This window comes from Umezawaea beigongshangensis (assembly GCF_016464305.1).
Classification (GTDB): Bacteria; Actinomycetota; Actinomycetes; order Mycobacteriales; family Pseudonocardiaceae; genus Umezawaea_A; species Umezawaea_A beigongshangensis.
In genome coordinates this window covers 1-113,863 of the sequence record NZ_JAEIOJ010000010.1, presented here as the reverse complement: position 1 = coordinate 113,863, position 113,863 = coordinate 1, and the positions used below count along the sequence as shown (strand labels likewise).

General features: G+C 72.6%; 107 protein-coding genes and 1 pseudogene (1 of these 108 cut by a window edge). 61 read left to right on the top strand and 47 right to left on the bottom strand.

What is annotated here, in order from left to right:
- The 3 genes from IMZ35_RS23310 to IMZ35_RS23300 all read left to right on the top strand — a co-directional run.
- Nucleotides 1–40, top strand: the end of a protein-coding gene (locus IMZ35_RS23310) for a DUF3046 domain-containing protein (RefSeq protein ID WP_199443300.1). 155 nt of this gene lie to the left of the window's left edge; only the last 40 of its 195 coding nucleotides appear in the window; its start codon lies beyond the left edge, outside the window; its stop codon occupies nt 38–40.
- A gap of 179 nt (nt 41–219) precedes the next feature.
- A complete protein-coding gene (gene recA / locus IMZ35_RS23305) occupies nt 220–1,260 on the top strand; it encodes a recombinase RecA (protein WP_199443299.1) in 1,041 nt (346 codons plus the stop codon).
- A 6-nt stretch (nt 1,261–1,266) separates the two neighbouring features.
- The gene (locus tag IMZ35_RS23300) at nt 1,267–1,842 is read left to right on the top strand and encodes a regulatory protein RecX (protein ID WP_199443423.1); all 576 of its coding nucleotides are present in this window, start codon (nt 1,267–1,269) and stop codon (nt 1,840–1,842) included.
- Nucleotides 1,843–1,909: 67 nt separating this feature from the next.
- On the opposite strand, the gene IMZ35_RS23295 is transcribed toward IMZ35_RS23300, so the two are convergent.
- The gene (locus IMZ35_RS23295) at nt 1,910–2,794 is read right to left on the bottom strand and encodes a DMT family transporter (RefSeq protein WP_307868661.1); all 885 of its coding nucleotides are present in this window, start codon (nt 2,792–2,794) and stop codon (nt 1,910–1,912) included.
- 70 nt (nt 2,795–2,864) lie between these two features.
- Here IMZ35_RS23295 and IMZ35_RS23290 point away from each other — a divergent pair.
- Nucleotides 2,865–3,695: pseudogene (locus tag IMZ35_RS23290) on the top strand (LysR family transcriptional regulator); the annotation flags it as partial.
- Between the two features lie 53 nt (nt 3,696–3,748).
- Here the strand turns inward: IMZ35_RS23290 and eda are convergent.
- Together eda and edd are read right to left on the bottom strand one after the other, a co-directional pair.
- Nucleotides 3,749–4,372 (bottom strand): bifunctional 4-hydroxy-2-oxoglutarate aldolase/2-dehydro-3-deoxy-phosphogluconate aldolase, encoded by a 624-nt coding sequence (gene eda / locus IMZ35_RS30970; RefSeq protein ID WP_307868659.1) that lies wholly within the window; start codon nt 4,370–4,372, stop codon nt 3,749–3,751.
- Between the two features lie 40 nt (nt 4,373–4,412).
- Entirely contained in the window at nt 4,413–6,269 is a 1,857-nt protein-coding gene (gene edd, locus IMZ35_RS23285) for a phosphogluconate dehydratase (protein ID WP_199443296.1), read from the bottom strand.
- 240 nt (nt 6,270–6,509) lie between these two features.
- Here edd and IMZ35_RS23280 point away from each other — a divergent pair, with 240 nt between their 5' ends.
- From IMZ35_RS23280 to IMZ35_RS23265, 4 genes are all read left to right on the top strand, one after another.
- Nucleotides 6,510–6,806, top strand: coding sequence for an Rv0250c family protein (locus IMZ35_RS23280; protein ID WP_199443295.1), 297 nt, complete (start codon nt 6,510–6,512; stop codon nt 6,804–6,806).
- A 72-nt stretch (nt 6,807–6,878) separates the two neighbouring features.
- Nucleotides 6,879–7,667 (top strand): succinate dehydrogenase subunit SdhC, encoded by a 789-nt coding sequence (sdhC, locus tag IMZ35_RS23275; protein WP_199443294.1) that lies wholly within the window; start codon nt 6,879–6,881, stop codon nt 7,665–7,667.
- A 9-nt stretch (nt 7,668–7,676) separates the two neighbouring features.
- Nucleotides 7,677–9,566, top strand: coding sequence for a fumarate reductase/succinate dehydrogenase flavoprotein subunit (locus IMZ35_RS23270; protein WP_199443293.1), 1,890 nt, complete (start codon nt 7,677–7,679; stop codon nt 9,564–9,566).
- Nucleotide 9,567: 1 nt separating this feature from the next.
- On the top strand, nt 9,568–10,317 hold the full coding sequence (locus IMZ35_RS23265) for a succinate dehydrogenase/fumarate reductase iron-sulfur subunit (protein WP_199443292.1): 750 nt from the start codon (nt 9,568–9,570) through the stop codon (nt 10,315–10,317).
- A gap of 72 nt (nt 10,318–10,389) precedes the next feature.
- Here the strand turns inward: IMZ35_RS23265 and IMZ35_RS23260 are convergent, their stop codons facing one another.
- The 4 genes from IMZ35_RS23260 to IMZ35_RS23245 all read right to left on the bottom strand — a co-directional run bounded on the left by IMZ35_RS23260 (nt 10,390) and on the right by IMZ35_RS23245 (nt 13,658).
- Entirely contained in the window at nt 10,390–11,259 is an 870-nt protein-coding gene (locus tag IMZ35_RS23260) for an amino acid ABC transporter permease (protein ID WP_199443291.1), read from the bottom strand.
- Complete coding sequence (locus IMZ35_RS23255; RefSeq protein ID WP_199443290.1) at nt 11,256–11,903, bottom strand: amino acid ABC transporter permease; 648 nt, start codon at nt 11,901–11,903, stop codon at nt 11,256–11,258. Before IMZ35_RS23255 ends, IMZ35_RS23260 begins: the two co-directional genes overlap by 4 nt.
- A gap of 83 nt (nt 11,904–11,986) precedes the next feature.
- A complete protein-coding gene (locus tag IMZ35_RS23250) occupies nt 11,987–12,871 on the bottom strand; it encodes a glutamate ABC transporter substrate-binding protein (RefSeq protein ID WP_199443289.1) in 885 nt (294 codons plus the stop codon).
- Between the two features lie 58 nt (nt 12,872–12,929).
- Entirely contained in the window at nt 12,930–13,658 is a 729-nt protein-coding gene (locus IMZ35_RS23245; protein WP_199443422.1) for an amino acid ABC transporter ATP-binding protein, read from the bottom strand.
- A gap of 163 nt (nt 13,659–13,821) precedes the next feature.
- On the opposite strand from IMZ35_RS23245, the gene IMZ35_RS23240 reads away from it, so the two are divergent.
- Nucleotides 13,822–14,520 carry a response regulator transcription factor gene (locus IMZ35_RS23240; RefSeq protein ID WP_199443288.1) on the top strand — a complete coding sequence of 233 codons (699 nt, stop codon included), beginning with the start codon at nt 13,822–13,824 and terminating at the stop codon, nt 14,518–14,520.
- On the top strand, nt 14,521–15,900 hold the full coding sequence (locus IMZ35_RS23235; protein WP_199443287.1) for a sensor histidine kinase: 1,380 nt from the start codon (nt 14,521–14,523) through the stop codon (nt 15,898–15,900).
- A gap of 68 nt (nt 15,901–15,968) precedes the next feature.
- Here the strand turns inward: IMZ35_RS23235 and IMZ35_RS23230 are convergent, their stop codons facing one another.
- On the bottom strand, nt 15,969–16,913 hold the full coding sequence (locus IMZ35_RS23230; protein ID WP_307868656.1) for a TAXI family TRAP transporter solute-binding subunit: 945 nt from the start codon (nt 16,911–16,913) through the stop codon (nt 15,969–15,971).
- A 56-nt stretch (nt 16,914–16,969) separates the two neighbouring features.
- Between IMZ35_RS23230 and miaB the strand changes: the two genes are divergently transcribed.
- On the top strand, nt 16,970–18,451 hold the full coding sequence (gene miaB, locus IMZ35_RS23225) for a tRNA (N6-isopentenyl adenosine(37)-C2)-methylthiotransferase MiaB (protein ID WP_199443286.1): 1,482 nt from the start codon (nt 16,970–16,972) through the stop codon (nt 18,449–18,451).
- Nucleotides 18,448–18,936, top strand: coding sequence for an Rv2732c family membrane protein (locus tag IMZ35_RS23220; RefSeq protein WP_307868655.1), 489 nt, complete (start codon nt 18,448–18,450; stop codon nt 18,934–18,936). Before miaB ends, IMZ35_RS23220 begins: the two co-directional genes overlap by 4 nt.
- A 49-nt stretch (nt 18,937–18,985) precedes the next feature.
- Here IMZ35_RS23220 and IMZ35_RS23215 read toward each other — a convergent pair whose 3' ends face one another.
- Nucleotides 18,986–20,314: a DUF349 domain-containing protein gene (locus IMZ35_RS23215; RefSeq protein ID WP_199443284.1), complete on the bottom strand. Its 1,329-nt coding sequence runs from the start codon at nt 20,312–20,314 to the stop codon at nt 18,986–18,988.
- Between the two features lie 182 nt (nt 20,315–20,496).
- On the opposite strand from IMZ35_RS23215, the gene IMZ35_RS23210 reads away from it, so the two are divergent.
- From IMZ35_RS23210 to IMZ35_RS23190, 5 genes are all read left to right on the top strand, one after another.
- A complete protein-coding gene (locus IMZ35_RS23210) occupies nt 20,497–21,204 on the top strand; it encodes a class III extradiol ring-cleavage dioxygenase family protein (RefSeq protein ID WP_199443283.1) in 708 nt (235 codons plus the stop codon).
- A complete protein-coding gene (gene miaA / locus IMZ35_RS23205) occupies nt 21,201–22,100 on the top strand; it encodes a tRNA (adenosine(37)-N6)-dimethylallyltransferase MiaA (RefSeq protein ID WP_199443282.1) in 900 nt (299 codons plus the stop codon). Before IMZ35_RS23210 ends, miaA begins: the two co-directional genes overlap by 4 nt.
- A 9-nt stretch (nt 22,101–22,109) precedes the next feature.
- Nucleotides 22,110–22,922 carry a diaminopimelate epimerase gene (gene dapF, locus IMZ35_RS23200; RefSeq protein WP_199443281.1) on the top strand — a complete coding sequence of 271 codons (813 nt, stop codon included), beginning with the start codon at nt 22,110–22,112 and terminating at the stop codon, nt 22,920–22,922.
- Nucleotides 22,923–23,113: 191 nt separating this feature from the next.
- A complete protein-coding gene (gene hflX, locus IMZ35_RS23195) occupies nt 23,114–24,565 on the top strand; it encodes a GTPase HflX (protein WP_199443280.1) in 1,452 nt (483 codons plus the stop codon).
- 3 nt (nt 24,566–24,568) lie between these two features.
- Nucleotides 24,569–25,603 carry an SdiA-regulated/phytase-like domain-containing protein gene (locus tag IMZ35_RS23190; protein ID WP_199443279.1) on the top strand — a complete coding sequence of 345 codons (1,035 nt, stop codon included), beginning with the start codon at nt 24,569–24,571 and terminating at the stop codon, nt 25,601–25,603.
- Nucleotides 25,604–25,607: 4 nt separating this feature from the next.
- On the opposite strand, the gene lexA is transcribed toward IMZ35_RS23190, so the two are convergent.
- Nucleotides 25,608–26,240, bottom strand: coding sequence for a transcriptional repressor LexA (gene lexA, locus IMZ35_RS23185; protein WP_307868684.1), 633 nt, complete (start codon nt 26,238–26,240; stop codon nt 25,608–25,610).
- 296 nt (nt 26,241–26,536) lie between these two features.
- On the opposite strand from lexA, the gene IMZ35_RS23180 reads away from it, so the two are divergent.
- From IMZ35_RS23180 to IMZ35_RS31905, 5 genes are all read left to right on the top strand, one after another.
- Nucleotides 26,537–27,046, top strand: a complete 510-nt coding sequence (locus IMZ35_RS23180; RefSeq protein WP_199443277.1) for a LysM peptidoglycan-binding domain-containing protein — start codon at nt 26,537–26,539, stop codon at nt 27,044–27,046.
- Between the two features lie 195 nt (nt 27,047–27,241).
- Nucleotides 27,242–27,712, top strand: coding sequence for a transcriptional regulator NrdR (gene nrdR / locus IMZ35_RS23175; RefSeq protein WP_199443276.1), 471 nt, complete (start codon nt 27,242–27,244; stop codon nt 27,710–27,712).
- 104 nt (nt 27,713–27,816) lie between these two features.
- Nucleotides 27,817–30,672 (top strand): vitamin B12-dependent ribonucleotide reductase, encoded by a 2,856-nt coding sequence (locus IMZ35_RS23170; RefSeq protein ID WP_199443420.1) that lies wholly within the window; start codon nt 27,817–27,819, stop codon nt 30,670–30,672.
- A gap of 237 nt (nt 30,673–30,909) precedes the next feature.
- Nucleotides 30,910–32,391: a serine hydrolase domain-containing protein gene (locus IMZ35_RS23165; RefSeq protein WP_307868653.1), complete on the top strand. Its 1,482-nt coding sequence runs from the start codon at nt 30,910–30,912 to the stop codon at nt 32,389–32,391.
- Between the two features lie 107 nt (nt 32,392–32,498).
- Complete coding sequence (locus IMZ35_RS31905) at nt 32,499–33,947, top strand: methyltransferase domain-containing protein (protein WP_307868652.1); 1,449 nt, start codon at nt 32,499–32,501, stop codon at nt 33,945–33,947.
- 3 nt (nt 33,948–33,950) lie between these two features.
- Here the strand turns inward: IMZ35_RS31905 and IMZ35_RS23150 are convergent, their stop codons facing one another.
- Nucleotides 33,951–35,327 (bottom strand): alpha/beta hydrolase domain-containing protein, encoded by a 1,377-nt coding sequence (locus IMZ35_RS23150; RefSeq protein WP_199443275.1) that lies wholly within the window; start codon nt 35,325–35,327, stop codon nt 33,951–33,953.
- A gap of 303 nt (nt 35,328–35,630) precedes the next feature.
- Between IMZ35_RS23150 and IMZ35_RS23145 the strand changes: the two genes are divergently transcribed.
- Nucleotides 35,631–35,789 (top strand): hypothetical protein, encoded by a 159-nt coding sequence (locus tag IMZ35_RS23145; protein WP_199443274.1) that lies wholly within the window; start codon nt 35,631–35,633, stop codon nt 35,787–35,789.
- Nucleotides 35,790–35,835: 46 nt separating this feature from the next.
- Here IMZ35_RS23145 and IMZ35_RS23140 read toward each other — a convergent pair whose 3' ends face one another.
- On the bottom strand, nt 35,836–36,876 hold the full coding sequence (locus tag IMZ35_RS23140) for a DUF2293 domain-containing protein (RefSeq protein ID WP_199443273.1): 1,041 nt from the start codon (nt 36,874–36,876) through the stop codon (nt 35,836–35,838).
- A gap of 147 nt (nt 36,877–37,023) precedes the next feature.
- On the opposite strand from IMZ35_RS23140, the gene IMZ35_RS23135 reads away from it, so the two are divergent.
- Nucleotides 37,024–37,212: a hypothetical protein gene (locus IMZ35_RS23135; RefSeq protein WP_199443272.1), complete on the top strand. Its 189-nt coding sequence runs from the start codon at nt 37,024–37,026 to the stop codon at nt 37,210–37,212.
- 133 nt (nt 37,213–37,345) lie between these two features.
- A complete protein-coding gene (locus tag IMZ35_RS23130; protein WP_199443271.1) occupies nt 37,346–37,774 on the top strand; it encodes a CBS domain-containing protein in 429 nt (142 codons plus the stop codon).
- On the opposite strand, the gene IMZ35_RS23125 is transcribed toward IMZ35_RS23130, so the two are convergent.
- Complete coding sequence (locus tag IMZ35_RS23125; protein WP_307868650.1) at nt 37,761–38,303, bottom strand: CGNR zinc finger domain-containing protein; 543 nt, start codon at nt 38,301–38,303, stop codon at nt 37,761–37,763. The two genes, IMZ35_RS23130 and IMZ35_RS23125, sit on opposite strands and share 14 nt — an antisense overlap.
- A 92-nt stretch (nt 38,304–38,395) precedes the next feature.
- Between IMZ35_RS23125 and IMZ35_RS23120 the strand changes: the two genes are divergently transcribed.
- The 3 genes from IMZ35_RS23120 to IMZ35_RS23110 are packed head-to-tail and all read left to right on the top strand — an operon-like array spanning nt 38,396 to nt 40,442.
- The gene (locus IMZ35_RS23120; protein WP_229373034.1) at nt 38,396–39,049 is read left to right on the top strand and encodes a pyridoxine/pyridoxamine 5'-phosphate oxidase; all 654 of its coding nucleotides are present in this window, start codon (nt 38,396–38,398) and stop codon (nt 39,047–39,049) included.
- On the top strand, nt 39,046–39,735 hold the full coding sequence (locus IMZ35_RS23115; protein WP_199443270.1) for a maleylpyruvate isomerase family mycothiol-dependent enzyme: 690 nt from the start codon (nt 39,046–39,048) through the stop codon (nt 39,733–39,735). Before IMZ35_RS23120 ends, IMZ35_RS23115 begins: the two co-directional genes overlap by 4 nt.
- Nucleotides 39,736–39,761: 26 nt before the next feature.
- A complete protein-coding gene (locus tag IMZ35_RS23110) occupies nt 39,762–40,442 on the top strand; it encodes an endonuclease V (protein WP_307868648.1) in 681 nt (226 codons plus the stop codon).
- Here IMZ35_RS23110 and IMZ35_RS23105 read toward each other — a convergent pair.
- Both IMZ35_RS23105 and cutA read right to left on the bottom strand, forming a co-directional pair.
- Nucleotides 40,430–41,755, bottom strand: coding sequence for a 6-phospho-beta-glucosidase (locus IMZ35_RS23105; RefSeq protein WP_199443269.1), 1,326 nt, complete (start codon nt 41,753–41,755; stop codon nt 40,430–40,432). The two genes, IMZ35_RS23110 and IMZ35_RS23105, sit on opposite strands and share 13 nt — an antisense overlap.
- Nucleotides 41,752–42,099, bottom strand: coding sequence for a divalent-cation tolerance protein CutA (gene cutA, locus IMZ35_RS23100; protein WP_199443268.1), 348 nt, complete (start codon nt 42,097–42,099; stop codon nt 41,752–41,754). The genes IMZ35_RS23105 and cutA overlap by 4 nt, the downstream gene beginning before the upstream one ends.
- A gap of 186 nt (nt 42,100–42,285) precedes the next feature.
- Here cutA and IMZ35_RS23095 point away from each other — a divergent pair, with 186 nt between their 5' ends.
- Both IMZ35_RS23095 and IMZ35_RS23090 read left to right on the top strand, forming a co-directional pair.
- The gene (locus IMZ35_RS23095; RefSeq protein WP_307868647.1) at nt 42,286–44,124 is read left to right on the top strand and encodes a Xaa-Pro dipeptidyl-peptidase; all 1,839 of its coding nucleotides are present in this window, start codon (nt 42,286–42,288) and stop codon (nt 44,122–44,124) included.
- Nucleotides 44,125–44,308: 184 nt separating this feature from the next.
- Complete coding sequence (locus tag IMZ35_RS23090; RefSeq protein WP_199443266.1) at nt 44,309–45,340, top strand: DUF4192 domain-containing protein; 1,032 nt, start codon at nt 44,309–44,311, stop codon at nt 45,338–45,340.
- Between the two features lie 11 nt (nt 45,341–45,351).
- On the opposite strand, the gene IMZ35_RS23085 is transcribed toward IMZ35_RS23090, so the two are convergent.
- Genes IMZ35_RS23085 through IMZ35_RS23070 form a run of 4 tightly spaced genes read right to left on the bottom strand, consistent with a single transcriptional unit; the run spans nt 45,352 to nt 50,279 of the window.
- The gene (locus IMZ35_RS23085) at nt 45,352–47,394 is read right to left on the bottom strand and encodes an alpha/beta hydrolase family protein (RefSeq protein WP_199443265.1); all 2,043 of its coding nucleotides are present in this window, start codon (nt 47,392–47,394) and stop codon (nt 45,352–45,354) included.
- A gap of 6 nt (nt 47,395–47,400) precedes the next feature.
- The gene (galE, locus tag IMZ35_RS23080; RefSeq protein ID WP_199443264.1) at nt 47,401–48,363 is read right to left on the bottom strand and encodes a UDP-glucose 4-epimerase GalE; all 963 of its coding nucleotides are present in this window, start codon (nt 48,361–48,363) and stop codon (nt 47,401–47,403) included.
- Nucleotides 48,364–48,396: 33 nt separating this feature from the next.
- A complete protein-coding gene (gene galK, locus IMZ35_RS23075; protein WP_307868644.1) occupies nt 48,397–49,590 on the bottom strand; it encodes a galactokinase in 1,194 nt (397 codons plus the stop codon).
- Nucleotides 49,587–50,279 (bottom strand): iron-dependent transcriptional repressor DtxR, encoded by a 693-nt coding sequence (locus IMZ35_RS23070; RefSeq protein ID WP_199443263.1) that lies wholly within the window; start codon nt 50,277–50,279, stop codon nt 49,587–49,589. The genes galK and IMZ35_RS23070 overlap by 4 nt, the downstream gene beginning before the upstream one ends.
- Nucleotides 50,280–50,380: 101 nt before the next feature.
- Between IMZ35_RS23070 and IMZ35_RS23065 the strand changes: the two genes are divergently transcribed.
- The gene (locus IMZ35_RS23065; protein WP_199443262.1) at nt 50,381–51,232 is read left to right on the top strand and encodes a sulfurtransferase; all 852 of its coding nucleotides are present in this window, start codon (nt 50,381–50,383) and stop codon (nt 51,230–51,232) included.
- A gap of 40 nt (nt 51,233–51,272) precedes the next feature.
- Here the strand turns inward: IMZ35_RS23065 and IMZ35_RS23060 are convergent, their stop codons facing one another.
- Entirely contained in the window at nt 51,273–51,899 is a 627-nt protein-coding gene (locus IMZ35_RS23060) for a hypothetical protein (RefSeq protein WP_199443261.1), read from the bottom strand.
- A 137-nt stretch (nt 51,900–52,036) separates the two neighbouring features.
- Here IMZ35_RS23060 and IMZ35_RS23055 point away from each other — a divergent pair, with 137 nt between their 5' ends.
- The 4 genes from IMZ35_RS23055 (at nt 52,037) to IMZ35_RS23040 (ending at nt 60,257) form a co-directional block, all read left to right on the top strand.
- Nucleotides 52,037–53,212: an acetoin utilization protein AcuC gene (locus IMZ35_RS23055; protein WP_199443260.1), complete on the top strand. Its 1,176-nt coding sequence runs from the start codon at nt 52,037–52,039 to the stop codon at nt 53,210–53,212.
- A gap of 22 nt (nt 53,213–53,234) precedes the next feature.
- Nucleotides 53,235–55,913 carry a bifunctional acetate--CoA ligase family protein/GNAT family N-acetyltransferase gene (locus IMZ35_RS23050; protein WP_307868641.1) on the top strand — a complete coding sequence of 893 codons (2,679 nt, stop codon included), beginning with the start codon at nt 53,235–53,237 and terminating at the stop codon, nt 55,911–55,913.
- Between the two features lie 117 nt (nt 55,914–56,030).
- Nucleotides 56,031–59,789 (top strand): hypothetical protein, encoded by a 3,759-nt coding sequence (locus tag IMZ35_RS23045; protein WP_199443258.1) that lies wholly within the window; start codon nt 56,031–56,033, stop codon nt 59,787–59,789.
- A gap of 141 nt (nt 59,790–59,930) precedes the next feature.
- Nucleotides 59,931–60,257, top strand: a complete 327-nt coding sequence (locus tag IMZ35_RS23040) for a hypothetical protein (RefSeq protein ID WP_199443257.1) — start codon at nt 59,931–59,933, stop codon at nt 60,255–60,257.
- 90 nt (nt 60,258–60,347) lie between these two features.
- Here the strand turns inward: IMZ35_RS23040 and IMZ35_RS23035 are convergent, their stop codons facing one another.
- The 6 genes from IMZ35_RS23035 to IMZ35_RS23010 form a co-directional block, all read right to left on the bottom strand.
- Nucleotides 60,348–61,040 (bottom strand): hypothetical protein, encoded by a 693-nt coding sequence (locus IMZ35_RS23035; protein ID WP_199443256.1) that lies wholly within the window; start codon nt 61,038–61,040, stop codon nt 60,348–60,350.
- Nucleotides 61,033–61,635 carry a hypothetical protein gene (locus tag IMZ35_RS23030; RefSeq protein ID WP_199443255.1) on the bottom strand — a complete coding sequence of 201 codons (603 nt, stop codon included), beginning with the start codon at nt 61,633–61,635 and terminating at the stop codon, nt 61,033–61,035. The genes IMZ35_RS23035 and IMZ35_RS23030 overlap by 8 nt, the downstream gene beginning before the upstream one ends.
- 139 nt (nt 61,636–61,774) lie before the next feature.
- On the bottom strand, nt 61,775–62,953 hold the full coding sequence (locus IMZ35_RS23025; protein WP_199443254.1) for an RtcB family protein: 1,179 nt from the start codon (nt 62,951–62,953) through the stop codon (nt 61,775–61,777).
- A 50-nt stretch (nt 62,954–63,003) separates the two neighbouring features.
- Nucleotides 63,004–63,807 carry an ABC transporter permease gene (locus tag IMZ35_RS23020; RefSeq protein ID WP_199443253.1) on the bottom strand — a complete coding sequence of 268 codons (804 nt, stop codon included), beginning with the start codon at nt 63,805–63,807 and terminating at the stop codon, nt 63,004–63,006.
- Complete coding sequence (locus tag IMZ35_RS23015; RefSeq protein ID WP_199443252.1) at nt 63,804–64,772, bottom strand: ATP-binding cassette domain-containing protein; 969 nt, start codon at nt 64,770–64,772, stop codon at nt 63,804–63,806. Before IMZ35_RS23015 ends, IMZ35_RS23020 begins: the two co-directional genes overlap by 4 nt.
- A 50-nt stretch (nt 64,773–64,822) precedes the next feature.
- Entirely contained in the window at nt 64,823–65,467 is a 645-nt protein-coding gene (locus IMZ35_RS23010) for a TetR/AcrR family transcriptional regulator (protein WP_199443251.1), read from the bottom strand.
- Between the two features lie 105 nt (nt 65,468–65,572).
- Here IMZ35_RS23010 and IMZ35_RS23005 point away from each other — a divergent pair, with 105 nt between their 5' ends.
- Nucleotides 65,573–66,919 (top strand): flavin-containing monooxygenase, encoded by a 1,347-nt coding sequence (locus tag IMZ35_RS23005; RefSeq protein WP_199443250.1) that lies wholly within the window; start codon nt 65,573–65,575, stop codon nt 66,917–66,919.
- A 4-nt stretch (nt 66,920–66,923) separates the two neighbouring features.
- Here IMZ35_RS23005 and IMZ35_RS23000 read toward each other — a convergent pair whose 3' ends face one another.
- The 4 genes from IMZ35_RS23000 to IMZ35_RS31900 are packed head-to-tail and all read right to left on the bottom strand — an operon-like array spanning nt 66,924 to nt 71,055.
- Nucleotides 66,924–67,844 (bottom strand): ATP-grasp domain-containing protein, encoded by a 921-nt coding sequence (locus IMZ35_RS23000; protein WP_199443249.1) that lies wholly within the window; start codon nt 67,842–67,844, stop codon nt 66,924–66,926.
- A gap of 58 nt (nt 67,845–67,902) precedes the next feature.
- Nucleotides 67,903–69,408, bottom strand: coding sequence for an aldehyde dehydrogenase (NADP(+)) (locus IMZ35_RS22995; protein ID WP_199443248.1), 1,506 nt, complete (start codon nt 69,406–69,408; stop codon nt 67,903–67,905).
- Entirely contained in the window at nt 69,405–70,229 is an 825-nt protein-coding gene (locus IMZ35_RS22990; protein WP_199443247.1) for an NAD-dependent epimerase/dehydratase family protein, read from the bottom strand. Before IMZ35_RS22990 ends, IMZ35_RS22995 begins: the two co-directional genes overlap by 4 nt.
- 34 nt (nt 70,230–70,263) lie before the next feature.
- Nucleotides 70,264–71,055 carry an IclR family transcriptional regulator gene (locus IMZ35_RS31900; RefSeq protein ID WP_307868636.1) on the bottom strand — a complete coding sequence of 264 codons (792 nt, stop codon included), beginning with the start codon at nt 71,053–71,055 and terminating at the stop codon, nt 70,264–70,266.
- Nucleotides 71,056–71,450: 395 nt separating this feature from the next.
- Between IMZ35_RS31900 and IMZ35_RS22980 the strand changes: the two genes are divergently transcribed.
- From IMZ35_RS22980 to IMZ35_RS22960, 5 genes are all read left to right on the top strand, one after another.
- Complete coding sequence (locus IMZ35_RS22980) at nt 71,451–72,353, top strand: 5-dehydro-4-deoxyglucarate dehydratase (RefSeq protein ID WP_199443246.1); 903 nt, start codon at nt 71,451–71,453, stop codon at nt 72,351–72,353.
- Nucleotides 72,350–73,609, top strand: coding sequence for a glucarate dehydratase family protein (locus IMZ35_RS22975; RefSeq protein WP_199443245.1), 1,260 nt, complete (start codon nt 72,350–72,352; stop codon nt 73,607–73,609). The genes IMZ35_RS22980 and IMZ35_RS22975 overlap by 4 nt, the downstream gene beginning before the upstream one ends.
- The gene (locus IMZ35_RS22970; protein WP_229373031.1) at nt 73,606–74,775 is read left to right on the top strand and encodes a hypothetical protein; all 1,170 of its coding nucleotides are present in this window, start codon (nt 73,606–73,608) and stop codon (nt 74,773–74,775) included. The genes IMZ35_RS22975 and IMZ35_RS22970 overlap by 4 nt, the downstream gene beginning before the upstream one ends.
- 61 nt (nt 74,776–74,836) lie before the next feature.
- A complete protein-coding gene (locus tag IMZ35_RS22965; RefSeq protein WP_199443243.1) occupies nt 74,837–75,337 on the top strand; it encodes a hypothetical protein in 501 nt (166 codons plus the stop codon).
- Nucleotides 75,338–75,368: 31 nt separating this feature from the next.
- On the top strand, nt 75,369–75,935 hold the full coding sequence (locus IMZ35_RS22960; RefSeq protein ID WP_199443242.1) for a hypothetical protein: 567 nt from the start codon (nt 75,369–75,371) through the stop codon (nt 75,933–75,935).
- Nucleotides 75,936–75,981: 46 nt separating this feature from the next.
- Here the strand turns inward: IMZ35_RS22960 and IMZ35_RS22955 are convergent, their stop codons facing one another.
- Nucleotides 75,982–77,646, bottom strand: coding sequence for a fumarate hydratase (locus IMZ35_RS22955; RefSeq protein ID WP_199443241.1), 1,665 nt, complete (start codon nt 77,644–77,646; stop codon nt 75,982–75,984).
- A gap of 132 nt (nt 77,647–77,778) precedes the next feature.
- Between IMZ35_RS22955 and IMZ35_RS22950 the strand changes: the two genes are divergently transcribed.
- Nucleotides 77,779–78,747: a phosphotransferase family protein gene (locus IMZ35_RS22950; RefSeq protein ID WP_199443240.1), complete on the top strand. Its 969-nt coding sequence runs from the start codon at nt 77,779–77,781 to the stop codon at nt 78,745–78,747.
- 209 nt (nt 78,748–78,956) lie between these two features.
- Here the strand turns inward: IMZ35_RS22950 and IMZ35_RS22945 are convergent, their stop codons facing one another.
- The 4 genes from IMZ35_RS22945 to IMZ35_RS22930 form a co-directional block, all read right to left on the bottom strand.
- Nucleotides 78,957–79,946 (bottom strand): sigma-70 family RNA polymerase sigma factor, encoded by a 990-nt coding sequence (locus tag IMZ35_RS22945; RefSeq protein WP_229373030.1) that lies wholly within the window; start codon nt 79,944–79,946, stop codon nt 78,957–78,959.
- A gap of 228 nt (nt 79,947–80,174) precedes the next feature.
- Complete coding sequence (gene dtd / locus IMZ35_RS22940) at nt 80,175–80,600, bottom strand: D-aminoacyl-tRNA deacylase (protein ID WP_199443239.1); 426 nt, start codon at nt 80,598–80,600, stop codon at nt 80,175–80,177.
- Complete coding sequence (locus tag IMZ35_RS22935) at nt 80,597–82,090, bottom strand: DUF7782 domain-containing protein (RefSeq protein WP_199443238.1); 1,494 nt, start codon at nt 82,088–82,090, stop codon at nt 80,597–80,599. The genes dtd and IMZ35_RS22935 overlap by 4 nt, the downstream gene beginning before the upstream one ends.
- A 50-nt stretch (nt 82,091–82,140) precedes the next feature.
- Nucleotides 82,141–83,661 (bottom strand): PucR family transcriptional regulator, encoded by a 1,521-nt coding sequence (locus IMZ35_RS22930; protein WP_199443237.1) that lies wholly within the window; start codon nt 83,659–83,661, stop codon nt 82,141–82,143.
- 55 nt (nt 83,662–83,716) lie between these two features.
- Between IMZ35_RS22930 and IMZ35_RS22925 the strand changes: the two genes are divergently transcribed.
- Both IMZ35_RS22925 and IMZ35_RS22920 read left to right on the top strand, forming a co-directional pair.
- Entirely contained in the window at nt 83,717–84,436 is a 720-nt protein-coding gene (locus tag IMZ35_RS22925; protein WP_199443236.1) for a hypothetical protein, read from the top strand.
- A 45-nt stretch (nt 84,437–84,481) separates the two neighbouring features.
- Entirely contained in the window at nt 84,482–84,817 is a 336-nt protein-coding gene (locus IMZ35_RS22920) for a DUF3099 domain-containing protein (RefSeq protein ID WP_199443235.1), read from the top strand.
- Here IMZ35_RS22920 and IMZ35_RS22915 read toward each other — a convergent pair.
- Both IMZ35_RS22915 and IMZ35_RS22910 read right to left on the bottom strand, forming a co-directional pair.
- Nucleotides 84,796–85,665, bottom strand: a complete 870-nt coding sequence (locus IMZ35_RS22915) for a carbohydrate kinase family protein (RefSeq protein WP_199443411.1) — start codon at nt 85,663–85,665, stop codon at nt 84,796–84,798. The genes IMZ35_RS22920 and IMZ35_RS22915 overlap by 22 nt on opposite strands.
- A gap of 11 nt (nt 85,666–85,676) precedes the next feature.
- The gene (locus tag IMZ35_RS22910; protein WP_199443234.1) at nt 85,677–86,594 is read right to left on the bottom strand and encodes a pseudouridine-5'-phosphate glycosidase; all 918 of its coding nucleotides are present in this window, start codon (nt 86,592–86,594) and stop codon (nt 85,677–85,679) included.
- A gap of 64 nt (nt 86,595–86,658) precedes the next feature.
- On the opposite strand from IMZ35_RS22910, the gene IMZ35_RS22905 reads away from it, so the two are divergent.
- The gene (locus IMZ35_RS22905; RefSeq protein WP_307868630.1) at nt 86,659–86,919 is read left to right on the top strand and encodes a DUF3039 domain-containing protein; all 261 of its coding nucleotides are present in this window, start codon (nt 86,659–86,661) and stop codon (nt 86,917–86,919) included.
- Nucleotides 86,920–86,963: 44 nt separating this feature from the next.
- Here the strand turns inward: IMZ35_RS22905 and IMZ35_RS22900 are convergent, their stop codons facing one another.
- Complete coding sequence (locus IMZ35_RS22900) at nt 86,964–88,055, bottom strand: YihY/virulence factor BrkB family protein (RefSeq protein WP_199443233.1); 1,092 nt, start codon at nt 88,053–88,055, stop codon at nt 86,964–86,966.
- Between the two features lie 208 nt (nt 88,056–88,263).
- Between IMZ35_RS22900 and IMZ35_RS22895 the strand changes: the two genes are divergently transcribed.
- From IMZ35_RS22895 to IMZ35_RS22875, 5 genes are all read left to right on the top strand, one after another.
- The gene (locus IMZ35_RS22895; protein WP_199443232.1) at nt 88,264–90,012 is read left to right on the top strand and encodes a DEAD/DEAH box helicase; all 1,749 of its coding nucleotides are present in this window, start codon (nt 88,264–88,266) and stop codon (nt 90,010–90,012) included.
- A gap of 272 nt (nt 90,013–90,284) precedes the next feature.
- Nucleotides 90,285–91,421: a sugar ABC transporter substrate-binding protein gene (locus tag IMZ35_RS22890; RefSeq protein WP_199443231.1), complete on the top strand. Its 1,137-nt coding sequence runs from the start codon at nt 90,285–90,287 to the stop codon at nt 91,419–91,421.
- Between the two features lie 143 nt (nt 91,422–91,564).
- Nucleotides 91,565–92,338 carry an ATP-binding cassette domain-containing protein gene (locus IMZ35_RS22885; RefSeq protein ID WP_199443230.1) on the top strand — a complete coding sequence of 258 codons (774 nt, stop codon included), beginning with the start codon at nt 91,565–91,567 and terminating at the stop codon, nt 92,336–92,338.
- Between the two features lie 20 nt (nt 92,339–92,358).
- Nucleotides 92,359–93,834 carry a sugar ABC transporter permease gene (locus IMZ35_RS22880; RefSeq protein ID WP_199443229.1) on the top strand — a complete coding sequence of 492 codons (1,476 nt, stop codon included), beginning with the start codon at nt 92,359–92,361 and terminating at the stop codon, nt 93,832–93,834.
- Nucleotides 93,835–93,845: 11 nt separating this feature from the next.
- Complete coding sequence (locus tag IMZ35_RS22875) at nt 93,846–95,024, top strand: ROK family transcriptional regulator (RefSeq protein WP_199443228.1); 1,179 nt, start codon at nt 93,846–93,848, stop codon at nt 95,022–95,024.
- Nucleotides 95,025–95,152: 128 nt separating this feature from the next.
- On the opposite strand, the gene IMZ35_RS22870 is transcribed toward IMZ35_RS22875, so the two are convergent.
- From IMZ35_RS22870 to ppgK, 3 genes are all read right to left on the bottom strand, one after another.
- The gene (locus IMZ35_RS22870) at nt 95,153–95,332 is read right to left on the bottom strand and encodes a DUF7455 domain-containing protein (protein ID WP_121011206.1); all 180 of its coding nucleotides are present in this window, start codon (nt 95,330–95,332) and stop codon (nt 95,153–95,155) included.
- 427 nt (nt 95,333–95,759) lie between these two features.
- Entirely contained in the window at nt 95,760–97,100 is a 1,341-nt protein-coding gene (locus IMZ35_RS22865) for an RNA polymerase sigma factor (protein WP_307868626.1), read from the bottom strand.
- A gap of 204 nt (nt 97,101–97,304) precedes the next feature.
- Nucleotides 97,305–98,069, bottom strand: a complete 765-nt coding sequence (gene ppgK / locus IMZ35_RS22860) for a polyphosphate--glucose phosphotransferase (protein ID WP_199443226.1) — start codon at nt 98,067–98,069, stop codon at nt 97,305–97,307.
- 94 nt (nt 98,070–98,163) lie between these two features.
- On the opposite strand from ppgK, the gene IMZ35_RS22855 reads away from it, so the two are divergent.
- On the top strand, nt 98,164–98,964 hold the full coding sequence (locus tag IMZ35_RS22855) for an inositol monophosphatase family protein (RefSeq protein WP_229373029.1): 801 nt from the start codon (nt 98,164–98,166) through the stop codon (nt 98,962–98,964).
- A gap of 71 nt (nt 98,965–99,035) precedes the next feature.
- On the opposite strand, the gene cei is transcribed toward IMZ35_RS22855, so the two are convergent.
- Nucleotides 99,036–99,767, bottom strand: a complete 732-nt coding sequence (gene cei / locus IMZ35_RS22850; RefSeq protein WP_199443224.1) for an envelope integrity protein Cei — start codon at nt 99,765–99,767, stop codon at nt 99,036–99,038.
- 473 nt (nt 99,768–100,240) lie between these two features.
- On the opposite strand from cei, the gene IMZ35_RS22845 reads away from it, so the two are divergent.
- Nucleotides 100,241–100,540 carry a DUF4193 domain-containing protein gene (locus IMZ35_RS22845; RefSeq protein WP_199443223.1) on the top strand — a complete coding sequence of 100 codons (300 nt, stop codon included), beginning with the start codon at nt 100,241–100,243 and terminating at the stop codon, nt 100,538–100,540.
- 123 nt (nt 100,541–100,663) lie between these two features.
- On the opposite strand, the gene IMZ35_RS22840 is transcribed toward IMZ35_RS22845, so the two are convergent.
- Complete coding sequence (locus tag IMZ35_RS22840) at nt 100,664–101,161, bottom strand: DUF3093 domain-containing protein (protein WP_307868625.1); 498 nt, start codon at nt 101,159–101,161, stop codon at nt 100,664–100,666.
- A gap of 24 nt (nt 101,162–101,185) precedes the next feature.
- Here IMZ35_RS22840 and dut point away from each other — a divergent pair, with 24 nt between their 5' ends.
- Both dut and IMZ35_RS22830 read left to right on the top strand, forming a co-directional pair.
- On the top strand, nt 101,186–101,674 hold the full coding sequence (gene dut / locus IMZ35_RS22835) for a dUTP diphosphatase (RefSeq protein WP_199443222.1): 489 nt from the start codon (nt 101,186–101,188) through the stop codon (nt 101,672–101,674).
- A 6-nt stretch (nt 101,675–101,680) separates the two neighbouring features.
- Nucleotides 101,681–102,319 (top strand): DUF3710 domain-containing protein, encoded by a 639-nt coding sequence (locus IMZ35_RS22830; RefSeq protein WP_199443221.1) that lies wholly within the window; start codon nt 101,681–101,683, stop codon nt 102,317–102,319.
- Nucleotides 102,320–102,361: 42 nt separating this feature from the next.
- On the opposite strand, the gene IMZ35_RS22825 is transcribed toward IMZ35_RS22830, so the two are convergent.
- Nucleotides 102,362–103,120 carry an alpha/beta fold hydrolase gene (locus tag IMZ35_RS22825; RefSeq protein ID WP_307868623.1) on the bottom strand — a complete coding sequence of 253 codons (759 nt, stop codon included), beginning with the start codon at nt 103,118–103,120 and terminating at the stop codon, nt 102,362–102,364.
- A gap of 62 nt (nt 103,121–103,182) precedes the next feature.
- Here IMZ35_RS22825 and IMZ35_RS22820 point away from each other — a divergent pair, with 62 nt between their 5' ends.
- Both IMZ35_RS22820 and IMZ35_RS22815 read left to right on the top strand, forming a co-directional pair.
- Entirely contained in the window at nt 103,183–103,560 is a 378-nt protein-coding gene (locus tag IMZ35_RS22820) for an OB-fold nucleic acid binding domain-containing protein (protein ID WP_199443220.1), read from the top strand.
- Nucleotides 103,557–104,252 (top strand): DUF3159 domain-containing protein, encoded by a 696-nt coding sequence (locus tag IMZ35_RS22815; RefSeq protein WP_199443219.1) that lies wholly within the window; start codon nt 103,557–103,559, stop codon nt 104,250–104,252. Before IMZ35_RS22820 ends, IMZ35_RS22815 begins: the two co-directional genes overlap by 4 nt.
- Nucleotides 104,253–104,462: 210 nt before the next feature.
- Here the strand turns inward: IMZ35_RS22815 and IMZ35_RS22810 are convergent, their stop codons facing one another.
- A complete protein-coding gene (locus tag IMZ35_RS22810; RefSeq protein WP_199443218.1) occupies nt 104,463–105,119 on the bottom strand; it encodes a potassium channel family protein in 657 nt (218 codons plus the stop codon).
- Nucleotides 105,119–105,802 carry a potassium channel family protein gene (locus tag IMZ35_RS22805; RefSeq protein WP_368857023.1) on the bottom strand — a complete coding sequence of 228 codons (684 nt, stop codon included), beginning with the start codon at nt 105,800–105,802 and terminating at the stop codon, nt 105,119–105,121. Before IMZ35_RS22805 ends, IMZ35_RS22810 begins: the two co-directional genes overlap by 1 nt.
- 75 nt (nt 105,803–105,877) lie before the next feature.
- Between IMZ35_RS22805 and IMZ35_RS22800 the strand changes: the two genes are divergently transcribed.
- The 3 genes from IMZ35_RS22800 to dxs all read left to right on the top strand — a co-directional run bounded on the left by IMZ35_RS22800 (nt 105,878) and on the right by dxs (nt 111,326).
- Nucleotides 105,878–107,872: an APC family permease gene (locus tag IMZ35_RS22800; protein ID WP_199443216.1), complete on the top strand. Its 1,995-nt coding sequence runs from the start codon at nt 105,878–105,880 to the stop codon at nt 107,870–107,872.
- 104 nt (nt 107,873–107,976) lie between these two features.
- Entirely contained in the window at nt 107,977–109,233 is a 1,257-nt protein-coding gene (locus IMZ35_RS22795; RefSeq protein WP_229373045.1) for a class I SAM-dependent RNA methyltransferase, read from the top strand.
- Between the two features lie 173 nt (nt 109,234–109,406).
- Nucleotides 109,407–111,326, top strand: a complete 1,920-nt coding sequence (dxs, locus tag IMZ35_RS22790; RefSeq protein ID WP_199443214.1) for a 1-deoxy-D-xylulose-5-phosphate synthase — start codon at nt 109,407–109,409, stop codon at nt 111,324–111,326.
- A 45-nt stretch (nt 111,327–111,371) separates the two neighbouring features.
- On the opposite strand, the gene IMZ35_RS22785 is transcribed toward dxs, so the two are convergent.
- Nucleotides 111,372–111,761 (bottom strand): DUF6221 family protein, encoded by a 390-nt coding sequence (locus IMZ35_RS22785; RefSeq protein WP_199443213.1) that lies wholly within the window; start codon nt 111,759–111,761, stop codon nt 111,372–111,374.
- 67 nt (nt 111,762–111,828) lie between these two features.
- Between IMZ35_RS22785 and IMZ35_RS22780 the strand changes: the two genes are divergently transcribed.
- Nucleotides 111,829–112,512 (top strand): response regulator transcription factor, encoded by a 684-nt coding sequence (locus tag IMZ35_RS22780; RefSeq protein WP_199443212.1) that lies wholly within the window; start codon nt 111,829–111,831, stop codon nt 112,510–112,512.
- Complete coding sequence (locus IMZ35_RS22775) at nt 112,484–113,644, top strand: sensor histidine kinase (protein ID WP_307868620.1); 1,161 nt, start codon at nt 112,484–112,486, stop codon at nt 113,642–113,644. The genes IMZ35_RS22780 and IMZ35_RS22775 overlap by 29 nt, the downstream gene beginning before the upstream one ends.
- Nucleotides 113,645–113,863 lie beyond the last annotated feature (219 nt).

Sequence of the window (113,863 nt, the reverse complement as noted above, 5' to 3'; positions counted from 1 at the left end):
CGTCTGCGACGCCTTCGACGTGCCGGAACTGCGCCGCTGACCCGTCGGCCGGGCGTGTGTCGCACTCCGGTTCGAACACCTGTTCGGGTAAGATCGGGGTGCACGACCGGGTGGTCGATCCGGCTCGGACGACCCGCCCCCGCCGAAGTTGTCGGTGCCTGCCCGTAGCGTCGGGCCCGACAGCGCAGACGGCTCGACACGACCCGAGGTGGACTTCCGATGGCAGCAGCACCCGACAGGGACAAGGCTCTGGAGCTGGCCCTGGCGCAGATCGACAAGCAGTTCGGCAAGGGCTCGGTGATGCGGCTCGGCGAGGAGGGCCGTGCCCCGATCGCCGTCATCCCGACCGGTGCCATCGCGCTGGACGTGGCGCTCGGCATCGGCGGCCTGCCGCGCGGCCGCGTCGTCGAGATCTACGGCCCGGAGTCGTCCGGCAAGACGACCGTGGCCCTGCACGCGGTGGCCAACGCGCAGCGCAACGGCGGCATCGCCGCGTTCATCGACGCGGAGCACGCCCTCGACCCCGAGTACGCGAAGAAGCTCGGCGTCGACACCGACGCGCTGCTGGTCTCCCAGCCCGACACCGGTGAGCAGGCGCTGGAGATCGCGGACATGCTGGTCCGCTCCGGCGCGCTCGACATCCTGGTCATCGACTCGGTCGCGGCCCTCGTGCCCCGTGCCGAGATCGAGGGCGAGATGGGTGACAACCACGTCGGCCTCCAGGCCCGCCTGATGAGCCAGGCGCTCCGCAAGATCACCGGCGCGCTCAGCAACTCCAACACCACCGCGATCTTCATCAACCAGCTGCGCGAGAAGATCGGCGTGATGTTCGGGTCTCCCGAGACCACGACCGGTGGCAAGGCCCTGAAGTTCTACGCGTCCGTCCGCCTGGACGTGCGCCGCATCGAGACCCTGAAGGACGGCGGCGAGCCCGTCGGCAACCGCACCAGGGTCAAGGTCGTCAAGAACAAGGTCGCGCCGCCGTTCAAGCAGGCCGAGTTCGACATCCTCTACGGCAAGGGCATCAGCCGCGAGGGCTCGCTGATCGACATGGGCGTCGAGCAGGCGATCCTGCGCAAGTCCGGTGCCTGGTACACCTACGAGGGCGACCAGCTGGGGCAGGGCAAGGAGAACGCCCGCAAGTTCCTGCTGGAGAACCCGGACGTGGCCAACGAGATCGAGAAGCGCATCAAGGACAAGCTGGGCATCGGTGCGACGCTCGACGCCGACGACACGGTGCCGGCGCCCGTCGAGTTCTAGCGCGTGATGACACAGCGAGGCGGCGGCCGTCGTGGCAAGCGCTCCGACGCGCACCGCGACGCCGCACCGCTCGGCCCCGCCGAGCAGTACGTCAAGGCGAAGGACACCTGTCTGCGCCTGCTGACGATGCGGCCCCACACGCGGGCCGAACTGCACCAGGCCCTGGTGCGCAAGGAGATCTCCGAGGAGGTCGCCGACAGCGTCCTCGGCCGGCTGGACGAGGTCGGTCTCGTGGACGACGCGGCCTTCGCCGAGGTGTGGGTGCGCTCCAGGCACACCCACCAGGGGCTGGGCCGCCGAGCGCTCGCGGTGGAGCTGCGCCGCAAGGGCGTGGACGACGAGGTGGCGGCCGAGGCGGTCGCCGCCGTGGACGAGGACGCGGAGGAGAGCAGGGCGCGCGAGCTCGTGCGCAAGAAGCTGCGGTCGATGGGCGCCGTGGACGAGACGGCCAAGATCCGCAGGCTCGTCGGCGCGCTGGCCCGCAAGGGCTACTCGCAGGGGCTCGCGTTCCGGGTGGTGCGCGAGGAGCTGCGGCGCGTCGGCGAGGACGCGGCCGAACTCGACGACGCCGTGTCCGACTAGACGGTCTTCTCGTCTCGTCGTCGCGGCGCTCGGCGTGCCGGGGGAGTTGCCGCGCCAGCCGTGGTGCTCACGTCCTGGTCCGGTCGGGCGCGGGCCGCCGGGTGAGCAGGATTCCGCTGACCACCACCGCTCCGCCGACGAACGTGTGCCAGCCCGCCGGTTCGCTCAGCAGCAGCACGCCCAGTGCGGTGGACCAGAGCGGGGTCACGTAGGTGACCGTGGCCGCGACCGTGGGGCCCGCCTCCCGGATCAGGTCGAGGTTGAGCACGTACGCGTACCCGGTGCCCACCGCGCCCAGCACCAGCAGCGCCAGCACGGCGAGCGCGCCCGGCCACGCGGGCGGTCCGGACAGGACGGGCGCGGCCACCGCGAGCTGCACGGTGGCGCAGGTGACCTGCACGGCGGACAACGCGCTCGCCCGGTGCGGACCGCCGGAGAAGAACCGCCGCGTGTAGGCGAATCCGGCGCCGTAGCACGTGGTGGCACCCAGGCAGGCCAGGCCACCGGCCAGCACGTCGCCGTCCAGGCCCCGCCACACCCCGAGCAGCACCAGCACGCCCGCGAAGCCGAGCAGCAGCCCCGCCAGCCGCGTCCGCGTCACCCGCTCACCCGGCACGACCAGCAGCGCGAACGCCAGCGTCGTCAACGGCGTCGTCGCGTTCAGCACGCCCGCCAGCACCGAGTCCACCTTCGACTCGCCGTGAGCCAGCAGCGTGAACGGCACCGAGTTGAGCAGCACCGCGACCACCGCCGCGTGCCCCCAGGTGCGCGGGTCGCGCGGCACCGCCGCCCCCTGCGCCGCGCAGACCACCCACAGCGCCAGCGCCCCGAACAGGCAGCGGGCCAGCGCCACCTGCACCGGCGGCACGCCCGCGTCCACCGCCACCTCGATCAACGCGAAGCTGCTGCCCCAGATCGCGGACAGCAGCACGAACTTCCCGGTGGATCCCACGGCGCGAGCATCACCCGGAGGAGCACCATGAGTCCAACAAGTGCTCGCCGATCCGACATGAGAGGCGCTCATGGCCCTGAACTTCGCCCAGTTGCGGGCCTTCCTCGCCGTCGTCGACGAGGGCGGGTTCCGCACCGCCGCCGACGCCCTCGGGCTCACCCAGTCCGCCGTCTCGCACGCGGTCGCCGCGCTCGAACGCACGCTCGGTCACCCCGTGCTGTCCCGGCGCGGACGCCCCGTGCCCACCGCGTTCGGGGAGGAGGTCCTGGCGCACGCCCGCGCCGCGGTGGCCGCGTCCACCGCGATCACCGACCTGGCCGAACGCCGGCACGGCGGAGCACGCGGCACGGTCCGGCTCGCCGCGCCACCCAGCGTGTGCCAGGGACTGCTGCCCGACCTGCTGGCCCGGTGGCGCACGGAGTTCCCGCACGTGCGGGTCCGGGTGTTCGAGGGCGAGGACGACGAGGTCGCCGAGTGGCTGAACGGCGGCACGGTCGACGCCGCGGTCCTGGTCGATCCGTCGCCCGGCTTCGGCGCGCTGCTCTGCGAGGACGCGTTCCAGGCCCTGCTGCGCACGGATCACCCGCTGGCGACGCTGCCCCGGATCGACGTGACCGACCTGGCCGACGACCCGTTCCTGCTGACCCGCTGCGGCTGCGAGCAGCACGTGCGGCAGGCGTACGCCGGTCACCCGTTCACCCCGCGCCACCGGGTGCGCGAACTGGGCACGCTGTTCGCCATGATCCGCACCGGCGTGGGCGTGTCGATCGTGCCCGGCCTGGTGGCGTCGATGCTGCCACCGGGCCTGGTGATGGTGCCGCTGCGCGACCCGGTGGTGCGCAGGCTCGTCCTCGGCGGCCCGGCCGGTCGCGAGTGGCACCCCGCGGTGACGGCCCTGGTGGACTCGGTCCGCGTTCCGCCCGGCCGTGCCGTCCGGGACGACGACTCCGGTGATCAGCCCAGCGCGGCGGCGGCGCGCGCCAGCTCCTCGACCCGCTCGAAGTCCCCCGAGGCCAGCGCGTCCTTCGGCGCCAGCCACGAGCCGCCGACGCAGCCCACGTTGGACAGGGCCAGGTAGCGCGGGGCGCTCTCGGGCGTGATGCCGCCGGTCGGGCAGAACCTCAGCTGCGGCAGCGGGCCGCCGATCGACTTGAGGAAGTCGACGCCGCCCGCGGCCTCGGCGGGGAAGAACTTCAGCGCGGTGATGCCCCGCTCGACGAGCCGCATCGCCTCGGAGACGGTGGCGGCACCGGGCAGGAACGGCAGCCCGGTGTCCTCGGCCGCGTCGAGCACCCGGTCGGTGCAGCCCGGCGTGACCAGGAACCCCGCACCGGCCTTGAGGGCCTGCTCGGCGTGCTCGGGTGCGGTCACGGTGCCCGCGCCGATGACGATGTCCGGCACCTCGGCGGCCACCCGCTCGATCGCGGACAGCGCCGCCGGGGTGCGCAGCGTCAGCTCGATCACCCTCACCCCGCCGCGCAGCAGCGCTCGCGCGAGCGGCACCGCGTGGTCCGCGTCGTCCACGACGACGACGGGGATGACGGGGGACAGGGCGAGCAGATCGTGACCGGTGGTCACCGGGCCTCCAGAGGTGGGCGGAACGATGTGCGAGGACAGCCTATGACGTGCGCTGACCGACGAAGTGCGACGCGGCGATGGGACCGAAGACGCTCGCCCCGCGGTCGGCGGGACCGACCGAGCGGCGCAGCGCCGCGAACAGCTCGCGCCCGGTGCCCGTCCACGCCGCGGCGTCCGGCGGGAAGTCGACCAGCTCGCGCGAGGCCAGCTCGGCCGGGGGCACCAGTGCTTCCAGCGTGCCGGTCTCGGCGTCCAGGCGCAGCACGTCGCCGTCGCGCACCCTGGCGAGCGGTCCGCCGACGGCGGCCTCGGGGGTGAGCTGGATGGCGGCGGGGATCTTGCCGGAGGCGCCGGACATGCGGCCGTCGGTCACCAGTGCGACCTTGAAGCCGCGGTCCATCAGCACGCCCAGCGGCGGCGTGAGGCCGTGCAGCTCGGGCATCCCGTTGGCCTGCGGTCCCTGCTGGCGCACGACGATCACGACGTCGCGCTCCAGCTCACCGGCCTTGAACGCCTCGGCGAACGCCTGCTGCGAGGTGAAGACCCGCGCGGGCGCCTCGACGACGCGGTTCTCCGGCGCCACCGCGGAGACCTTGATGACGGAGCGGCCGAGGTTGCCCGAGAGCATCCGCAGTCCGCCGTCGGCGGCGAACGGGTCGTCGAGCCCGCGCAGCACGGCGGGGTCCAGGGACTCGCGCGGACCGTCGCGCCAGATCAGCTCGCCGTCGATCAGCACCGGTTCCTGGCGGTAGCGGTCGAGACCGGGGCCCGCGATCGTGCGCACGTCGCCGTGCAGCAGGCCCCCGTCGAGCAGCTCCCCGACGAGGAACTGCACGCCGCCCGCCGCGGCGAAGTGGTTGATGTCGGCGCTGCCGTTGGGGTAGACCCGCGCCAGCAGCGGCACGACCGACGACAGGTCGGAGAAGTCGTCCCAGCTCAGCTCGATGCCCGCGGCCGAGGCGATGGCCACGAGGTGCATCGTGTGGTTCGTCGAGCCGCCGGTGGCCAGCAGGGCGACGACGGCGTTGACGATCGAGCGCTCGTCGACGACCTCCGCGATGGGCGTGTACTCCTCGCCGCGGCTGATCTCCACGGCGCGGCGGCCCGCGTACTCGGTCAGCGCGCGGCGCAGCGGGGTGCGCGGCTGCACGAACGTCGCACCGGGCAGGTGCAGGCCCATGATCTCGACGACCATCTGGTTCGAGTTGGCCGTGCCGTAGAACGTGCAGGTCCCGGCGCTGTGGTAGGACGCGGCCTCGGCTTCGAGGAGGTCCTCGCGGGTGGCCTTGCCCTCGGCGTAGAGCTGCCGGACGCGGGCCTTCTCGCCGTTGCTGAGACCGGAGGCCATCGGCCCGGCCGGCACGAGGATCGCGGGCAGGTGGCCGAACGACAGCGCGCCGATCAGCATGCCGGGGACGATCTTGTCGCAGACGCCGAGCAGCAGCGCGGAGTCGAACATCTCGTGCGACAGCGCCACACCGGTGGACATGGCGATCACGTCGCGGCTGAACAGCGACAGCTCCATGCCGTCACGTCCCTGGGTGATCCCGTCGCACATGGCGGGCACGCCGCCCGCGAACTGGGAGACACCGCCCGAGGCCCGCACCGAGTCCTTGATCCACGCCGGGTACTCCTGCATGGGCTGGTGCGCGGACAGCATGTCGTTGTAGGCCGACACGATGGCGACGTTCGACTTGCGCAGCGCGCGCAGGGCCGCCTTGTCGCCGCCCTCGAACGCGGCGAAGCCGTGGGCGAGGTTGCTGCAGGCCATGCCGGTGCGCGTGGTGCCCTGTGCGGCCGCCGCGGCGACCCGCTCCAGGTAGGCGGTCCGGGTTGCCGCGCTCCGCGCGGCGATGCGTGCGGTGACCTGGGCGACCACGGGGTGCAGTGGGCTCATGCTCGCTGTCTCCGTTGGTGATCGGGGGCCTCCCGGCCCCGGTGGACGGCAGCGCTGACGTTCCACTCGGACGTGACCCCTCGCACACTACGAGACGACCCCCGTCCGAATCAAAAACGATTCAGTTACTGGGACGTTGCAGGCACGAGAATGATCCCTGTGGTCCTTGTCACAAGGTCCTTTTCGCGGCAGAGTCGTGGGGCGAAACCAGAGGCGCACCGCTCATCCGGAGGTGCTCGCATGACGTCCACGGAGATCGTGGAACTGCGCAGGACGATCGGCCAGCTCAGGCAGTGCGTGGCCGCGCTGCGCGGGCGCTACGGGGACGTGGCCGCGGTGCAGCGGCTCGCCAACGACGTGGAGCGCACGGACATCGACGCGGCGGAACTCGCGGACCTCGACAGCACGCCGAGGCAGCGCGAGGCGCCGCGGATCGAGCGCGAGGTCGTCGTCGTGTCGGACACGCCGTACGACCCGAAGCTCTGGCAGGACGCGGACGACGAGGGTCTGGGCGGTTACCACCGCCCCCGCGGCTGACATTCCCCGCCCGGGAACCGGGCGGGACGCACCGACGCTCGCACCACGACGACGTGGAACCGAGGTGGATCGATGACGGCCGGTCAGGACGCGCGCGGCAGGGCGGAGATCGGGGCGCGCACGCTGCGCACCGACCGCTGGTGGCTGCAGTCCGCGCTCACGGCGGCGGCACTGGGGGCGTTCGTCGTGTACGCGACGTTCCGCGCCTTCGCGAACACCGCCTACTACAGCGCGCCCTACGTGTCGCCGTTCTACTCGCCGTGCCTCGCCGCGAACTGCCTGCCCGGCTCCGGCGAGCTGCACCTGGTGGGGCAGTGGTGGACGCTCTCGCCCGCGCTGCTGATCCTGGTGTTCCCGCTGGGGTTCCGGATGACCTGCTACTACTACCGCAAGGCGTACTACCGGGCGTTCTGGGCGTCGCCACCGGCCTGCGCGGTCGCCGAGCCGCACGCGAGGTACTCGGGCGAGACGCGCTTCCCGCTGATCCTCAACAACGCGCACCGGTACTTCTTCTACGCCGGTCTGGTCTTCAACGTGATCCTCACCTACGACGCCGTGATCGCGTTCCGCGACGCCGACGGCGAGTGGGGGCACGCCGGACTCGGCACGCTGGTGCTGCTCGCGAACGCCGCGCTGCTCTGGCTGTACTCCCTGTCGTGCCACTCGTGCCGCCACGTCGTCGGCGGTCGTCTCAAGCACTTCTCCCGGCACCCGCTGCGCTACCGCGCGTGGACGTGGGTGTCGAAGCTCAACGGCCACCACATGCGCTGGGCGTGGCTGTCGCTGTTCTCCGTGGCCTTCGCGGACCTCTACGTCTCGCTCGTGGCGAGCGGCACCATCACCGATCCCCGCTTCTTCTAGAGGAGTTCCATGCCCGAGCTGGAGCGGCACGAGTTCGACGTCCTGGTGATCGGTGCCGGGGGCGCGGGCCTGCGGGCCGCGATCGAGGCGCGCGAGCACGGCGTGCGCACGGCCGTGGTGTGCAAGTCCCTGTTCGGCAAGGCGCACACGGTGATGGCGGAGGGCGGCATCGCCGCGGCGATGGGCAACGCCAACGCGAGCGACGACTGGCGGGTGCACTTCCGCGACACGATGCGCGGCGGCAAGTTCCTCAACAACTGGCGCATGGCCGAGCTGCACGCCCGCGAGGCGCCGGACCGCGTGTGGGAGCTGGAGACCTACGGCGCGCTGTTCGACCGCACCGCCGACGGCCGGATCAGCCAGCGCAACTTCGGTGGCCACGAGTACCCGCGACTCGCGCACGTCGGCGACCGCACCGGGCTGGAGCTGATCCGCAGCCTCCAGCAGAAGGTCGTGTCGTTGCAGCAGGAGGACTTCGCGCGGACCGGCGACCACGAGTCGGCGCTGCGGGTGTTCGCCGAGTGCACCGTGACGGACCTGCTGCTCGACGGCGACCGGATCGCGGGCGCGTTCGGCTACTGGCGCGAGTCGGGCAGGTTCGTGCTGTTCACAGCCCCCGCGGTGATCCTCGCGACCGGTGGCATCGGCAAGTCGTTCAAGGTCACCTCGAACTCCTGGGAGTACACCGGCGACGGCCACGCCCTCGCGCTGAGGGCGGGGGCGTCGCTGATCAACATGGAGTTCGTGCAGTTCCACCCCACGGGGATGGTCTGGCCGCCGAGCGTGAAGGGCATCCTCGTCACCGAGTCCGTGCGCGGCGACGGCGGCGTGCTGCGCAACTCCGAGGGCTCGCGGTTCATGTTCGGCTACGTGCCGAGCGTCTTCAAGGACAAGTACGCCGACGACGAGGCCGAGGCGGACCGCTGGTACGCCGATCCGGAGAACAACCGCAGACCCCCCGAGCTGCTGCCCCGCGACGAGGTGGCGCGCGCCATCAACTCCGAGGTGAAGGCCGGTCGCGGCTCCGAGCACGGCGGCGTCTTCCTCGACGTGTCGACGCGGCTGCCCGCGGAGGAGATCGAGCGCCGCCTGCCGTCGATGCACCACCAGTTCAAGGAGCTGGCCGACGTCGACATCACGGCGGAGCCGATGGAGGTCGGACCGACCTGCCACTACGTGATGGGCGGGGTGGAGGTCGACCCCGACACCGCGGCCTCGTCCGTGCCCGGCCTGTTCGCCGCCGGTGAGGTCTCCGGAGGGATGCACGGCTCGAACCGGCTCGGCGGCAACTCGCTGTCCGACCTGCTGGTGTTCGGCCGCCGGGCCGGAGCGGGAGCCGCCGAGTACGTGCGGACGCTTACCACCCGGCCCGTGCCGCCGGAGCAGGCGCTGGCCGCCGCCGAGCACACCGCCCTGGTGCCGTTCTCCGGTGCGAGCGGCGAGAACCCGTACACGCTGCACGTCGAGCTGCAACAGGCGATGAACGACCTGGTCGGCATCATCCGCACGGCCGGTGAGATGGAGCGGGCGCTGGAGCGCCTGGCCGAGCTGCGCCGCCGCGCCGAGGCGGTGACCGTCGAGGGGCACCGGCAGTTCAACCCCGGCTGGCACCTCGCGCTGGACCTGCGGAACATGCTGCTGGTCAGCGAGTGCGTCGCCCGCGCGGCGCTGCTGCGCACGGAGAGCCGCGGCGGCCACACCCGCGACGACCACCCGCGGATGGACCCGGACTGGCGGCGCACCCTCCTGGTCTGCCGGGCCACCGCCGACGGCGTGACGGTGACCGAGCAGCCGCAGGTCCCCATCAGGGACGACCTGCTGGCGCTGTTCGAGCACACCGAGCTGCAGAAGTACCTCACGGGCGACGAGCTGACCGGGCGCAGCGGAACGGGGAGCTGAGATGGGCTACCAGGGCAGGTTCCGGGTGTGGCGCGGTGACGCGGACGGCGGCGAGCTGCGCGACTTCACCGTCGAGGTCAACGAGGGCGAGGTCGTGCTCGACGTCGTCCACCGCATCCAGGCGACGCAGGCACCCGACCTCGCCGTGCGGTGGAACTGCAAGGCGGGCAAGTGCGGCTCCTGCTCGGCGGAGATCAACGGCCGCCCGCGTCTGCTGTGCATGACGCGCATGTCGGTCTTCACCGAGTCGGAGACCGTGACGGTCACCCCCATGCGCGCGTTCCCGGTGATCCGCGACCTCGTGACCGACGTGTCGTTCAACTACGAGAAGGCCCGCGAGGTCCCCTCGTTCAGCCCGCCGGAGGACCTCGCGCCGGGCGACTACCGGATGAGCCAGGTCGACGTGGCGCGCTCGCAGGAGTTCCGCAAGTGCATCGAGTGCTTCCTGTGCCAGGACACCTGCCACGTGGTGCGCGACCACGAGGAGAACAAGGCGTCCTTCGCCGGACCGCGCTTCCTGATGCGCGTGGCGGAGCTGGAGATGCACCCGCTGGACACGGCCGACCGGGTGGACGCCGCGCAGTCCGCGCACGGCCTGGGAATGTGCAACATCACCAAGTGCTGCACCGAGGTGTGCCCGGAGCACATCAAGATCACCGACAACGCCCTGATCCCGATGAAGGAACGCGTCGCGGACCGCCGCTACGACCCGGTGGTGTGGCTCGGCGACAAGATCTTCCGCCGCCGCTGATCCACCCCTGTCGCGTTCGAGGGGCGCCTCCCCGGACACGGGAAGACGCCCCTCGAACGCGGAACGGTCGAGCTAGATCGTGCTGTCGCCGACGAGGACCGTCTCCTCGGCCTTCTTGGTGTCGATGTGCGCCACCTTCGAGCTGCGGCGGTTGCGCTTCTCCAGGTACGTGGCGAGCCACGTCAGGAGCAGGCAGGTGGCGATGTACATGACCGCCACCACGATCGTCACCGGCACGAAGGGACGGCTGAACTCCAGCGAACCACCGAGATTCTTCGCGTAGTACAGCAGTTCCTCGTAGGTGATGATGAAGCCCAGCGCCGTGTCCTTGAGCAGCACCACGAGCTGGCTGATGATCGTGGGCAGCATCGCGCGCAGCGCCTGCGGCAGCAGCACCAGGACCATCACCTGCGTCTTGCGCATCCCCAGCGCGTACGCGGCCTCGCTCTGCCCGCGCGGCAGCGACAGGATGCCCGCGCGGAACACCTCGGCGAGCACCGAGCCGTTGTAGAGGATCAAGCTGATCACGACCACCACGAACGGCGTCATCTTCACGCCGATGGTCGGGAAGCCGAAGTACAGCAGGAACATCATGATCAGCAGCGGCACGGCGCGGAAGAACTCCACGATCGCGGTCGCCGGGGCGCTGAAGAACTTGTGGTCCGACAGCCGGGCCGTCGCGAAGACCGCGCCGAACAGCAGAGCGCCGACCGCGGCGACCGCGAACGCCTGGAGCGTCGCGAGGTAGCCCTCCAGCAAGCCGATCTGGATGGCCTCGTACTGGAGCCACTCCCACTTCTTCGCGGTGAACTGCCCGCTGTCGTAGAAGCGGTACAGCACGAACGCGATCAGCGCGAGCAGCCCGAGGGTGCCGACGACCGCCATGGCCCGGTGCCGGGTCCGCGCCTTGGGGCCGGGGACGTCGAACAGGACGGAAGTCATCGGGCGACGCTCCAGCGCTTCTCGAGGCTGCGCTGCAGCAGCGTCAGCGGGATCACCAGGACGACGAAGAAGACCGCGACCCAGGCGAGACCGGCGAGGAGGTCCTCACCCTGCTCCGACAGGCTGTAGCTGATGGAGCCGGCCTCGGCCACGGAGAAGCCCGCGGCGATCGTGGTGTTCTTCAGCAGTGCGATCAGCGTGCTCACCAGCGGGGGGACGACCGAACGCACGGCCTGCGGGAGCACCACGTTCGACAGCATCTGCGAGAAGGTCAGTCCGAGGGCGCGGGACGCCTCGGCCTGTCCGACGGGAACGGTGTTGATGCCCGAGCGGACGACCTCGCAGATGAAGGCCGAGGTGTAGAGCGTCAGCGCCACCGCCGCAGCGGGGAAGGGCTCCAGCTGCAGGATCTTCAGCAGCGGGTACGCGAAGAGGAAGAAGAAGAACACGAGGGTCAGCGGCGTGTTGCGCAGCAGGGTGACGTACGTGGTGGCGGCCGCCCGGAGCACCGGGACGGGGCTCACCCGCAGCATCGCCAGGAACGTTCCGAGCACCAGCGAGCCGATCGCCGAGAAGAAGAACAGCTGGATCGTGGTGCCGAACGCCCGCAGGTAGAGGTCGATGTTGTTGGTAAGGACGCTCATCGGTTTCCTCGCCGGGGGATGATGGGGGTGTGGCCGGTGACCCCGTGCCGTTCCACGAGATCACCGGCCACACGATCAGCCGATCAGTAGCGGTCGATGGTCGGCTTGGTGGCCGGCGAACCCGACTTGCCGAGCGTCGCGTCGTAGATCTTCTGCCACGTGCCGTCGTCCAGCGACGCCTGCAGGACGTCGTTCACCTTGTCGCGCAGCGCCTTGTCGTCCTTCGGCAGGCCGATGCCGTAGGGCTCCTCGGAGAACGTCTTGCCGACGACCTTGTACTTGCCCTCCTCGGCGGCGGCGTAGCCCTTGAGGATCGCGTCGTCGGTGGTGACGGCGTCGACGGCGCCCTCGTCCAGCTTCGCGACGCACTGCGAGTAGTTCTGGAACTCGGTGATCTTGTCGGTCAGGCCCTGGTCCTTGACCCGCTTGATCGGGGTGGAGCCGGTGGCCGAGCAGACGTTCTTGCCCTTGAGGGTCTCCGGGCCGGTGATGTCGGTGTTGTCGGCCTTGACCAGCAGGTCCTGACCGGCGACGAAGTACGGTCCGGCGAAGGAGATCTTCTCCTTGCGGCCGTCGTTGATCGTGTAGGTGCCGACGTAGTAGTCGACGTCACCGTTGATGATCGCCTGCTCGCGACCGGCGGACGGGATCGCCTTGTACTCGATCTTGTCCTCGCCGTAGCCGAGCTGCGCGGCGACCAGCTTGGCGACCTCGACGTCGAAACCGCTGTACTTGTTGGTCGTCGGGTCCTTGTAACCGAGGCCCGGCTGGTCCTCCTTGACGCCGATGACGACCTTGCCGCGGGCCTTGATGGCGTCGAACGTGGGCGAACCGTCCACGGACACGTCGGCGGCGACGGACTGCGACGGGGCCGCCTGACCGGAGTCGGTCGGGGTGCCCTCCTTGCCACACGCGCTCAGGGCGAGGCCGCCTGCCAGCAGCACCATCGCAAGGGTGCGAACCCTCATCGTCTGACTCCTGCTCTGTTGTCGGCAGCGCTCGCGCGAGCGCCGCAGTTCGGGAACTTCAGTGCGTCAGGATCTTGCCGAGGAAGTCCTTCGCGCGGTTGGACTTCGGCGCGGAGAAGAACTCGGTGGGCGTGGAGTCCTCCACGACCTCGCCGTCGGCCATGAAGATCACGCGGTCGGCCGCCTTGCGGGCGAAGCCCATCTCGTGGGTGACCACGAGCATGGTCATGCCCTCGGAGGCCAGCGTGGTCATCACGTCGAGCACCTCCTGCACCATCTCGGGGTCGAGTGCGGAGGTGGGCTCGTCGAACAGCATCACCTTCGGGTTCATCGCGAGCGCGCGGGCGATGGCCACCCGCTGCTGCTGACCGCCGGAGAGCTGTGCGGGGAACTTCTCGGCCTGGTTCGCGATCCCGACGCGCTCGAGCAGCTCCATGGCCTTCTTGCGCGCCTCCGAGGTGGAGGTCTTGCGGACCTTCACCGGGGCCAGCATGACGTTGTCGACGATGCTCTTGTGCGCGAACAGGTTGAACGACTGGAACACCATGCCCACGTCGGCACGCAGGCGAGCGAGCTGCTTGCCCTCCGACGGGAGGGGCTGACCGTCGACCTCGATGGTTCCGGAGTCGATGGGCTCCAAGCGGTTGATCGTGCGGCACAGCGTCGACTTGCCGGAGCCGGACGGGCCCAGCACCACGACGACCTGGCCCTTGGGAACTTCGAGCTCCACGTTCTTCAGAACGTGGAGGGGCCCGAAGAACTTGTCCACGCCCGCCATCCGGATCATCGGCGGCGCCTGAGCGGGGGAAGTCATCCAGTCCTCCATTGGGGGGTCGTCGGCGATGGCCGAAAAGCTAGGTGTGAATGACCACACCAGTCCAGGTGATTGAGCAAGACTTAGGGTCTCAACTCTGTCACAGGTCAGCTGGACGTATTCGGGAGGGACCGTCGTGCGGGTTCTGCTCGTCGAGGACGACGACCGCGTCGCAGAAGCGCTGGTCCCGGCGTTGACGCGGAGAGGATTCACCGTCGATCGCCAGGCCACCGGTCGGGGGACGCTCGACCGGCTCGCGGGGGTCGACGTCGTGCTGCTCGACCTGGGTCTGCCCGATGTGGACGGAGTGACGCTGTGTCGCAGCATCAGAGCTGCGAGTGACGTGGCGATCATCGTCGTGTCGGCGCGGGGCGAGATCGACGACCGCATCCTCGGGCTGCACGCGGGGGCGGACGACTACCTGGTCAAGCCCTACGACGTGGGAGAACTGGTCGCGCGGGTGCACGCCGTGCGCCGGCGCAGGGGCGACCCGGTGGGGGTCGGCGGGACGGGCACCGAGGTGTTCGAGGTGGCCGACGTGCGCGTCGACCTGGGCCGGCACGAGGTCACCGTGGCGGGTGACACCGTCGCGCTGTCGCGCAAGGAGTTCCAGGTGCTCGCCCTCGTCATGGCCGCGGGCGGGGCCGTGTGCACCAGGGAGCGCATCCTCGCCGAGGTGTGGGGCAGGACCTGGTCCGGCGCCAACCGCACCCTGGACGTGCACGTGGCGACGCTGCGCACCAAGCTCGGCAGGCCGTCGCTGCTGGAGACGGTGCGCGGCGTCGGGTACCGGCTGGGCAACGCCTCGGTCGCGGCGAGCGGGGGCGGGGAGTAGATGCGTTCCCGCCTGCTCGGCATCGTGCTGTCGCTGGTCGTGCTGGTCCTGCTCGGCATGGGGCTGCCGCTGGGGCGCGGCGTGGCGTCGGCGGAGCAGCAGGAGATGTTCCTGGACCGGCTCACCGACACCAACCGCTTCGCCTCGATCGCGCAGCGGCCGCTGAACTACGACCAGCCGTCGCTGCTCGTGCCCGAGTTCCAGCGCTACGACGAGCTGTACGGGATCGCGGTCGCCGTCGTCGACGGCGACCGCAAGCTCCTGGCGGCGTCCCGCTCCGCTGTGGACCTCACGTCACCCGAGGTCGGAGACCTGCTCAGCGGCGCTCTCGTCGGGCGGCTGCCGTCGTCCCCGCCGCTGTTCATGCCCTGGGACGACGACCTGCTGATCCTCGCCGAGCCCGTGCTCGTCGAGGGAGAGGTCCGCGGCGCCGTCCTGACCTACTCGCCGACGGACTCGACCCGCGACGAGGTGCTGCTGTGGTGGGTGCTGCTGCTGGCCGCCAGCGCGTGCGTGCTGGCGCTGGCCGTGCTCGCCGCGCTGCCCGTGGTGCGCTGGACGCTGGGCCCGGTGCGCCGGCTCGACGACGCCACCGGCGCGCTGCTGGCCGCCGTCGTGTCGGGACGGCCGGTGCAGCCGGTGGGCGCGGACAGCGGACCGCCGGAGCTGCGGCAGCTCAGCCGCTCGTTCGACCAGATGGCGGCCAACGTCGCCGACGTGCTGGCCGCCCAGCGCGCGTTCGTCGCCGACGCCTCCCACCAGCTCCGCAACCCGCTCACGGCGCTGAAGCTGCGCCTGTCCAACCTGGAGGGCCACGTCGACGGCGAGGGCGAGGTGCACCAGGTCGCCGCGCTCGGCGAGGCCGACCGGCTCAACCGCATCCTCGACGAGCTGCTGGCGATGGCGCGCGCGGAGTCCAGTTCCGTCGACCCGGTGGTGGTGGACGTGGACCGCGCCGTGGCGGGCCGGCTGACCGCGTGGCAGCCCGCGGCGGCGGCCAAGGACGTGCACCTGGTGCTCGACGGCGAGCCCGGCGGCACGGCGCTCGCTCCGCCCCGCGGAGTGGACGCGGTGCTCGACGCGCTGCTGGACAACGCCCTGAAGTTCACCGAGGAGGGCACGCTGATCGACGTCGACGTGCGCCGCCGCGACGGAGTCGTCCGGCTGTCGGTGCGCGACCACGGGCCCGGTCTCGCCGCCGAGGAGCTGGACCGCGCCACGGACCGCTTCTGGCGCAGTCCGGCGCACCAGAACGTTCCGGGATCGGGATTGGGGCTGTCGATCGTGCGGCAGATCGTGGAGCGCGTCGACGGCTCGATCCGAGTGGAAAGTCCGGACGACGGGGGATTGCGAATCGTCGTGGAAATTCCGGCCGTGTGACGATCGGAATAATTCCGTTCGCGATTCGGGTCCGCGCTGGAATTCGGCGCGGACCCGAAGCGGTCCCGTCAGACCTTCGCCCCCCGGTAGTGGGCCATCGCGCCGGGGTGCAGCGGCACGGGCGTGGTCTCCACCGCGGCCCGCGGTTCGATGGACCTCGCGACCTCGCTCGCCGCCACCAGCTGCGGCTGCGCCTGGAACAGGCCGCGCACCAGCGCCTCGGCCACGTCGTCCGGCATCGCGTCCGTGACCAGCAGGAAGTTCCGCACCACCAGCGTCTCCACCGGCCCGCCCGGCAGGCCGTAGGCGGAGGCGGGCAGCGTCGCCCACCCGTACTCCGGGTACTGCTCGCGCAGCTGGGGCAGCACGTCGCCCAGGTCCAGCATCCGCAGGCCCAGCGACTCCGACAGGGCCGTGATGCCGCTCGTCGGCACGCCCCCGGACCAGAAGAACGCGTCCAGCCTGCCCTCGCGCATCTCCAGCAGCGAGTCGTCCAGCCCCAGGCGGGTCGTCACCAGGTCGGTCTCCGGGGACATGCCCGCCGACGCCAGCAACCGCTCCGCGATCAGCTCCACGCCCGAGGTGGGAGACCCGATCGACACCCGCAGGCCCCTCAGGTCGGTCAGCTTCCGCGCGGGCAGGTCGGAGCGCACCACGAGCTGGAGGTAGTCGTCGTGCATCCTGGCCAGCGCCCGCAGCTGCCGCGGCCCCCCGCCGTCCTCGCGCGTCGCCGCGTCGGCCGCCGAGAACGCCACGTCCGCCTGCCCGGTCCGCAGCCGCCGCAGGTTGTCCACCGAGCCGTTGGTGGCCACCACCTGCGGGTGCGCGATCCCCAGCTGCGCGGTCCAGGCGTCGGCGAGGGCGCCGCCCAGCCGGTAGTAGACGCCCTGGAGGCTGCCCGTGGCGACGGTCAGCTTGACGTCGTCGAAGTCGCCTCCGCAGCCGCTCAGGGTCATGGCGGCGAGAGCCAGCACGGCGCCCGCGGCGTGAACTCTTCTCAGGACTCCCGGCACCTGCGCATCGTCGCACGTCGGCGTTCTACCCTTGTAGCGATGAAAGGGTGGTTGCAGTGACCCGCAGTTACCAGATCCGCACGTTCGGTTGTCAGATGAACGTGCACGACTCCGAGCGGCTGGCCGGACTGCTGGAGGATGCGGGCTACGCCCCGGTTTCCGGTGACGACGCTCCCGACCTCGTCGTGTTCAACACCTGCGCCGTGCGGGAGAACGCCGACAACAAGCTCTACGGCACCCTCGGCCACCTCGCCCCGGCGAAGCGGGCGAACCCCGACATGCAGATCGCCGTCGGGGGCTGCCTCGCGCAGAAGGACCAGCGCGCCGTCGTCGACCGCGCGCCCTGGGTCGACGTCGTGTTCGGCACCCACAACATCGGCTCGCTGCCGGTGCTGCTGGAGCGCGCCCGGCACAACCAGGAGGCGCAGGTCGAGATCCTCGACTCGCTGGAGACCTTCCCCTCCACGCTGCCCGCCCGCCGCGACTCCGCCTACTCGGGCTGGGTGTCGGTGTCGGTCGGCTGCAACAACACCTGCACCTTCTGCATCGTCCCGTCGCTGCGCGGCAAGGAGAAGGACCGCCGCCCCGGCGAGGTCCTCGCCGAGGTGCGGGCGCTGGCCGAGGAGGGCGTGCTGGAGGTGACGCTGCTCGGGCAGAACGTCAACTCCTACGGCGTCGAGTTCGGCGACCGCCTCGCCTTCGGCAAGCTGCTCCGGGCGTGCGGCGGGATCGACGGCCTGGAGCGCGTGCGGTTCACCTCGCCGCACCCGAAGGACTTCACCGAGGACGTCATCGCCGCGATGGCCGAGACGCCCACCGTCTGCCACCAGCTGCACATGCCGCTCCAGTCCGGCTCCGACCGGGTGCTCAAGGAGATGCGCCGCTCCTACCGGACGGGCAAGTACCTGGGCATCCTGGAGAAGGTCCGCGAGGCCATGCCGGACGCGGCCATCACCACCGACATCATCGTCGGCTTCCCCGGTGAGACCGAGGAGGACTTCCGGGCGACGCTCGACGTGGTCCGCGAGGCCCGCTTCTCCAGCGCCTTCACGTTCCAGTACTCCAAGCGCCCCGGCACCCCCGCGGCCTCGCTGCCCGACCAGTTGCCCAAGCAGGTCGTGCAGGAGCGCTACGACCGGCTCGTGGCGTTGCAGGACGAGATGTCCCACGTGCTCAACCTGGAGCAGGTCGGGCGGCGCGTGGAGCTGCTCGTGGCCAGCGGGGAGGGCCGCAAGGACGCCGAGACGCAGCGCATGAGCGGCCGCGCGCGCGACGGCCGGCTCGTGCACTTCACCCCACTGGGTGACGCCGTGGACGGTGCCGTGCGGCCCGGCGACGTGGTGGAGACCGTCGTGACCTACGCCGCGCCGCACAACCTCCTCGCCGACGGGAAGCTGCTGTCCCACCGGCGCACGAAGGCCGGTGACCGCGTGGAGGCCGGCATCCGCCCGAAGACCGCCGGTGTCACGCTGGGGCTGCCGTCGTTCGGCGCACCGCGCGCCGAGCCCGTCGCGGTCGGGGGGTGCTCGGCGTCGTGAGCCAGGAGCCGGAGGACGTGGCGGGACTGCGCGCCGAGATCGACCAGGTGGGCCGCTCGGCCGCCCGGCGCGTCGACCCCGGTCCCGGCGCCCTGGTCATCGCGATCACCGTGCTGGTGATCATGGTGGCCTTCGTGCTGCCCTGGGTGGGCGCCGCGCGCGGCTACGACGTGCTGCTGGGGCAGGTGCCCACCGGCGTGGACGTGGGCCTGCTGCCGAGGGTGTTCGCCTGGACCGCGGTGGGCGTCGGCGTGCTGCTGACCGCGCTGACCCTCGTGCTCCAGCGGTGGGTGCTCGCCTGGACGTGCACCCTGGGCTGCTTCGCGGGCTCCGTCGCGGGCGTGCTGTCGATCTGGTCGACCCAGACCACGACCAGCCACCTGCCCGGTCCCGGCCCCGGCGCCGGCCTGGTCCTCGCCGTGGTCGGCGTGGTCGTGCTCCTGGTGCGCTGGGTGAAGCTGGCCGCCTCCCGCTCCGGCCTCTGACGCGTCCGGTCCGGTCCGCTCCCCGCGGACCGGACCGGACACCCCGCTCCTAGCGGCTGGAGACGGCCTGCTCGGCCGCGGCGAGCCACTCGCGCCACTGCGTGGCCTGCGCCTCGGCCTGCTCGGCCCTGCGCCGGTCACCCGCGGCACGGGCCTTCTCGGCCTGCGCCTCGAACTGCTCGACCCGCTCGCGGAACTGCGCGACGCGCGCCTCGGCCTCCGGGTCCGACCGGCGCCACTGGGCGTCGACCGCGCCGCGGACCCGCTCCTCGATCGCCCGGAGCTTGCCCTCCAGCTCGCGCACCCGCTCCCGCGGGACCTTGCCGATCGCGTCCCAGCGCTCCTGGATGCGGTAGAGCTGCTGACGCGCCGTCTCCAGGTCGGAGGTCGGGTCGATCTGCGCCGCCTCGGCGAGCAGGTCCTCCTTCAGCTTCGCGTTCTCGGCGAATTCCGCGTCGCGCTCGTTGAACGCCTCGGACCGCTTCGCGAAGAACGCGTCCTGCGCCGCGCGGAAGCGCTGCCACAGGGCGTCGTCGGCCTCCTTGGGAGCGCGACCGGCGGCCTTCCACTCGACCATGAGGTCCTTGTAGCGACCCGCCGTGGGACCCCAGTCGTCGGAGTCGACGAGCTTCTCCGCCTCCTCGACCAGCTCCTGCTTGCGACTCTTCGCCACGCCGCGCTGGCGGTCGAGGTCCGCGAAGTGGGAGCCGCGCCGCCGGTTGAACGCGTCGCGCGCCTTGGAGAACCGTCGCCACAGCTGCTCGTCGGTCTTGCGGTCGACGCCCCGGACGGTCTTCCACTCGTCCAGGATCGCCCGCAGCCGGTCACCCGTGGTCTTCCACTGGGTGGACTCGTTCGCCAGCGTCTCGGCCTCTTCGACCAGGGCCTGCTTGCGCGCCACCGACTCATGCCGCGCGGCCTCCTTGGCCTCCTTCGCCTTCTCCAGCCCCTCGGCGGCCCTGGCGAGCACGAACTCGACGCGTCGGGACAACGCCTCGAGGTCGCCGACGACGGCAGCGTCGGCCAGGCTCTCCTGGACGTGCTTCGCGCTGGTCATGGCGTGCTTCGGGTCACCGGCGCCGGTCGACAGGCGACTCACCAGGAGTTCGACCTCGGTGCGGACGTCGTCGAACCGGCGCGCGAAGTGCGCGAGGCCCTCGGCGGGCTCACCGGCCTGCCAGGAACCGACGACGCGCTCGCCGTCGGCGGTCTTCACGTAGACCGTGCCGTCCGCGTCCACGCGGCCCCAGCGTTCGGGGTGGTCCGACGCCACGGGAACCGCCACCGCCGCGGGTGTCCCCTCCTGCCGCGCTCCTGCGACCACCGATCCAGTGCCGACCTCGGCCTGGTCCTCCGGTGTGGTGTCGTGCTCCGTCATCGCCGGCTTCCTCCTCGCCTGCCCACTTCGTGGTGCCCGTGCCAACCACGGGCGCCCCGCCGCCGGCGGGGCCCAGCACCCGGTACCTCGACTGCTCGGCAGTCCCCAGTACCCCGCGCGCATTCAAACAGGTCAGAGCTCGCCTCGGTACTCCGCATCGGCAGTCGGTAGCGTGGCCGGTCGTGATCTCCCGCGTCGCGGTGGTGCCGCACCCACCGCTGCTCGTCCCCGAACTGACCTCCGGAGCCGCCGCCGAGACGGAGCCGCTGCGCGCCGCGTGCCTCGCCGTGGCCGGGGAACTCGCGGCGTCGGCGACCCGCTGGGTGGCCGTCGCGGCCGACGCCGGCGGCCCGGCGCACCACACCGCGGAGGCCACCGGCAGCTTCCGCGGCTTCGGGGTCGACGTGCGCGTCTCGCTGTCCGGCGGGACCGGCGGCGACCCGCGACCGCTCCCGCTGCCCGTGCTGATCGCGGGCTGGCTGCGCGAGCGGGCCGGCGCCGACACCGTCGAGGTGGCCCTCGTGCCCCCCGGCCTGCCCGCCGACGAGTGCGCGGCCGCCGGTCGCGCGCTGGCCGCGTCCGCGTCCGGTCCGGTGGGGCTGCTCGTCCTCGGCGACGGGTCGAGCCGGCACGGGGAGAACGCCGTGGGCAGGCCGGACGACCGGGCCGCGGCCTACGACGCCGCTGTCCACGCCGCACTCGCCGCCGCCGACCCCGAGGCGCTGCTGCGGCTCGACGCCGACCTCGGCGCCGAGCTGGGCGCGGCGGGCAGGGCGGCGTGGCAGGTGCTGGCCGGTGCCGTGGGCGACACGCCGTGGCGCTGCGACCTGGCCGAGTTCCTGGCGCCGTTCGGCGTGGGCTACCACCTGGCGCTGTGGAGCAGGCCGTGAGGCCCGTCGTGGTGGTCGGTCCCACCGCCACCGGCAAGTCCGACCTCGGCGTGCGGCTCGCCCTGGAGCTGGACGGCGAGGTGGTCAACGCCGACGCGATGCAGCTCTACCGCGGCATGGACGTCGGCACGGCGAAGGTGACCGCCGAGGAGCGGCGCGGCGTGCCGCACCACATGCTCGACGTGCTGGACGTGACCGAGACGGCCTCGGTCGCCGCCTACCAGCGGCACACCCGCGCGCTGGTGGACGAGCTGCTCGCCGCCGGACGCACTCCCGTGCTGGTCGGCGGCTCCGGGCTCTACGTCCAGGCCGTCCTCGACGACCTGCGCTTCCCCGGCACCGACGAGGCGATCCGGCTGCGCCTGGAGGCCGAGCTCGCGTCGAGCGGCCCGGCGGCGCTGCACGAGCGCCTGGCGCGGGTGGACCCGGCGGCGGCGCTCGCGATCCTGCCCGGCAACGGCCGCCGCATCGTGCGCGCCCTGGAGGTCGTCGAGCTGACCGGCGAGCCGTTCTCCGCGAACCTCCCCGTGCCGGGGCCGCCGCGCTGGGACGCCCTGATCGTCGGCGTCGACCGCGACGCGGCCGAGCTGGACCGGCGGGTGGACGAGCGCGTGCGGCGCATGTTCGCCGCCGGACTCGTCGACGAGGTCGGGGCCCTCGCCGAGCGCGGCCTGCGGGAGGGGCGCACGGCGTCCCGCGCCCTCGGCTACCAGCAGGTGCTCGCCGCCCTGGACGGCGACGGCGACCTGGCGGCGGCCGAGGAGGAGACGGCGCGGGCCACCCGGCGCTTCGTGCGCAGGCAGCGGTCCTGGTTCCGGCGCGACCGCAGGACGACGTGGTTCGACGGCGGTGCTCCCCGGCTGGTCGAGGAGGTGCTGGCCCTGCTCACCCCGTAATCTGTGGCCGTGGGTGGAGTGGAGTTCGTCAAGGGGCACGGCACCGAGAACGACTTCGTCGTGCTGCCGGACCCGGCCGGTGCGCTGGAGCTGACCGACGCGCGCGTGCGGGCGCTGTGCGACCGCCGCCGGGGCATCGGCGCCGACGGTGTGCTGCGGGTCGTGCGGGACGAGGACGACCGGTCGAAGTGGTTCATGGACTACCGCAACGCCGACGGCTCGATCGCCGAGATGTGCGGCAACGGCGTGCGCGTCTTCGCCCGCTACCTCGTCGACGCGGGCCTGGTCGACTCGACCGAGTTCGTCATCGGCACCAGGGGAGGCGACCGGTCCGTGGTGGCGCGCCCCGACGGGGACGTGACCGTCGGCATGGGCCCGGTGCGGGTGTTCGGCACGTCGGCGGCCGACCTCGGCGGCGGCAGCTTCCCCGGCGTGGCCGTGGACGTCGGCAACCCCCACCTCGCCTGCGTCACCGGAGTCGACGTGGGCGAGCTGGACCTCGACGTGGCGCCCGGCCACGACCGCGCGCTGTTCCCGCACGGCGTGAACGTCGAGTTCGTCAACGTCACGGGCGCGAACGCGCTGCGGATGAGGGTGCACGAGCGCGGCGTCGGCGAGACCCGCTCCTGCGGCACCGGCACCGTCGCCGCCGTCGCGTCCTGGCTGCACGGCCGGGGCGTCGCGACCGGCACCGCGACCGTGGACGTGCCGGGGGGACGGGTGACCGTGGTGATCGGCGACGAGGACAGCACGCTGACCGGTCCCGCCGTGCTGGTGGCCGGGGGCGAGCTGGACGAGACCTGGTGGAACAGCTGGTCCTGAGCCGCCCGGACGCTCGTGCGCCGGGCCGATCCACCCGGTCGCGCGGAACTAAACAGCGGGTCGCGAGCGTTGACAGAAGTGCTGGCCGCGAAGCCGACCGACCCCGGTGAGAGCGAGGAAGTCGTCCTCGCGACTCGTCCGGGTGATAACCACTCGGACGGACGAGCGGAACATGGGACCATGAAGGGCACATGACGGAAAACACGTTCTACCTCGACGACAGCGACGACCGGGTGAACGAGGACGCGGTCTCGACCGGTGATCTCGCGCTCGCTGAACGCGCGGCCCTGCGCAGGGTCGCCGGCCTCTCGACGGAACTCGAAGACGTCACCGAGGTCGAGTACCGGCAGCTCCGGCTGGAGCGGGTCGTGCTCGTCGGTGTGTGGACCGAGGGCACCGCCGCGGAGTCCGAGGCGTCCCTGGCCGAGCTGGCACTGCTCGCCGAGACGGCGGGCTCGGAGGTCCTGGAGGGCCTGGTCCAGCGGCGCGACCGGCCCGACCCGGCCACGTACATCGGTTCCGGCAAGGTGGCCGAGCTGCGCGACGTGGTCATCGCGACCGGCGCCGACACGGTCATCTGCGACGGCGAGCTCTCGCCCGGTCAGCTGCGTCAGCTGGAGGAGAAGCTGAAGGTGAAGGTGGTCGACCGGACCGCGCTGATCCTCGACATCTTCGCCCAGCACGCCAGCTCCAAGGAGGGCAAGGCGCAGGTCGAGCTGGCCCAGCTCCAGTACCTCATGCCGCGACTGCGCGGCTGGGGCGAGTCGCTGTCCCGGCAGGCCGGTGGTCGTGCCGGCGGCGGCAGCGGCGGTGTGGGTCTGCGCGGTCCCGGTGAGACCAAGCTGGAGACCGACCGGCGGCGCATCCGCGCCCGCATCTCCAAGCTGCGTCGCGAGATCGCGGCGATGAGCGTCATCCGGGTCACCAAGCGCGGTCGCCGCACCGCCAACGAGGTGCCCAGCGTCGCCATCGCCGGGTACACCAACGCGGGCAAGTCGAGCCTGCTCAACGCGCTGACCGGCGCGGGTGTGCTGGTGGAGGACGCGCTGTTCGCGACCCTCGACCCGACCACCAGGCGCACCGCGACCCCGGACGGCCTGCCCTACACGCTGACCGACACCGTCGGCTTCGTCCGGCACCTGCCGCACCAGCTGGTCGAGGCGTTCCGCTCCACGCTGGAGGAGGTCGCCGACGCCGACCTGCTCGTGCACGTCGTGGACGGCTCGGACGGCATGCCGGAGAAGCAGGTGACGGCCGTGCGCGAGGTGATCTCCGAGATCACCGAGCGGCGCGACGAGCCGATGCCGCAGGAACTGCTGGTGATCAACAAGATCGACGCGGTGGGCGACCTGGGCCTGGCCCGGCTGCGCCACCTGTTCCCGCAGGCGCTGTTCGTGTCCGCCCACGGCGGTCAGGGCATCGAGGAGCTGCGGGAGCGCATCGCCGATCTGATCCCCCACCCGGACGTGGTCGTGGACGCGCTCGTCCCGTACGCGCGTGGTGAGATCGTGGCCAGGGTGCACCGCGAGGGCGAGATCATCTCCGAGCGGCACACCGAGGTCGGCACCCAGCTCAGCGCTCGGGTGCGCGGCGACCTCGCGAGCGTGCTGGAGCAGTTCGCGACCGACGGAAGCCTCGCCTGAGACGTGGTCGGCACCTCTCTCGCGGTCGTGGTCCTGACGGCCGGGTTCGCGCTCGCGGACCCGGCCGTTCCCGTCGACCTGTGCTCCGTGAGCGATCCGGGCCTGGCCGAGCTGTCGGGGTTCGCCTCCGACGGCGACCGCTGGTACGCGATCAACGACAGCGACGAGGGCTCCGTCGCCGTGCAGGTGCTGAACCGCTCCTGCGAGGTGGTGGACACGATCACGTCACCGGTCAACCCGTTCGACGTCGAGGACCTGGCCCGCGCGCCCGACGGCACGCTCTGGCTGAGCGACACCGGTGACAACGGGCGCACCCGCGAGACGATCGCCCTGCACGAGGTGAGCCCCTCGGGCGGTTCGCGGTTCTACCGGCTGACCTACCCCGACGGCGCGCACGACGCCGAGGCGCTCCTGCTGGACCGTTCGGGCACCCCGTACGTGGTGACCAAGGAGCCGATCGGCTCCGCCCTGGTCTACCGCCCCGCGGGGCCGCTCGTGGCGGGCACGACGGCGCCGATGGAGAAGGTCGGCTCGGTGTCCCTGGACAGCACGGACACGCCGGGAGGGCCGGTGTCCGGCCTGGTGGGGTCGCGCGTGGTGACCGGGGGAGCGGTGAGCGCCGACGGTGCCGTCGCGGCCCTGCGGACCTACACCGACGCCTACCTGTTCCCGGTGCCCGACGGCGACCTGGTGACCGCGCTGAAGTCCGATCCCGTGCGGGTGCCGCTGCCCGACGAGCCGCAGGGCGAGGCGGTGGCGTTCGAGCCGGACGGCACGCTGCTGTCGGGGTCCGAGTCGCGCAACGGCGTGCCGGGCGTGGTCCGCGCCGTCGAGGGTGCCGCCGCGCTGGCCGCGTCACCGCCGCCGCAGACCACGACCGCGTCCCCGCCGCCCGCGGCGACGGAGGAGGCTGCCCCGGCCGCGGAGCCGAGCACGCGGGCGCCGCTGCACGTGTGGCCGGTCGTGGGAGCGTTCGCCGCGGTGACGGGCTGCGTCGTCTACCTCGTGCGCCGCCCGCGCCGTTCACGCCGCCGCTGAGCGGTCAGAGGCGGCGCATGACGGCGACGACCTTGCCCAGGACGGTCGCCTCGTCGCCCAGGATGGGTTCGTAGGCGTCGTTGTGCGGCATCAGCCACACGTGGTCCTCGCGCCGCTTGAAGGTCTTCACGGTCGCCTCGCCGTCGATCATCGCCGCGACGACGTCGCCGTTGTCGGCGGTCGGCTGCTGGCGGACGACGACCCAGTCGCCGTCGGTGATGGCGGCGTCGACCATCGAGTCGCCGACGACCTTCAGCAGGAACAGCTCGCCCTCGCCGACGATCTCCCTGGGCAGGGGGAACACGTCCTCGATCGACTCCTCGGCCAGGATCGGCCCACCGGCGGCGATCCGGCCCACCATCGGCACGTAGGCCGGGGTCGGCTTCGAGGAGGGGTTGAGGCCCGCGTCGATCTCGGTCGGCAGCACGCCCACGGCGCGCGGCCGGTTGGGGTCGCGGCGCAGGTAGCCCTTGCGCTCCAGAGCGCGCAGCTGGTGCGCGACGGAGGAGGTGGAGGTGAGGCCGACCGCCTCGCCGATCTCGCGCACGCTGGGCGGGTAGCCGAAGCGGTCGAGCCAGTCCCTGATGACGTCGAGCACCTTGCGCTGACGCAGGGTCAGACCGGCGTTCCCGGCGATCTCGCCGGGCTCGGGGAACGCACGCCCGCCGGCCCCGGCGCCGTCGGCGTCCGCCACTCGGTCCTCGGTGGTCTTGCGTGCCACGGTGCTTCCTCCTCACCGGTCCCGCGTCGAGGCCGGCTGTTGATCGTTCTTCGCGTTCGACGGTAGTCGCCACGTACGCGCATATCAAACACCTGTTCGAAGTAAACACCGGCGTGTCCTGGCCCTCTCCCGGCCGCTGGTGGTAAAAACTCGCACGTACGTTCGATCGAACACGTGTTCGATCTTGCTCGTCGACCTGCGACGGAGGCGTCATGGCGGTACTCGTCGGCACTCGTTCCAGCTTCGAACTGATCGACTGCGCCGGTGCCGCGGACCTGCCTCCGAGCGGGGGCATCCGTCCCGGCCCGCGCGTGTTGCGCCGCTTCGAGGTCGGCGAGACGCGCCGTCCGGTGGGCAGGCCCGCCGCCGCGCCGGTGGTGCCCCGCCGGACCGAGCCGGTCTCCTGCGAGATCCGCCCGCACGCCGTGTCGCGCTGGGAGCTGCTCGCCCTCGGTCTGCTGGCCGCCCTCACCGTCCTGTGCCTCGGGCTGGTGTACGTCAACGCCGGGAACGAGCCCGACGCCACCGTGCCGGAGCGGACGGTCCTCGTGCGCGTCCAGCCGGGCGAGTCCGTGTGGTCCCTGGCGGAGAGGTGGGCGCCCGGCAGCGACACGGCCGCCGTCGCCTCCCGCATCGTCGAGATGAACGACCTGCGCGACTCGCGGGTCGCTCCGGGTCAGCCGCTGGTGGTCCCGGACGGTCTCACCGACGCCTCTCGGTGATCGTTCGTAGCCCTTCGTAGATGTGACGCACCAACGGGCGACACGGCCGTTCTAGATTTGCCATGTGTTGCGTTCCGGCCTAGGTTCTACCCCTACATCTAGTGGTCACATCGACGGAAGCAGTCCACAGGTTGTGGGTAACCCGACCGGCAGGACTGTTGCGGTCGATGCTGCCCTCGGGGAGGGGGAGCAGGCGTGCGTTGTCCGTTCTGTCGGAATTCGGACTCTCGTGTGGTGGATTCTCGCGAGGCCGACGAGGGACAGGTCATCCGCCGCCGTCGTTCCTGCTCCCAGTGCGGCCGCCGGTTCACCACCGTCGAGGAGGCGATCCTCGCGGTGGTCAAGCGCTCCGGTGTGACCGAGCCGTTCAGCCGGGACAAGGTGGTCCTCGGCGTGCGCAGGGCCTGTCAGGGCCGTCCGGTGGACGACGACGCCTTCCAGCTGCTCGCGCAGCGCGTGGAGGAGTCCATCCGCTCCACGGGGTGCGCCGAGATCCCGAGCAACGAGGTCGGGCTGGCCATCCTGGGACCCCTGCGCGAGCTCGACGAAGTCGCCTACCTGCGCTTCGCGAGCGTCTACCGCTCCTTCTCGTCCGTCGAGGACTTCGAGAAGGAGATCTCCGATCTTCGCACGGCCAAGACGGGCGAGGCGCCGGCGTCGGACTGACGCCCGGCGCCGACGGCCCACCGGCCGCATCGCGACAGCACAAGCACGGACCGCATCGGACGGGGAGCTCGGACGTGGCCGTGCAGAAAAACTACGAGGGAGACATGACCGAGACCGTCGGCGCCACAGCCAAGAAGTCAGCACCGCGCAGCAGCGCGGGGGGAAAGCAGCAGCGCGAGACGCTGAAGGTGCAGCGGGTCTACACCACCGAGGGCGTGCATCCCTACGACGAGGTGACCTGGGAGCACCGCGACGTGGTGATGACCAACTGGCGCGACGGCACGGTGAACTTCGAGCAGCGCGGCGTGGAGTTCCCGTCGTTCTGGTCGATCAACGCGACCAACATCGTCACCAGCAAGTACTTCCGCGGCGCGGTGGGCACGCAGCAGCGCGAGAGCAGCCTCAAGCAGCTCATCGACCGCGTGGTGAAGACCTACGTGGCCGCCGGTGTGAAGCACGGCTACTTCGCCACCGACGCCGACTCGGTGATCTTCGAGCACGAGCTCACCTGGATGCTGCTGCACCAGGTGTTCAGCTTCAACTCCCCGGTCTGGTTCAACGTCGGCACGAGCTCCCCGCAGCAGGTCAGCGCCTGCTTCATCCTCGCCGTCGACGACACGATGGAGTCGATCCTCAACTGGTACCGCGAGGAGGGCCTCATCTTCAAGGGCGGCTCCGGCGCCGGTCTGAACCTCTCCCGCATCCGGTCGTCCAAGGAGCTGCTGTCCTCGGGCGGCACCGCGTCCGGCCCGGTCTCCTTCATGCGGGGCGCCGACGCCTCCGCCGGGACCATCAAGTCCGGTGGCGCGACCCGCCGCGCGGCGAAGATGGTCGTCCTCGACGTCGACCACCCCGACGTGGAGGAGTTCATCGAGACGAAGGCGCGCGAGGAGGCGAAGATCCGCGTCCTGCGCGACGGCGGCTTCGACATGGACCTGGGCGGCAAGGACATCGTGTCCGTGCAGTACCAGAACGCCAACAACTCCGTCCGCGTCTCCGACGAGTTCATGCACGCCGTGGAGTCCGGCGGCGACTTCGGCCTGCGCTCGCGGCAGACCGGTGAGGTCATCGAGCGCGTCGAGGCCAAGGGCCTGTTCCGCAAGCTCGCGAAGGCCGCCTGGGAGTGCGCCGACCCCGGCATCCAGTACGACGACACGATCAACGACTGGCACACCGCGTCGGAGACCGGCCGCATCACCGCGTCCAACCCGTGCTCGGAGTACATGCACCTGGACAACTCCAGCTGCAACCTCGCCTCGCTGAACCTGATGAAGTTCCTCGGCGACGACGGCACGTTCGACGCGAAGACCTTCGCGAAGGCCGTCGAGATCATCATCACCGCGATGGACATCTCGATCTGCTTCGCCGACTTCCCGACCCCGGCGATCGGCGAGACCACCCGCAAGTTCCGCCAGCTGGGCATCGGCTACGCCAACCTGGGCGCGCTGCTGATGGCGACCGGCCACGCGTACGACTCCGACGGCGGCCGCGCGCTGGCCGCGACGATCACCTCGCTGATGAACGGTGTCGCCTACCGGCGTTCCGCCGAGCTGGCGGGCATCGTGGGCGCGTACGAGGGCTACGCCCGCAACGAGATCCCGCACAAGCGCGTCATGCGCAAGCACGCCGCCGCGAACGACCTGATCCGCACCCTGCACGCCAACGACGTGCAGGTGCACGCCGTGGCGACGCAGGCGTGGCAGGAGGCGCTGGAGATCGGCGCCCGCAACGGCTGGCGCAACGCCCAGGCCAGCGTGCTCGCCCCCACGGGCACCATCGGCCTGATGATGGACTGCGACACCACCGGCATCGAGCCCGACCTGGCGCTGATCAAGTTCAAGAAGCTCGTCGGCGGCGGCTCCATGCAGATCGTCAACCAGACGGTGCCGCGCGCGCTGAAGTCCCTGGGCTACCAGGACGAGCAGGTCGAGGCCATCGTCGAGCACATCGCCGAGCACGGCAACGTCGTGGACGCCCCCAGCCTGCGCCGGGAGCACTACGAGGTCTTCGACTGCGCGATGGGCGAGCGCGCCATCGCCCCGATGGGCCACGTCCGGATGATGGCGGCCGTGCAGCCGTTCCTGTCCGGCGCGATCTCCAAGACGGTCAACATGCCGGAGACGGCGACCGTCGAGGAGGTCGAGGAGATCTACTTCCAGGGCTGGAAGATGGGCCTCAAGGCGCTCGCGATCTACCGCGACAACTGCAAGGTCGGCCAGCCGCTGTCGGCGGGCAAGGGCGCCAACAACGGCACCGAGGCCAAGACCGAGACGGTCGTGGAGTACCGCCCGGTCCGCAAGCGCCTGCCGAAGAAGCGCCCGAGCCAGACGGTGTCGTTCACCGTGGGCGGCGCGGAGGGCTACCTGCACGCGGGCTCCTACCCCGACGACGGTCTCGGCGAGATCTTCGTCAAGCTCGGCAAGCAGGGCTCGACGCTGGCCGGCGTGATGGACGCGTTCTCGATGTCGATCTCCGTGGGTCTGCAGTACGGCATCCCGCTGGAGTTCTACGTCTCGAAGTTCCAGAACCTGCGCTTCGAGCCCGCCGGCATGACCGACGACCCGGACGTGCGGATCGCCACCAGCGTGCTGGACTACCTGTTCCGCCGCCTGGCGCTGGACTACCTGCCGGTGGAGAAGCGCGCCCAGCTCGGCATCTACACCGCCGACGAGCGCTCCGCCCAGGTCGCCAACGAGTACGGCGGCGGTGCGGACGTGGACCTGGAGGGTCTGCGCACGACCGTGGACGCGGCGGCGACCCCGACCAGCGCCGCGGTGGAGGTCCCGAAGGCCGCTCCCGCGAAGCAGGACCCGCACGTGGGCAGCTCCACCGAGCTGCTGGAGCTGCACCTGGGCAAGGCCGCCGACGCGCCGCTGTGCATGACCTGCGGCACGAAGATGCGCCCGGCCGGTTCCTGCTACCTGTGCGAGGGCTGCGGCTCCACCTCCGGGTGCAGCTGATCGCCAGCGCCTCCAGCGGATGAAGTGCCCGGTCGGAGCCGGGGCGACGGTCGTCGCCCCGGCTCCGCCGTGTCCGCTCCCGGTGCGGCTGGGCACGTCGTGCGCCTGACGCGCCCGGCCGGGACGTCGAGCGCCCGATCCGCGCCACGGTGAGCGGGAGATCGGACCGGAGTCCGATCTGGGGATTCGGACTCCGGTCCGACGTCGCGGAGACCGGGCCGCTGGAAGATCCGTGTCGTGCTGAACCGAACCCTCGTCCTGGCGGGTGTGGCCGTCCTCGCCGGGTTGTCCACCGCCGGGTGGTCCACCCCGGCTGTTCTCGCCGCGTCCCCCACCGGCCTGGACGCCGCCGCCGTCGACGCCGTCGTGCGGGAGCACCGCGAGACGACCGCGTTGCCCGGTGCGGCGGTGGTCGTCACACGGGGGAGCGAGGTGGTGCGCGCGGCCGGGTACGGCCACACCCCTGCCGGTGATCCGATCACGGAGCACACCGCGATGGCCGTGGCCTCGGTGAGCAAGTCGTTCACCGCGCTCGCCGTGATGCAGCTGGTGGAGGCCGGTCGGGTGGAGCTCGACGGACCGGTGCGCGCGCACCTGCCGGAGTTCACCACAGCCGACCCGAGGGCAGCCGGGATCACCGTGCGCCAGCTGCTCGACCAGACCTCCGGGATGTCCGACACGACCTTCCCCGCCTTCAGCAGGCCGCAGCCGAACTCGCTGCAGGAGGCGGTGGCCGGCACGAGCACAGCTGGCCTGGCCGCCGACCCCGGCTCCCGGCACGAGTACCACAACCCGAACTTCCAGGTGGCGGCCCGACTCGTCGAGGTGGTCAGCGGCCAGCCGTTCGACAGCTACGTGCGGCAGCACGTCTTCGATCCGCTCGGCATGGTCGACAGTCGCACCGTCAACACCGAGCGCGACCTGCCGCCGAGCGCGCGGGGCCACCTCGTGGTGCTCGGCGTGCCGATCGCGCTGCCGGAGCCACCCGCCTTCGGCAACGGCTCCGGCGGAGTGCTCAGTTCGGCGCACGACATGGGCGCGTGGCTGATCGCGCAGAACAACGGCGGCCGCGGTCCGGACGGCAGGCGGATCGCCACCGCGTCGAGCATCGCCGAGACGCACACCCCCTCGGTCAACTCGGGTTCCTACGCCCTGGGGTGGTCCGTCGGGACGACCGCGTCCGGGGCGCCGGTCATCGCGCACGGCGGCGACCTGTTCACCTCGACCGCCCACCAGGTGCTGCTGCCCGAGTCCGGTTACGGGATCGCGGTCATGGCCAACACCGGGCTGACCCACGGCGACGCCGGGGCCATCGCCGACCGGCTCGTCGCCGTGCTGGAGAACACCACCGTGCCGTCGCCGACCTCGCTCCTCCTCCTGCTCGACGCGCTGTTCCTGGTGCTCGCCGCCGGGACCGTGGCGCTCACCGCTCGCGGCGTGGTGCGCTCCCGCCGCTGGGCCGCCGCCCGGACGGCGCACCCGCGCACCGCGGTGCGCCTGCTGCCGCTTCTCGTGCCACCGGTGTCGTGCGCGTCGGTCGACGAGGTCGTCGGCCTGCTCTACCGAGGACGTGACGTCACCTGGATGCAGGTCCTCTACCTCTACCCGACGTTCGTGGTGCTGCTCGTCGCCGCGGCGCTCGGGTGCGCTGCCGTGCTCCTCGCACGGCTCGCGGCGCTCGCGCGTCCGATCGCCGTCACCGGGGCCGGGGCGGAGTGAGCCGACCGTCCGCTGCTCCGCCCGACCGGGAGGACGGCTGTGCTGCTCGACCCCCGAGCGGGGTCGGGCGCGACCGCGCGAGCCGGCAGGACGTCTACGCTCGGCGGGTGAGCGACGACGATCTCCACCTCACCGTCCTGGGCAGCGCGACGCCGTACCCGAGCGCGGACAACCCCTGCTCCGGGTACCTGGTCTCCTGCGGGGACACGCGGCTGTGGATGGACGCGGGTACGGGCACGCTGGCCGCGCTCCAGCGGTACGCGCGACTGGACGAGGTGGACGCCGTCTGGATCTCGCACCTGCACGCCGACCACAGCGCCGACCTGCTCACGGCCTACTACGGCCTGCTCTTCGCCGACGTCCGGCTGACCGCCCCGATCCCGCTGTACGGCCCGCCGGGCATCGCCGACCGGCTCGCCCACTTCCTCACCAACTCGGCCGAGCGCAGCCCGGTCGAGTCGGCGTTCGCCGTGCACGAGCTGCACGACGGGCACCGGACGCGGGTGGGCGGTCTGACCCTGACGACCAGGGCCGTGGAGCACGGCGTCCCGGCGTTCGCCGTCCGCGTCGAGACCGCGAGAGCGTCGCTCGTCTACTCCGGCGACACGGCTCCGTGCTCGAACCTGACGAGTCTGGCGCGGGACTGCGACGTCCTGCTGTGCGAGGCGGAGAGCGCGACGGTCCCGGTCGACGGCCCGGTGGTGCACCACACGGGGGAGGACGCCGGTGCCACGGCGAGTGCCGCGCGGGCCCGCGGGCTGATCGTCACGCACGTCGGCCGCTTCTCGACCGCGGAGCACGCGGTGGCGCGGGCGGCCACCGCGTACGACGGCCCGATCACCTGCGCCGCACCCGGTGCCGTGTTCTCGATCGGAACCCGGAACGACGACCCGCTGCCCCCACCACCGGTCGCGATCATGACCGAGACCTCCTCGCTCACCGCGATCCGCTCGTCCTACGACACCATCGCCGCCGACTACGCCGAGCGCTTCGGCGACGACCTCGCGGACAAGCCGCTGGAACGCGCGCTGCTCGCCGGGTTCGCCGAACTCGTGCGGGACGTGGGGCCGGTCGCCGACCTCGGGTGCGGTCCCGGTCACGTGACCGCCCACCTGCACGACCTCGGGCTTCCCGTGTTCGGCGTCGACCTGTCGCCGGGGATGGTCGCGCAGGCCCGGCGCGCCCGTCCCGGCCTGCGCTTCGACGTGGGTTCGATGACCGCGCTGGACCTGCCGGACGGCGCGCTCGGCGGCGTGGTCGCCTGGTACTCGATCATTCACCTGTCGCCGGAGGAGCTGTCCGCCGCCGTCGCCGAGTTCCACCGGGTGCTGGCTCCGGGCGGCCACGTGCTGCTCGCCTTCCAGCTCTGGGGCGAGGCGGTGCGCCTGGAGGAGTGGTTCGGCCACGAGGTGTCGCTGGACCTCCACCCGCGCTCGCCCGAGGAGGTCGCCGCACTGCTGGAGGAGGCGGGGTTCGTGCCGGTGGCGCGACTGCTGCGCGAACCCGGCGCCGGGGAGAAGGTGCCGCGCGCCCACCTCCTGGCCCGCAGGTCCTGACCGTCACGGCACGGGTGCCGCCTCCGCCCGCGCCACGGCCTCGTGGAAGTCGGCCGGGAGCAGGTACCCGGACCGCAGGGCGGACGCCGCGGCCCGGCGGAACGCCGAGGTGTAGGCGGTGTGGTCCTCGTACAGCGCGGCCAGGCGCTCGGCGGTGAACGGAGTCGTCGCGCCGAGCAGCAGGCACGCCCCCGGCACGTTGCCGCCCGTGCCGGTGGGGGAGTACCGGGCCACCGGCACGTCCAGGTCCGGCAGGCGCACGCCGCCGAGGGCGTTGCCGTCCGCGTCGCGCTGCACCACACCGGCCACCTTCGTGATCGGCGGTGCGACCGGCGGGGCCTCGCCGCGGCGCACCCAGGTCAGCAGGTGCTCGTACGCCGCGTTCTGCGCGTACCGGTGGGTCATGTCGTTCACCGGTGCCGCGCACGTCGTGGGCGCCCCGCCGTTGGTGGTGCCGTCGCGGGCGTTCAGCGCGTTGTAGAGGTCCAGCCCGTAGCGGTCCGCGTGCGCGGTCCCGGCGACCTCCCACGTGCGCACGCGCCGGGCGTTCTGGTGCACCGCGCCGGGCGCGAGGACGTCGGTCTCCGCCTGGACGACGAACGCCGGAACGTCCTGGTCGTCGCGGATCAGCGCCGAGGGCACGGGAGCGGCGCCGGTCGCGATCGGCGCGGCCGTCGGGCCGCGGCCGTGCACCAGGGCGCCGTCGAAGGCGTGCCGCAGCGGCTGCACCGCGTTCAGGTGGGTCACCAGGCGTCCTGCCGACTGCGAGTGCCCGGTGGCGAGCACGGTCCGGGCGTGCAGGCCGCCCAGCAGGCGCGGCTGGGTGCGCACCGCCCGCGCCGCCTGGCCGAACACGTCGTAGGACAGCGAGTCGTCGCTCAGCGACACGTCGCCGTAGCGGGCCGGGTCCAGAGCGGTGAGCCGGTCGGCGCCGACCTTCTGCGCCGTGACGCCGACGTAGGCGTACCCGCGCCGGACGAAGTGCTCCCACGACTGGGACAGGTCCACCGGGATGTCGACGCCGAAGCTGACGTTGAGCCACTCCACGACGACCACGCCGTTGAAGCGCGCCGGATCGCGCGGGCGCTCCACGAGGAGCCGGGTCGTGAAGTCGTTGCCGGTGCTGGAGACCCGCGCCTCCCACCTGCCGTCGCTGCTCCAGGTGCCGACCTGCTCGTAGGTGTCGGCCTCGCCCGACAGCAGGAACTCCTGCTCGGTGTACCCGGGCAGGTCGAGGACGCCCTCGACGCCGGCCACGGGATGACCGCGGCCGGCGTCCGGCGCTATCCGGGTGAGCGTCGTGCCGCTGGCCGCCGCGACGGCGGGAGCACCGGTGAGCACGAGCGTGAGAAGGGCCAGCAGCACTGCGGACCTGCGCATCACGACCTCCGGGACGAGCCGGGTGGGACGACCGAGTCTCGCGCACCACCGGAGGTCGCCGCATCGGTGAAAGGACCGGTCCGGGAGAAAAACCGGTTGTGGCGTCAGGAGGACGGTTCTACCGTCGTACCCGTGATCTGACACCGATCCCCGCGCAGTGCCGCTTCCGGCCGCGCCTCCCGCACACCGGCGACAGCGTGCCGACCTCCGCTCGCCGCCACTCCTCCGGTTGCCCCCAGCGGGCTGATCGACCATCCCGGTCGCCGTACTCAGCACACCTCGACCCCACGTGAGGAGGCGCTCGTGACCGCGCGCCACGATCGTCCGACCGACGCCACCCCGGTGCCGCAGCAGGTCTTCGCCAGCAGGCGGGACCGCAGAGCGGCGAACACGACCTCCCGGCGGAACGGGTTTCCGCCGGTGCCGCAGCAGCGCCAGTACGCCGTGCGCCGACGCGGCTGAACCGCTCGACGGCGGCCGCGCCCGGCAGACCGGGCGCGGCCACCGGTCAGCCGCCCCAGCCCGCCAGCACCCGGTCCACGTCGTCGGCGATCCGCCGCCTGGCCTCGTCGCGCGGCACACCCCGCATCAGCGCGGCGTCGTAGTCGGTGTCCTCGTGCCGCACCGACGCCACCACGGCGAGCCGCACCGCCCTCTCGTCCAGCGCGCGCCCGGCCGCCGACCGGCCCACCCGCCCGCTGCCGCGCGTGCCGGTGTGCAGGGCGACGGCCTCGGCGCGATCGGCGGGGCAGCCGGGGAACATCGCCACGATCCGCTCCGCCAGCGCGCCGCGGAAGTCCACGTCCTGGTGCGCGCGCCGTTCCCGGTCCCGCTCGCGCCGTCGTTCCCGCACGTCCGCGTCGGCCAGGCACGTCCGCTCCGCGCTCTCCAGCGCGGCCTCCTCCACCAGCACACCCAGCCTGCGGTGGCGCTTGCGGGCGCGGTCGAAGCGCAGCACCACCGCCGACAGTCCGCTGGCCCTCGTCGCGCGCCTGGTCAGCGTCGCGTTCCCGGCGGCCAGGAACACCAGGTGGTCCAGATCGGCGCAGGTCAGGCACAGCTGGCGGTCGGCCTCCTCCACCACCAGCTCACCCGTGTCACCGCAGTCGGAGCAGACGACCGGAGCGGCGGGCTCCACCACGACCAGGTCCGGCACCTTCGTCCGCTTCGCCTCCACCTGCCCGCGCCGCGCCTCGCTCAGCCCCGGCGCCACCCAGTGCGTGCGGAACAGCAGTTCCAGCTCCTCGTCACCGGCGCGGGAGAACCGCAGCGGCCCGCGGTCGCGCGTCGCGGCCACGTACGCGGTCTCCGACGGCTCCAGGCCGTTCGCCTCCGCCCAGCGCCGCACCGTCCGCAACGCGGCGGCGACGGTCTCCGGCTTGGCGGTCAGCAGGTCCTCGACGCTGTCCGCCCGGCCCTGCTGCCAGCGCTCCACCTGGTTGCGCGGCAACCAGCCGATCGCGCCGAGCACGTCCAGCGGGGCGACGAACTTCGTGCGCGTCAGCAGCGACTCGGCCGCCGCGACGACGCGGTTCTCCAGCTTCGGCACAGCCGCAAGTTCTACACGCCGTCACCGGCCGCGGCGAGCGGAGGGCAAACCGGGGTGCGGGGCCGCGGAACGCCCTGGCACACTCGTCCCGCGATCCTTCGGAAGTGATCCGCGCACACCCCCACCCGACGAACCGGAGGAGATCTCGTGAGCGACCAGCCCGAGAACACCGAGAACACCGAAGAGCCCGCCGCCGACGCGCCCGTCGTGGTGCCCAACCGCGCGGAGCGCCGGGGCAAGGGCTCCACGACCGCGCAGAACAGCAAGATCCCCGGTCAGCCGCACAACACGAACGTCGTGAAGCAGCGGCAGTTCACCAACCGCCGCAGCGGCTGAGGCCGCGGTCCACCGCACCCGGAGCACGGGTGCGGTGGACCTGCCGTGTCGCGCATCTGGCCCTCCCGCGTGCGGTTCCCGGCCTCTAGCCTGGGGTCCGGGTGCTCACCGGTGCGGGGATCGGAGACGTCACATGCGGATCGCTGACGTGTTGCGGACGAAGGGGGCGGCGGTGGCGACCGTGGAGCCGGACTCCACCGTGGCCGAACTGCTCGCGGCGCTCGCCGGGCACAACGTCGGCGCGATGGTCGTCCTCGGCGGCGGTGGTGTCGCCGGGATCGTGTCGGAGCGCGACGTGGTCCGGCAGCTGCACCAGCGGGGCGCGGCCCTGCTGGACGCGCCGGTCTCCGAGATCATGACCGCGGAGGTCCTCACCTGCGGTCCCCAGGACTCCGTGGACAGCCTCACCGTGCTGATGACGGAGCGCCGCATCCGGCACGTGCCGGTCGTCAGCGACGCCGGACTGGTGGGCATCGTGAGCATCGGCGACGTGGTGAAGAGCCGGTTGAGCCAGCTCGAAGCGGGTCAGGAGCAGTTGCAGGCGTACATCACCCAGGGCTGAGGCCGTTGCGCCGCTGCCGCTGGTAGTACCTGCTCACCCGCGCCCGGTTGCCGCACTCCGGCGTGCACCACTGCTGTCTGGGGTGCTCCCTGACGAAGTAGCGCACGCAGCGCGGAGCGGGACAGGCGCGCAAGCGCTCGCGCCGGGGACCGGCGAGGAAGTCGATGGAGGCCCTGGCCAGCTCGGCCACCAGCCGGTCGGCCGGTGTGCCGCTCTCGTGGTGCGTCACCTCGGGGCGGCCGTGCCGCGTCCAGGTGAGCTGCGCCGTGCGGGCGACGCCGCCCGCCGCCTCGTTCAGCACGCGCACGGCGTCGCTCACGTCCGGCCCGTCCGGTCCGACGGCGCGGGCGAACAGCGAGCGCACGGCGTCGCGCAGCGCGATCACCCGCCGCTGCGCGTCGGCGTCCCCGGCGTCGCGGACGGACGAGTGCGCCCGCACCCACGTGGCGAAGTCCGCCGGGGTGGCCAGGTCGTCCACGTCGTGGTGGATCGTGCTCACCAGAGCCAGTGCCAGGTCCTGCGCCGTCACGGGTCGATCCTAACGGGGTAGCGCCCTTGCACCCATGTGGTTCGCTCGATAGGTTCGCCACGGATCGGACGCGACACCACCAGGGAGATCCGTTGTCGGACAACGCGGCGATGCTGCGACGACTGCCCGTGTTCCGGAGCGCGCCGCCGCCCTTCGACCCCGCGTCCGCTCCGGCGGTCCCGGTCGAGCTGTTCGGGCAGTGGCTCCGGCACGCCGTCGACGCGGGCGTGCCCGAGCCGCACGCCGCGACGCTGGCCACCGTGGACGGGACCGGCCGGCCGTCCGCGCGCGTGCTGCTCCTCAAGGACTTCGCCGGTGACGGCTGGCACTTCTCCAGCACGTCGGCCGGGCGCAAGGGCGCGGAGCTGACGGGCAACCCCGGAGCCGCCCTCACGTTCCACTGGCCGACGCAGGCCAGGCAGATCAGGATTCGCGGCACGGTCCACCGCGCGTCGGCCGAGCTGAGCGCGCGGGACTTCCGCGCCAGGTCCGCGTCCGCTCGCGCGGAGACGCTCGTCGGCCGCCAGGGGCAGGTGCTGACCGACCGCTCCGCCGTCGAGCCCGCCGTCGCCGAGGCCGCCCAGCGGCTCGCCGCCGACCCGACCCTCGTCGCCGCGCACTGGACGCGCTACGTCCTCGACGCCGACGAGGTCGAGTTCTGGCAGGCCGATCCGGGTCGCAGGCACCTCCGCCTGCGCTACCGCCGCATCGGCCGCCACTGGGTGAACGAGGAGCTGTGGCCGTGACCGGGCCGGCCCCGGACGCCGTCGCGGCGCACGTCCTCGCGGCCCACGAGCGGCTGGCCGTGCTGCTGCGCGGCCTGACCGACGAGGACGTGCGCGCGCCCTCCGCGCTGCCGGGCTGGAGCCGCGCGCACGTGCTGAGCCACGTCGAGCAGATCACCAACGCGATGGCGCGGCAGGCCGAGCACGCCGTCGCCAGGAGTGCGATCGAGGTCTACGACGGCGGCCGTCCCGCGCGGGACGCCGCGATCGAGCACGGCGCGAGCCGCCGCGCCGCCGAACTCGCCGACGCCGTGCGGACGTCAGCCGCCCGCCTGGCGCGCGTCTGGGCACCGCTGTCGGAGCGGGACTGGGCACGCCCGGTGGCCTACCGCGACGGCGTCCTCGCGGACACCGCGACCGCGCTGTGGCGCGAGGTGGAGATCCACACGGCCGACCTGCGGCTCGGCGAGGTGCGGTGGAGCCCCGAGCTGTGCCACCACCTGTGGGAGTTCCTCGCTCCGCGGGTGCCGGACGGCGTGCGGCTGACGCTCGCGCCGGTCGGGTTCGCGCCGTGGAGCACCGGCGACGGCACGGCCGTCGTCGTGCGGGGCGACGCGACGGACGTGACGTCCTGGCTGGCCGGGCGCGACCCCGCGGGCCCCCTCGCCGTGGAGGGAGTGCTCCCGGACCTCCTGCCGTGGCCCTGAGCGGGACACCTGGCAGAGTCCGCGGCGTGCAGAACGACTGGCCCACGACCCCCGCCGAGGCGATCGCCCTCCAGGAGCGCCTGCGCACGGCCGTGCGCACCGAGACGGACCCCGGCTTCGCACCGCGGACGATCGCCGGTCTCGACGTCGGCTACGCCGAGGGCGACGACCGGCTCGCCGCCGCCGTCGTCGTGCTCGACGCGCGCACGCTGGAGACGGTGGACTCCGCGGTCGTGCTGGGTCGCTCGGACTTCCCCTACGAGACGGGGCTGTTCGCGTTCCGCGAGATGCCGTCGCTGCTCGCCGCCCTCGACCGGCTGACCACGCGGCCGGACCTGCTGGTGTGCGACGGCCAGGGGCTCGCGCACCCCCGCCGGTTCGGCCTCGCCTGTCACATCGGCGTGGAAACGGACCTGCCGAGCATCGGCGTGGCGAAGACCCCGATCGGGCCGTTCAGCCCGCCGGGGGAGCACCGCGGCGCCGCCACCGACCTGCTCCTCGACGGGGAGGTCGTCGGCCGCGCCCTGCGCACCCGCGACGGCGTGAAACCGGTCTTCGTCTCACCGGGGCACCGCGTCGACCTCGACCGGTCGTGCGCCGAGGTCCTGCGGCTGTGCGCCGGGTACCGGCTGCCGGAGACGACGCGCCGCGCCGACGCGCTCGGCCGGACCGCGCTGCGCGGAGAAGCGGCGGATCAGCGCAGGTAGGCGAGTTCCCGGTGCTCGGCGGTGTAGCGGTCCAGCAGCCGCCGCGCCACGGCGACCGAGTCGACCAGCGGGTGGATCGCCAGCGCGCGCAGGGCCTGCGCCCGCGATCCGTGCACGGCCGCCGCGACGACCGCCCGGTCCACCGCCTTCACCGACGCGACGAGCGCGGCGGCGTCGTCGGCCAGCGGGCCGACCGCGACGGGACGCGCGCCGTTGGCGTCCACGACGCTCGGCACCTCGACCACGGCCGAGGAGTCGAGGACCGGCAGCGTGGAGCCGTTGGGGACGTTGAGGATCAGCGTGGTCCGCTCGTTGTTGCCGATCGCGTGCACCAGCGCCAGTGCCACGTGCTCGTAGCCGCCGCCGTCCAGGTCGCACGAGTCGCGCTCACCGGCCCCCGAGCTCTCCCGGTTGCTCGCCATGTAGGTCGCCTCGCGCTCCCGCCGCGTCCGCTCCCACGACGCCAGGGACACCTCGCCGGAGTAGAACCGCTCCTGCTGCTCCCGCAGGAAGGCCCCGCGCGGCTGCGCCTCACCGCGCCCGGCGGCCACCGCCTCCCTGGTGAAGTAGTAGTAGTGCAGGTACTCGTTGGGGACGGCGCCGAGCACGCGCAGCCACTCCGCACCGAACAGCTGGCCCTCCTCGAACGAGGTGAGGGCCTTCTCGTCGGCCAGCAGTGCGGGCAGCAGGTCCCGGCCGCCCACCCGCACCTGCCGCAGCCAGCCGAGGTGGTTGAGGCCGACGTAGTCCAGCCACGCCGCCTCCGGGTCGGCCCCCAGCGCGCGCACCACCCGGCGGCCCAGCCCCACCGGCGAGTCGCAGATGCCGATGACGCGGTCGCCCAGGTGCCGCGACATCGCCTCGGTCACCGTCCCGGCGGGGTTGGTGAAGTTGATGACCCACGCATCGGGGGCCAGCGCCGCGATCCGGCGGGCGAGGTCCAGCGCCACGGGCACCGTCCGCAGCCCGTAGGCGACGCCGCCCGCGCCCACGGTCTCCTGCCCGAGCACGCCCTCGTCCAGCGCCACGCGCTCGTCGACCGCCCGGCCGGCGAGGCCGCCGACGCGGATCGCGGAGAACACGAAGTCCGCTCCGCGCAGCGCCTCGTCCAGGTCGGTGGTGGCCGTGATCCCCGGCGGATCGGCCGCTCCCGCCGCCTGCTCGGCCAGCACCCGGCCGATCGCGTCCAGCCGTCGCGGATCGACGTCGTGCAGCACCAGCTCCGTGACCCTGCCGGGACTCCGGTCGGCGAGCAGCGCCCCGTGCACGAGCGGCACGCGGAACCCGCCGCCGCCGAGGACGACCAGCCTCACGAGCGCCCCTCCCCGGCCAGGGTCTCCACGCCGATCGTCTCCCGGTCCAGCCACGCCAGGTAGGCGGGATCGCCCGAGCTGATCGGCGTCGCGATCACCTCGGGCACCTCGTAGGGGTGGTGCGCCCTGATGTGGGCGATCAGTTCCCCGACCCGTGCCGCGGGGGTCTTGACGACGCACTGCCACTCGTCCTCGACCCGCACCTCGCCGTCCCACCGGTAGACGCTGCGCAGCGGCACGATCTGCGCACACGCCCCGAGCCGCGCCTGCACGACGCTCCTGGCGAGCCGCTCCGCGTCCGCCGCCGAGCCGGTCGTCGTCGTCACCTGGCTGTAGTCGCCCACACCGCGACGCTACCGCGCCGCGGCGGATCGAGCAGTGTGCCCACGCCGGATCGGCAGGTCAAGCCGCCGATGGTCGGGACTTCTCTCGTCGTCCACTGTGGACGGGCGCTGTCCTTGACAGGCACTGCCGCCGGGGGAAGGGTTCCGCTCCGACGTGTCCTGACTGCCCGAAGTGGGGGTTTTCTCGTGAGGGGTGCACGAAGAGTCGCGCTGGCCGCCGCGCTGGTGGCGCTGCCGCTGACCACCGTCCCGGCGCTCGCCGCGGAACCGACCGGCCCGGTGTTCGTCGGCGGAGAGGCCCAGCCCGTGTTCGACCCGGCCGACGTCGTCCGGGAGAACCTGTTCGTCCGCGCACCGGTCGACAGCGACCGCGACGGCCGCGACGACGAGGTGCACGTCGAGGTGGTGCGGCCCGGAGCCACCCAGCGCGGGCTCAAGGTGCCGGTCGTCTACATCAGCAGCCCGTACTTCGCGGGCGGCAACGACGTCGCCAACCACGACGTCGACGTCGAGCTGTACGTGCCCGACGGCCGCGGGCACCACGACCGGCGGGCCGCGTCGGTGCTCAAGCAGCAGGCGGACGAGCGGATCGCGGCGGCGGTCGGCCCGAACGCCGCGCCCATCACCTCGCGCTACGAGAGCTACTTCGTCTCCCGCGGCTTCGCCATGGTCTACGGCGAGTCGCTGGGCAGCGGCCTGTCCACCGGGTGCCCCACCACCGGTGGGGAGAACGAGACCATCGGCGCCCGCTCGGTCGTGGACTGGCTCAACGGCCGCGCCACCGCTCGCGACGCCTCGGGCACGGCCGTGCGGGCCACCTGGTCCACCGGCAGGACCGGGATGATGGGCGTGTCCTACAACGGGACGCTGCCCAACGCCGTCGCCTCGACCGGCGTGCGCGGCCTGGAGGCGATCGTGCCCATCGCCGCCATCTCCAGCTGGTACGACTACTACCGCGCCGACGGCGCTGTCGTCGCGCCCGGCGGCTACCAGGGCGAGGACGCGGACGTGCTCGCCGAGTACGTCTACACGCGCGCCGACCGGGAGATCTGCAAGCCGGTCATCGCCGAGATCGCCGCCGAGCAGGACCGCGTCACCGGCGACTACTCGCGCTTCTGGGACGAGCGCAACTACCTGAACGACGTGCGCGACGTGCGGGCCGCGGTGCTCGCGGTGCACGGCCTCAACGACTGGAACGTCAAGCTCAAGCACGTCGCCCAGTGGTACGAGGCGCTGCGTCGCCACGGCGTCGAGCACAAGATCTGGCTGCACCAGTCCGGGCACACCGACCCCGACACGCTGCGCTCGGCCGAGTGGCGCCGCACCCTCAACCGCTGGTTCAGCCACTACCTCTGGGGCGTGGACAACGGCGTCGAGGACGAGCCGAAGTCGACGGTCCAGCGCGAGGACGAGACGTGGGTCGACGAGGCCGACTGGCCCGCGCCCGGCACGTCCGCGGCCGGCCTGCACCCGTGGGCGGGCGGTAGCGCCAAGGGGACGCTGGACCTCCGCCCCGCACCCGGCCGACCCGTCGTGGAGACGCTGCGCGACGACGCCGCGCAGCGCGCCGAGGACCTGGTCGACCTGCCCGCCTCCGGCAACCGCCTGTCGTACGCGACGAAGGCCACCCGTGCTCCGCTGCGCCTGTCGGGCACGGCGACGGTGGACCTCGCCGCGTCGTTCGACCGGCCGGCGGCCAACGTCACCGCGCTGCTGGTCGACCGGGCGCCCGACGGCACCAGCCACGTGATCACCCGCGGCTGGACCGACCCGCAGAACCGCACCAGCCCGGCGAGGACCAAGCCGATCGAGCCGGGGAAGCGGTACTCCGTGGAGGTCGAGCTGGAGCCGCAGGACTACGTCGTCGCGGCCGGTCACACCGTCGAGTTCGTGCTCGTCTCCAGCGACCACGACTACACGCTGCGGCCGCGGCCCGGAGCGGGGATCTCGATCGACTTGACGAAGACCGAGGTCGAGCTGCCGATCGTCGGCGGCAGGGCCGCGCTGGCCCGCGCCATCGGCTGACCGACACCCGCTGCCCGGCCCCGCTCAGCACGGCGGGGCCGGGCAGCGGGGCAGGGTAGCGGGGACCACCGACGAAGAACGCTCGCCGTGATCGACTCCGGTCGAGCTGTGCACAGGCCCGGAGTTGTCCACAGCGGAAGGCCCATCACTCGTCGAGGGGCGTGCGAAGCGGGACCGTCGACGCATGACGACGACCACGCTCCGAGCGGGCGAACCAGCCCAGATCATCGCCGCGGTGCCGCACCTGCTCGGTTTTCACCCCGGGCCCTCGCTCGTGCTGATCCTGCTGCGCCGCGACCGTCCCGAGCGCATCGGAGCAGCGCTGCGCGCGGACCTCCCGCCTGCCGAGGGACACGCGGCGCTCGTGCGGGACCTGCTGGTGCCGCTGAGAGCGCAGGACCCCGGATCGGTCGTCCTGGTGGTCTTCGGCGGCGGGGAGCGCCCGCCGTCCGGTGAACCGCCACCGCGCGCCGAACTCGTGGAGCGGGTGACCGAGCTGCTCGACCGGGAGGGCGTGCCGGTGCTGCACGCGACCTGGGCGGAGTTCAGCGGCGGTGGCGCTCCGTGGCGCTGCTACGACGACCCCGCGTGCGGCGGAACCCTGCCCGACCCGTCGGCCACGCCGCTCGCCGCGGCCTCGGCCGCCGCGGGGCAGGTGACCTTCGCCGACCGCTCGCAGCTCGCCGCGCTGCTCACCCCGCACGACGAGGAGGCGCTGGCGCGGAGGGCGGCCCTGCTGGACGCCGCCCTGACCCGCGAGGAGCAGCCCGACGCGAGGTCCGGACTGCTGCTCGTGGAGGACGCCGTGGCCCGCGTCCCGGACCGGCGCGAACCGCTGGACGACGAGAAGATCGTCGAGCTGGCGACAGCCCTGTCCGACCTGAGGGTGCGCGACGCCGCCCTGTCCCTGGTCTGCGGCGACCGCGCCGAGAACGCCGAGACGCTCTGGCTGGAGCTGACCAGGGCCGTTCCACCACCGGAACGCGCCGAACCGGCCGTGCTGCTCGCCTTCTCCGCCTACGCGCGCGGCGACGGCGCGTTCGCGTCGATCGCCCTGGGCGTCGCCGAGGAGGCCTGCCCCGAGCACCGGCTCTGCGGGCTGCTGCGCACCGCGCTGGAGCACGGGCTGTCCCCGAGCAGCGTCCGCGAGATCGCCGCGGACGCCGTCACGGAGGCCAGGTGGCTGCTCGCCGGTGAGGGCGAGCAGCCGTGGTGAGCCGGGTGGGCTCAGAGCAGCTCGGGCCGCCGCCAGGGCTCCCCGTGCACGTGCTCCGAGAGGAACGCGAAGATCGTCTCGTACCAGACGGCCGCGTTCCCCGGGGTGAGGATCCAGTGGTTCTCGGTCGGGAAGTACAGGAACTTCGCCGGAACACCGTGCCGCACGAGGTCGAAGTAGAGGCGCTGCCCCTCCCCGATCGGGACCCGGTAGTCCTTGTCGCCGTGGATGACCAGCACCGGCGTCCGCACGTCGGCGACCCGCAGGTGCGGCGAGTGGTCCCTGACCCGACCGCCGTCGGCGAGCGGGTCACCCATCTCGCGCATCCAGTAGTAGGACTCGTCGGTGCTGCCGGTGAAGGCGTCGAGGTGCCACAGCGAGGCGTGCGTGACGATGGCGCGGAACCGGGTCGTCTGCGTGGCGATCCAGTTCGCCATGTAGCCGCCGAAGGAACCGCCCATCGCGGCCGTGCGCGTCTCGTCGACGTCGGGACGCTGCTCGGCGACGTCGGTGATCGCCATCAGGTCGGTGAAGGGCTCGGCGCCCCACCGGCCCCAGCCGGCCCTGATGAAGTCGGGGCCGTACCCGGTGGACAGCGCGGGGTCCGGCAGCAGCACGGCGTAGCCCCGCGCGGCCATCAGCCACGGGTTCCAGCGCCAGCTCCAGCCGTTCCAGCTCATCACCGGACCGCCGTGCACCCACAGCAGCAGCGGAGCGGGGTTCTCGGCGGACGCGCCCTCGGGCAGCACCAGCCAGGCCCGCACCCTGCGACCGTCGGCGACCGTGGTCTCGACCTCGGTGAGCGTGCCGGGCAGGGACTCCACCACGCCGGGGGCGAGCAGCCGCACGGGCTCCTGCTCGGCGACCGACGGATCGATCCGGACCGGCTGCGCCGGGTGGTCCACCGCGTTGCGCAGCGCGTACACGGTCGTGCCGTCGCGGCTCACCACCACGTCGGTGTGGTGGCCGGACGCCGTGAGCCGGACGATCTCGCCCGAGGCCAGGTCGAGCTTCCACAGCGGCACGTGGCCGAGGTGGCTCGCCGTGAAGTACACCGCGTCGCCCGCGGGGCTCACCACCGGCTTCGCGGGCTCCTCGGGGAAGTCCGGCGTCAGCTCGGTGATCTCGCCCGAGACGCGGTCGATCCGCACCAGCGCGTGCCGCGGCGGGTCGGTCGGGGTGGACTCGGTGGCGCGCACGGCGATCAGGGCCGACGAGTCGGGCGTGAACACGGCCTCCTCGAACGAGTAGCCGTCCTCGTCCGCGATCGCCACGTCGCTGCTGCCGTCGGCCGCGGCCAGGCGCAGCGCGGTGCGCCGACCGTAGGAGGGGCTGACCTCGACGCGCAGGCCGTAGGCGACCCACTGCCCGTCCGGGCTGATCGCGATCGAGCCGTCGACGCCGCCGTCGGCGTCGGGAGTGAGGTCCACGAGGTCCTGCGGCGCGATGCGGCCGGTCGCCGCGCCCGCCGTGAACAGCCGCGGGTGGTCCGGGCCGAGGTCGGAGTCCCAGTGCCGCACCGGGTACGCCTCGTGCAGGATCGCCGTCACCCCCGCGTCGTCGCGGGCCTTGCGCTTGGTGTCGTCCTGCTCGCCCTGCTCGACGCCGCGGTGCACCGACGCCGACAGCAGCAGGGTGCCGTCGTCGCTGGCCACCCGGACCTGCGAGACACCGCTGCCGGGCCGGAACAGCTCCCGCCCCTCACCGCTGGCGGGCAGCGACCACAGCGCGGTCTTGTCCTTCGCCTTCGCGTCGGGCCCGGCCAGCGGGTCGGGACGCGCCGACAGGAACAGCAGCGCGCCGTCCGGCGCGAACACCGGGCTCGACTCGCTCGTGCCGGAGCTGGTGAGCCGCACGGCCGGACGCCGCCCGGCCGGGTCGACCTCCCAGAGCGCGCCCTGCCACTTCTTGCCGTCCGGACCGAGCTCCGCGACGACCGTCACGAGACGGGACCCGTCGGGCGACAGGGCCAGCGAACTCGTCCTGGGCATCGCGTTGAACGTGCCCGTCTCGGCGAACTGGGCTGCGTCGATCGCCCGGTCGGTGTCGGTCATCCCGGCTCACGCTCCCGCGCGGGCACGCGTGAAGGTCCACGCGTCTTGCACGATCGTGGTCAGGTCGGCGCGCTCGGGCTTCCAGCCCAGGTCGGCGCGAGCCCGCTCGCTGGAGGCGACCAGCACGGCGGGGTCTCCGGCGCGGCGCGGCGCGACGACGGCCGGGATCGGGTGGCCGGTGACCTCGCGGCAGGTGTCGATGACCTGCTTGACGGAGAAACCGGTGCCGTTGCCGAGGTTGTAGATCCGGTGCTCGTTCGGGACGGCGTGCTCCAGCGCCAGCAGGTGCGCGTCGGCGAGGTCCACCACGTGGATGTAGTCCCGGACGCAGGTGCCGTCCTCGGTGGGCCAGTCGTCGCCGTAGATCTGCACCTGCTCGCGCTGGCCCAGCGCGACCTGCAGCACGATCGGGATGATGTGGGTCTCGACCGCGTGCCGCTCGCCCAGCTCGCCGTGGGCGCCCGCCACGTTGAAGTAGCGCAGGCTGACTGCGGCGATGCCGTGAGCGGTGGCGTAGGAGGTGATCGCGTGGTCGATCGCCAGCTTCGTCGCGCCGTAGGTGTTCGTCGGGCGCGTGGTCGCCGTCTCCGCGATCGGCGACGACTCCGGCTCGCCGTAGGTCGCCGCGGTGGAGGAGAACACCAGCCGCGGGGTGCTGTGCCGCACCATCGCGTCGAGCAGGTTCAGCGACGTCACCACGTTGCCGTGCCAGTACTTGGCCGGGTTCTCCATCGACTCGCCGACCAGCGACTTGGCCGCGCAGTGCACGACACCGTCGAAGCCCTCGGCGAGCACCTCGCCCGCCACGTCGTCGATGTCGCCCTCGACGAACCGCGCCCCCGCCGGGACGGCGTCCGCGTGGCCGGTCGACAGGTCGTCGAGCACGACGACCTCGTGCCCGGCCTCGACGAGTCGCGCCGAGCACGTGCTCCCGACGTAGCCCGCTCCGCCCGTGACGAGCAGCTTCACCGCATTACCCTCTTTCGTCGTACTCGGATCTGTCTACTTGTCGCGTCCCGCGCCGGCCGACGGCACGGCGGTGAACAACCGCGGGGTGCCGAGGGACTCCAGGGCGAACCCGGCGACCACGGCCTCCTCCACCGCGGTCAGCGCGTCCTCGGGGACGAGCGCGATGGCGGAACCGCCGAAACCGCCACCGATCATGCGAGCGCCCAGCGCCCCGGCGGCCAGCGCGGACTCGACGGCGACGTCCAGTTCGCGCACCGACACCCGGTAGTCGTCGCGCAGGCTCGTGTGCGACGCGGTCAGCAGCGGCCCGATCTCGGCCATCCGCCCGGACCGCAGGTGGTCGACGGCGCGCAGGACGCGGTCGTCCTCGGTGACGACGTGCCGCACCAGGGGCCGCAGCTCCTCGGGCAGCCGGGGCAGCACCTCGGGCAGCTCCGCCACGGCCACGTCGCGGAGCGCGGGCACGCCGAGCAGTTCGGCGGCGCGTTCGCAGCCGCTGCGCCGGGCGCCGTAGCCGCCGTCGGTGTGTGAGTGGCTCGCGCGGGTGTCGATCACGAGCACCCGCAGGCCGTTCGCGGCGGCGTCGAACAGCACCTGCTCGGACTTGCCGGAACGCACGTCGAGGAACAGCGCGTGCGCCTCGGTGCAGCACAGCGACGCGGTCTGGTCGAGCAGTCCGGTCGGAGCGCCCACGAAGTCGTTCTCCGACCGCTGCACCCAGCGCGCGATCTCCGACAGCGCGGGAGAGCCCGCGGCGCCGTCGGGGGCTCGCCCGGCGAGGCCCAGCAGCGCGAGGGCCACCGCGCACTCCAGCGCGTGCGACGAGGACAGCCCGGCGCCCGCCGGGACGTCACCGGCGATGACCAGGTCGGCACCGCCGTGCACGCCCTGCTCGCGCAGTGCCCACGCCACGCCGGACGGGTAGGCGGCCCAGCCCTGCACCGCGCCCGGTTCCAGCGCGGAGACGGCGATCGGAGTCGCGTGCTGGGCCTTGCCGTCGTCGCCCAGCGTCGTCGCCACCAGCAGGCCGTCGTCGCGGGCGGAGGCGGCGACGGCGGTGCGGTGGGGCAGCGCGAAGGGCAGGACGAAGCCGTCGTTGTAGTCGGTGTGCTCGCCGATCAGGTTGACCCGCCCCGGAGCCGACCAGACACCGGAGGGAGCCCGGCCGTGCATCTCCTGGAAGGCGGCGTCCGCCCGGTGCACGGCAGACCGTTCCGGAGCGTTCACCGGGCCTGCACCAGCACGGCGTGGGCGACGGCCGGGTCCAGCTCGGCGGCGGTGCCGTTGCCGTGCACCTGCACCACCTTGGCGCCGGCGAGCGCGCCGACCTCCACGGTGCCGCCGGGCACGACGCCCGCGGACTTCAGCTCGGCCATCAGGCCGGGGTCGAGCTGCACGTGCTCGGCGATCCGGCGCACCTCGACCCGCCCACCGCCGCGGCGGGCGACCTCGTCGATGCGCACCAGGTCCGCCTCGGCGGGGGGAGCGGGCTCACCGTCGCCGAGCTTGTCCAGACCGGGGATGGGGTTGCCGTACGGCGAGGTGGTGGGGTTGCCGAGCAGCTTGACGAGCTTGCGCTCGACCGCCTCGCTCATGACGTGCTCCCAGCGACAGGCCTCGCTGTGCACCTGCTCCCACTCCAGCCCGATCACGTCGACGAGCAGGCGCTCGGCGAGCCGGTGCTTGCGCATCACGGCGATGGCCAGGCCGCGGCCCTGGTCGGTGAGTTCGAGGTGACGGTCGTCGGCGACGATCACCAGGCCGTCGCGCTCCATGCGTCCCACGGTCTGGCTGACGGTCGGGCCGCTCTGGCCCAGTCGCTCCGCGATGCGGGCGCGCAGGGGCACCACACCTTCTTCTTCGAGCTCGTAGATGGTGCGGAGATACATCTCCGTGGTGTCGATGAGGTCGTTCACGCCCGCTCCCCTTCGTGTGGCGTCAATGCTAGTCGCAGGCACCGACTGGTCGTTCTCGGATCTGTTCGGCGATCGGTTGCGGGCAGTGCAGGATGGTGCTCGTGCATCCCTTGATCAGTGGCAGTGCCCTGGAAGAAGCACTGGGGGGTTCCCGACCTCCGGTCGTGCTCGACGTCCGCTGGCGGCTCGGTGGTCCCCCGGGACGTCAAGAGTACGAGGTCGCGCACCTTCCCGGCGCCGTCTACCTGGACCTGGACGTGGACCTGGCCGATCCGCCCGGAACGGGGGGACGCCATCCGCTCCCCGATCCGGTGAGGCTCCAGCGGGTGCTGCGCTCCGCGGGGGTCCGGGAGGACGACCGCGTGGTGGCCTACGACACGGCGGACGGTTCGGTGGCGGCCCGCGCCTGGTGGTTGCTGCGGTGGGCCGGGCACGCGGAGGTGTCCGTCCTGGACGGCGGGTTCGAGGGCTGGATCGCCGAGGGCCGCCCGGTCACCGCGGCGGTGCCGAGGCCGGCCGAGGGCGACGTCGTGGTGCGGCCGGGCGCGATGCCGGTGATCGACGCGGACGGCGCCGCGGCGCTGGCCCGCGAGGGCGTGCTGCTCGACGCGCGGGCGGCGCAGCGCTACCGCGGCGAGGTCGAGCCGGTCGACCCGAGGGCCGGGCACGTGCCGGGCGCGGTCAGCGCGCCGTCGGCCGGGCACGTCGGCGCGGACGGACGCTGGCTCGGTTCGGCGCGGCTCGCCGAGCGCTTCGCGGGTCTGGGCGTGCGCGACGGGGTGCCGGTGGGCGCCTACTGCGGTTCGGGCGTCACGGCCTCGTCGGTGGTGCTGGCGCTGGAGGCGGCCGGGCTGACCTCGGCGGAACGTCCGGCGGCCCTGTACGCGGGGTCGTGGTCGAACTGGGCGGCCGACCCGGCCAGGGAAGCGGTGACCGGTCCCGACCCCGGCTGACCTGACCGGGGGCGGGTCCGTCGTCCGCGACCCGCGCCGCTCAGGCGTCCGGGATCTTGTCGAACCCGGTCTGGACCAGCTTCAGCGCGATCCCGCAGCTGTCGACGTCGTCGAACTCGGTCACCGCGACGAGGTAGGCGGGCGTGATCGCGTCGGGGTCGTCGGTCAGGTGGACCATGACGCTGCACCGGCCGTCCTGCTCGGTCTGCACGGCCGTGTTGCCGCCGACCTCCAGGTTCTTCTTGTCGCCGTCACCGGCGAGCTCGGCGAAGGTGACGGAGGCGAGGATCACGGTGCTGGGGTTCTCGGTGCTCAGCACGCACCCCTCGGCGGAGTCGATCGTGCCGCCGGTGGCGGTCTCGACGTCGGCGGGCGTCACCAGGGCGCAGTCGTCGAAGCCCTCGGTCTTCTTCTGCTTGGCGATGCGCACCTCGCCGGAACCGCCGGCGGGCGGCGGGGTCACCGAGGAGACGGTCCGGCGCGTCGGTTCGCCGGCGGACGAGCGGGTGGCCCTCGGCGACGACGACTTCGTGACGCTCGGCTCCGCGGAGGCGCGCGCGCCGGGCGCCGCGACCGGCGAGCCGCCGACCTGCTGGGCGCACGCGGCCAGGCCGAGGGTCAGTGCGGTGGAGAGCACGGCCGTGGTGACCGCCAGTCGTCGTTGCATGTGTCCTCTGACCTCTCGTTCACGCGCGCGGTTCCCCCGCGGCGTGACGAGACTGTAGGTGGCGTCCGGCGGCGGCACGCGGACGGCGACCGAGCTGTGACCGACGACGCCGCGAGCACCCGGGTAGGTTGGCGGTCATGGGCAAGGCAGCCGCGGTGGTCTGGGACGAGTCCTTCCTCGGGTACGACCTGGGCGCGGACCACCCGCTGAACCCGGTGCGGCTCGACCTGACGATCAGGCTGGCGACGGCCCTCGGCGTGCTGGACGGCGTCCCGCTGCTCGGCGCGCTCCCCGCGTCGGCCACCGACGTGGAGCGCGTGCACGACCCGGCCTACCTCAACGCCGTGCAGGCCGCGCCGACCGCGGGCTGGGACGTCGGCCACGGGCTCGGCACCGCGGACAACCCCGTCTTCGAGCGGATGCACGAGGCGTCGTCGCTGGTCGTGGGCGGTTCGCTCGCCGCGGCGGCGCGCATCGCCTCCGGTGAGGCCGACCGCGCGATCAGCATCGCGGGTGGCCTGCACCACGCCATGCGGGACCACGCGTCGGGCTTCTGCGTCTACAACGACTGCGCCGTGGCGATCCACTGGCTGCTGGACCACGGCGTCGACCGCGTCGCCTACGTCGACGTCGACGTGCACCACGGCGACGGCGTGCAGGCCGCGTTCTACGACGACCCGCGGGTGCTCACGATCTCGGTGCACCAGAACCCCCTGTCGCTGTGGCCGGGCACCGGCTGGGCCCGCGAGACCGGTGGACCGGGCGCGGAGGGCACCTCGGTGAACCTGCCGGTGCCGCCCCGCACCCGCGACGCCGCGTGGCTGCGCGCGTTCCACGCCGTGGTGCCCTCCCTGCTCGCCGAGTTCCGTCCGCAGGTGCTGGTCACCCAGTGCGGGGTGGACAGCCACCGCGAGGACCCGCTGGCGGACCTGTCGCTGTCGGTGGACGGCCACCGGGCGATCTACCGCGCGCTGCGGGACCTGGCGGAGACCCACGCAGGTGGCCGGTGGCTCGCGCTGGGCGGCGGCGGGTACGAGCTGCTGCGGGTGGTGCCGCGCTCGTGGACGCACCTGCTGGCCACGGTGCTCGACCGGGATCTGGACCCGGAGACGCCGCTGCCGGCGGAGTGGGTGGCGCACGCCTCGCGCATCGCCCCCGACCGGCCCCTTCCCGCGTCGATGACCGACGGGTGCGATCCTCGGCACGAGCCGTGGGGCGGTGACGCCGAGCAGCCGGTCGACGAGTCCGTGCGGGAGACCCGCAGGGCGGTCTACCCGCTGCACGGCCTCGACCCGGACGACCCCAGGGACTGACGTCGTGGGACAGGAGACACCCGTGGCCGATCCGTACGACTTCCCCAGGCACTGGGAGGCGGACGTCGTGCTGAGCGACGGTCGCACGGTGCACCTGCGTCCCATCACGCCCGACGACGCGGAACAGCTCCTCGCGTTCCACGGGAGACTGTCCGAGCGCACCCGCTACTACCGCTACTTCGGCCCGTACCCGCGGATGCCGCGGCGCGACCTGGAGAGGTTCAGCACGGTCGACCACCGGGACCGGGTGGCGCTGGTGGCGCTGCTCGGCGACGACATCGTGGCGGTCGGCCGCTTCGACCGGCTCGGCGGCGGCGACTCGGCCGAGGTGGCCTTCGTCGTGGAGGACGCCCACCAGGGCAGGGGACTGGGCTCGATCCTGCTGGAGCACCTCGCCGCCGCGGCCGGCGAGCTGGGTCTCGCCCGGTTCGTCGCGGAGGTGCTCGCGGAGAACGGGCAGATGGTGCGGGTGTTCCGCGACGCCGGGTACCGGGTCAGCCGGGCGTTCGAGGAGGGCGTGATCCACCTGGAGTTCAACATCGACCCCACGGAGGAGTCGGTGGCGGTGGCCCGCGCCCGCGAGCAGGCCGCCGAGGCGCGCAGCGTGCACAACCTGCTGCACCCGCGGTCGGTCGCGGTGATCGGCGCGTCCACGGACAAGACCAAGATCGGTCACGCCGTGCTGACCAACCTCCTGGTCGGCGACTTCAACGGGCCCGTCTTCCCGGTGAACGCCGAGCACAGGTCGGTGCGCGGGGTGCGCGCCTACCCGTCGGTGCTGGACACCCCCGACGAGGTGGACCTGGCGGTCGTGGCCGTTCCGGCCGCGAGCGTCGACGAGGTGATGGACGCCTGCCTCGCCAAGGGCGTGCAGACGCTGGTGGTGGTCACCGCGGGCTTCGGCGAGACCGGGCCGGACGGGCGCAGCGCCGAGCGCAGGCTCGCCGCCGAGGCCAGGGCGCACGGGATGCGCGTCGTGGGGCCGAACGCCCTGGGCGTGGTCAACACGGACCCGGCCGTGCGGCTCAACGCGACGCTGGCCCCGCGGCTGCCCGTGCGCGGCCGCACCGGCTTCTTCTGCCAGTCCGGCGCCCTGGGCACCGCGATCCTCGCCGACGCCGCGGACCGCGGGTTGGGGCTGTCGACGTTCGTCTCCGCGGGCAACCGCGCCGACGTGTCCGGCAACGACCTGCTCCAGTACTGGGAGACCGACCCGGCCACCGACGTGGTCCTGCTGTACCTGGAGTCCTTCGGCAACCCGCGCAAGTTCGCCCGGCTGGCCCGCAGGCTCGGCCGCACGAAGCCGGTGGTGGCGGTGAAGTCCGGCCGGCACGCCGTGATGCCCGCACTGGCCGCCACGTCGGTGCCGGTGGACGAGGCGAGCGTGCAGGCGCTGTTCGAGCAGGCCGGGGTGATCAGGGTCGAGTCGATCGCGCAGTTGTTCGACACGGCGCTGCTGCTCGCCCACCAGCCGCTCCCCGCGGGCAACCGGGTCGCGATCGTGGGCAACTCCACCGCCATCGGGGTGCTGGCCGCCGACACCGCGCTGGCGCAGGGGCTGGAACTGGCCGGAGACCCGGTCGACATCGGTTCGCAGGCCGGTCCCGAGGTGTTCGCCGCCGCCGTGCGCGACGCGCTGGACCGCGACGACGTCGACGCGCTCGTGGTGGTGTTCGTGCCGCCGCTCGCCGTGCCGGGCACGGCGTTCGCCCGCGCGCTGCGGGAGGTCGTCGAGGAGTCGGGCACCGGCGCGTCCAAGCCGATCGCCTCGACGTTCCTCGCGGTGGAGGGCGTGCCGGACGAACTGGCGGTGCCGGGGCCGGACGGCGCACCGGGCCGGGGTTCCGTGCCGTCCTACCCGAGCCCGGAGCGCGCGGTCCTCGCGCTGACGCGGGCCACCCGCTACGCCCGCTGGCGCTCGGCCCCGCAGGGGCACTTCGCACGCCCCGAGGGACTCGACCCGGTGGCGGCGCAGGCGCTCGTCGCGGAGCTCGTCGGGGACGGCCCGGCCGAGCGGCGGATGAGCGACGACGACGCCGAGCGCCTGCTGGCCTGCTACGGCATCGAGGTCGTGCCGTTCCGCATCGTCTCCTCGGCCGACGACGCGGTGAGCGCGGCGGCCGAGCTGGGACACCCGGTCGTGCTGAAGTCGACCAGCGACCACCTGCGGCACCGCACGGACCTGGTGGGCGTGCGGCTCGACCTGACGGGCGAGGACGCCGTGCGGACGGCCTACCGGGGCCTCGCCGAGGTGTCGGGCTGCCCGGACGTCTACGTGCAGCGCATGGCGCCCAGGGGCATCTCGTGCGTGCTCGGCCTGCAGGACGACCCCTCGTTCGGCACCGTCGTGTCGTTCGGCCTGTCCGGCATGGTGAGCGACCTGCTGGGCGACCGGGCCTACCGGGCCGTGCCGCTGACCGACACCGACGCCGCGTCGCTGGTGCGCGCCCCCAAGGCCGCGCCGCTGCTCGCGGGCTACCGGGGCGGTGAACCGACCGACCTCGCCGCGCTGGAGGACCTGGTGCTGCGGCTGGCCGCGCTCGCCGAGGACGTGCCCGAGGTGCGCGCGCTGGCGCTGGAGCCGGTGCTCGCGTCGGCGGCGGGCGCGTTCGTCAGCAGCGCGCGCATCAGCGTGGGGCGGCCCCCGTCGCAGCACGACGCCGGTCCGCGCCGGCTGCGCCCGCCCGGCGGCAACCGCTGACCCGCGGTCGCACCGGCCGGGGGTGAGCCCGAATCACCCGTTCGCGGTGACCGTTGCGGGAACTCGTTCCCGCGCGTGCTCGTCGGACGGGGTGGGGGATCACCGGGGGGGCGACACGTGGCACTGGAACCGGGAACGGGACTCGTGGGCCGGGAGGACATCACCGGCCTGATCGAGACGCTGGTCGACCGCAGGACGCGGCAGCCGCTGCCGATCGTCGTCGCGCTCGGGCCCGGCGGCAGCGGCAAGACCGCGCTGCTGGACCACGTGAAGCGGCGCTACGGCGAGGCACCGGTCGCGCGGGTCGACGTCGACCGCGCGGGCTCGCACTCCGTCAGGGACATCCTCGACGTCGTCGTGGGCCAGCTGCGCGCCTACTCGCACCCGCAGTTCGGCCGGATGCAGCTGCCCCGCTGCGAACTCGTCCGGCTGGCCATGACCACGGCGGTCGATCCGGACGAGCAGACCCAGCCGCACCGGCGCGCCCGCGAACTCGTCGCCCAGCGCATGACGAGCCTGCGCGCCGTCACCGAGGCCACCGCCACCGCCGTCGACACCGTCCCCCCGGCGCAGGGCTGGGCGCGGCTGCTGCGTCCGCTGCTGAACCGCCTGCTGGCGCTCGCGGTCGTCGCACCGGCGCCGCTGCGGTTCCTGCTCGCCGGGCCGAGCTTCGCCCGTGCGCTGAGCTGGTACGACCGGGAGGCCGGGCGCGTGCTGTCCGACGGCCTCGGGGGAGGGGTGGACTCGGCCGTCACCACGACGTGGCAGATCGTGCTGAACGGCGAGCGCTGGGGGCTGCGGCAGCTCGACCGGCTGCTGGTCGACGCGTTCCTGGCCGACATCGCCTCCGCCTACCGGTTCCGCCGCCACCGCAGGATGAACTGCGTCCTGCTGGTGGACGGCGCCGACCTGCTCACCGGCGTGGACACGTTCCTGCCACCGCGCCGTCCCGGCACGCGTGCGGACGACGGCGACTTCCTCACCGTGCTCGCCGGGGCGAAGCTCGCCAACCCGCACGTGCCGCTGCTGGTCGTCGCGACCAAGCAGGCCGGACCCGGCCTGCAGACGCAGGTGCCCGCGCCCGACCACGACACCTGGCGCGAGCGGTTCGCGCGCGAGGCCGGTCGGGACGGCCACCACGGGGCGGCCTTCCTGACCGTGCGGCTGGCGCCCTTCCGCATCGAGCACACCCGCCAGTTCCTCGCCGAGTGGAACCGCTCCCGCCACAGCACCGTGGAGACCGAGGCACTGGTCGACGAGGTGCAGGAGGTGACGCACGGCCACCCGCTCGCCGTCCGGCTGGCCGTGCAGCTCGCGGAGCACGCCTTCCAGCGCGACCAGGTCGTGCCGTCCGTGCGCTCGCTGTTCGACGAGCGGCTGCCGCTGGACGAGACCGCGGCGCCGCAGGACGCCACCGTCCGCGAGTACCTGCTCCAGCGGTTCCTCCAGCGCTTCCCCGGCGCGGACGAGAAGCTGACCGAGCGGACGCTGGCCGGGGACGTGTTCCGGCGGCTGGCCGCGCCGCGCCGGCTCGACGCCGCCACGCTGCGGCTGTTCCTCCCGCCGGAGTGGTCGGTGGAGAGCATGCGGGCGCTGCTGGGTGAGCTGAGCTTCGTCGACCGGGTCGTGGAGGACGGCACCGAGCACTTCGTGCTGCACCCCCTGCTGCGCGACCTGCTGGCGCTCCAGCTGCGCGAGGTGCCGGAGAGCGACGAGTTCTCCCACGTGCGCGTGCACGCGGCGCTGCGGGCCAGGTACGAGACGCTGGGCCGCCAGCAGGAGGTCGTGTACCACTCGCTCGCGCTGGGCGAGGTGCACCACGTGGCGAACCTGCTGCGACCGCACGTGGAGGCGGGCGGCACCCGCTGGGTCGCCGACGTGGTGGCCGTCGCACGGGCGCCGCAGCCGCCGGGGCGCGACGCCACGGCCCCGACCGGGCTGCGCGAGGTCGCGCTGCGGGTGCTGCACGGGCGGATCGAGCAGATCTTCAGCCCGGAGACGGCCCGGATCGAGAACGCCGTGCGGGCCACGTGGGGGCTGCGGTCGTGCACCAGCACCGTGCGCCGCACCTCGTCGGTCTACGGCGAGGCGCTGCGCGTCTGGGACGAGCTGGGCGCCGACCACAACGCCGCGCTCGACGCGCAGCTCCAGGTCTACCGCAGGGCGCGGCGGATCGTCGAGGACGGCACACCGGCCGAACCGCCGCCGCCGCTGCCCCCGCACGCGCTGGGAAGCGCGAAGCACGGGTTCCCGGGGGTGTGGCCGCCCCGCGGCGCGATCCGCCGCACCACGGCGGGCGCGGTGGCGGCGCTCCTCGTCGCGTACGGCTCCGTGTTCGCCTGGCACAGCAGCACCCACTGCACGCACTACGGCCTGCTCGACCCCGCTGCGCTCGGCGCGGAGCTGCGCGGCGGTGGTCTCGGTCTGTCCGACGTGGACGGGCAGTGCATCGGCGTGACCGACCGGCCCGGCCACTTCACGCAGGCCGACCCGGCGGCGCGCACCGTCGACGACATCGAGGTCGCGGAGCTCAGCGGGCTCGTCGGCGAGCAGAACCGGCGCGTCGCCGAGGCCGCGGAGAAGGAGGGGCGGCGCTACGTCACCGTCGTCGTGGCCGCGGTGCTCAGCTCGCGCGAGGAGAACCCCCGCCGCGACGTGTCGGCCGGGGTCAACGAGCTGCGCGGCGCGTACCTGGCGCAGCGCGAGTGGAACCAGCTCGACGGCAAGCGCGCCAACCCGCTGCTGCGCCTGCTGCTGGCCAACGTCGGCGGCCGGGCCGACTACGCCCCCGACGCGGCACGGCAGATCCGCGACCTCGCGCGCGCCGACCCCACCGTGATCGCCGTGACCGGCATGGGGCAGAGCAGGGCGAGCACGCTCACCGCCGCCGAGATCCTCGGCCCGGACGGTTCGGGCTGGAGCGGCGTGCCGGTCGTCGCGTCGACCCTGTCCGCCAACGACTTCAGCGGCAAGGCGTACTTCTTCCGCGCCGCGCCGACCAACCGGCGGCAGGGGGAGGTCGCGGTCGACTTCGTCGCGTCGCGGCCGGACCTGCGCGACAAGCGGCCGTTCCTCGTCTACGACGCGGCCGACGAGTACAGCCGGGACCTCCAGGAGAGCGTCCTCGACGCCATCAGGCGCCGGACCGACGGCGTGCTGCTGTCGACGACGAACCAGGCCTACGAGACGGGCGCGGTCGACGTGCGGCAGTCGCTGCTGCGCGTGGTGCGCACCGTGTGCGAGGCCTCCGCCCTGGACGGCTCCGCCCCGTCACCGCTGATCCTCTACACCGGCAGGGCGAGCGAGCTGGCCGTGCTGGTGGCGGAGCTGACGAGGACCGAGTGCGGCGGCTCGCCCGCGGTCCTGGGCGGGGACGACCTGTCGCAGCTGGAGACGGTCGACTACGACGACCTCGACCACATCGCCCGGCTGGTGGACCAGAAGCTGTACTTCACGACCTTCGGCCGGACGCAGGGGACGGGCGGGCCGCGGGTCGCGGCGGCCGAGCAGTTCCTGATCAACTACGACCTGGCGCGCGCCGAGCAGGCCGAGGCGGGTCGGGCGGCGTTCGCCAGCGGTCCCAACGGTCACGTCATGCTCGCCCACGACGCCGTGATGCTCGCCGTGCGAGCCGTGCGGGTGCCGTCGCAGGGCGAGGACCCGGCGCTGCTGCACGACCGCGTGCGGCTGTTCCGCTCGTTGCGGACCTCGTCCTACGACGGCGCGGCGGGACGGATCGTGTTCGCCAGGAGCGCGGAGGACTCGGAGAACGTCGGCGGAGACCCGGTGGACAAGCTCGTGGTGGTGCAGCAGGTCGTGCTCACCGACGACGGCGCCGGACTGCGGTCGAAGTACGTCTCCGAGAGCGGGTACTGAGGCGACCGGACGCGGATGGGAAACTTTTCGGCAACGGACGGACACACCGCCCGTTTGCGAGCGGTGGGGCCGCTGCACGCGAGGTATTTTCAGTGTCGCGGGCCTCGTCGGAGCCCGCCCGCGGCCCTGCGGGGGTGTGTCGTGACGTTCAAGGCGGAGTTCCTGGCGGAACTGCAGGACTGTTTGCGCGGCTGCGGCGCGGTGCCGGTCTGCGAACCGGCGGCGCTGGCGCGCTTCATCGACCACGTCCGGGCGCTGCCGGAGGACGACCTGCGACTGCGCTGTCTCGCGGGTGTCGACCTCGGTTCCGGCTCGTTCTGGAACAACCCCGCGATCTGGTGGGAGCAGGTGCCGCGCTTCGGCGTCACGACCCACGACTGCGACGCGCTGCTCGACCGGATGCTGGACGAGGCCGTCACCGACGAGATCGAGGTCCTGGAGATGGAGATCCGCGAACTTCCCGGCTGAGTGCGGGGTGGTGTTCCCGGGCTGCGGCCCTCACGAGACGGTGCCCCGGAGTTCTGCAGGAGAACGCCGGGGCACCGCGTGCGTCACCGGTCAGACGGCGAGGAGCTTCTGGAAGAAGGCGCGGTACTGGTGCAGCGCCAGCCGCAGGTCCTCGGTCTGCACCTCGTCACCCCTGGACCACTGACCCTCCAGGGAGGACCGGCGGGCGTTGAAGGTGGTGGCGAGGCTCTGCACCACCTCGGCGACGAGTTCGTCCGCCCGCTCGACGGCCTGCCGCGGGTTGTCCACGAAGTCGGTCTGCAACTCGCGCCAGCGGCCCCGGAAGCCCTCGATCTCGTCGTCGCCGAACAGCGCCTCGTCCGGTCCGGAGGCGGCGGGCGCCGTGCGGGTCTCGGTCTCGTCGGTGGAACCGCTGTCCGGCGCGGCGTGGCGCACCGGCTCGGCGGAGCCCGCCGCGTCGTCGTGGTGACCGTCGTGCCGCTGGACGTCGATCTCGGTGGCGGTGTCGGTGTCGGTGAGGCTGTCGTGCCGGGGTGCGCCGTCGACGTCCACGGCGTCGTCGGCGCGCTCGTGCTCGTGCCGGTCGTGTGCGCGGTCGTGCGCCCGGTCGTGCGCGGAGTCGTCGGACCGGTCGCCGGCGATGCCGCCTCCGCCGCCGTGCCGCGGCTGACCGGTGGCGTCCTGGACGGTCTCGTCGGCGCGCCGCTGCGGCGTCGAGTCGGTCAGCAGGTCGCTGGTGGTGAGTGGACGCCGCCCGGCGGAGAAGTCGTCGCGCTCAGACACTGCTCTCTCCCTTCGCGTCGTGCGGCACCGCGTCGCCGTGCCGCGCGGCGCCCTCGGAGGTGGCGCCTGTGTGCAAGAGGTCTTCGAAGAGGGTGCGGTAGTGCACCATGGCGTTCCTCAGGTCCTCCGTCGACGCCTCACCGCGGTCCTGCCGCTGGGAGATGTCGTGCGCGGCCCGGTAGTGCTCCAGGGTGCGGGAGTGCTCGACGGACAGCAGGCTCGCCTGCTTCTCGTAGCCGTCGGTCGGGTACCCGCGCTCGGCCATGAGGTCGGTGACGAGCCGGTCGGCGTCGCCGACGGCTCCGCTGGGGTCGTCGACGAACTTCTCTTGCACCGTGGTCCAGTGCCGGGAGTAGCTGTCGCGCACCTCGGGGGTGAGCGGGCGCAGGTCGAGCTTCGCGTGCTCCTTCTCCCGCTGGGCGAGTTCCTTCTCGGCCGCGGTGCGGTTGTCGCTGCCCTCGACGGTCCGCTCGTACTCGGGGCCGAACGTCGAGCGGAGTCGCTGCCGCTGCCGCGCCTTGCGCAGGAGCACTGCTCCTACCGCGAGCGCGACCAGCACGGCGATCACGATGCCGATGACTGCGCCGGTGGACATCGCAGCCTCCTTGAGCTGGGAGGAGTGGGGACGACGCGGGGATAGCCGTGCGCGGTGCGACGGCAAACCTCCGCCCGGCAGGTTGCTCCGGGTAGCTCAACGCCGCCCGGCGCCCCGCCGGCCGTCCCGGCGTCGCCTCTCACCCCTTGACGCAGATGACCTGCTTCAGCTTCGCGACGACCTCCACCAGGTCGTCCTGGTTCGCGATGACCTCGTCGATGTCCTTGTAGGCGCCGGGGATCTCGTCGACCACACCGGAGTCCTTGCGGCACTCCACCCCCGCGGTCTGCGCCGCGAGGTCGGCGGTGGTGAACGTCTTGCGCGCCTTGTTGCGGGACATGCGCCGCCCGGCGCCGTGCGACGCGGACTCGAAGGAGTCCGGGTTGCCCAGACCGCGCACGATGTAGGAACCGGTGCCCATCGAGCCGGGGATGATGCCCAGCTCCCCGCGTCCGGCGCGGATCGCGCCCTTGCGGGTGACCAGGACGTCCTCGCCGAAGTGGGTCTCCTCGGCCACGTAGTTGTGGTGGCAGGAGATCGGCTCGTCGAACCCGATCTGCCGGAACTCCCCGCGCAGCACGTCGCAGACGAGCCGCAGCATCACCGACCTGTTGCGGCGGGCGTAGTCCTGCGCCCAGTACAGGTCGTGGCGGTACGCGGCCATCTGCGGCGTGCCGGCCAGGAAGACCGCGAGGTCCGGGTCGGGCAGCGCGGAGTTGTGCGCGAGACCGCGGGCGACCTCGATGTGGTGCTGGGCCAGCTCGTTGCCGATGTTGCGCGAACCGGAGTGCAGCATCACCCAGACCCGCTGGCCGGAGTCCAGGCACACCTCCAGGAAGTGGTTGCCGCCGCCCAGCGTGCCCATCTGCCGCACGGCCCGCTCACCGCGTGCCCGCACGGCGGGGGTGAGGTCGTCGAAGCCCTTCCAGAAGCGCTCCCAGTCACCCGCGTCGCGACCGCCGAACGCGGCCTCCCGGTGCTGGCCGAAGCCGACCGGCACGGCGGCCTCGATCTTCGTGCGGAGGCGGTGCAGGTCCTCGGGGAGGTCGTCGGCGGTCAGCGACGTGCGGACCGCGGTCATGCCGCAGCCGATGTCCACCCCGACGGCGGCCGGTGAGACGGCGTCGCGCAGGGCGATGACCGAGCCCACCGTCGCCCCCTTGCCGTAGTGCACGTCGGGCATCACGGCCACGTGCTTCACGGCCCAGGGCAGCGCGGAGATGTTGCGCAGTTGCTGCATCGCCTGCGGCTCCACGTCCTCGGGACGGGTCCACATGCGAATGTCCACGTGCTGTCCGCGGACGGTCGTCGCTGCCATGCCACCAGGCTAGGTCGGCGAACCCGGCACCGCACCGGGATTTCCCGGCGTCAGCGGCTGACGGCCCTGCGGTACTGACGGATCGCCAGCGGCACGAACACCACCAGGAACACCGCGATCCAGAGCAGCGAGGCGAGCACGGAGTGGCGCAGCGGCCACGCGTCCGGCGGCGGCACCGCGGGGTTGGTGTTGCCGAACAGCTCCCGCGCGGCCTGGGTCACCGCCGACACCGGGTTCCACTCGGCGACGGTCTTGAGCACGCCGGGCAGGTTCGCGGTGCCGACGAAGGTGTTCGCGACGAACGTCAGCGGGAAGATCGCGATGAAGCTCGCGTTGTTGAACACCTCGGGGCTGCGCACCACCAGCCCCACGATCGCCATGCCCCAGGAGAACGCGTAGGCGAACAGCAGCAGCAGGCCGAAGCCGGCGAGCGCCTCCCAGACGGACGAGTGGATGCGCCAGCCGACGACGAGGCCGGTCAGCGACATCACGACGATCACCAGCGCGTTGTTCACCAGGTCGCTCGTGGTGCGGCCGACCAGCACGGCCGAGCGCGCCATGGGCAGCGACCTGAACCTGTCGATGACGCCCTTCTGGATGTCCTCGGCGAGCCCGCTGCCGGTGATGGTCGCGCCGAACAGCACGGTCTGGCTGAAGATGCCCGCCATGAGGAACTCGCGGTAGTCGACGCCCGGCACCTCGATCGCGCTGCCGAAGACGTAGGCGAACAGCAGCACGAACATGATCGGCGAGAGCGTCGAGAAGACCAGCAGGTCGGGCACCCGCTTGATCTTGATGAGATTCCGCTTGGCGACCACGGCCCCGTCACCCAGCGCCTGCGCGAACCCGTTCATCCCGCACTCCCCCCGGTCGTGCTCTCCTCGGCCCCGTGGCCGGTGAGGGCCAGGAACACGTCGTCCAGCGTCGGTCTGCGCAGCCCCACGTCCAGCACCTTCACGCCCTCGCCGTCGAGCAGGCGGATCGCCTCGACCAGCACGGGCGCCCCACCGGTCACCGGCACGGTCAGCCGGTGGCCGCGGTCGTCGACGACGATCTCGCCGATGGCGAGCCGGGCCAGTGCCGACCCGGCCGTCGCGACGTCCCTGGCCGAGCCGACCGACAGCTCCAGGCGCTCGCCCCCGACCTGGTCCTTGAGCTGGTCCGCCGTGCCCTCCGCGATGACCCTCCCGCGGTCGATCACGGCGATCTGGTCGGCCAGCCGATCGGCCTCCTCCAGGTACTGCGTGGTCAGCAGCAGCGTCGTGCCCCCGGCCACCAGTTCCGCGATCACGTCCCACATGCCGAGCCGGCTGCGCGGGTCGAGGCCCGTCGTCGGCTCGTCGAGGAACAGCACCGACGGTTCGGCCACCAGCGCGGCGGCCAGGTCGAGCCGGCGCCGCATGCCGCCGGAGTAGCCCTTCGTCGGGCGGTCGGCCGCCTCCACGAGGTCGAAGCGCTCCAGCAGCTCGCGGGAGCGCTCCCGGCTGCGCTTCTTCCCCAGGTGGTACAGCCGGCCGACCATGTCGAGGTTCTCGAACCCCGTCAGGTTCTCGTCGACCGCCGCGTACTGCCCGGACAGGCCGATGCGGCCGCGCAGCGCCGTCGCGTCGGTCACCACGTCGAGCCCGGCGACGGTGGCCCGGCCGGCGTCCTGCTGGAGCAGCGTGGTGAACACGCGCACCGCCGTCGTCTTGCCCGCGCCGTTCGGTCCGAGCAGTCCCGTGATCGTGCCCTCCGGCACCACCAGGTCCAGCCCGTCCAGAGCGACGACGGACCCGTACCGCTTGACCAGCCCCTCCGCCACGATCGCGTCTGCCATGCGCCGATGATGGGCCCGGACACCGACGACAAGCGCGCCGAACACCCGGATCAGGCGGGTTCGACACCGCCCAGAAGGCCCTTCACCAGGCGCTGGACCGCATTCCGACGATCTTCACCCGATGTGGTGCACAGGCCGAACACCGCGTCGAAACCGGGGTCGAACGGGGCCAGGGCCAGGTGCGGGAGCAGCAGCAGGAGCAGGGCCGTCAGCGCCTCCAGGTCGGCGTCCGGCGCGAGCAGCCCCGCGCTCCGCGCTCCGGCCAGCATCGGACGCAGACCGCTGAGGTACTGCTCGTGGGCCGTGTCCCGGACGACGCGGCGCACCTCGGGGTCGATCTCCAGGTTCGTCGCGGCCGTCACGCCGCGCTCCAGCGGGTGCTCGGCGAAGTAGTCGATCCAGGCGAGCAGCGCCTCGACGAGGAACTCCGAGAACGTCTGGCCGGGACGCGGTCCGCGCAGCCACGTCTCCATCTCCGCCCGGACGGTCAGCGACGTCTGCTCGGCCACGTGGGCGAAGAAGTCGAGCTTGCCGGTGAAGTACTGGAAGAGCGATCCCTTCGCGACGCCCGCCTCGCGGGCCACCACGTTGAGACTGCCGGCCGAGTAGCCGTGCCTGCCGAACTCGGTCATGGCCGCGCGCAGCACTCGCTGCCTGCGCTCTGCCGAGAGGTTGTCCCACGTGCTTGTCGGCACTGCCGCGTCCTCCTGGGCCGTTCGGGTGATCGTCTCTTGACAGGATCGCCCGTGGCTGACGATCCTGCGAATGACCACCTGGTCACATCATGCGGGGAGATCGACGTGGATCGAGTGTGCGTCATCGGGGCCGGGTCGTCCGGCATCGCCGCCTGCCAGGTCCTGCACGCGCGCGGCGTGCCGTTCGACTGCTTCGAGACGGGGTCGAGCGTCGGGGGCAACTGGCGCTACCTCAACGACAACGGCATGTCCGCCGCGTACCGCTCCCTGCACATCAACACCTCCAGGGAGATCATGGAGTACCGGTCGTTCCCCATGCCGAAGGACCTGCCGTCCTACCCCAGCCACTTCCAGATCGCCCGCTACTTCGACGACTTCGTCGCCCACCACGGCTTCGCCGGGCACATCCGGTTCCGCACCGAGGTCGTGCGCGTACGTCCCCTCGACGGCGGCGGGTACCGGGTCACCGCCCGCAACCGCGACAGCGGCGAGGAGAGCGTCCGCGACTACCGGGCCGTGCTCGTCGCCAACGGCCACCACTGGGACCCCCGCTGGCCGGAACCGGCCTTCCCCGGAGCCGACGCGTTCACCGGTCAGCAGGTGCACGCGCACTCCTACCGGACGCCGGAGCCGTACGCCGGCAAGCGCGTGCTGGTGCTGGGCATCGGCAACTCCGCGTGCGACATCGCGGTGGAGACCTCGCGGGTGTCGGCGCGGACGTTCCTGGCGATGCGCCGGGGAGCTCACGTGCTGCCCAAGTACCTGTTCGGCACGCCGACCGACCACCTGACCACGTCCTGGCTCGCGCGGCGGACGCCGCTGTGGGCGCACCGGCTCACGCTGGGCCTGATGCTGCGCCTGGCCCGCGGCCGGGTGTCGGACTACGGCCTGCCCGAGCCGGACCACCCCGTCATGTCCGCCCACCCGACGATCTCCGACGACCTGCTGACCCGGCTCGGCCACGGCGACATCACCGTGAAGCCCGTGGTGGCCCGCTTCGACGGGGGCGTGGTGCACTTCGCCGACGGGACCGCGGAGGAGATCGACGCCGTCGTCTACTGCACGGGCTACCGGATCTCGCTGCCGTTCCTCGACGAGGACACCACGCCCGTGCGCGACGACGAGGTGTCGCTGTACCGGCGCGTGGTCGACCCGCGGCACCCCGGCCTGTACTTCCTCGGCCTGATCCAGCCGCTGGGAGCGATCATGCCGCTGGCGGAGGCGCAGGCCGAGTGGGTGGCCGACCTCCTCCAGGGCAGGGCCGCGTTGCCGCCGCGCGCGGAGATGCTCGCGGAGATCCGCCGCTACCGCGCGTCGCTGGCCCGCCGCTACGTGGCGTCGAAGCGCCACACGATCCAGGTCGACTACCTCGCCTACCTGCGGGAGGTGGCGGCCGAGCGCGCGCGGGGCGCGGCACGGGCGGGCGCCGCCGTCGCGGAGCCCGCCCGGTGAGCCGTCAGGACGAGGCGAGCAGGTGCTGGACCGCCCGCACGAACGCCGCGGTGAACGTCTCGCGGGTGCGGTCGTCCAGGGCGTCCAGCGACAGGTAGGGGTTCAGGTCCTCCAGCTCCACCAGCAGCAGCTCGTCGGAGTCCGTGCGGCACGCGTCGACCCGCTGGACGCCGTGCTCCACCGAGTTCCACTCCACGAACCGGCGGGCGAAGGCCATGTCCGCCTCGTCGGGCTCGTACCAGTCCATCTCCCAGCGGCGCTCCGGGTGCGGGGCGTACAGCGCGTACTGGAACTCCTGGCCGACGAAGTAGAACGACACCTCGTAGCGGAAGTCCACCTTCGGCTGCACCAGCACGTCGCCGAGGTCCGCGCTCGCGAGCGCGGCCCGGTCGACGAACCGGATGCCCTCCGAGTCGGCGCCGAACCGCGGCTTCACCACGTACTCCGCCACCTGCGGCAGCCGGTCCAGGTCACCGGCGCGGTCGGCCGTCGGGATGACGGGGTAGCCCTCGGCGCTCAGGTCGGCCAGGTACTGCTTGCCGTTCATGTCCCCCCGGCCCTTGAGCGAGTTGAACACCCGCGTCCCGGTCCGCAGGGCGTGCTCGCGGAACGCCTCCCACTCGGCCCGGTGACGTGCGACCGGGCCGCTGTTGCGCACCACGACCACGTCGAACCCGTCGGCCAGCGCCAGCGCGTCGCGCGGGTGCGCCAGGGCGACGGTGAAGTCCTCCCGCAGCCTGGAGGACAGGAAGATGTCTTCGTCGCAGTACCTGCGCCCGCGCGCCTCGTAGGCGAGATCGGTGACGTACAGGACGGTCGGCTTGGCGGACAGGGGAGGTCTCCTCGGGGTGGGGACTGCGGAGCAGCGCGTCCGGAGTTCGTCCGGCCGCGCCTCGTCGAGGATGACAGGCGTGACGCCGCACACGACGCGCGCACCCGGTTGTGACGTCCGGCCGGGCGCGCGCCTCCGCCGCTCCCGTCGCTCAGGCCGTGCCGAGCACACCGTCCCGGCGCCGCGGCACGCCCAGCGGGTTGGCGTCGCGCAGTTCCGCGGGCAGCAGGTCCTCCGGCCACGACTGGTAGGTCACCGGGGCCAGCCACCGGCGGATCGACGTCGCGCCCACCGACGTGTGCAGCGGGTTCGTCGTCGACGGCCAGGGTCCGCCGTGGTGCGTGCCCCACGCCACGGCCACGCCCGTCGGCCAGCCGTTGAAGATCAGCCGGCCCGCCACGTGCCGCAGCACCTCGGCCACCCGTCCGGCGACCGCGTGCTCGCCGGGGGAGGAGTGCACGGTCGCGGTCAGCGAACCGGGCAGCGTCGGCAGCACCGCGAGCAGCTCGTCCACCTCGGTGTAGGTCACCACGATCGCGGCCGGGCCGAAGTGCTCCTCGGTCAGCTTCTCCGTGTTCTCCGCGAAGACCCCGATCGGCACGGAGAACAGGCGCGGCTCCACGCCGTAGCCGCCCTCGGGCTTCGAGCCCGTCGCCGCGGGAGTCACCAGGCCGCTCGCCGCCAGTTCGTCCACACCGGACCGGTAGGCCCCGCTCATCCGCTCGTTGAGCATCGGCCCGCCCGCCGCGCCGCTCACGGCCGCCGCCAGGGGCTCCAGCAGCGACGCGGGCGCGAACAGCAGCCCCGGACTGGTGCAGAACTGCCCGACGCCCAGCACCAGTGACCCGGCGAACCCGGTGGCGACCTCGTCGGGGGTGTGCGCGGCGGCTCCGGGGAGCACGACGGTCGGGTTCACGCTGCCCAGCTCGCCGTAGAACGGGATCGGGTCGGGCCGGGAGTTCGCGAGGTCGAACAGCGCCCGGCCGCCGGCGGTGGAGCCGGTGAAGCCCACCGCGCGCACGGCGGGGTGCCGCACCAGCGCCACACCGGCCTCCGTGCCGTGCACGACGCCGAACAGGCCCTCCGGCGCACCGGCCGCGCGCAGGGCCGCCGTGACGACGCGGCCCGTCTCGCGCGACGTGCCGGGGTGCGACGGGTGCGCCTTCACCACGACCGGGCACCCCGCGGCGAGCGCGGACGCGGTGTCCCCGCCCGCGACGGAGAACGCGAACGGGAAGTTGCTCGCGGAGAACACCGCGACGGTCCCCAGTGGACGCAGGACGCGACGCAGGTCGGGGCGAGGCGGGACGGTGTCCGGATTCGGCGAGTCGATCGTCGCCTCGGCGAAGCTGCCCTCGCGCAGCACCTCGCCGAACAGCCGGAGCTGGTCGGTGGTGCGCTTCAGCTCGGTCGTCAGGCGCGGCACGCCGAGCGCGGTCTCGCCGTCGGCCGTCGCGACCAGCAGCTCCGACTCGGCGTCCAGCGCGTCGGCGACCTGCTCCAGCACCGCGGCGCGCTCGGCGGCCGATCGGGCCGACCACGCCTCGAACGCGGCGGCGGCCGCGCTGGCGACGGCGTCCACCCCGCTGTCCGACGTGGACTCGACGGGCTCGCCGACCGGCTTCCCGGTCCGGGGGTCGTACCCCTGCTCGCTCACGCTCCCGCCTCCTGCACGGCGGTGTCGAAGTCGGGACCGCACCACACGCCGCCGAGGTAGCGGGCCGCCGGGGAGTCGGCCGGCAGCGGGCCCCCCTCCGCCAGCACCTTCTCCGCGAAGACCTCCGAGTCGTCCTCCGAGCGGTAGCCCAGCGCCTCGGCCTCGGTCAGCGAGAACCAGCGGCGGGTGTTGTCCGACACCCCCCACACCACCCGGAAACCGGGGGACGGAGCGGACAGGCACGCCTCGAACAGCCGCGCGCCGTCGTCGGGGGACAGCCAGGTGGAGAGCATCCGCTCGTCGCGCGGCTCGGCGAAGCACGACCCGATCCGCACCGCGATCACGTCGAGGCCGTAGCGGCTGTGGTACAGGCTGCCCAGGGCCTCCAGCGCCACCTTGCTGACGCCGTAGTAGGTGTCCGGCTTCGGGAAGAGGTAGTCGCCCGCCTCGCCGTCGGCGCGCTCCGCGAAGCCCACGGCGTGGTTGGAGCTGGCCAGCACCACCCGCCGCACACCCCGGCGGCGGGCCGCCTCCAGCACGCTGTGCGTGCCGTCGACGTTGACCTCCAGGATCTCCGCCCACGGCCGTTCCAGGCTGTGCCCGCCGAGGTGGATCACCGCGTCCACGTCCTCGCACGCCCGCTCCATCGCGGCTCGGTCGGTCACGGACGCCCGGACCAGCTCGACGTTCTCGCCCTCGGCGGCTTCCGGCAGCGGGGCGACGTCGAGCAGGCGCAGGACGCGGCCGGGGGCGGCGAGACGGGACCGCATCAGCGTGCCCACCCCTCCGGCCGCACCGGTGATCAGGATGCGTTCGGTCACGGGTCGGACTCCTCCTCAGGACTGCGGGAACGGGTCAGCGGCCGAACTGGCGCAGCAGTTCGGTGATGGCGCGGGCGGCGTCGAGCAGTGCCGCGACGACCTGGCGCTCGTGCTCGGGATCGAGCCGACCCATCGGCACCGAGCAGCTCATGGCGTCGATCACGGGGTTGCGGTAGGGCAGCGCCACGGCGAAGCAGCCCAGGCCGGGCGTGTTCTCCTCGCGCTCGTGGGCGTAGCCGACGGCGCGGAATCCGGCGAGCTGCTCGTGCAGCGCGGCGCGGTCGGTGACGGTGTTGGACGTGAGGGCGGTGAGGTGGTCCGGCAGCAGCGACTCGACCTCGGAGCGGGTGCGCGTGGCGAGCAGCGCCTTGCCCAGCGACGTGGAGTGCGCCGGGAGCCTGCGGCCCACCCTGGAGACGACGCGCAGGTGGTGCTCGGACTCGCGGCTCGCGAGGTAGACGACGTCGGGGCCGTCGAGCCGGGCCAGGTGCACGGTCTCGTTGACGTCCTGGCGCACCTGCTCCATCACGCGGATGGCCGCGCGCACCACGGGGTCGTGGTCGAGGTAGGACGTGCCGACGAGCAGGGCGCGCACGCCGATGCCGTAGGTGCCCCGTTCGGGGTCGACCTCCACCCAGCCGCGTCCCACGAGGGTCTGCAACAGCATGTAGAGGCTCGACTTGGGGTAGGCCAGCTCGCGGTGCAGCTCGGTGAGCGTGAGCCGGCGGTCCGACGAGGACAGCACCTCCAGCAGCTCGACCGTGCGGTCAGCCGACTTCACCGCCGCGGGACGGGTCGGTGCGGCCACCGGGACGACGTCGGTCACGGGGTCCTCCTCACGAAGCGCTCCGGCACGCGCTCTTGACACACAGTGTGTTGATTCTTACAGTCCGAAGTGAGCGTTCACAAGTACGACCCGATTTCACAAGTGTGAATTCACGCGGAGTGAGATCGCTGGAACGGCCGTGGCCCCGCGGTGTTCGGGGGCCGCGCGAAGACGTGGGGTCGACGGCCAGTGGCGGCGGTGCCGTCGACTTCCACACCCCGTGGGGCGGCGCCACCAGGTGCCGCCCCACGGGAACCTCCCGCTCCGCACGGGGACAGCGCGGGAGGTCATCCGCGGCGGCCAGCTCCGCGGCGGTGACGCTCGGTACGGATCACTCCGGTGCGATCCACCCGGTGCGGTGCGGGGTGGATCGCTGGTCGACGACGAGGTCAGGTATGCGACTCGATGGTGTCCTGTTCTTCCCGGTGACTCCCTTCACCCCCACGGGCACCGTGGCGGAGGACGTGCTCGCCGAGCACGTCAAGCACGGCGTCTCGGCCGGAGCGGGCGGCGTGTTCGTCGCCTGCGGCACCGGTGAGTTCCACGCCCTCGACGTCGACGAGTTCAGCCGGGCCGTGACCGCGGCGGTGGAGGCCACCGCGGGGCGCGTGCCCGTCTTCGCCGGTGCGGGCGGTCCCGTGCCGACCGCGAAGCGCTGCGCCCGCGCCGCCGCGGACGCCGGTGCCGACGGCCTGCTGCTGCTCCCGCCCTACCTCGTGGCCGGACCTCCCCGCGGCCTCGTCCGCTACGTCACCGAGGTCGCCGGGGCCACGGAGCTGCCGCTGATCGTCTACCAGCGCAACAACGCGGTGTTCACGCCGGAGACCGCCGTCGAGGTGGCCTCGCTGCCGACCGTGGTCGGTTTCAAGGACGGGCTCGGCGACGTCGACCTCCTCCAGCGCATCGTGCTCGCCGTCCGCTCGCGCGTGCAGCGGCCGATCCAGTTCTTCAACGGCCTGCCGACCGCCGAGCTGACCGTGCCCGCCTACCGGGGCATCGGCGTCGACCTGTACTCCTCCGCCGTCTTCTGCTTCGCCCCCGACATCTCCCTCGGCTTCTACGACGCCGTGCAGCGCGGGGACTCCGACCTCGTCCAGAGCCTGCTCACCAGCTTCTACCGACCGCTGGTGGAGCTGCGCGACCGCGTTCCCGGCTACGCCGTGGCCCTGGTCAAGGGCGCCGTGCGGCGCGGCGGGCTCGACGTCGGCGGTGTCCGGCCGCCACTGGTCGACCCGACCGAGGAGCACCTCGACGAGCTGGAGCGCATCACCGCGGCCGGGCGGGCCCTGCTCGCATGAAGATCACCGGCATCACGATCACGCCCGTGGCGTTCCGCGATCCGCCGCTGCTCAACTCCGTCGGCGTCCACCAGCCGTGGGCGCTGCGCACGATCGTCGAGGTGCACACCGACGAGGGGATCTCCGGCCTCGGCGAGACCTACGGCGACCGGGGCCACCTCGCCCGCACCCGTGCCGTCGCACCCGCGCTGATCGGCGCGGACGTGCACGACACGAACCTGGTGCGCCGGCGCGTCGCCGAGGTGCTGGGCGGCGAACGGGGCACCGACCGGCACGCCCTCACCGGGCAGCTCACCACGTCCGGCACCGTGGACCGGGTCTTCTCCACGTTCGAGGTGGCGTTCCTCGACGTCCGCGGCCGGGCGCTCGGCCGCCCCGTCTCCGACCTGCTCGGCGGCGCGGTCCGCGACGCCGTCCCCTACAGCGCCTACCTCTTCTACAAGTGGGCCGGGCACCCCGGCGGGGAACCGGACGAGTGGGGCGCGGCCCTCGCGCCGGAGGAGATCGTCGCGCAGGCCGAGGCGATGATCGAGCGCGACGGCTTCCGCTCGATCAAGCTCAAGGGCGGCGTGTTCCCGCCGGAGCAGGAGGTCGAGGCGATCCGCGCGCTGCGCGAGGCGTTCCCCGACCACCCGCTGCGGCTTGACCCCAACGCCGTGTGGAGCCCGGAGACGTCGCTGCGGGTCGCCGAGGAGCTCGACGGCGTCCTGGAGTACCTGGAGGACCCGACGCAGGGCGTCGACGGCATGGCCGAGGTGGCGGCGAGGGCACCGATGCCGCTCGCCACGAACATGTGCGTGATCGACTTCGAGCACCTCCCGCGCGCCGTCGAGCGCAACGCCGTGCAGGTGCTCCTGGCCGACCACCACTACTGGGGCGGGCTGGAGCGGTCGCGGCACCTCGCCACGATCTGCGACACCTTCGGCATCGGGCTGTCCATGCACTCCAACTCCCACCTCGGGATCAGCCTCGCGGCGATGACCCACCTCGCCGCCGCCACCCCGAACCTCGACCACGCCTGCGACACCCACCACCCGTGGAACCGGCGCGACGACGTCGTGCAGCCCGGCGCGCTGTCCTTCGTGGACGGTGCGGTGCCCGTGCCGACGGCGCCGGGACTGGGGGTGGAGCTGGACCGCGACGCGCTGGCCCGGCTCGCCGAGAACTACCGGACGTGCGGCGTCGCGCAGCGCGACGACACCGGCTACATGCGCAGCGTCGACCCGACCTACGAGAGGAAGAACCCCAGGTGGTGACCACGAAGTCCATCGCCCACGCCTATCCGTGGGACCTCGTGGGCGATCCCGCGGCCGCGGAGCGGATCGCCGGGCTCGGTGTGGACGCGGTGGCCCTGGCCGCCTCGTACCACACGGTCCGCGCCGCGACCCCGCTGCACCCGAGGCACCGCCTGGTCGACGCGCGGCACGCCGCGCTGTACCTGCCGGTGCGCGAGGAGGTGTGGCGCGGCAGAGGGCTCGTCCCGGCCGGACCGTCCTGGGTGGACGGTGCCGACCCCTACGGCGCGGCCTCCGCGGCACTGCGCGCGGCCGGGCTCCCCGTGCACGCCTGGACCGTGCTGACCCACAGCAGCCGACTGGGCGACCAGCGGCCGGACCTGACCGTGCGGACCGCCTTCGGCGACCGCTACCCGTACGCGCTGTGCACGTCGGCCCCCGACGTCGTCGAGTACGCGCACACCCTCGTGTCCGAGGTCGTGGAGCTGGGCGCGCCCGACGGGGTGGTGCTGGAGGCGTGCGGTCCGCTCGGGTTCTTCCACGGCGGCCACCACGAGAAGACCGACGGCACCGACTGGACGCCGGTGCAGCAGGCGCTGCTGTCGCTGTGCTTCTGCGCGGCCTGCCGGGACCGCTGCACCGCGGCCGGGATCGACGTCGAGGAACTGGGCGGACGCGTGCGCGCCGCCGTCGACACCGGGGCAGCCGGCGTGGAGGAGGCGCTGGGCGCCGACCTCGCGGCGCGCGTGTCGCAGATCCGCACCGGTGCCGTGCGCGACCTGCGGACACTGCTGGTCGGACGCGTCCGCGAACTCGCCCCCGGCACGCGCGTCGCCCTGCACGCCACCGCCGATCCGTGGGCCACCGGTCCCTTCGCCACCGTCGCGCCCGCCGTGGACGCGGACGTCGACGTGCTCGTCGCGTCCTGCTGGCCAGGACCGGAGGTGAGCGTGCCCGCCATCAGGGCACTGCGGGCGCTCGCCGCACGGGACACCGTCGTCGCGGGCTACCTGCTCGCGCTGCCCCCGCGCCCGGCCGACGGCGAGGAACTGCTGAAGGAGGCCCTGCACTACGTCGAGGCGGGAGCGACCGAGTTCCACCTCTACCACGCGGGCCTGGCCTCGCAACGCCGCCTGGACGCGCTGCGGCTGCTCGTCGCCGGGCTGCGGGAGCACCTCGACGGGTAGCGGTCGACGTCGTCCGGCGGTGCGGTGCAACCCACCGCACCTCCGGTTCCGTCCTCTCCCCATGAGACGACGCATCGGAACCGTGATCGGCGCAGGTGTCCTGTTCTTCGTGGCCACCGCCTGCGCCAGCACCCAGCAGGTCGGGGCGGGCTCCGCCGGGGGTGACACCATCACCACGTCGGCGAGCGCGTCGTCGAGCGCGCCCGTCGAGAGCGAGCCCCTCCCGCCGCAGGACCAGCCGGTCCCCGACGGCGGCACGCCCGTGCCGGCGGAGCGGGTCGACGCGCAGGCGCTCGCCGAGGGCGTCCCCCGGACCGTGTGGACGGAGGGCGACGGCACGGTCGTCGGCCTCGTCGGCCAGGAGGGCGGCTGCAGCAGCGTGCGCGCCGAGATCACCGCTCAGACCGCGGAGCGGGTCGGCGTCGAACTCGTCGAGACGCTGCCGCTGGACGACAAGAGGATGTGCACGATGGACCTGCGCTACCCGCCGCTGTCGGTGACGCTCGACGCGCCGCTGGCGCAGCGCGCGGTCGTCCTGACCTCCCGTCAGGAGCAGAAGTAGCCGACGCGGCACGTGCGGGAGGATGGTGAGCATGAGCAGAGTCGCTGTGGTGGCCGCACTGGCCGTGGGCCTGTGCGCCCTGACCGGGTGCGGAGGGGACGAGCGGCCGGGAGCGGCCGGGGCGTCCCCGACGTCGACGACCCCGTCGGCCTCGTCGGCGTCGAGCGGAGCGTCCGCGACGGCGGGCACCTCCGCGCCGGCCGATCCGTCGGCGCGGGAGCCCGGTTCGACGGCGGGATCGCAGGCGCCGCGGCCCCCGGCGTCCGGCGCACCGCCGGTGGAGGTCCCGCCGGACGCGAAGGACGTGCCGCGGGAGCGGGTCGACACCGGTGCGCTGCCCGACGGCGCCGTGCAGCGCGTCGTCACCGCGCGGGACGACCGGTCGGTGACCGTCGTCGCGACGACCGGCGCCTGCGACGACGCCACCTCCGAGCTGACCGCCGAGTCGGCTCAGGTCGTGCAGGTCACGCTGGTCACGTGGAGCACGCTGCCCGCTGACGGCGTGTGCACCGCGCAGGCCGTGGAGCGGTCGTTCACCCAGCAGCTGGCAGCGCCGCTGGGCGACCGCCGGCTGGTGGTCGAGATGCGCGAGGAGTGAGCTCCGCCGCGGCCGCACCCGAGCGGTGCGGCCGCGGCGGGAACGCTCACCTGCGGAACGAGATCTGCAGCGTCGGCGCCGAGGTCTCGGAGAAGAAGTCCTGCCCCTTGTCGTCGACCACGACGAACGCGGGGAAGTCCTCCACCTCGATCTTCCACACCGCTTCCATGCCCAGCTCGGCGTACTCCAGCACGTCGACCTTGCGGATGCAGTCCTGCGCGAGCCGCGCGGCCGGGCCGCCGATGGAGCCCAGGTAGAAACCGCCGTGCGCCGCGCACGCGTCGGTCACCTGCTGGGAGCGGTTGCCCTTGGCGAGCATCACCAGGGAGCCCCCCGCCGCCTGGAACTGCTCGACGTAGGAGTCCATCCGCCCCGCGGTGGTCGGGCCGAACGAGCCGGAGGCGTACCCGTCCGGCGTCTTCGCCGGACCCGCGTAGTACACCGGGTGGTCCTTCAGGTACTGCGGCATCGGCTCGCCCGCGTCCAGCCGCTCCTTGATCTTGGCGTGCGCGATGTCGCGCGCCACGACCAGCGGGCCGGTCAGCGACACCCGCGTCTTGACGGGCAGCCGCGACAGCGTCGCGCGGATCTCGTCCATGGGCAGCGTCAGGTCGATCTTCACGACCTCGTCAGACAGGTCCTCGTCCCGCACGTCCGGCAGGAAGCGCGCCGGGTCCCGCTCCAGCTGCTCCAGGAACACGCCGTCCGCGGTGATCTTCGCCTTCGCCTGGCGGTCCGCCGAGCAGGAGACCGCGATGCCCACCGGGCAGGACGCGCCGTGCCGCGGCAGGCGGATCACCCGCACGTCGTGGCAGAAGTACTTGCCGCCGAACTGGGCGCCGATGCCGAACTGGCGGGTCAGCTCCAGCACCTGCTGCTCCAGGTCCAGGTCGCGGAACCCGTGGCCCTTCGCGGAGCCCTCCGTCGGCAGGCCGTCGAGGTAGCGCGCCGAGGCGAGCTTCGCGACCTTGAGGTTCTGCTCGGCCGACAGACCGCCCACGACGACAGCCAGGTGGTACGGCGGGCACGCCGCCGTACCGAGAGCGCGCAGCTTCTCGTCCAGGAACTTCGCCAGGCGCGCGGGGTTCAGCAGCGCCTTGGTCTCCTGGAACAGGAACGTCTTGTTGGCGCTGCCGCCGCCCTTGGCCATGAACAGGAAGTCGTAGGACGGGTCGGCGCCGGGGGCCGCGTCCTGGTGGAACAGGTCGATCTGCGCCGGCAGGTTGGTGCCGGTGTTCTTCTCGTCCCAGAAGGTCGTCGGAGACATCTGCGAGTAGCGCAGGTTCAGCTCCTGGTACGCCTCGAACACGCCGCGAGACAGGGCCTCGGCGTCCGAGCCGCCGGTCAGGACGGTCTCGGTGCGCTTGCCCGTGATGATCGCCGTGCCGGTGTCCTGGCACATCGGCAGGACACCCCCGGCGGAGATGCAGGCGTTGCGCAGCAGGTCCATCGCGACGAAGCGGTCGTTGCCGCTGGCCTCGGGATCGTCGACGATCGCGCGGAGCTGGGCGAGGTGCGACGAGCGCAGCAGGTGCTGGACGTCGCGCACGGCCTCCTTGGCGAGGAGCGTCAGCGTGGCGGGCTCCACCTCCAGGAAGCGCCGACCGGCCGCCTCGACGACGCGGACGCCGTCGGAGGTCACGAGGCGGTACTCGGTGTGGGCGTCCTCCGCCAGGGGGAGGACGTCGGTGTACTCAAATGTGGCGGGCACGTCGCGGGCTCCCTTGCGCGCGTTCGGGTTCCCAGGACCGTATACCGACAACGCGGCCCGATCTTGCGCGACCGCGTGTGATTCGCGTCCAACACGGCGTGGTGGGACGGACGCGGGAGGAGGAGTTGCCGGGTGGACATCAGGAGCAAGAGGCGACTGGACCAGGAGGAGCTCCGCGCCGTGGCGCGGCGTGCGCTCGGACGCGAGCTGGTGGGGGCGGAGGAGTTGACCGGGGGCATGTTCAACGCCTCCTACCTGCTCACCACCGACGACGGGACGCGGACCGTGCTCAAGGTGGGACCGCCTCCCGACGTGCCGCTGATGCGCTACGAGGGTGGCCTGATGGACACCGAGACGCGGATCTACCGGGTGCTGCGCGACGCGGACGGCGTGCCCGTGCCCTCGGTGCTGCACGCGGAGGACGGCCTGCTGCTGCTGACGGCGCTGCGCGGGACGCCGTGGTGGGACGCGCGCGAGCGGCTCACCGACGAGCACCGCGCGCTGCTGCGCCGCGACCTCGGCGGCGTCCTGGCCTCGCTGCACCGCGTGCGCGGCGAGTTCTTCGGCTACCCGCGGCGGGAGACGGGCCTGTGCGCCTCCACGTGGCGCGAGGCGTTCACGGGCATGGTCGACGCTCTGCTGGAGGACGCGCGGCGCTTCGGGGTGGCCCTGGAGCCCGGTGTGGACGACGTCCTGGCCCGGCACGCGGACGTGCTGGACGAGGTGACCGAACCGGCGCTGGTGCACTTCGACCTGTGGGAGGGCAACGTCTTCCTCGACCTGTCGGGCGACCGGCCGCGCATCGAGGCGGTGATCGACCACGAGCGGGCGTTCTGGGGCGACCCGCTGGCCGACCTGATCGCCGCCACGATGTTCCGCGAGCTGGACGAGGAGTTGGTGGCCGGGTACCGGGACGCCGGGGGAGAGCTGGAGCTGACCGCGGCGGCGCGCACCAGGATGCACCTGTACCGGGTCTACCTGTACTCGATCCTGATCGTGGAGGGCGTGCCGCGCGGGTACTCCGGCGACGAGCACGACGCGTCCGTCCGGTTCTACCGGGAACAGCTCACCGGAGAACTGGCGGCGCTGGCGGACGGCTGAGGGGCGGAAGGCCGGGCCGGCCCCCGACCGGCCCGACCTTCCTCGGCAGGCGGCGTCGGGAGCGTGGTGCTCCCGGCGTCGCGTGGTCCGGGCAGTGCGCGGCACCGCCGTGGTGCAGACCGTGCACCACGGCCGCTCGACGAGTCAACGCGGCCGTCCGGGTGAAGGAGGAGCGCCGCGCGCCGCAGCGCTGCTCCTACACCCGTCCGTCAGCTGGCGTAGGCGCGCAGCTTCGCGGCCCGCTCGCCCTGGCGCAGCTTGGACATGACCTCGCGCTCGATCTGCCGCACGCGCTCGCGGGACAGCCCGAAGCGCTTGCCGATCTGGTCGAGCGTGCGCGGCTGCCCGTCCTCCAGGCCGTAGCGCAGCCGGATCACGGACTGCTCGCGCGGGTCGAGCGTGGCCAGCACCCGGCGCAGGTCGTCCTGGAGCAGGCCGGAGATGACGGCGCTCTCCGCGTCGGTGGCGTCGGAGTCCTCGATGAAGTCGCCCAGCGGGGCGTCCTCCTCCGCGCCGACCGGCATGTCCAGGCTGACCGGGTCGCGCGCGTGGTCCAGGAGGTCGGAGACCTTCTCCGGCGTGAGCCCGGACTCCTTCGCGAGTTCCTCGTGCGTCGCCTCGCGGCCGAGCTGCTGGTGGAGGTCGCGCTTGATCCGCGCGAGCTTGTTCACCTGTTCCACGAGGTGGACGGGAAGTCGGATGGTGCGGCCCTGATCCGCCATTCCGCGGGTGATGGCCTGACGGATCCACCACGTCGCGTAGGTCGAGAACTTGAAGCCCTTGGTGTAGTCGAACTTCTCCACCGCGCGGATCAGACCGAGGTTGCCTTCCTGGATCAGATCCAGCAGCGGCATTCCACGACCGGTGTATCGCTTCGCGAGCGAAACGACCAGACGAAGATTCGCCTCGAGAAGGTGGTCCTTGGCGCGGTGGCCGTCGCGAACGAGTGCGTGCAGTTCGCCGCGGCGGGTCGGGGAGAGGCGCTTGGCCGTCTCCAGCACGTGCTGCGCGAAGACTCCGGCCTCGATCCTCTTGGCCAGTTCGACCTCGTCGGCGGCTGTCAGCAGCGCCGTCTTGCCGATGCCGTTCAGGTACACCCGAACGAGGTCGGCAGCGGGCCCCTGGGTGTCGAGATCGAGGTCGGTGGTGTTCGCGGTGCTGTCTCCGGCCTGTCGGTCGGAGATCCTCGTGACGGTCATAGAGCTCCCTCCCCCTTGGTCGCGGGCTGGCGTGCGGGCGCGTCACACGCCGGCGCTGCGTTGCGCGGCGAGCACGGGGCGCAGGGTCCGTGCGGATCCTTCGCTACCGGCTGGACACTCGGGGAAACGTGTCGGAGTGAGAATTCGTTCCCGCCTCCCCGATCACAGGACGTCGTTGTCGTCACACCGGTTGCCCGACCAATCCTGAGGATTTCCTGAGAGCACTCCTCACACTTCGACGATCACCGTGAAGGGTCCGTCGTTCACGCTCTCCACGGACATCGCCGCACCGAATCGGCCCGTTTCCACGGTCGCACCGCGAGTGCGCAGTTCCGAGACGACGGCGTTCACCAGAGGTTCGGCCCGATCGGAAGGGGCGGCGTCCGTCCACGACGGCCGCCGCCCCTTCCGCGTGTCCCCGTGGAGGGTGAACTGGCTGACGACGAGCAGCGGCGAGCCGGTCGACGCGCACGACTCCTCGCCGCGCAGGACGCGCAGCTCGTGCAGCTTGCGCGCCATCACCGGGGCCTGCTCGGCCACGTCGTCCCGGTGCACGCCGAGCAGCACCAGCAGACCGGGCGAGGTGATCTCCCCGACCACCTCGCCCCGCACGACCACCCTCGCCCGGTCCACGCGAGCGACGACCGCTCTCACGCGACGGGCACCAGCATCCCGTGGCGGACCAGGTCGCGGACCACGGGCAGCGCGGCCGCGGTCAGCGCGTCCACCGGCTGGTCGTGGGCGAACGCCAGCAGCGACACCAGGTCCTCCAGCGGCAGCGCGCCCCGGCAGCCCGCCAGCAGCGCCGCGGCCAGCTCGTCCAGCTCGTGCTGCCAGCCGGGGCCGTCGGTGCGGTGCAGCCTGCGCACCACGGACGTCCAGCCGTCCTCGGCCGGCGCGGACACCTCCTCCAGCAGCACGGTCTCCGGCACGGCGAACCGGGTCGCCAGCAGCCCCTCCGCGCCGCCGTGCGCCCGCAGCCAGTCCACCCGGTCCAGCCAGGCGACCGACTCCGGCCCCAGCGGGTCGTCGTAGGCGTGGCGCAGGTCCTCGCACACCAGCTCGGCGTGGGCGCTGTCGGTGCGCCGCAGCGTGACGAACCCGAAGCCGACGCCCTCGACCCGGTTCTCCTCGAACCAGTCGAGCCAGGCCGCCGCCTTCTCCCGCCCCTCGGGGGACCGCGGGTCCACCCCGGCGTCGCGCAGCCAGGTGCCCACGTAGAGCACCGGGTCGGCCACGTCGCGCTGCACGAACCAGGCGTCCACGCCGCCGCGCGGCAGCCAGGACGACACGCGGTCCGACCAGTCCTCGCCGCGCACGTGCAGCCAGGAGGCCAGCAGCTGACCCACGCCGCCCTCGGCGAGGAACGACGGCATCTGCCGCACCACCAGCGCGCTGGCGTCGTCACCGCCCAGACCGGAGTCGCGGTAGACGTAGTCCACCCGCGGCGGGCCGACCACGAAGGGCGGGTTGCACACGACCTGGTCGAAGCGGCGTCCGCGCACGGGGGCGAACCACTCGCCGCGCGCCAGCTCCACGTCCAGCTCGTTGAGCCGGAACGTGCCGGCGGCCAGCGCCAGCGCCCGCTCGGACAGGTCGGTCGCGGTGACGTGGTCGGCGTGCCGGCTCGCGTGCAGCGCCTGCACGCCGCAGCCGGTGCCCAGGTCCAGCAGCGTGCCGACCTTCCGGCGCGCGGTGGCCCGCGCGAGGCTGATGGACGCGTGGCCCACGCCCAGCACGTGGTCCGCCGGCACGGGGCCGCCGCGCTGCTCGGAGTCCTGGTCGGCGATCACCCACCAGGAGCTGTCCTCGTCGCCGTGGGGCCGCACGTCCAGCCCGGCGCGCAGCAGCTCGCCGTCCGGGCGCAGCAGCTGCGCGGTCAGGGCGTCGGCGAGGTCCAGCGGGCCCAGCGCCGCGCGGACGGCGGCCTCCGGCTCGGCGTCGCCCAGCAGGAACAGCCGGACCAGCGTGCCCAGGCGCCCGGCGTCGGCCGTGACCCGGCGGGCGGCCTCGGGTTCGCCCCGGCCGAGCGCGGAGTGGGCCTGCGGGCCCAGCACCTCGACGACGCCGTCGGCGTCGTACCCGGCGGTCAGGAACGCCTCGCGGAGTCTGGCGGTGATGTCGGTGGAGAGATCGGGTAGCACCGCGTCATCGTTCCACCGGAGCACCGCGCGAGCACGGTCGGGCGCGTCGCTCACGACCGGCGGGCGGCCACGGCCAGCGCGATCTGCATCGCCAGGCGCTGCTCGGCGTCGTCCAGGGCGAGCGCGGTCACCGCCGACATCCGCTGCAAGCGGTAGCGCAGCGTGTTGGGGTGCACCGACAGCACGCGCGCGGCCTCGCGGGAGTCCCCGCCCGCGGCGAGCCACGCGCCGAGCGTCTCGGCGTACCTCGTGCCGTGCTCGGCGTCGTGGCGCAGCAGGTCGGTCACCGGCCCGCGCTCCGGCAGCCGCCCGCCGTCGGCGGCGGCGGCCAGCCGGTGCAGCAGCACCGTCGACCAGGACCGGTCGTAGACCACCGGCTCGCCCGTGGACAGGGCCAGGCACTCGTCGGCCTCGCGACGGCTCTCCCCGAGCTGCGCGGCGTCGGCCGTCCCGCCGATCCCGGCCAGCACCCTCGCCTCCTCCGGCAGCACCCGCACCAGCGAGCGCACCCACTCCAGGGCGGTGTCCCCGTCGTCGCCGCAGGGCACCACCGTGTAGAGGACGTTGCCGAACAGGGCGCTGCGGCCGGGACGCGACCACCCGAAGCCCGCCGTGGCCCGGTGGAACGCGAGCAGCGTCGCGGCGTGCTCGCTGCCGCCCGCGTGCGCCCGCACGGCGATCACCCGCAGACCGGTCGGCGGCAGCCCGAGCCTGGCCAGCGCCGCCGGTGCGCCCGCCGGGACGTCGAACAGGCCGATTACCAGGTCCGCCTCGGCCTGCCGCTCCAGGTCCGCGCTGGCCCGCGCCCGCAGCAGGTGCAGCGCCGCCGTCCTGGCGCCGTCGACCAGCGCGGCCCAGCGGACCGCCGGTCCCCGGTCGTCGACCTCGACCCACACCGAGCCGAGCAGCTCACGACCGGCGCGCACCGCCGCCACCAGGCGCGGACCGAGCTGCTCGGTCAGCTGCGGGACGAAGATCGGCTCGTCGGTGCGCGCCAGGTGCTCGAACACGCCGTGCTCGTCCAGCGCCCTGCGCGCCCGCTCCGGCGTGCGGCGGCCCAGGATCGTCTCCACCCGCACCTGGTCGACGTCCTGCTGCCGGTGCGAGTACGCCAGCACCCGCGACTGCTGGTCCTCGATCGTCACCGGCCCGCCCACGACGGCGGCGATGGCGTCGGCCAGCGAGAACAGGTCGCCCCCGCCGCCGCCCGCGCGCTGACCGCCGAGCACGAGGGTCTGCGCCACGTGCGCGATCTGGCTCCACGGCACCTCCTGGTCCACCAGCAGCACCGCGGCCCCCGAGCGCCTGGCCGCCGCGGCCACCCGCTCGTCCAGCGGCGGACGGCCGTGCAGCACCACGGCGGCGGCCACCGTCCCGGCCACCAGACGCGCCGCGGCGGACGGCGTGCCGGTGCCGAGCCCGAGCAGGAGGTCGTCCGGGGCCGCGGCGAGCGGCGCGGCGGGGTCGTGCAGGGTCACGCCGCGCAGCTCCACGTCCCGGCCGCGCGGCGCGCACGCCAGGTGCGTGCCCACACCCCCGAGCACGTCGACGAGCCGGTCCAGGGCCACCACCAGCGGATCGTATCCGCGGCTCGCGCCGCGCCGCCCGGTGTGATCGGATCGGGGGGTGTCGAGCCACTTCGCGGTACTGGGACTGAACGTGCGCAACGGCGAGGAGCTCGCCGGACTCGTCGAGGCCGTGCTGGGCACCGGCGAGCTCGTGGAGGCCAGCCCCGGTGGTGAGGACCTGCTCTGGGCCGACCCGTCCGGCGCGGCCCTGCTGCTGGAGATGACCGGCACCAGCGTCTCCGGCGTGCTGCCGTTCTTCAGCGGCGGCGGTCTCGTCCCGGTGCGCGGCATCGCACTGGTTCCCGACGACCCCGACATCGCCACGATGGAGGTCCTCGACGAGGTGGGTGAGCTGCACTACCCCGTCGCCGCCGAACTCGTCGACCGCGGCGCGCTGCGCGCGGGCGGCGGCACCCTCGACCACGCGGCCGTCGCGTTCACCGGCCTCGCCGAGTCGATCACCGTGTTCCCCGGCGTCGACGCGTTCGAGGCCGCGAACCCGACCCTCGACCCCGGCGCGTTCGTGCCCAGCGGCCTCTTCGTCGCCGACGGCGACCAGGCGCCGACCGCGCACGCACTGGTCAACGGCACCGTGCTCGCCGCGGAGCTGCGGACCAACGAGCTGAGCGGTCTGCCCTTCCTGCGGATGACCCTCGCCACCCTGGGCATGGACGCGCTGGAGGTCGTCGCGGCGCAGACCGACGTCGAGGGCGTGCCGCAGCCGGGAGCCGTGGTGCAGGCCACGGTCTTCCTCACCGGCAGACTCGCTCCTGCCTGATTCCCGGACGTACCGTTGTGCGGGCACCTCGCAGTGGGGTGTTGGATGGGAAGTGGAGGTGGTGTCGTGTCGAACCCCCAGCAGAACGACACCCCGGTGCTCATCACCGAGGCGGCTCCCTCGTTCGAGGACCAGCACGCGGCTCGCAAGCGGAAGTACGCGACGATCATGAGCATGCGCGTGGCGATGGTGCTCGCCGCGATGTTCTGCTACCAGATCTGGTGGCTGGCGCTGGCGCTGCTCGTGCTGTCGGTCCCGCTCCCGTGGATGGCGGTGCTGATCGCCAACGACCGGCCTCCGCGCAAGGCGGAGAGGGTCAACCGGCACGAGGCCGATCGCCGGGCGATCGAGCCCACCGGTCACACGGTCATCGAGGGCTGAGCGCCGACCGAGCGGACGGCCCGCGTTCCCGCGCGGACCCCGCCCAGCAGGGCGTCCCGCTCGGTCGCGCCGTCCAGCCAGGCGGCCAGCAGACCGGCGTCGAACGCGTCGCCCGCACCCGTGGAGTCCACGCAGTGCGCGGGCTCCGCGTCCACGGTCGTCACGCCTCCGGCGTCGACCCAGCTCGCGCCGCGCTCACCCGCCGTCACCACGACCGCGCCCACCACGTCCAGCAGCTCCCGCGCCGACTCCGGCTCGGCCGACCCGGTCAGCGCGACCAGCTCGTCGGAGTTGGGCAGCAGCAGGTCGACGCCCCGCACGTCCTCCAGGAACGCCCGCGGGTCGTGGATCAGCCCGGCGGACTGCGGGTCCACCGACGTGGTCAGCCCCGCCGCGCGCGCGGCGGCCAGCACGGCCAGTCCCGCGGGCCGCGACGTGGCGTCCAGCAGCACGTAGCCGGACAGGTGCAGGTGGCCCGCGCCCTCCAGCAGCCGGGGATCGAGGTCCTCCGGCGAGAAGCGGGCGTTCGCGCCGCGGTCGGGCAGCATGCTGCGCTGCCCCGTCTCGTCGACCAGCACCACGACGCAGCACGTCGCCAGCTCCGGGTCCACCGCGAACGCGCACCGCACACCGGCCGCGGTCAGCTCCGCGTGCACCTGGCGACCGGCCGGGTCGGCGCCGACCCGCGCCACCAGCACCGGCCGAGCCCCGCAGGCCGCGAGCCACGCCGCCGTGTTGGCGCCGGCACCGCCGGGCTCGACGGTGACCGCGGCGCGCGAGTCACCGCCGTGCACGATCGGACCGGCGTGGCGGGCGACGACGTCCAGACCAGCGTCGCCCACGACCACGACGGGACGGCTCACCGCGCGGCCAGGTGCACGGCCACCTCGGCGGCGAGCCGGGCGTTGGACAGCACGAGAGCCTCGTTCGCGTCCAGGCTCACGCCCCCGCTGCCGGTGTGGAAGTGCTCCAGCAGCACCGGGGTCACGTCCTTGCCGGTGACGCCCCGCGTGCGCAGCAGCTCCAGGCCCTCGGCCAGCAGCCGGTCGTGCAGCGCGAGGTCCATCTCGAACTCCTCCGGGACCGGGTTCGCGAGCAGCACCCCGGCGGTGCCGGGCACCCGCTCGCGGTGCGCCGCGACCACGGCCGCCGCCCGCTCGGGGTCGTCGACCCGCCACGGCACGTCGAACTCCGACTCCCGCAGGTAGAACGCGGGGAAGCGGTCCGTGCGGTAGCCCAGCACCGGCACCGAGCTGGTCTCCAGCAGCTCCAGCGTCGCGCCGACGTCCAGCACGGACTTCACCCCGGAGCACACGACGAGCACCGGCGTGGCCGCCAGCACCGCGAGGTCGGCCGAGACGTCCCACGACGTCGGCGCGTCCCCGGCCCGGTGCACGCCGCCGAGCCCACCGGTGGCGAACACGCCCACCCCGGCGGCGTGGGCGAGCGCGGCCGTGCTGGCCACGGTCGTCGCCCCGTCGATCCCCAGCGCGTACGCCGCCCCCAGGTCGCGCCGCGACAGCTTGGTCAGGTCGGCGCCCGGCGCGCACACGCGGTCCAGCTCGGGGCCGGTCAGGCCCACCACGGGCTCGCCCCGCAGCACCGCGATCGTGGCGGGCACGGCGCCCGCCTCGCGCACCACGTCCTCCAGCCGCTGCGCCACCTCGCGGTTGCGGCCCGGCGGCAGCCCGTGGGCCAGCAGCGTGCTCTCCAGCGCGACCACCGGCCGGTTCTCGGCCAGTGCGTCCGCGACTTCCTCAGCGATCCTCGTCGTCACGGCCGCATCATCGCTGACGTGGGCGGCGGTCCTGAAATCGAGGCGCGTGGGGCATGATGGAGGTGTGAGCACTCTGACCCAGACGCTTCCCGACACCGGGACACGGCCGGAAAGCACGGACTCCACCGGCGACGACGCGCCGAAGATGTTCCACTACGTGCGCAAGGCCAAGATCGCGGAGAGCGCGGTCATGGGCACGCACGTCGTGGCGCTGTGCGGCGAGGTGTTCCCGGTGACCAAGAGCCCCAAGCCGGGCTCCCCGGTCTGCCCGGACTGCAAGAAGATCTACGAGAACCTGCCCCCCGGTGGCGGCGACGACGACTGACGGCGGGACCGTCGTGCGCGGGTCGTGAGGCCCGCGCGCGACGGCTACTGCCGCGGGTCGGGGGTCGGCCGCTCCAGCCGCACGGTCTGGTTGGTGTCGGCCGGTGACGGTGCCGTGTGCACCTCGGGGTCCGCCGCCGACCACCTCTGCTCGCTCTCGTCCGAGCGGATCTTCTCGGCCGCCCGCTCCATCTCCAGCCGCCGCCACCTGCGCCGCTGCCGCCGGGTCATCTTCGCCGGCCACATGTCCTGGATCGCGCTGTTGAAGTGCGCGCCGAAGGTGATCGCCAGGCCGATGAAGAACGCGAACAGCAGGAACGCGATCGGCGCGGCCAGCGCGCCGTAGGTGTAGCCGGTGGTGGTGATCCACCGGATGTAGAGCCGCAGCCCCACGCTGGACAGCAGGAACACCGCCATCGCCAGCACCGCGCCCGGCACCAGCCGGTGCCAGGGCAGGCTGCGCGGCAGCGCGAGCTTGTAGAGGGTGGCCAGCGCCAGCACCAGCAGGACCCCGAGACCGGGGTAGTAGAACGTGCCGACCCAGGAGGCGATGGTCGGTTCCCAGCTGTCCGGGAAGAAGGTCGTCAGCAGTTCGGGCCCCAGCGCCAGCACCGGCAGGCCGATGATGAGCAGGACCAGGCTCGCCACGTAGAGCAGCAGCGCGAAGATCCGCTGCCACACCTCGTTGCGCACGCCGTACTGGTCGTGGGCGACGGTGATCGCGTCGACGAACGACGACATCGCCGACGACCCGGCCCACAGCGATATCAGGAAGCCGATCGAGACGATCTCGCCCTTGCCGGTGGTCAGGATCTGCTCGACGGTGGGTTCGATCACGTCGCTGACCACGTCCGCGCTGAAGATCGTGCGGCAGAACGCGATGATCTGCTCCTGCACGGCGTTGACGATCTCCGGCCCGAGCAGGTCGGCCACCCAGCCGAGGCTGCCCAGCAGGCCCAGCAGCAGCGGCGGGAACGACAGGACCTGCCAGAACGCCGCCTCCGCCGCCTCGGAGAACAGGTTGCCCCGCCACGCCTTGTGGAGCGTGCGCGCCACAAGCCGCAGCGGCCCTCGTCCGACCGGACTTCCTCCGGTGGTGGGCGGCGTGCGTCGGTTGTCGTCGGTCTGCGAGCCCATCGCGGGACAAGCATGGTGCATGTGGGGCGGTTTCGCGGCACCGAGGGGCCGAATCGTCATCGAGTCCGCCGCCCCGCCGCGTCGCTGTCGAACGCCGCGGCGGCCACCGGGTAGGCTCTGTCTCGCCCTCACCGGGCTCCCGGCGTCGCCGCCGGACCAACCGGCCTGAGGGCATTTTCCTGTAGTGGACCCGACCTGCGGAAGAGGTGTGCGTCTCGTGGCCCAGCCCGACACCGCCCCCGCGAAGCAGGTCGCCGCCAGGCCCCTGCGCGCGTGGCAGCGCCGCGCGCTGACCAAGTACCTCGCGGCCGGGCCCAAGGACTTCCTCGCGGTCGCCACGCCCGGCGCCGGCAAGACGACCTTCGGGCTGCGCGTCGCCGCCGAGCTGCTGGCCGACCGCACCGTCGAGGCCGTCACGATCGTCACGCCCACCGAGCACCTCAAGCACCAGTGGGCGTCGGCGGCGGCCGAGGCGGGCATCGCGATCGACTCGAACTTCCGCAACACCAACGCGGTGACCTCCCGCGACTACCACGGCGTCGCCGTCACCTACGCCCAGGTCGCCGCCCACCCCACGCTGCACCGCGTGCGCACCGAGAACCGCAAGACCCTCGTGCTGCTCGACGAGATCCACCACGGCGGTGACGCGAAGTCGTGGGGCGACGCGATCCGCGAAGCGTTCACACCGGCCGTGCGACGGCTGTCGCTGACCGGAACGCCCTTCCGCAGCGACGACTCGCCGATCCCGTTCATCAGCTACGAGCCGGGCGCGGACGGGTCGATGCGCAGCCGCGCCGACCACTCCTACGGCTACTCCGACGCCCTGCGCGACGGCGTGGTGCGTCCCGTGCTGTTCCTCGCCTACTCCGGCGAGGCGAGCTGGCGCACCAGCGCGGGCGAGGAGTTCACCGCCCGCCTGGGCGAGCCGCTCACCCAGGAGCAGACGGCGCGGGCGTGGCGCACGGCGCTGGACCCGACGGGGGAGTGGATCCCGTCGGTGCTGACCGCGGCCGACATGCGGTTGACGCAGCTGCGCAACGGCGGCATGCCGGACGCGGGCGCGCTGATCATCGCCACCGACCACACCACGGCCAAGGCGTACGCGGAGATCCTCAAGCGCACGACCGGGCACGACGCGACGCTGGTGCTGTCCGACGACCCGAAGGCATCCGGCCGCATCGCCGAGTTCTCCCGGTCCAACGAGCGGTGGCTGATCGCCGTCCGGATGGTGTCCGAGGGCGTCGACGTCCCGCGCCTGGCCGTCGGCGTCTACGCCACGAGCGCGTCCACGCCGCTGTTCTTCGCGCAGGCCGTCGGCCGCTTCGTGCGCAACAGGGCCAAGGGCGAGACGGCCAGCGTCTTCCTGCCGAGCGTGCCCGTGCTGCTCCAGCTGGCCAGCGAACTGGAGCAGCAGCGCGACCACGTCCTGGGCAAGCCGCACCGGGAGAAGGACGGCTGGGACGACGAGCTGCTCGCCGACGCCAACCGCACGAAGGACGAGCCGGGTGAGGAGGAGCGGGCCTTCACCGCCCTCGGCGCCTCCGCCGAGCTCGACCAGGTGATCTTCGACGGTTCGTCGTTCGGCACGGCCGCCTTCGCCGGCACCGACGAGGAGCAGGAGTACCTCGGGCTGCCCGGCCTGCTGGAGCCCGACCAGGTGCGGGCGCTGCTGCGGCAGCGCCAGGAGCAGCAGCTCGTCACCGTCGCCAAGCGCGAGGCCGAGAAGCCGTCGACCTCACCGCTCGCGCCGCAGCAGGCGCGTCCGCAGGGCGTGCAGGAGCGGCTGGCCGCGCTGCGCAAGGAGCTGAACTCCCTGGTGGCCATGCACCACCACCGGACCAAGAAGCCGCACGGCAAGATCCACAACCAGCTGCGCGAGTACTGCGGCGGCCCGCCCACGGCGATGGCCAGCATCGAGCAGCTCGAAGAGCGCATCGCCACCCTGCGCTCCTGGTGATCCGCGGCTCCGCCGCGTCGCGGTCGGCCCCGTCGTTTCGGTGGTCGCGCAACAAACTCCTCCCACCCCCTGTCACCCTTCGGGCAGCACTTCTGGCCACTCTGGGTGTTCGAGTAGCCCGTTGAGCGTAGTCACGTGTCCAGAGGGTTACCTGGCCGTTGCAGAGTCGTGCCGTCTTTATCGTTCCAGTGTGGTTCCGGTCACCCCTGTTGAAGGCATACGTTGTGCGCCACAACATTTTCGCTCCACCGAAGTAGTGAAAGGGATGGCGGATGCGCAGCAAGAGCCTCGCCCTCGTCGCCGCAGGCACCGGCCTTGCCGTGGCCCTGACGGCCTGTGGTGCCAACTCCGGAGGGTCCACCGACCCCTCGGCCAGCAACGACAGCGGTTCCACCGGCGGTGGCACCAAGGTCGGCGTCATCCTCCCGGAGACCGCCAGCTCGGCCCGCTGGGAGGGCTTCGACAAGCCGCTCCTGGAGGCGGCGCTCAAGGCCGAGGGCCTGGACGCGGACATCCAGAACGCCCAGGGTGACAACCAGAAGTTCACGACCCTGGCCGACGGCATGATCAACGCGGGCGTGAAGGTCCTGATCATCGCCTCCCCCAACAGCGAGGTCGGCACGGCCGTCGCGAAGAAGGCCGAGGCTCAGGGCATCCCCACCATCGACTACGACCGCCTGAACCTGGGTGGCGTGTCGAAGTACTACGTGTCCTTCGACAACACCAAGGTCGGTGAGCTCCAGGGCCAGGGTCTCGTCCAGGGCCTCGCCCAGCTGGCGCCGGACAAGAAGCCCGCTGAGATCATCCAGATCGAGGGCGCCCCGACCGACAACAACGCCACGCTGTTCACCAGCGGCCAGATGAAGGTCCTGGACCCGAAGTACAGCGCGGGCGACTTCAAGCTGGTGCAGAACCAGCCCATCGACGGCTGGGACAACCAGAAGGGCGGTCAGGTCTTCGAGCAGATCCTGACCGGCAACGGCCAGAAGGTCGACGGCGTCGTCGCCGCGAACGACGGTCTCGCCGGCGCGGTCATCACCGTGCTCAAGAAGTACGGCCTGAACGGCAAGGTCCCGGTCACCGGTCAGGACGCCACCGCGGAGGGCCTGCAGGCCGTGCTGCGCGGCGACCAGTACATGACCGTGTACAAGCCGATCGACGAGGAGGCCAGCTCGACCGCCAAGCTGGCCGCCGCCCTCGCCAAGGGTGACACCGCCGCCGCCGACGCGATCGCCACCGACGTCGAGAAGGACCCGAAGGGCAACCGCGACGTCAAGTCCGTTCTCCTCGAGCCGGTCCTGATCACCAAGGACAAGGTCAAGAGCGTCGTGGACGAGGGCGCCGTCAAGGCCGCCGACATCTGCGTCGCCGACCTCGCGACCGTCTGCACCGAGCTCGGCATCAAGTAGTCCCACCGTCCGCGGAGGCCGACCCCCGAGGTCGCGTCCTCCGCGGGCAGCGGACTGCTCGACCCCCCTCTGCCGCGGTGGGTGCCGGTCCCGACCGGCACCCACCGCGGTGTCCACCGCTCGACCCCCCATGGAGGACCGCCGTGAGCGAGCCGATTCTCGAGCTGCGCGGCATCAACAAGAGCTTCGGGCCCGTGCACGTGCTGCACGACGTCGACTTCGCCGTGCACCCCGGCGAGGTCACCGCGCTGGTCGGTGACAACGGCGCCGGCAAGTCGACGCTCGTCAAGTCCATCGCCGGCATCCACCCGATCGACTCGGGCCAGGTGCTGTTCAACGGCGAGGAGGTCCACATCCACGGACCGCGCGAGGCCGCCGACCTGGGCATCGAGGTCGTCTACCAGGACCTCGCCCTGTGCGACAACCTCGACATCGTCCAGAACATGTTCCTCGGCCGCGAGCGCGGCAAGCTGGGACTGCTCGACGAGGCCGACATGGAGCAGGCGGCCCGCAAGACGCTGGCCTCGCTGTCCGTGCGGACGGTGAAGTCGGTCCGCACCCAGGTGTCCTCGCTGTCCGGTGGACAGCGGCAGACCGTCGCCATCGCGAAGTCGGTGCTGTGGGACAGCAAGGTCGTCCTGCTGGACGAGCCGACCGCCGCGCTGGGCGTCGCCCAGACCCGTCAGGTCCTCGACCTGGTGCGCAGGCTCGCCGAGCAGGGCCTCGGCGTGGTGCTGATCAGTCACAACATGAACGACGTCTTCGAGGTCTCCGACCGCATCGCCTGCCTCTACCTGGGGCGCATGGCGGCGGAGCTGCCGACCAAGGACGTCACCCACGGCCAGGTGGTCGAGCTGATCACCGCAGGCCGCTCCGGTGACCTGGGCATCGCCCGTCCCGAGAACGCCACCGTCTGATGCCTCGTGAGGACCTGAGCATGACCGAGAACGCCGCCGACACCGCGACCGGCGAGATGACCACGGGGGAGACGTCCGCCGCGAAGGTCACCGAGTCCGGCGACAAGTCCGGCGCCATCGCCGACTTCGGCATCGACACCACCTCCCAGTCCACCGGCGAGGCGCTCAAGGACTACCTGTCCAGGGTGCGCGGCGGCGAACTGGGCTCCCTGCCCGCACTGCTCGGACTGCTGGTGCTGCTGATCGTCTTCAGCTCGCTGTCCGACACGTTCCTGACGCTGGGCAACATCTCCAACCTCCTCGCCCAGGGCGCGGGCCGCACCATCATCGCGATGGGCCTGGTCTTCGTGCTCCTGCTCGGCGAGATCGACCTGTCCGCCGGCACCGCCTCGGGCGTCGCGGCCTCGGTGATGGCACTGCACCTCGTCGAGGGCGGCAACCTCCTCGGCGGCATGGGCAACGTCGTCTTCATCATCTTCTGCGTGCTGCTCGCCATCGCGATCGCGCTCGCCGCGCTGCTGCGGATCTGGCCCGGCGTCGCTCTCTCCGGCGTCGCCCTGCTGATCTGCGTGCTCGGCGTGCCGGCCAACCCCTGGGTCGAGATGCTGCTGGCGCTGTGCGTCGGCACCGCCATCGGCTGCATCACCGGCTACCTCGTGGCCAAGGTCGGCATCCCGTCGTTCGTCGTGACGCTGGCGCTGTTCCTCGCCTGGGGCGGTGTCATCCTCCAGTTCATCGGCGACGGCGGCACGCTCGGCCTGAACAACGAGGTGCTGTTCAAGGTCGCCAACGGCAACCTGAGCACCGTCTCCAGCTGGGGACTGTTCGTGCTCGCCGCGGGTGGTTACGCGGCCGTCGTCCTCGGGCGGCACTTCGGCCGACTGCGCAGGGGCCTCGTCGCCCAGCCCACGGCCCTGGTCGCGATCAAGGTGGGCGCGGTGGTCCTGTTCAGCGCCGTGGCCACCTACCTGCTGACGGTCAACCGCTCGGCCAGCACCCTGGTGCAGATCTCCGGCGTGCCCTACGTGGTGCCGATCGTCCTCGCGCTGCTCACGGCGGGCACGCTGGTGCTGGACCGCACCCGCTACGGCCGGCACATCTACGCCGTCGGCGGCAACGCCGAGGCCGCCCGTCGCGCGGGCATCAACGTGGCTAAGATCCGGATGAGCGTCTTCGTGATCGCCTCCTCCGTCGCGGCGCTGGGCGCGATCGTGTACTCCTCGAAGGTCGGCTCGGTCGACCCGAACGCCGGTGGCGGCAACACCCTGCTGTTCGCGGTCGGCGCCGCGGTCATCGGCGGCACGTCGCTGTTCGGCGGCAAGGGCCGCGTCAGCAACGCGGTCATCGGTGGCGCCGTGCTGGCCACCATCGAGAACGGTCTCGGTCTGCTCAAGCAGCCCGCTGCGGTGGTCGCCATCGTCACCGGTCTCGTGCTGCTGCTCGCCGCGACCGTGGACGCGCTGTCGCGTCGCCGCGCGGCGGTCGCCAAGCGCTGAGGCCGCCGGAGGTGAGTTCCACTTCCGCCACGGCGGGCACCAGGCCCGACGAGGCCAGGAGGCACAACAGGACGGCAGTGCTGCGCCGTCTGCACGTGGACGGACCGGCCACGAGAGCCGCGCTCGCGGCTGAGCTCGGGCTCAACCGGAGCACCATCAAGGCGCTCGTGGACGGTCTCGCCGAGGCCGGGCTGGTCGCTGAGCGGGTTCCCGCTCAGCGCACCGGCGCCGGCCGCCCCTCCCTGCTCGTCCTGCCCCAGCCGCAGGCCGCCGCCGTCATGGCCATCGACCTGCGCGTCGAGCAGGTCGCCATGGCGGTGGTGGGCGTGGGCGGCCAGATCCTCGGTCGCCACAGCTGGAACACGACCACCCGCACCCGCGACCCGCGCGAGGTCATCACCCACGTCGCCGACACCACGAAGCTCCTCGCCGACGAGCTGAACGTCGACCCCGTCGGCGTCGGCGTCTCCGTTCCCGGAGTGGTGCGGCGCTCCGACGGCATGGTGCACGAGGCGCCCAACCTGCACTGGACGGACGTGGCGCTGGGCAAGCGCCTGTCCGGCGTGCTGGGCGTGCCGGTGCAGGTCGGCAACGACGCCGAGCTCGGCGCGCTGGCCGAGCACATCAGGGGAGCCGCGCGCGGCTCGTCCGACGTGGTCTACATCTCCGCCGACGTCGGGGTGGGCGGTGGCGTCATCTCCAGCGGCGAGCCGCTGCGCGGCGCGGGCGGCTACGTCGGCGAGCTCGGCCACATGGTCGTGCGTCCCGGAGGACGGCGCTGCTACTGCGGCTGCCACGGGTGCTGGGAGACCGAGGTGGGCGAACCCGCGCTGTGCCGGGCGCTCGCGCTGCCCGAGGACGCGCCGAGAGGCGCCGTCGTGGCCGAGCTGAAGTCGCTCGCCGCCGACCCCGACAGCGTCATGCACCGCCTCGGCGAGTTCACCGAGTGGCTCGCGATGGGCCTGGTGAACGTGGTCAACCTGCTGGGACCGGAACTCGTCGTCCTGGGCGACCTGTTCACCTCGCTGCCCGATCAGGTCGTGACCGAGCTGCGCGACGTGGTGCAGCGCCGCAGCCTCGTCAGCAGGGCCGTGGGCGGCACGCGGATCGTGCGCTCACCGCTGGGGCGCGACGCGAAGCTCGTGGGGGCCGCCGAGCTGGCCTTCGAGCCCGTCCTGGCCCTCGTCTGACCCGGCCGCCCCGCCGTGCCGGTCACCGGCCCCGGCAGCCGCGCGGACGCGAAGGGGGCGGGAACCCCACTGGTGGGATCCCCGCCCCGGACGGCGTGGGTGCTCCGGCCGCGGCGCGGCCGGATTCATCAGCCCTGCTGAAGTTCAGCAGCGAGTTCGCGCAGCTTCGTGCTGTGCTCGCGGGCGTGGTGCCCGCAGAACAGCAGCTCGCCTCCGGAGGGGAGAACGGCGCGAACCTGGGCAGCAGCCCCGCAGCGGTCGCAGCGGTCGGCAGCGGTCAACTCGGGGCGGGTGAGCGTCGTGGTCATGGAAATCTCCCTCCGTCCCGGCACCGAGGAATTCGGTGCCCTTTACCAAGCTGCGACCACAGCGCCCTGGCTGGTCCGCGGTGTTCGCTGGCTCCACTCTTGCAGACGCACGGGCGTAAGTCAGTGTTCCCGTGCCCGTGGCGACTCGCGTCACTCGGGATTTACCCGTCCACAACACGTTCGAACACGGACGTGACACCGGTTCACCGTCTTGACGACCCCTGTGCGCGTCTCACCAGGGCTTTCTCACCTGCACATTTGTGACGAGGAGGCCTGCGGACTGCTCCGAAGGGATGCTCGTGCACCCCCGTACGTGTGATTGGCGCCACTACGTCCGCTGAGAGCGAACAGCCCGCGCGGACGTCCGGGGAGTGAACGCGCGACACCCCCCGAGCCCGGTGCGGGCGCGGGGGGTGTCGCGGACGCGCTAGTCCAGGTAGTCGCGCAGGACCTGCGAGCGCGACGGGTGCCGCAGCTTCGACATGGTCTTCGACTCGATCTGCCTGATCCGCTCGCGGGTGACCCCGTAGACCTGACCGATCTCGTCCAGCGTGCGCGGCTGACCGTCGGTGAGACCGAAGCGCAGCCGGACGACACCGGCCTCGCGCTCCGACAGCGTCGCCAGGACCGACTGGAGCTGGTCCTGGAGCAGCGTGAACGACACCGCGTCCACGGCCACCACGGCCTCGGAGTCCTCGATGAAGTCACCGAGCTGGCTGTCGCCCTCGTCGCCGATGGTCTGGTCGAGCGAGATGGGCTCCCTGGCGTACTGCTGGATCTCCAGCACCTTCTCCGGGGTGATGTCCATCTCCTTGGCGAGCTCCTCCGGCGTGGGCTCGCGGCCCAGGTCCTGGAGCAGTTCGCGCTGGATGCGACCGAGCTTGTTGATGACCTCGACCATGTGCACCGGGATGCGGATGGTGCGGGCCTGGTCGGCCATCGCGCGGGTGATCGCCTGCCGGATCCACCAGGTGGCGTACGTGGAGAACTTGTAGCCCTTGGTGTAGTCGAACTTCTCGACCGCGCGGATCAGACCGAGGTTGCCCTCCTGGATCAGGTCCAGGAACGCCATGCCGCGGCCGGTGTAGCGCTTGGCCAGCGACACCACGAGACGGAGGTTGGCCTCCAGCAGGTGGTTCTTGGCGCGCTCGCCGTCCCGGACGATCCACCGCAGGTCGCGGCGCATCTGCGGGGTCAGCTTCTCGTTCTCGTCCTCGGCGCGGCGCACCCGCTCCGCCGCGTAGAGGCCGGCCTCGATCCGCTTGGCGAGCTCGACCTCCTCCTCGGCGTTGAGCAGGGCGACCTTGCCGATCTGCTTCAGGTAGGCGCGGACCGAGTCGGCGGACGCGGTGAGCTCGGCGTCCTTGCGGGCCTGCCGCAGCGCCTCGGACTCCTCCTCGTCCCAGACGAAGTCGCCCTCGCCGGGCTTCGGGGTCTCCTCGGCCTCCTCGGGCTCCTCCGCGACGGGTTCGTCGACCAGTTCGACCTCGTCGACCAGGTCCTCGGCGCCGGGCGCGTCGAGCTCGTCGGGCTCCTCGCCGTCCTTCTTCGCCTTGGCGGGGCCGGCCTTCGCAGCGGTCTTGCGGGGCGCCCTCGTCGTCTTGCCAGCCGCCGCCGTCTTGGCCGCCGGCTTCTTCGCCGGAGCCTTGCGCGCCGAGGGCGCCTTGGTCTCCTCGGTGTCGGCCGCGGCTGAGCCGGCCTTCGTCGTCTTCGCGGCGCTCGCGGCTGTGGGGCTGGAGCGTCGGGTTGCGGTTTCTGCGGCTGCCACGTACGCCCTTTCGCGACTGTCGATCAAGGCAAACCGAAGGGCGCGAACTTCGGTCGCCAGAGCTTCGGGGAGAGCCCGCCGACCTTGCTCAGCGGGGCACCGTTCCATTGTAACGACGAGAGGGGAGCAGGGGTGCGCCCCGAGGTGGTTCGAGGCGCGTCGACGAGCGTTCTCCCTGCTAGATCGAGTGAGGAATTTCGTCCCTCAGTGCCTGATGCCGTGCGCCGCGACCGCCGCGGCGCCCACGATGCCCGCGTCGTTCTTCAGCGCCGCCGCCACGACCTCGGTCCGCACGTCCAGGAGGGGGAGCCACTTGTGCGCCTTCTTGCTGACGCCCCCGCCCGCGATCACCAGATCGGGCCAGATGAGGTTCTCCAGCACCGAGATGTAGCGGGAGACGCGCGGCGTCCACTCCTCCCACGACAGCTCCTTGTCCTCCTTCACCGAGGCGGCCGCGCGCTTCTCCGCGTCGTGCCCGTCGACCTCCAGGTGGCCGAACTCGGTGTTGGGGATCAGCTCGCCGTCGAGGAACAGCGCGCTGCCGATGCCCGTGCCGAAGGTCAGCAGGACGATCAGGCCGTCGTGGCGCTCCTTGCCCGCGCCGAACCGCATCTCCGCCGTGCCGGCGGCGTCGGCGTCGTTCAGCACGACGACCTGGTCGGCCGAACGGCCGAGGCGCTCGCCGAACAGCTCCGCCGCGTTCGTGCCGATCCAGCCCTTGTCGACGTTGGCCGCCGTCAGCGCGACGCCCTTCTTGACCACGCACGGCAGGGTGATGCCGACCGGGCCGTCCCAGCCGAACTTGTCGACGATCTCGGCGACCACGTCGGCGACCGCGTCCGGCGTCGACGGCTGGGGCGTCACGACGCGCATCCGCTCGCCGTCGAGCGCGCCGGCCTCCAGGTCGACCAGACCGCCCTTGATCCCCGATCCGCCGATGTCCACGCCGAACCCGCGGGTGATGCCCATCCCCGTGGCCTTCCTACTCGATTCAGATGCTGTGGCCGCAGACACTAGCCTGAGGTTCTCCGATAGTCCCGCGAGAGTGACCCAGGAGGAACACTTGGACCTCGATCCGCGTCCGCTGGTCGCCACCGCCGTCGGCATCGCCGCGGAGGCGGCGGAACTCGTCCAGTCGATCCGGCGGTCGGCGATCGACGACGTCGACACCAAGAGCACCGAGACCGACGTGGTCACGGCGGGGGACCGCGCCGCCGAGCAGCTCGTCCGGTCGCGGCTCGCCGAACTGCGGCCGGGGGAGCCCGTCCTCGGCGAGGAGGAGGGCGGCGACACGCCCTCCGAGGGACTGTCCTGGGTGGTCGACCCGATCGACGGGACGGTCAACTACCTCTACGGCTATCCCTGGTACGCGGTGTCCGTCGCGGCGCAGCTCGACGGCGTCTCGGTCGCCGGAGTCGTGCTGGAACCGGTCAGCGGCCGGGTCTGGACCGCGGCCCGCGGCCACGGCGCGCAGCTCGACGGCGTGCCGCTGCGCGTCTCGTCGGCCTCCCGGCTGGAGGTGTCGCTGATCGGCACCGGGTTCTCCTACTCGGCGCAGCGCAGGCAGCGCCAGGCCGACGTGGTGTCGGGGCTGATCACGCGGGTGCGCGACGTGCGGAGGGCCGGTGCGGCGTCGCTGGACCTGTGCGCCGTGGCGGCGGGCTGGCTCGACGGGTACGCCGAGCACGCGCTCAACCGCTGGGACTGGGCGGCAGGCGCGCTCGTCGCGGCCGAGGCCGGTGCCGTCGTCCACCTGCCGGGCGACGTCGCGGCCCTGGGGGCCGACGCGACGTTCGCCGCGGCCCCCGGCATCGCCGAGGAGCTGCGGGCCGCCCTGGTCGACTGCGGCTTCGGCGAGGTCTGAGCGGGACCCCGCGACGTGCGACGGCCTCCGCGAGAATCCTTGCGGAGGCCGTCGCACGTCGCGGGGGAGCGTCAGCAGTGCGCCTCGCGCGCTGCCTGGAGGACCGCCTGGTCGATCTCGGGAGCGCTGGCGTCGGCCGCGGCCTGCCCGCCCTGCTGCTCCGGCTGCTGCTCGGCCCACTCCGCGAGCTGGTCGAGGACCTTGCGCGCGTTCTGGCTCGGCTTGACCTCGTCGAACCTCTTGCCGACCGCGATGTCGACGGTGGCGTCCTGCCGCTCGTCGCGCACCAGCTCCAGGCACGGCTCGATGATGCTCAGCGTGCGCGCGGCGCCCGCACCGGGCGCACCGAAGCGGAGCTGGCCGCGGCAGGACATGTCCTGCGCGGGGTACACCGAGTCGTTGCCCGGCTCCGCCGCCTGCTGGAGACCCAGCTCGGTCAGCGTCGTGGCGACGAACCTCGCCTGGTTGCGCTGGGTGCTCGCGTTGAAGACCCGGAACTGCACGTCCGAGGCCGGCACCGGATCGGTGCGGTCCAGCGCGTCGTGCGCCAGGACCGTGCCCAGCTGCGCGGGGGCCGCGCCCTCCACCTGACCGCCACCGCCCGCCGCCGTGGTGCCGGACGGCACGTTGCCCGGCGGGTTGCAGCGGATCGCCGCGTCCACGTCGTTCGCCGTGTCGAGCACCTTCACCCAGACGAACACTGCCACCACGGCCAGAACGGAGAAGAGAACGAGCGCTGGAAGCGGTCGCCGCCTTTTGTACCGCGCCGACCCGCTGCTCCCCGATGCGCCCGCGGGTACCACGTCCCCCGACCTCCCCTGGCGTTGTGCCCAGTAGTGCTCCGCACGTCGCTTCGTGCGTCGCCTTGATCAGCCTAGGCGGTGCCGGACCACCGCGCGCACCCGACTCGCCCGACCGGTTGCCGCGACTCCCCGCGATCGACTCGTCGCTCACGGTTCCGGTCGTCTCCGGAATCGCATCACGTCCACCGCAGGTGAGCAAGGCCCTGCGGCAGCATATCGGGCCTGCTCCGGTGGGTCCCGCCATCCGAGTGCCCGATTCGAGGGAACCCGGTACACGCCCGTGCCGAGCGTGAGCTACCCTCTCGGCGCTCCGGGCACGGCAACACCTGTCGGCAGTCATCGGTTCCAGGGGGTTGACAGACCGCAACCGGAGCGAGACCTCCGTCACTCCGGGCGGGGGCACAAAAAGGGGCGCTGGAACGTTAACCAGCGACACGAGCACAGTCTCCGTAGATGCGCAGGGGTGAAAGAAGATGGCGACCGACTACGACGCGCCGCGTCGCAGCGAGGCTGACGAACTCGCTGAGGACTCCCTCGAGGAGTTGAAGGCGCGGCGCAACGAAACGCAGTCCGGCGTCGTCGACGTCGACGAGGACGCGACCGCGGAGAACTTCGAGCTTCCCGGTGCCGACCTGTCCGGTGAGGAGCTGACCTTCAAGGTCATTCCGAAGCAGGCTGACGAGTTCACCTGCTCGAAGTGCTTCCTGGTGCACCACCGCAGCAGGCTCTCCGAGGAGAACGGCGGCCAGTACGTCTGCCGCGACTGCGCCTGAGCGCCGCGACGGCGGTGTCAGGACGACAACTGGGCGCTCCCCCCGCAGCAGGGGGTGGCGCCCAGTGGTGTTCGGCCGGTCGTGTTCGAGCAGCGGAGCGCACGCCCCGCCGCCCGGACCGCTTCAGCGCGCCCGCGCGGCGCGCAGCACCTCGGCGAGCCGTTCGGCGTCGCGGGTGCTGAACTGCCAGTAGGGCGTCGGGTCCTGCGGGTCCTCCAGCCGCACCCGCAGCATGGGTCCGATCCAGCCGCGGTGGGCGACGAACGCCGCCGGGTCCAGGTGGGGGCCCATCGCCTTGCGCTTCGTCTTCGCGGTGAAGGTCTCGACCTCTCCCAGCAGCTCCAGCGGCACGTGCGCGTCGCCGACGTGCAGCTCGCCGTCGCGGACCTCGACCCGCAGCGCTCCCATCCGCCACACCAGCAGCGCCACCAGCGGCACGACGACGACGTAGGGCAGCCACGAGCGGACGCCGGGGAAGCCCATGTGGATCTCGGCGGCCAGCAGCACCCCGGCCAGCAGTGGCAGCGGCCAGCCCCACCAGGGGACGGACAACCGCTCTCGGAACACGCCGGACACGCTCTCGCCCTCGTTCTTCACGACCGCACCTGCACTCTCGCTCACCTCCTCAGGGTAATCTCGCGCGCCGTGCCCAGCGTGGAGGTCCTGCTGTCCCGGCTCGATCCGGGTGTCCCGCTGCCCTCGTACGCCCGCTCGGGTGACGCGGGCGCCGACCTGGTCACCACGCGGGACGTGGTGATCGATCCGGGTGAGCGGGTCGTCGTCGGAACGGGTGTCGCGATAGCTCTGCCGCAGGGGTGGGCGGCGTTCGTGCACCCGCGGTCCGGGCTCGCGGCGGGGGCGGGACTGAGCGTGGTCAACGCACCCGGCACGATCGACTCCGGGTACCGGGGAGAGATCCGGGTGTGCCTGATCAACCACGACCCGCGCGAGCCGATCGTGCTCACCAGGGGCGACCGCATCGCGCAGCTCGTGGTGCAGCGGGTGGAGCACGCGGTGTTCCGGGAGGTCTCCCACCTGCCGGGGTCCGAACGCGGCACCGGCGGGTACGGCTCCACCGGCGGTCACGGCGTCCTCGCGGCGCCGGGCGCCGAGAACCAGAAGACGGAGGGGTAGACGCACATGTTCGGACGTCGCCGCAAGCGCAACCGGCACGCGACCGCTGGCGAGGCCGCGGACGCCGCGCTCCAGGAGGAGTTCGACGGAGAGTTCGGCGATGGCCCGTACGACGAGTCCGAGGCACCCGACGACGGGGTGTCGCGACTGGACCTCGGCTCGATCCGGCTGCCCGTGCCGGACGGGGCCCAGCTCCAGGTGGAGATGGACCCCGCGGGCGCGGTCCGGGCCGTCCACCTGCTGACGCCGGTCGGTCAGCTCACCGTCAGCGCGTTCGCCGCGCCCCGCACCGGCGGCCTCTGGAAGGAGGTCAGCGGGGAGCTCATCACCCAGCTCAAGAACGACGGCGCCCGCATCCTGCGGGAGAACGGCGAGTGGGGCGAGGAGATCACCGCCCGCAACAACAACGTGCACCTGCGCTTCGTCGGCGTCGACGGCGAGCGCTGGATGCTGCGCGGTGTCGCCGCGGGCACCGAGGAGCAGGCGCTCGCCGCGTCCGAGGCGCTGCACGACCTGGTCAGGGGAACCGTCGTCGTCCGCGGGGTGCAGCCGATGCCGGTGCGCACTCCGCTGCCGATCGAACTGCCGGAGGCCATCGCCCGGCACATCGCCCAGGCGCAGGCCCAGGGCAACCAGCAGGCGTGATCCGCCGCCCGCGCCGGGGAGTCCGCTCCCCGGCGCCGGGGCTCACGCCGCCAGCCACGCGTCGACCGTCGCCCGGCCCAGCGCCGTCCGGTCCGCGTCCATCGCCGCGAGCGTCGTCGTGCGCAGAGCCGACCGCGGCAGCGCGTCCTTCCACCGTCGTGCCACCTCCACCGGGTGAATCGGGTCGTCCGTGAACGCGCCCACCCCGGTGGGCACCCCGATGCCGCGCAGTTCGTCCAGGGTCGGCGCCGAGGACCGCGCCGCGGCCAGCAGCGTCGCGGGGAGATCCGTCCCGTGCCGCCGCCACGCCCGGTGCAGCTCGTCGGCCAGCCAGCGCCGCACCCCCAGCACCGCACCCCGCACGACCAGGTCGAACCCGTGCCGGTCGATGGCCGAGGCGGCGGCGACGGCCGACGCCACGGCGGGTGCCGACGAGGCCGCGCCGTTCCAGGCCGGCAGCGCGACCAGCAGCCCGGCGCACCGCTCCGGGTGCCGCACGGCCCAGGCGGCCGCGAGGTGCGCCCCCAGGGACACGCCCCCGACGACGACCGGTGCGCCGTGCTCCTCCCACGCCGCGTCCAGCGCGGCGACGTGGTGCTCCACGACGCGGGGCCCGGGGACGGGTGGCGGTGCGACCAGACGCACTCCCACCTCGGCCAACGGGGCTTGGAAGACCTCCCGCACGAACACCTCGTCGGAGGCGCTTCCGGGCAGGACGACGGCGGTTCCGACCGTTCGGCGCAGCATCTCGGGGGGCACGGCGACGATCCTGCCCGGTGTGCTCGTGACGTCGTCGCGCACGGTTACCCTGACTGGAGAGCGGGTGTCGACGTCGACGCCCCGAGGTGCCCTGGGAGTCGGGGATGAGCATTTCTGGGGACGGTTACTGGCGCCGTCTCGTGCGTCGCCTGACCAGCGACGTCAACGAGCTGGACGCCGACGACCTCTCGCGGAACGCCGAGGCGTTCGGCGCCACCAAGGCGTGCGACTGCCGGTCCGGGGAGGAGGTCGTCGTGCTGGGACGGGTGCGCAGCGTCGAGATGTGCCCGCGCGACGCCGCAGCGACACTGGAGGCCGAGTTGTACGACGGGACCGAGGGCATCACCCTCGTCTGGCTGGGCCGCAGGCGCATCGCCGGCATCGAGCCCGGCCGCACCATCAAGGCCCGCGGCCGCATGGCGGTCCGCGACGGGCACAAGGTGCTCTACAACCCCTACTACGAACTGCAGAACGCTTCATGACCGATCTCGACGAGCAGGAGAAGCAGCCGACCCTCCTCGAGCAGATGGGCGGCATCAGCGGCCTCGTCTTCTCGTCGTTGCCGGTCGTGGTCTTCGTCCTCGCGAACTCCTTCTTCGGCCTCTTCCCCGCCATCTGGAGCGCGCTGGGCGCCGCCGTGGTGATCGGCGGAGTCCTGGTCGCGCGCAAGGGGTCGGTCCAGCCGGCGGTCTCGGCCGTGTTCGGCGTGGGCGTCGCCGCCTTCATCGCCTACCGCACCGGCGACGCCAAGGGCTTCTTCCTCTTCGGCATCTGGCAGAGCCTGGTCTACGGCGGGGCGTTCCTGCTGTCGATCGTCGTCCGGTGGCCGCTGGCGGGCGTGGTGTGGTCGCTCCTCAACGGTCACGGCACCGCGTGGCGGCGCGACAGGGCGTCGGTGCGCGACTACGACGTGGCCACCCTCGTCTGGGCCCTGGTGTTCGGCGCGAGGTTCGTGGTGCAGCGCTGGCTGTACGACGAGGCGTCGGTCGGCTGGCTGGCCTTCGCCCGGCTGGCGATGGGCTACCCGCTGATGGCGATCGCGCTCGCGGCGACGGTGTGGGCGGTGCGCCGCTCCGACAAGCGGCTGAAGGCGGCGCAGGAGGCCGAGGAGGCGGAGAACGCCGCTGCCGAGGCGAGGCTCCGCGCCGCCCACCCGAAGCCCGCGACGGACTGAGGACGACCGCACCGGGACCGGTCTCCGCCGGGGAGACAGCTCCCCGGTGCGGTCACCAGCGGCCTCCGAGGTGAACCGTGCCGGTGGTCGCGGGCCCGGACTCCGGCACGCGAGGACCGCGGGCGGTCGCCGGGCGGGTGAGGTGGGGCGTCGCGGCGTTCCCGGTGCCCGCTGCGCAGCGGGCACCGGTCCGCCGTGCGGAGTCCGGGCTCAGTAGCCCAGCGCCGACCTGATCTCCCGCTCCACGTCGGCCGCCGCCACGAACAGCAGCTCGTCGCCGCCCTCCAGGGAGTCGTCCGGCTGGGGCACGATGACCCGCCCGCCGCGCAGGATCGTCACCAGCGCCGCGTCGCGCGGCAGCTCCAGCTTCCGCACGGGCCGCCCGGCCAGCGGGGTGTCGTGCGGGAGCGTGATCTCCACGAGGTTCGCCTGCCCCTGGCGCAGCGTCATCAACCGGACGACGTCGCCGACCGTCACGGCCTCCTCGACCATCGCGGCGAGGATGCGCGGCGTCGACACCGCCACGTCCACGCCCCACGACTCGGTGAACAGCCACTCGTTCGCCGGGTCGTTGACGCGCGCCACCACCCGGCGCACCGCGAACTCGGTCTTCGCGAGCAGCGACACGACCAGGTTGGCCTTGTCGTCACCGGTCGCGGCGATCACCACGTCGCACAGCTGGATGCCGGCGTCCTCCAGGGACGACAGCTCGCACGCGTCGGCCTGCACCCACTCGGCCTGCTCGACGGTGTGCGGCTCGAAGTGCGCCCTGTCCCGCTCGATCAGCATCACCTGGTGACCGTCGACCACGAGTTCCTGGGCGATGGAACGGCCGACGGCGCCCGCTCCCGCGATCGTGACGCGCATCAGTTGCCCTCCTCGGGGGACTGGAGACCGGCGGCGGCCACCTCGGTGACCGTGCCGGACAGTGCTGCGACGTAGATCACGTCGTCGGCCTGCACGAGGGTCTTCGAGCCGGGCAGCACGCCCGTCCCGAACCTCATGATGAACGCGACCCGGCAGCCGGTGGCCTCCTGGAGGTCCCGGACCGAGCGACCGATCCAGTCCTCGTGCAGCGGGAGCTGCATCACCGCGACCGTCCCGGACGGGTCGCGCCACTCCGTGGACGTGCCCTCCGGCAGCAGCATCCGCAGCAACCGGTCGGTGCTCCACGGCACCGTGGCCACGGTCGGGATGCCCAGCCGCTCGTATACGGCGGCGCGCTTGTGGTCGTAGATGCGGGCCACGACGTGCTGCACGCCGAAGGTCTCCCTGGCCACGCGCGCGGAGAGGATGTTCGAGTTGTCCCCGCTGGACACGGCCGCGAACGCGCCGGCGCGCTCGACCCCCGCCTCGACCAGGACCTGCCGGTCGAAGCCGTTGCCGACGACCTGCTGGCCGTGGAAGTCGCTGCCGAGGCGACGGAAGGACTGCGGGTCCTTGTCGATGATCGCGACCTGGTGGTCCAGGCGCTCCAGAGCCCTGGCCAGGGACGTCCCCACCCGGCCACAGCCCATGATCACCACATGCACGACCTGCCTCCTCGTCACCGCTGGCGCACTGGTGGTGCGAACCTACCCATCATTGCGCCGAAACGGTGACCGGAGCGCATACGCTGTTCTCTCGTGTCCAAGCTGACAACCGCCGCCAAACGACTCGTGGTCGGCAGGCCCTTCCGCAGCGACCGTCTGGCGCACACCCTGCTCCCCAAGCGGATCGCGCTGCCGGTGTTCGCCTCGGACGCCATGTCCTCGGTCGCCTACGCGCCCGAGGAGATCTTCCTCGTCCTGTCCGTGGCCGGTTTGTCCGCTTACGCCCTGTCGCCGTGGATCGGCGTCGTGGTCGTGCTGGTGATGCTCGTGGTCGTCGCGAGCTACCGGCAGAACGTGCACGCCTACCCGTCCGGCGGCGGTGACTACGAGGTCGCCACCGTCAACCTGGGGCGCAGGGCGGGCCTCACCGTGGGCAGCGCGCTGCTCGTGGACTACATCCTCACGGTCGCCGTGTCGATCTCCTCGGCCGCCGCGAACATCGGCTCCGCCGTCCCGTTCGTCGCCACGCACAAGGTGGCGTTCGCCGTCGTCGCGATCGTGCTGCTGACCGCCGTGAACCTGCGCGGCATCCGCGAGTCGGGCAGCGCCTTCGCGATCCCCACCTACGCGTTCATGGTCGGTGTCGTCGGCATGATCGGCTACGGCCTCGTGCGCGGCTTCGTCCTCGGCGACGACATGCGCGCCGACAGCGCCGACTTCGAGCTGCGCGCCGAGGACGACCACCTGATGGGGCTCGCGTTCGTGTTCCTCGTCCTGCGCGCGTTCTCCTCCGGGTGCGCCGCGCTGACGGGCGTCGAGGCGATCAGCAACGGCGTCCCCGCCTTCCGCAAGCCCAAGTCCCGCAACGCGGCCACGACGCTGCTGCTCATGGGCGGCATCGCCGTCGTGATGCTCATGGGGCTGATCGTGCTGGCCCAGCTGACCGGCGTGAAGATGGCAGAGGACCCCGCTCACCAGCTCGTCGGAGCCCCCGAGGGCTACGTGCAGAAGACGATGGTCGCCCAGATCGCCGGAGCGGTCTTCGAGGGCTTCCCCGCCGGGTTCTTCTTCATCACCGTCGTCACCGCGCTGATCCTGGTGCTCGCCGCCAACACCGCCTTCAACGGCTTCCCGGTCCTCGGCTCGATCCTCGCCCAGGACCGCTACCTGCCGCGACAGCTGCACACCCGCGGTGACCGCCTGGCGTTCAGCAACGGCATCGTCTTCCTGGCCGGCGCGGCCATCGTCCTGGTCATCGCGTTCGACGCCGAGGTGACCCGCCTCATCCAGCTCTACATCGTGGGCGTCTTCGTGTCGTTCACCCTGAGCCAGACGGGCATGATCCGGCACTGGAACCGGCTGCTCGCCACCGAGACCGACCCCGAGCAGCGCCGCCGGATGCGCCGCTCGCAGGCGATCAACACCATCGGCCTGGTCATGACCGGTTCGGTGCTGGTCGTCGTGCTGCTCACGAAGTTCCTCGCCGGCGCGTGGATCGCCATCGCGGCCATGGCGGCCATCTACGCCCTCATGACGGCCATCCGCCGCCACTACGACCGGGTGGCCGAGGAACTGCGCGAGCAGGAACGGGTGCGCGTGCTGCCCGCCCGCAACCACGCGATGGTCCTGGTGTCGAAGCTGCACATGCCGACGCTGCGCGCCCTGTCCTACGCCAAGGCGACCCGGCCCGACGTGCTGGAGGCCGTGACGGTCAACGTCGACGACGCGGACACCCGCCGCCTCGTGCAGGAGTGGGGGCGCGAGAACTTCAAGGTGCCCCTGAAGGTCATCGAGTCCCCCTACCGGGAGATCACCAAGCCGGTCCTCGACTACGTCAAGCGCGTGCGCACCGACAACCCCCGCGACGTGGTCACCGTCTTCATCCCCGAGTACGTGGTCGGACACTGGTGGGAGCAGTTCCTGCACAACCAGAGCGCGCTGCGGCTCAAGGGCCGTCTGCTGTTCCAGCCGGGGGTCATGGTCACGAGCGTGCCCTGGCAACTGGCATCCTCGGTGAAGGTGAGCGACAAGCCCGTGGTCGCTCCCGGTGCCATCAGGCGCGGGCTCGACACGAGAGATCCCGAGTGAACACCCCAGAGAGTGCGGCCCGAGTGAACACAGCCCCCGAGACCACGACCACCAGGGCCGCGGCGGGTACGCCGAAGGCCGAGAAGCAGGACTGGCGCGACAGGCTGGTCGAGGTGGAGGTCGGCCCGGTCGCCCACGGCGGCCACTGCGTCGCCCGCCACGAGGGCCGCGTGCTCTTCGTGCGGCACACCCTTCCCGGTGAGCGCGTCGTGGCCAGGGTCACCGAGGACAACGGCGGGTCGTTCTGCCGCGCCGACGCCGTCGAGGTGCTCACCGCCTCGCCCGATCGGGTGGAACCCGCCTGCCCGTTCTCCGGCCCCGGCCGCTGCGGCGGCTGCGACTGGCAGCACGCCTCCTGGGAGTGGCAGCGCGACGCGAAGGCGGCCGTGGTCGCCGAGCAGCTGTCCCGGCTCGCGAAGCTGGAGCTGGACGTCGTCGTCGAGGAGCTGCCCGGCGGGCCGCTGCAGTGGCGCACCCGTGCCCGCACCGCGGCCGACCGGAAGGGCAGGGCGGGCTTCCGCGCCTTCCACAGCCACCGGATCATCGCGGTCGACCACTGCCCGATCACCGTGCCCGGCGCCGTCGAGGCGGTCGCCAAGCGCGACTGGCCGCACGACACCGAGCAGCAGATGACCGTCGACCACACCGGCGAGCTGCACCTGTCCGAGATCACCGTCGAGGCCAAGCGCGGCCACGGCCTCGTGCCCGTGCGCACCCGCCGGGTCAAGGGCGGCGAGCGCGCGGTCGAGCAGGCCGCCGGGCGCACCTGGGACCTGTCCGCCGACGCGTTCTGGCAGGTCCACCACGCCGCGGCCGACGTGCTGGCCTCCGCCGTGCGCAAGTGGGCGGGCGCGCTGCCCGGCGAGCGGGCCTGGGACCTCTACGGCGGCGTCGGCCTCTTCGCCTCCGTGCTGGCCGACCAGGTCGGCGAGACCGGCTCCGTGCTCGTCGTCGAGTCGAGCTCCCGCGCCGTCGCCGACGGCCGCCGCAACCTGAGCGACCTGCCGCAGGTCGAGTTCGTCGGCATCAAGGTCGAGCACGCGCTGACCTCGCCGTCCCTCGCCGACGACCGGCCCGACGTCGTCGTGCTCGACCCGCCCCGCAAGGGAGCCGGACGCGCCGTCGTCGGCGAGATCACCCGCCGCGGACCGGCCAGGGTGGTCTACGTCGCGTGCGACCCGGCCGCGCTGGCCCGCGACGTGGCGATCTTCGCCGAGCAGGGCTACCGGCTGGCGAACCTGCGCGCGTTCGACGCCTTCCCGATGACCCACCACGTCGAGTGCGTGGCGCTGCTGGTGCCCGCAGAGGAGGACGGCGCAGAGGAGGACGGCGCCCAGGAGCTCGGCACGGACGAGGGCTGACACCGGTGGTGATCGCCACAGATCACCACCCACCAGCAGGTCAGACCACCTGCGCGCACCGAGCGCGAGCACGCGGGCACGGCATCTCAGCGGGCTCTCTCTAGACTGGCCGGAAGCCCCCACCCACCCGGTGCGGGCTGAAACGGCGGGCAACCACAGGGCGAGGTGGAGCGGTGACGCTGCTGGAATCCGTGCAGGGACCGGCCGATCTGAAACGACTGGATCACGACGAGATGGAGCGCCTGTCGGAGGAGATCCGGCGCTTCCTGGTCGATAAGGTCTCCCGGACCGGTGGGCACCTGGGGCCCAACCTCGGCGTGGTCGAGCTGACCCTCGCCGTGCACCGGGTGTTCGACTCACCGCACGACTCGGTGGTGTTCGACACCGGACACCAGAGCTACGTGCACAAGATCGTCACCGGTCGGCGGGACGGCTTCGACACGCTGCGCCAGCAGGGCGGCATGTCGGGCTACCCGTCGCGCTCGGAGAGCGAGCACGACGTCCAGGAGAACAGCCACGCCTCCACGGCGCTGTCCTACGCCGACGGCCTGGCCAAGGCCTACCAGCTGAAGGGCGCGCGCCGGCACGTCGTCGCGGTCGTCGGCGACGGCGCCCTCACCGGCGGCATGTGCTGGGAGGCGCTCAACAACATCGCGGCCGACAAGACCCGGCCCGTGGTGATCGTCGTCAACGACAACGGCCGCTCCTACTCGCCCACGATCGGCGGGCTCGCGGACCACCTGTCGACCCTGCGCCTGCAGCCGGGCTACGAGCGCGTCCTGGAAGCGGGCCGCACGGCGCTCCAGCAGACCCCGCTGGTCGGCAAGCCCGTCTACGCGGCGCTGCACGCGGCCAAGCGCGGCATCAAGGACGCCATCAGCCCGCAGGCCATGTTCGAGGACCTCGGACTGAAGTACATCGGCCCGGTCGACGGCCACGACTTCACCACCCTGGAGTCGGCGCTCCAGCGCGCCAAGTCCTTCGGCGGACCCGTCATCGTCCACGCGGTGACCCGCAAGGGCAACGGCTTCGCGCCCGCGGAGAACCACGAGGCCGACCAGATGCACGCCACCGGCGTGATCGACCCGATCACGGGTGAGAACGTCGGCCCGTCCAAGCGCACGTGGACCCACGTGTTCGCCGACGAGCTGGCCGCCATCGGCTCCGAGCGCCCCGACGTCGTGGCCATCACCGCCGCGATGCGCGGCCCGACGGGGCTGGACAAGTTCGCCAACGCCCACCCCGACCGCTGCTTCGACGTCGGCATCGCCGAGCAGCACGCCATGACCTCGGCCGCGGGCATGGCGATCGGCGGGCTGCATCCCGTCGTGGCCGTCTACGCCACGTTCCTCAACCGGGCGTTCGACCAGCTCCTGATGGACGTCGCGCTGCACGGGCAGGGCGTCACGGTCGTGCTCGACCGCGCCGGGATCACCGGCCCGGACGGCGCGAGCCACCACGGCATGTGGGACATGTCGATCCTCGGCGTGATCCCCGGCATCCACGTCGCGGCGCCGCGCGACGCGGCCACCCTGCGCGAGGAGCTGCGGGAGGCCGTCGAGATCGACGACGCGCCGTCCGTGCTGCGCTACCCCAAGGCGTCCGTGGGCGGCGACCTGCCCGCGCTGGAGCGCGTCGGCACCGTGGACGTGCTGCACCGCCCGGCCGGTGACGAGGCCGCCGACGTGCTCCTCGTCTCCGTGGGCGCGTTCGGCGAACTGGCCATGGACGCCGCCCAGCGACTGGCCGACCAGGGCATCGGCGTCACCGTCGTCGACCCGCGCTGGATCACGCCCGTCCCGCGCGAGCTGCTCGACCTCGCCGCCGCGCACCGCATGGTCGTCACCGTCGAGGACGGCGGCCGGCACGGCGGCTTCGGCTGGTCGCTCGCCGCGCTGATGCGCGACAACGACGTCGAGGTCCCGCTGCGCGACATCGGTGTGCCCCAGCGGTTCCACGACCACGGCGAGCGCGTCGAGGTGCTCGCCGACATCGGGCTCACCGCGCAGGACGTGGCGCGGCGGATCACCGAGTGGGCCGCGGTCCACCTCGGCGAGTCCGAGGTGGACGCCCCGCAGGCCGCCGAGCAGTAGACCCGCTCGGGGAGCACCCGTGCGCAGCGGGTGCTCCCCGGCGCGTCAGCTCGTCTTCCAGTCGTCGTCGAAGTCGGGGTGGTCGAGGTACGTCGTGGCCAGGTCGCGCAGGTCGAGGCACGGGTACGGCGTGCGGTCCCAGGCGCACGACACCGCACCCGCCCCGCCGTCCACCGGCGCGTGCCGGTCCACGATGCCGCGCTTCGCCAGCACGTCCCGCAGCACCCTCGCCGGGTCGTGCCGCACGATGTGGACCGCCTCCTCCTCGGACGGCATGATCTCGTCGTAGACGGTCGGGTCGAACTCGACCGGACCCTCGTCGTCGGAGCGCGGGGAGCCCGCGACGTGCCAACCGGCCACCCCCGCGCTGGCCGCGGCGCTGGCCGCTCGTTCGTCCTCGGTGATCCGGCGGCGCAGGAATTCGGCGATCTGCATGTCCGCATCGTCCCCCACGTCCGGCTGAGGCGTGTCGGCCCGTCCGGGCTTGTGGCACCTTTGTGGGGTGCGAATCCTGGTAGTCGAGGACGAGGTACCGCTGGCCGACGCGATCGCGCGCGGGCTGCGGCGCGAGGGCATGGCCGTGGACGTCGCCTACGACGGCGAGTCCGGCCACGAGAAGTCGACCGTCACCCGGTACGACGTGGTGGTGCTCGACCGGGACCTCCCCGGCATGTCCGGTGACGAGCTCTGCACGGAGATCCTCAGCTCCGGAGCCCTCACCCGGGTGATGATGCTGACCGCGAGCGGTGGGATCTCCGACCGCGTCGAGGGCCTGTCGCTGGGGGCCGACGACTACCTGGCCAAGCCGTTCGCGTTCCCCGAGCTGGTGGCGCGGGTCCGCGCCCTGGCCCGCCGCGCCACCCCGGCCACGCCTCCCGTGCTCAGCGCCCGCGACGTCGAGCTGGACCCCGCCCGCCGGACCGTGCAGCGCAGTGGCGACCCCGTCGAGCTGACCCGCAAGGAGTTCGGCGTGCTGGAGGTGCTGCTCGCCGCCAAGGGGTCCGTCGTCAGCAGCGAGGAACTCCTCGAACGCGTGTGGGACGAGAACGCCGACCCGTTCACCACCACGGTGCGCGTCACCGTGATGACCCTGCGCAAGAAGCTGGGTGAGCCCGGCATCATCGACACCGTCGTCGGCTCGGGCTACCGGGTGCCCAGTGCAGGGAACGCCTCCGCTGAGAACTGATCTCGCCAGCAGGCGCGGGCCGGGTCTCCGCGCCCGGATCACCCTCCTGTGCACCGGCCTCGTCGCTCTGGTGAGCGGCCTGCTGCTGTGGCTCGGCTGGCTGCTCGTGGGCCGCGTCGTCGACTCCTCCCCGCAGTTCCCCGACGGCAGCACCGTCGTCGTCGACGGGCGCGACGTCGACGTCCGCGTGCTCTCCGACGCCCTGGCCGACCAGGCGCGCACCGACGTGCTCGCCGCCGGCGCGGTGGCCTTCCTGTGCGTGGTGCTGGCCACCGCGGTCCTGTCCTGGACGATCACCGGCCGGGTGCTGCGTCCCGTGCACGACGTGACGGAGGCGGCGCGCAGGTTGTCGGCGGAGTCGCTCGACGAGCGCCTGCGCCTGGAGGGGCCGCGCGACGAGGTGGCCGAGCTGGCCGACACCTTCGACGAGATGCTGGACCGCCTGCAAGCGGCCTTCGACTCGCAGCGCCGCTTCGTCGCGAACGCGAGCCACGAACTGCGCACCCCCCTGTCGGTGATCCGCACCGAGCTGGACGTGACGCTCGCCGACCCGGACGCGGACGTCGCCGAGCTGCGCCGCATGGCCGGGGTGCTGCGCGATGCGGCCGGACGTGCGGAGCAGCTGGTGAGCGCCCTGCTGCTGCTCGCGAGGACGGACGGCGTCGGACTCGCCGTGCGCGAACCCGTGGACCTGACCGCCGTCGTCGGCTCCGCGTGGCGCGCGGTCCGCGCGGAGGCCGAGCAGCGCGGCGTGCGCGCCACGTTCCACACCGAACCCGCGCCCGCGGTCGGTGATCCCGCGCTGCTGGAGCGGATCGCGGGCAACCTGCTGGAGAACGCCGTCCGGCACAACCTGCCGGGAGGGTGGATCGAGGCGACGACCCGCGGTGGTCCGGAGTGGACCGTGCTGCGGGTGTCCTCGTCGGGGCGCCTCGTCGTGCCCGAGCGGGTGGAGGAGCTGTTCGAGCCGTTCCGCCGGGGCACCGCCGACCGCACGTCCCGCAGCGGGACCGGACTCGGCCTGTCGATCGTGCGGGCCGCGGTGGCCGCGCACGGGGGAGGGGTGCGGGCCGAAGCGGTGCCCGGCGGAGGACTGGCGGTCACCGTGCACCTGCCGAGCGCGCCCAGCTGAACTCGTTCGACGTGGCCCCGGTCACAACATTGCGCGCAACGGGCCCGCAGAACCCGCCTTGACCGTCGGTGCACCGTGCGCGACCAGGGACTTCCTCGATCGCGGAGTGGCGAGCACCCCGATTTGCCTCTCAGTTGGCCGCCGTGTAACTTTCTCTCTGCCAGCGCGGAACGGGCCGGAACGCCGGAAGGCGGGACGGAACGAGCGAGGCAGGGGTCA

Bases quoted from the DNA above. Each gene is read 5' to 3' on its own strand.
- recA (WP_199443299.1), top strand. From the start codon at position 220: ATGGCAGCAGCACCCGACAGGGACAAGGCTCTGGAGCTGGCCCTGGCG.
- IMZ35_RS23300 (WP_199443423.1), top strand. From the start codon at position 1,267: ATGACACAGCGAGGCGGCGGCCGTCGTGGCAAGCGCTCCGACGCGCAC.
- edd (WP_199443296.1), bottom strand. From the start codon at position 6,269: ATGAGCCCACTGCACCCCGTGGTCGCCCAGGTCACCGCACGCATCGCC.
- IMZ35_RS23280 (WP_199443295.1), top strand. From the start codon at position 6,510: ATGACGTCCACGGAGATCGTGGAACTGCGCAGGACGATCGGCCAGCTC.
- sdhC (WP_199443294.1), top strand. From the start codon at position 6,879: ATGACGGCCGGTCAGGACGCGCGCGGCAGGGCGGAGATCGGGGCGCGC.
- IMZ35_RS23270 (WP_199443293.1), top strand. From the start codon at position 7,677: ATGCCCGAGCTGGAGCGGCACGAGTTCGACGTCCTGGTGATCGGTGCC.
- IMZ35_RS23265 (WP_199443292.1), top strand. From the start codon at position 9,568: ATGGGCTACCAGGGCAGGTTCCGGGTGTGGCGCGGTGACGCGGACGGC.
- IMZ35_RS23260 (WP_199443291.1), bottom strand. From the start codon at position 11,259: ATGACTTCCGTCCTGTTCGACGTCCCCGGCCCCAAGGCGCGGACCCGG.
- IMZ35_RS23255 (WP_199443290.1), bottom strand. From the start codon at position 11,903: ATGAGCGTCCTTACCAACAACATCGACCTCTACCTGCGGGCGTTCGGC.
- IMZ35_RS23250 (WP_199443289.1), bottom strand. From the start codon at position 12,871: ATGAGGGTTCGCACCCTTGCGATGGTGCTGCTGGCAGGCGGCCTCGCC.
- IMZ35_RS23245 (WP_199443422.1), bottom strand. From the start codon at position 13,658: ATGATCCGGATGGCGGGCGTGGACAAGTTCTTCGGGCCCCTCCACGTT.
- IMZ35_RS23235 (WP_199443287.1), top strand. From the start codon at position 14,521: ATGCGTTCCCGCCTGCTCGGCATCGTGCTGTCGCTGGTCGTGCTGGTC.
- IMZ35_RS23215 (WP_199443284.1), bottom strand. From the start codon at position 20,314: ATGACGGAGCACGACACCACACCGGAGGACCAGGCCGAGGTCGGCACT.
- hflX (WP_199443280.1), top strand. From the start codon at position 23,114: ATGACGGAAAACACGTTCTACCTCGACGACAGCGACGACCGGGTGAAC.
- IMZ35_RS23180 (WP_199443277.1), top strand. From the start codon at position 26,537: ATGGCGGTACTCGTCGGCACTCGTTCCAGCTTCGAACTGATCGACTGC.
- IMZ35_RS23170 (WP_199443420.1), top strand. From the start codon at position 27,817: ATGACCGAGACCGTCGGCGCCACAGCCAAGAAGTCAGCACCGCGCAGC.
- IMZ35_RS23150 (WP_199443275.1), bottom strand. From the start codon at position 35,327: ATGCGCAGGTCCGCAGTGCTGCTGGCCCTTCTCACGCTCGTGCTCACC.
- IMZ35_RS23130 (WP_199443271.1), top strand. From the start codon at position 37,346: ATGCGGATCGCTGACGTGTTGCGGACGAAGGGGGCGGCGGTGGCGACC.
- IMZ35_RS23090 (WP_199443266.1), top strand. From the start codon at position 44,309: ATGACGACGACCACGCTCCGAGCGGGCGAACCAGCCCAGATCATCGCC.
- IMZ35_RS23085 (WP_199443265.1), bottom strand. From the start codon at position 47,394: ATGACCGACACCGACCGGGCGATCGACGCAGCCCAGTTCGCCGAGACG.
- IMZ35_RS23060 (WP_199443261.1), bottom strand. From the start codon at position 51,899: ATGCAACGACGACTGGCGGTCACCACGGCCGTGCTCTCCACCGCACTG.
- IMZ35_RS23055 (WP_199443260.1), top strand. From the start codon at position 52,037: ATGGGCAAGGCAGCCGCGGTGGTCTGGGACGAGTCCTTCCTCGGGTAC.
- IMZ35_RS23030 (WP_199443255.1), bottom strand. From the start codon at position 61,635: ATGTCCACCGGCGCAGTCATCGGCATCGTGATCGCCGTGCTGGTCGCG.
- IMZ35_RS23025 (WP_199443254.1), bottom strand. From the start codon at position 62,953: ATGGCAGCGACGACCGTCCGCGGACAGCACGTGGACATTCGCATGTGG.
- IMZ35_RS23020 (WP_199443253.1), bottom strand. From the start codon at position 63,807: ATGAACGGGTTCGCGCAGGCGCTGGGTGACGGGGCCGTGGTCGCCAAG.
- IMZ35_RS23015 (WP_199443252.1), bottom strand. From the start codon at position 64,772: ATGGCAGACGCGATCGTGGCGGAGGGGCTGGTCAAGCGGTACGGGTCC.
- IMZ35_RS22980 (WP_199443246.1), top strand. From the start codon at position 71,451: ATGCGACTCGATGGTGTCCTGTTCTTCCCGGTGACTCCCTTCACCCCC.
- IMZ35_RS22975 (WP_199443245.1), top strand. From the start codon at position 72,350: ATGAAGATCACCGGCATCACGATCACGCCCGTGGCGTTCCGCGATCCG.
- IMZ35_RS22965 (WP_199443243.1), top strand. From the start codon at position 74,837: ATGAGACGACGCATCGGAACCGTGATCGGCGCAGGTGTCCTGTTCTTC.
- IMZ35_RS22960 (WP_199443242.1), top strand. From the start codon at position 75,369: ATGAGCAGAGTCGCTGTGGTGGCCGCACTGGCCGTGGGCCTGTGCGCC.
- IMZ35_RS22945 (WP_229373030.1), bottom strand. From the start codon at position 79,946: ATGACCGTCACGAGGATCTCCGACCGACAGGCCGGAGACAGCACCGCG.
- IMZ35_RS22920 (WP_199443235.1), top strand. From the start codon at position 84,482: ATGGGAAGTGGAGGTGGTGTCGTGTCGAACCCCCAGCAGAACGACACC.
- IMZ35_RS22900 (WP_199443233.1), bottom strand. From the start codon at position 88,055: ATGGGCTCGCAGACCGACGACAACCGACGCACGCCGCCCACCACCGGA.
- IMZ35_RS22890 (WP_199443231.1), top strand. From the start codon at position 90,285: ATGCGCAGCAAGAGCCTCGCCCTCGTCGCCGCAGGCACCGGCCTTGCC.
- IMZ35_RS22880 (WP_199443229.1), top strand. From the start codon at position 92,359: ATGACCGAGAACGCCGCCGACACCGCGACCGGCGAGATGACCACGGGG.
- IMZ35_RS22870 (WP_121011206.1), bottom strand. From the start codon at position 95,332: ATGACCACGACGCTCACCCGCCCCGAGTTGACCGCTGCCGACCGCTGC.
- ppgK (WP_199443226.1), bottom strand. From the start codon at position 98,069: ATGGGCATCACCCGCGGGTTCGGCGTGGACATCGGCGGATCGGGGATC.
- IMZ35_RS22845 (WP_199443223.1), top strand. From the start codon at position 100,241: ATGGCGACCGACTACGACGCGCCGCGTCGCAGCGAGGCTGACGAACTC.
- IMZ35_RS22830 (WP_199443221.1), top strand. From the start codon at position 101,681: ATGTTCGGACGTCGCCGCAAGCGCAACCGGCACGCGACCGCTGGCGAG.
- IMZ35_RS22820 (WP_199443220.1), top strand. From the start codon at position 103,183: ATGAGCATTTCTGGGGACGGTTACTGGCGCCGTCTCGTGCGTCGCCTG.
- IMZ35_RS22815 (WP_199443219.1), top strand. From the start codon at position 103,557: ATGACCGATCTCGACGAGCAGGAGAAGCAGCCGACCCTCCTCGAGCAG.
- IMZ35_RS22810 (WP_199443218.1), bottom strand. From the start codon at position 105,119: ATGCGCGTCACGATCGCGGGAGCGGGCGCCGTCGGCCGTTCCATCGCC.
- IMZ35_RS22785 (WP_199443213.1), bottom strand. From the start codon at position 111,761: ATGCAGATCGCCGAATTCCTGCGCCGCCGGATCACCGAGGACGAACGA.